This window comes from Maridesulfovibrio spiralis (SeqCode) (assembly GCF_048571135.1).
GTDB lineage: Bacteria > Desulfobacterota > Desulfovibrionia > Desulfovibrionales > Desulfovibrionaceae > Maridesulfovibrio > Maridesulfovibrio spiralis.
This window is the reverse complement of record NZ_CP182344.1, coordinates 3685172-3800514: the sequence shown is the minus strand read 5'-3', so window position 1 is coordinate 3800514 and position 115343 is coordinate 3685172. Positions and strand designations below refer to the sequence as shown.

Below are 115343 nucleotides of genomic sequence, written 5' to 3'. Positions count from 1 at the left end.
ATAATTTCCTCCAATAAAATATTATTTGCAAAGAGGCTGTGACTCTATCAAGCGCAACCCCGATGTTTATTCAGCTGTCACGTGTGTAAACAATGCTTGAACGGCCAAGGCATAGCTCATTATTCCGAATCCGGCAATTACTCCAATACACTGTTTTCCCATAAAACTTTTCTGGCGAACTGGATCTTCTGTCCTCGCCCAGATATTACTGATATGAACTTCTACACAGGGAACTTCAATCCATGCAAGGCAATCTGCCAAAGCGAGACTTGTATGGGTGTATGCTCCAGCGTTGAAAGCGACCCCGTCGACACCCTCTTCTCGAGCTTTTTCAAGCCTATCGATCAACGCTCCTTCAGAATTGGATTGAAAAAATTCCAGTTTAATCTCATCAGCTTTCTCGCCCATGATAGTTTTGAGATGATCGGGAATATCTTCAATCTTATCAGAACCGTAGATCTCAGGCTGACGTTTACCGACATAACCGAGATTAGGTCCGTTCAAAATCAGGAAGGTTTTCATGGAATCCACCTATAATAAATTAATGTTATGGAAAATATTCTTGTCATGAACGCTTTGCTTGACTAGCCTCAATAAATAAGTGAACAAGTCAGGTTTAAGCAAACACGAATAATCAAGGACAATTCCTTATGGATAATACACTGACACTAATTAAAACAGTTTACGAGATCAATCAGCTTGAAGAATTCGCCGCGCCGCAGATTATTCTGGCCGGACGCTCCAACGTGGGAAAATCCTCGCTGATCAACTGCCTTGCAAACAGAAAAAAACTGGCCAAAATCAGTTCCACGCCGGGTAAAACACGCAGCCTCAACTACTACGAAGTAAGCCCGCATGGCTACTTTCTGGTAGACCTGCCCGGCTACGGTTACGCTCGCTGCTCAAAGACTGAACGCGCTAAATGGGCAAAATTGATCGACAACTACATGCTCGACAACCCACACATCGCAGCAGCGGCAGTTCTTCTGGACAGCCGCCACAATCCGCAGCAGAATGATCTGGACCTGATTTCCTACTTCAAACACTGCAACCTCCCTATTCTGCCGATCATGACCAAATCGGACAAGACCAAGCAGAAGGACCGTGCTAAAGTCCAGAATAAATGGGAAGATATCCTTAAAGTCAAGCCGATTTGCGTATCCAGTAAAACCGGCATGAACCGCACCAGACTCTGGAACCTGCTTGATGTTACTGCAATTCCTGAACTGGCAAATATTGAAGAAGAATCAAAATAGAAGAATTAAAAAGACCTATTTATGGGGCATTCCATCATCCGGTGGAATGCCCTTTTTCTTATCTTTTCAATTTAGTCATGTACTTGCCGAAATGTTCCGGCAGGAGCACCCATGCAATTCTGGTGAGTGCCAGTAAACTGACGAGAATATTACCCAGCCACGCCGCAATCATAGGCGGCAATGCCCCGCTATCCCCTGCTGACGCACCGACCATGAACAGGGCGTAATAGGTAAAGACTAAAGCCAGCCCGACCCCGATATTCACATAAATATTCTCGGTGATGGTAACTAATGCCAACGATACCAGTGCCATGGTCAATAATGAAAAAGCATAGGACCATTTGGTATGCCATGCTGTGATCAGACGATCCACATTTGAACCGGACAGCTTAAGCTGCTCAATAACTTGATCAAGCTGCCAGAGCGGTAGCTGGGCCGGATCAATATCCGGGTCGACCACTTTAAATACGTCTAGGTTCAGCTTGATAGGCATGGTGAAAATCGGATGTTCATGGGAAGCAAAACGATCCGGACTAAGTTCAACCGCGTTCTCAAGCTTCCATCCGTACTTGCTGCTGACCTCTGCGCTTTCTGAGGTGATCACCCGCTTGATACCACCGTTATTATCGGCAAATTCGTACACGGTGATACCCTTTGCCCTGTTACCGAACGGCATGACTTCCTTGGCCTCGACCACGAAACGCCCTTCTTTGAGCCAGATATTTTTGAGCACCCGCTTATCCAGCATGCTTTTACGCACGTCTTCTTTCCATATACGGTAGGCTTCCTGCTCACCGTAAACGCCGATTACCTGCGAGAACAAGAGCTGCCCGAAAGACCAGATCACGGCGTAAATCACGAAAAATCTGAAAAACCACGCCAGAGAAAGGCCCCCGGTACGCAACGCCAAAAGCTCCTTATTGCGGGCCATGACGCAAAGCTGCACGATCATGGAGATCAGAAAAACAGCAGGTAGAATCTGGGAAAAAATAAGCGGCATCTTAACCAGAAAATACTTCAGGATAGTGCCCATTCCCAAACCGGCTTCAATGAAATCATCCAGACGGTCAAAGAGGTCGGAAAGCAAATAAATACCGGTTCCTACTCCAAGGCAGACACACATAAGGAAAAGATTCTGTTTCAACACATAAGAAGCAAGATATCCCGGAAGAAGTCTACGAATCATCTTTCTTCCTCCTGAGTTTTTTCAGGAACGGAATCCTGATGCTGAATGAATGCTCCATAACCGCCATTTTGAGTAGAATCACTGAAATAATGGCAAACGACACATTTGGTAACCAAAGGCCGACAACCGGGGTCAACACCCCGCTTTCGCCAAAGGTTACCCCAAGGGAAAGCATCGTGTAATATACGAGAAAAAGGCCCATGGAGATCAAAAGGCCGTACTGCTGCTTAAGCCCTCTGAAGATACAAGCAATCGGCATGGCAAACATACCTAGAACCAGACAGGCGACAGGTAATGCCAGTCTTTTTTGAACCTCTACTTGAACTTTTTTGAAAAAACCGGGGTCGATTTCCCCAGCGCGGTCACCGGCGCGGCTGATACGAACCAGCTTTTCCCATGACATTTCTTTGGGACGCAATTCATCAACATCATAGCCTTTAAGAATATTGGCCAACGGAATGCGCACGTCATAGTTCTTGAACTTAAGTACGCTAAGCTGGTCCCGCTCCTGCTGGTAGATACGCCCATTCTCCAGATGAATAAGCAAACGCCCCATCATTGGATCAGTGCGGATTTCACCGAGCGGGGCAACAATGGTCGCGGTCATTTCCTTACGGGTATTGTCGCGGACGAAAACAGAACGCATTACTCCGTTGTTGTCATCAACCCCCTCAGCATAGAAAACCAGCCCCGGAAAATTCTTATTGAAAACTCCCGGCTGAATAGCAAGCTGACTCTGGGTCCGCGCAAGTTCCATGAGGGAATTGCGGAAATTTTCCGTACCCCACGAAAGACCGTACAGTGAAAAATAAAAATCAGCCCCGGTACATAGCAGGCAGAAAATAATCGGCGCAGGCAGAAGCCTGTATAAACTCAATCCACCGGATTTAAGAGCTGTGATCTCATTATCAGCGTTCATCCTCAAAAAGGTAAGGAAAATCGAAAGCATGGTTGCAATCGGCGTGAGAATGAGCAGAAAAAACGGACATAGATACATGAACAGCTTGGCCATTTCCAATGCGCTGATGCTCTGCCCCATGAACAGATCCCGGAACTGGAGCAGCCTTCCGATAAGGATCAAGCCCATGAACCCTGATATGCTTAGGGTAAATATGGATATGAGTTCTTTAAAAATATTGCGATGAAGAAGCTTCAATTTAGTTCCCGCAAAAGATGCAGACAAAAAAATTAATCAGAATGGGCAAATTCACAGCCCGTCACATGAAATAAAAACAGGAGAATGAACCGGGAGCCTAGCAATCGGGTTCTTCAGCATTGTTTTCTGCATAAAAACGTTCCATAAATTCCATATCTTTCGGGGAAAGGTTGAAACGCATAGCAGCCTCTTCAAGCAGTGATTTCAGAGGCTTTCCGGTTTCTTCATGCTGTTCGGAAATCCACTTGATAGCCTTTCTTGTCAATTCACAGGGAGGCACGATGGTAGTCATATATTTATATCCTTGTTTAAGACGTAGTTGATTAATATTTATCAGTACACCAGCTTGCCGCCCCTTGCAACTTTGTGCAGGCTGGCTTACCCAATGCGGGTTACTTGAAAACCATACCGGAACTTCCGGCAATCATAAGGGAAGACCAATGACATCTCTATTTACCGCCGCAATTTTAGGCATTGTTGAAGGACTTACTGAATTTCTACCCGTTTCAAGCACCGGACACCTGATCATCACCGGACACCTACTCGGTTTTACCGGGGAAAAGGCCGCTTCTTTTGAAGTTGCCATTCAACTCGGCGCAATCCTGGCTGTGGTTGTTCTTTACTGGCCCCGCTTCTGGGGATTGCTTTTCCCGAACCCGAACCAGAGATTTTCCGGTATCCGCGGATTGTATCTTTTATTCCTGACCAGCCTTCCGGCATCAGTACTGGGACTGCTGGCCCATGACTTCATCAAACAACACCTCTTCAACCCCTACACCGTAGCATGGGCGCTAGGTATCGGGGCAATCATGATCTTGATAGTCGAGAAAAAAGATACCCATCCTAACTGCTACACCCTTGATGAAGTTACCCCGAAACTGGCCCTTGGCATCGGATGCTTTCAGTGTCTGGCACTCTGGCCCGGATTTTCCCGTTCCGCAGCAACTATCATGGGCGGCATGCTCCTTGGTGCGAAGCGTAAAATCGCTGCTGAATACTCTTTCATAGCCGCCGTGCCGATAATGTTTGCCGCAACCGGTTACGACATGCTTAAAAGTTATAAACTGTTCACCATTGCCGATATGCCTTTTCTGGCTGTCGGGTTCATTGTGTCTTTTCTCTCAGCCTGGGTGGCAGTGAAAGGATTTATATATCTGCTGGGCAAACTGACCCTGCGTCCGTTTGCGTATTATAGACTGGCCCTTGCTCCTCTGGTTCTTTTCTTCTGGTCCTAACGCCAAGTATTGTAGGTTCTTTCAAGCTTATCAAAAAAAATTTAAAAAAAGTTGATTTTTTACTTGCCAAGCGGGCGCAGACTGTATAGAAACACTCCTCGTTGGGCAGGAAGCTCAGCCCACAAAAACGTGGCGAGGTAGCTCAGTTGGTTAGAGCATGCGGCTCATATCCGCAGTGTCGGGGGTTCAATTCCCTTCCTCGCTACCACGATAGTCAAAAGGCTCTGCATATACTGCAGAGCCTTTTTCTTTTCTGCTCCACAAAATCTCGCATATAATTACTATACTGATTTTTTTGCATTTTTTACTTGCCAAGCAGGCGTAGACTGTATAAAAAATTTCTCGTTGGGCAGGAAGCCCAGCCCACGAAAAAGTGGCGAGGTAGCTCAGTTGGTTAGAGCATGCGGCTCATATCCGCAGTGTCGGGGGTTCAATTCCCTTCCTCGCTACCAAGATAGTCAGAAGGCTCTGCAGAATATGCAGAGCCTTTTTCTTTTATCTCCCAGTAAATTAAGCATATAATTATTATACTGATTTTTTTTACATTTTTTACTTGCCAAGTAGCCCAAGGTTGTATAAACACTGTCCTCGTTGGACAGGAAGTTCAACCCACAAAACGTGGCGAGGTAGCTCAGTTGGTTAGAGCATGCGGCTCATATCCGCAGTGTCGGGGGTTCAATTCCCTTCCTCGCTACCAAGATAATCATAAGGCCCTGCAAATTGCAGGGCCTTTTCTTTTGCCTTATACAAATCCCTGCCGAACTTCATTCTTCCTCCTTGTTTCTCTGAGGGAATCATTTGCAATGATAGCCCTTTCTGATATCACTTAAGATACCACAGACCCAAAACAGAGGTTCCGCAATTTGCTAAAAACAATATATCCAACAGTCCACTCCGAAATGCATACGAAAATTTTATTTTCAATAATCTTATGCGCTCTTATTATTGTCCCGGCTGTGCTTGGATTTCCCGGAAAGAGTTTTGCACAGACAAAACTCGATAAAGTCACCCTGCAACTTAAATGGTTTCACCAATTTCAATTCGCCGGATATTACGCCGCCCTTGAAAAAGGCTATTATGAAGATGAAGGGCTTGATGTAACCATAGTTGAAAGGGACTTACGGCATAACCCAATAGATCAGGTGCTGGAAAGGGATGCAGATTTCGGGGTCAGTAATTCAGAAGTGCTTCTGCATTATCTGAAAGGGAAAAAAGTAGTTTTGCTGGCCTCCATCTTTCAACACTCACCGCTTGTTTTTATTTCCAAGACACAACCCCTTCTCCATACCGCTCAGGGTCTCAAAGGCAAAACAGTTCTTATGAACACAGCTTCACAGGAAATTGAACTGAAAGTCATGCTAGAGAGCCATAATGTTTCTTTCGACGAGATTAATCTTATTGACCGCTTTGCCGTACCTGAAGACTACTTTGACCCGGAAATTGACGTCATTGCTGCATACAACACCAACCAGCCTTACTATCTGAAAAAAGAAAACGTATCCTATTCCATAATCTACCCTTACACCCACGGTGTTGACTTCTACGGCGACACACTTTTTACTTCACGCTATCAAATTCAAAAACATCCGGAACGGGTAAATAAATTTTTGCGGGCCAGTCTAAAAGGATGGCAATATGCTCTGGCTCATCCGGAAGAGATAATCGAAGTCATTATGGGAAAATTCGGGTCGTTAAAATCCAGAGAACACCTTAAGTATGAAGCAGAGACTATACAAACCCTGATTTTGCCCGAATTAGTACGCATCGGACACAGCAACCCTGCACGCTGGAAACAGATTAGTGAAGATTTCCAAAAACAAGGTCTGGTAGATAAAACCAGAGATCTAAAATCTTTCTTTTTTAACCCCACCGAAGGCAAGGTAACAATTAAGCAAGAAACAGCCTTAATTGCAGCGGTAATCTTTGGCACTGTAATGATTATCCTCCTTGCTTCACTTTTTGTAGCCGGTAAATTCAAAAATGAAATCAATACCCGCCGGGAAATTGAGGAAAAGCTCAAAAAGAGCGAAAAATATTATCGCAGCATTTTTGAAAACACCGGGACAGCCACTATCATTTACGATCTGGAGACCCATCTAATAAAAAAATGCAACGAACAATACGCTGAGCTTTGCGGAATTTCCCGGGAAGAAATTGAAAACAAGAAAAAATGGTCCGAGTTCATCACCGGTAAAGAATATGAAAGATTTGACGGATATACCAAAAGCAGATTCTTATCCGAATACAGCATTCCTAAATCATATGACTTTAAATTCAAATGCTCCACTGGTGAGATACGTAATGTTCATGCTAATTTTGAAATAATCGACGACAGCAAAGATTGTATCGCTTCGATCATCGACATGACCGAAAAAGTAAAAACACAGGAACTGCTGATCCAGACCGAGAAAATGGTCTCTGTGGGTGGTCTTGCTGCCGGAATGGCCCACGAGATCAATAATCCCTTAGCGGGTATCCTGCAGGCCGTGCAGAACATTTACCGCCGCATTTCAGCTGACGTCCCCGCCAGCGTCAAAGCTGCCGAAAAACACGGATGCACCTGTGAACAGATAAACGCTTTTCTCGATGACCGTGGCGTCATAAGAATGCTCGAAGGCATCCACTCATCAGGGGAGCGTGCGGCCAACATAGTGCGGACCATGCTCAATTTCACCCGCCGCAATGATGAAGGAATGAGCAGCTGCGACCTGAATCAGCTTTTTGATGACATAATAAACATCATCACCTGCGATTATGACCTGAAGAATAAGTACGACTTCAAGCACACGAAGATAATTAAGGAATATCAGGCAGATATTGACAAAATTAACTGCCTTCGTATCGAAATCGAACAAGTACTGCTCAACCTTGTAAAAAATGCAGCATACGCGACAAATGAAATAGCCGGATACAGAAATCCCACTATCATCTTGAGAACCAGGGCAGACGAAAAATTCGTTATCGCAGAAGTTGAGGACAACGGTCCGGGCATGACCCCGGAAGTAAGAAGAAGGGCTTTTGAACCATTTTTTACAACTAAATCACCGGGGGTAGGAACCGGACTTGGACTTTCAGTTTCATATTTTATAATAACCCAAAACCACGGTGGTGTTTTTGAAATAGACACCAAAATAGGAATTGGTTCAAAATTCACCATCAAAATACCCAGAGTATAGCTAAAACCATGACAAGAAAAATAACCCCCGTATTATTAGCACTGTTTTTGATGACCAGCGCGGCTTGCACCAGCAAACCGGTACTCTACCCTAATGCCCAATACAAGAAGGCAGGGGAAGCCAAAGTATCAAACGATATTGATTACTGCATGGCTTTTGCTGAAAAGAGTGTCGGCAAAGACTCCAGAGGGAAAACTTCGGTCAAAAGCGGTGTACAAGGCGGTCTGATCGGCGGAGCCATCGGTTTAGGAATTGGAATTGTAACCGGAAGCCCGGGGACTTCTGCAATGGCCGGAGCAGCCGGTGGCGCAGCAGGCGGTGCAGTTAGCGGAGCTGTTCAGGATGATTCCAACTCGCTGTATAAAAAATTTGTTGAACGCTGCCTGCGAGAGAAAGGATATGAGCCAATGGGCTGGAAATAATTACAGCTTCTAAAACCCCTCGTGGACAGGAATGTATTTTGATATTATCTTAAGATAAGTGCCGTCCTCTTTCATCTTTTTCAATTCTGCACTTACCTTTTCAAAGGCCTCAGGGCCTTTTTTTCTTGAAAATGCCAAGTAAGTATCAGACTGGGAATAGACCAGCGGCAAACCATCAATTGGATCTATCACTGCCTCAATTTTTCCCAGCAACTTGTTGTCGTTCAGGAAATTTAGAACCGGATAGTAATCCGCAAAGAAAAAATCAATTCTGCCTAAAAGCAGCTTCTTGGTATTGAGATCAAGATTGGGAACATCTTCAATTCTATTGAACCTATTTTGTTTTATGGCAGTATCCACTTTCTGACCATAATAAAACCCACGCCCGACACCTCCGACATACTTCTCTGCCCCTTCAAATTCAGGCGAGAAATATACATTTGTTCCAGACCTACGAACGGCAACAACCTTTTCTGTGATCAGCACTGTATCAGGATAACGCAAATATTTATTCCGCTCTTCATTGAACCCGGCATTGAAAACAGCATCCGCTTTCCCTTTTTTGACCATTGTCATGGCCCTTTTCCATGGAACAATAAGAACCTCTGTGGAATAACCTGCCCTCTTAGCAGCAAGTTCAACTATTTCAACTAGAAAACCGGTAGGTTTGCCATTATCCAAATAAGTTTGCGGTGGAGAGTCCAGAGTGACAAACAATAATTTATCAGCCAGCACCAGAGACGGTACAAGCATGAAAAAGAAAACGACTGGAATAAAAAAACGCAGCACTGAAAAGGTTACCTCCCAAAATTTAGGAAATTATACCATTATTCCTGCCTCTAAACAATCAGGCTCACAAAACATATATTTCAGGAGTTTTATCCCGATCGAAAATAAAATACAGTCATACAAAATTATTAATTTAGGTGTTAAGTTTATTGCTGTAATGCCGATCACTTTTGTAATGAGATACGAATATTAACCCAAAAATAAAGATCCTTTTATGCTGAGACTATTCGCCATACTTATCACTATTGTCATGCTTCCGGCGATGGCTTTTGCCTGGCCCGGAAAAATTGTTGCTGTTGAAGAAGCTACCTCATTTGTGGTGCTGAAAAATGGACAGACACCTGTGAAAGTCAATATTGCCGGAGTCGAGCCCTCCCCGGATCTTGATCCTGCCAAAGCCCGCATGGAAAGTAGCAACAATGTCCTTATGCGTGATGTGGAAGTTCGTGAACTCAGCAAAGCCGAAGATGGAACAATCATCGGAGACATAACTGTAAACGGGAAATCACTGGCCAAAGAGCTACTGGATGATGGGATTGTACAAAGCACCGCGCAGGCCGCTCCTGCAATAGACACTACCCCGGTAGAAATACCCAAAGAAATAACAGAACCGGAAACTATCACGGAGCAGGCCCCAATTCCCCCGACAGCGAATGCCGATGCTTCTGAAATAACGCAAGAACTTCTTCCTGAACCTCAGGCGCAAGTGCCGGACACTCAGGCTCCAGCCCGGAACAAAGCCCAGCAAACGACTTATGCCCAGCCGCAACCAGTGCGATATGTACAGGCCTATCAGCCGCCACAACAGCTGGGACTCTGGCCTGCACGCCCGGCCCCAGCTGTATCAACGCAGCAAATGCAGCAGACATTTTCATCTCCGCAAGAGACAAAATCTACCGGAGCTGACGTATCTTCACATGATTCCGTTTCTATGATGCAAAAACCCGGCGATACCGCCAAAAGAGATTACGATCTTGCAGTCAGCGTGCAAAAAAAGTCACGCCGCAACCGTCAGCCCACAGGATTCTTTACCCCAAAGCGCAAGTCCGAAACTTACGTTGGGGTTAAGTCCGGACTGCATGCAGTGATGCAGCCCAAAAGCAATGTTCCTTACGAGAGTTGGGGAATAAACGACGGAATAAGTGTCCGCCATTTTTTCCCCTCAGGGGTAGGTATCGGCGGGGATTTCAAGATGTCCATGAGCAACGGACGTTCAGGAACGTTCACAGTTGCGTCATCCAACTCTACAACGTCCACGAGCAACTCTACGACAACCAACTCAACATCCACTCCGTATGATTACAAAAAGGATTATTTTAATACCTATTCGCTCACCGCATCAATTCTTTACCGCTACTATACCGGTAAGAATCTGACCGCATACATAGGCGGTAGCGGCGGCTATGCTATTTACGACCATCCGAAAACTGAATTTGATCTTTCAGATGGTGCACCAATTGTCGGTGCTGAAACCGGGTTGCTGTATAGATTTGATTCCGGCTTCACCATAGGCGGTGAAGTAAACTATATGACCCCCATAGGCGCCAAAAAAGACGACCCGGACGGAACTCTGGGAACATCCTTCAATCTAGGATATACGTTTAATTAAGTGGACGAAAAGATCGGTCATCAAAGCCCTTAACTTGCAAGAAGTTAAGGGCTTTTTTTATTTCCTTATTGACTTATCAAATCTCAGCTTGTATCACTCTTTGAAAATACGTAACACAAAGAGACTATTCATTTTAACAGTCAGCTCATGGAATAATATGCAGCTTAAACATAGAATCTTTATATTTAGCACTTTGTTCATGATTACCCTCTTTGCAACGCAGGCATTTGCCCACCGGGTTAGTCTATTTGCATATGTAGAGGGCGAAACTGTCTTCACCGAAAGCTATTTCAGCAAAAAAAGGAAAGTTCATCAGGGCGCGTTGGAAATATTCAGTACGGTCAGTGGCGAACTGCTTCTTAAAGGAACAACAGACGATAAAGGTTTGTTCAACTTTCCCATTCCGGAAGCAACAAAAGCTGAACGAAGCGGACTTCTTATCAACCTTTATGCCTCAGAAGGACACCGTGCAGTCTGGACTCTGACAGCGGATGAAATTTTCCCGGACATATCTGAACCCGATTCACAGACACAGACTCAACCTGTTTCTTCCCCTGCTCCGAAAGTAGAACTGACACAGCCTACCGAACCTGGCTCGGATCTGGCTGAATTAACCGCACAAGTAAAAACGCTGACAGACAAAGTAGAAACTCTGAAGAGGCTGATAATCAGCCAGCAAGAGAAAGGTCCCGGCGTTAATGAAATATTTTCGGGGATCGGATACATCCTCGGCTTATTTGGTGTTGCAGCCTTCTTCCTTTCCCGGAAAAAGTAAATTTCAAAACCTTCATATGGAGTGACCTCATGCGTAAACTATTTATTACTGCTTTAGCCTCAACTCTGTTCTTCATGTTCTGCGGTTCAGCATTCGCTCATTTTGGAATGTTGATACCCCAGAAATCAATCATCACACCGGAGAAAAAAAGCACAGAGCTTAAACTCTCTTTTTCGCATCCATTTGAAGGTCAGGGAATGAACCTAGTTAAACCAAAAAAATTCAGCGTTTTCTATGAAGGTAAAGAAACCGACCTTATTCCCTCTTTGAAAGAAGCCAAAGTCATGAACCACGATTCTTTCAAGATTGAATACAAATTCAAACGCCCCGGCATGTACACCTTTTATATGGAACCGGTCGCTTATCCTGAACCAGCTGAAGACAATTACATCATCCATTACACCAAAACCGTTGTCTCCGCTTTCAATGAAGGGGAAGACTGGAATAAGCCCCTTGGTGTAAAGACTGAAATCGTTCCCCTGACCCGCCCTTGGGGTAACTACGCCGGTAACGTGTTTCAAGGCGTTGTTCTTCTCGACGGCAAGCCCGCTCCTTTCACCAGAGTCGAAGTTGAACTTTATAACAAGGACAGCAAATATAAAGCTCCCTACGAATGTATGGTTACTCAGGAAGTTCTCTGCGATGAAAACGGCGTATTCACCTTCGCCTGCCCGAAAGCCGGTTGGTGGGGATTCGCTGCTTTGAATGACGCAGATTATAAAATTGAAGGCAAAGACGTTGAGTTGGGAGCCGTTCTCTGGATTGAAATGCTTCCCTATAAAAACAATTAAAACAGCCACTGCTTATATTTTCAATATCAAAGGCCGAAAGCAATGAGCTTTCGGCCTTTACTTTTATCATTAAGATAATTATGACAATGGAATTATATACAATTGTAGCTATCCAACTTACTGTGATTTAAATAAATATGAACAAATGGAGCCTGAATGCTAAACCCTCAAGTTTTGATTGTCGATGACAGCAAAACGATCCGTTCTGTTATCAGTTCGGAATTGAAGAAGCATTCAATTGATGTGACTGAAGCCGTAAATGGTCTTCAAGGGCTCGATCTTACGCGCACCAACCACTACGACCTTGTAATCACAGACATCATCATGCCGGGCATGGACGGTTACCAACTCTGTACTGAAATCAAGAACAATCCGGAAACCCAGTCCACACCGGTAATTATCCTCTCCAGCAATGAAAAACATGAACAGATCGAAAAAGGATTTGAAGTTGGCGCGGCGGCCTATGTAACCAAGAATAAGGCCCGCAAAGACCTGCTGCCTTACATAAAAGAAATTTTGAACCGTGCTAAGCTGCTCAGGGACAAGCTGGTGCTGGTTGTTGATGATTCCAAATACATCCTTTCTGTTGTGGAATCAGGCCTTACTTCTGCCGGTTTCAAGGTAATCACAGCCTCGAATGGACGTGAAGCATTTGAAATCGTCAGCGAGGTTGCCCCCCACCTGATTCTTTCCGACATCAATATGCCAATTATGGACGGCATTACATTATGCGAAAGAATTCAGGGTCATCCCGGTCTGTCGCACATTCCCTTTGTCATCATGAGCTCCGGCGCGGACCGCAGAACCATGCGCGAACTGCTACACAAAGGTGCTTCCGCATTTCTGGTCAAACCGTTCAACATTGACCAGCTGGTAATCACAGCTGAGAAACTGCTCAGCGACCATTTCCAGATAATCCTGCAACAGCGTGAACTTTTCAAAAAAGAACGCACCCTGCTCATGGCCAGTATCACCAGCCTGATTCAGGCACTTGAAGCAAGAGATTCGTACACCAAAGGTCATTCCGACACGGTATCACGCCTATCGGTAAAAATTGCGCAGAAACTCGGATTTGGTGAATTCGACCGTGAGCGCATCGCATTCGCGGCAAGGCTTCATGATCTGGGTAAAATTGGAATTCGCGACGAAATACTCCTGAAGAACGGGCCTCTTGAGGATCACGAATTTGCCAAAATCAAGGAACACCCCGTTCTGGGCGCAGATATCTTAACTCCCATCCCGAGTATGGAAGACATCATTCCGGCTGTGCTTCATCACCACGAAAGGATGAATGGGAAAGGTTATCCGCATGGTCTTATAGGCAACGAAATCCCACTCTGGGCGCGTATAATCTCAACTGCGGATGTTTACGATGCCCTGACAACAGACCGTCCGTACAAAAAAGCATTTACTCACCGCCATACAATGGAATTCATCAAAACCATTTCGCCGGATGAGTTGTGTCCGGAATGCGTCAGGGCTTTTCAGGCTGTAATGCTGGAAAGCTGCACACAGCTGCATTAGAAATGCTAGGCAGGCTGTAATTTATCCAAGCCGGAAACTTCCCAGGCTTTATCTTTACCCACTTCTTCACCATTTTCTAAAATCAAAGCCTGCACGTCATCTGCAACGTCCGCACTCTCTTCAACACCCATTTTAAAAATAAGTTTCTGATTGGTGTCGTAGATGTAAGCGGCTTCTTCATAAATATAAAACTTAAAAGGATTCTGCATAGTTCCTCCATTAAATTATTGATCGTCAACACCCGGCTTTTACCACTTTGCGCAATGACAAGAAAGGGGTATCATTATAAGAAATCAAATTAATTGAAACAAAATCCAATGCCGCACAAGGGAGACACAATGAAAACAAATCACAGCTGGAGAATTATCATCCCCGCAATCCTTGCCATGATCCAGATCAGCTCCACCTCTTTTGCGGACAGCACCACCTACAAATGCAATCAAGGTCCGGGCTGCATCGACGAGCGGGTTAATTTCGGAACGGCTAAAATCAAATGTACAGACGTGAACGGAGATGTTCTTTCCGATTGGGTCTGTGAATATGAACTGGAATACAGCTGCCGTAACGAATTGACCGGAGAAATCCGCAAAGGCGGTTTCGACCCTCTCGCCTCATCACTTTGCTCAAAACTTTGTGGACCGTGCAAAAAAGGCTGGAAATAATTAAAATACCTCAACTTGGCTCTTGCCAACGGTACGGCAATGTAATAGATAGTGTCTCTTCACCTAAAGGGTATTAGTATCTTTTTACTTACACACCCTTGCATCATCTTCCTGCGTACATATTGTATAGGTAGGAAGCAGTTCTTTGAAAATGGGGGCGCATTGGTTTCGACGGGGGTGAATGAAACCAAGGTTGCAGGTCGTGGCGCCGCTGGCCACGTAAAAAGCGGCACAATCATAATTGCAAACGACAATTACGATTACGCAATGGCAGCTTAATTAAGCTGACCATGTCATAGCTTTGATGTCTGATATTAGCTTTGACAACAACCCCATCAGGCTGGCTATCTCTGCGTTGCACGTCCGTAGAGAGGCGAGAACCCAGCACGCGCTGGCTCATATGTTGCCTGTTCAGGGGCGTTCATTTGAGCGAGAAACAATACTTGAACTAAACCTGTAGACATCTTGGCGGAGCATTCTCGGACGGGAGTTCGACTCTCCCCGCCTCCACCATTTCATTGATTTCATACTGTCCCATACAGTTTCACAAAGAACGCTAAACCCTTGTTATTCATACGAATAGCAAGGGTTTTTTCGTTTCCTCTACGTTCGTTATAGTTCGCTTAACCCCGTTGACATCCGTGGTTCTGTGTGAGTACGGATGAGCTTACTCACTACCTGCAAGGTTGCCGTACTCACAAAACACATGGAGGTCTCATGGCTTTAACTGTGAAGCAAATCCAAGCAGCAAAACCCAAAGAGAAGCTTTATCGAATAACGGACTCAAATGGCTTATGTCTGGAGATAAGACCCACCGGATCAAAACTGTGGAGATTCCGATACAGGTTTAACGGCAAAGGGAAAATGATAGGACTTGGCTCCTACCCTGCTACAAGCCTGAAGGACGCCAGAGATAAACGTGACGAGCAACGGAAGATCCTCGAGCGTGATATTGATCCATCAGAATATAGAAAAGATCAACAGGCCGCAGTAAGCGGGGAAAACGAATTTGAATCAATCGCCCGCGAATGGCACACCAAATTCAAAAACACTTGGACCACAGGACACGCCCAAACAGTTATTAGACGTCTTGAACTGAACTGTTTCCCTTGGATCGGCAAAATGGTTGTCAGTGAGATTGAACCGCCGGATATCTTAAAAGTCCTCAGAAGAATTGAAAGCCGGGGTGCGCTCGAAACAGCCCACCGTGTACGCAGCATTCTCGGTCAGGTTTTACGTTATGCCGTAGCGACCGGCCGCGCTACTCGCGACGCCACTTCAGATCTTAAAGGTGCTCTTCCGCCAGTGAAGCACAAGCACATGGCGACAATAACCGATCCTAAACAAATCGGCCCCCTTCTCAACAGTATTGATGAATATGAAGGCAGACACATAACCAAGTGCGCTTTGCAACTGGCTCCGTTAGTTTTCGTCCGCCCCGGAGAACTGAGACATGGTCTGTGGAGTGAGATTGACCTCGAAGCTGCTGAATGGCGAATCCCTGCGGGCAAAATGAAGGCTCGCCGTCCACACATAGTGCCGCTATCCCGGCAAGCCTTAGAAATTTTATATGAACTAAAACCGCTGACCAGTGATGGTGAGTTTTTATTTCCAAGTGTACGCAGCAAGCTAACGCCCATGAGTGAAAACACTGTCAACGGAGCGTTGCGCCGCCTTGGCTACACCAAAGAAGAACTCACAGGACACGGATTCCGCTCCATGGCGTCAACAAACCTCAATGAAAATGGTTGGAAGCCAGACGTGATTGAAAGACAGCTTGCTCACGTTGAAGGCAACAGCGTGCGTGCAGCTTATAACCATGCCGATTATCTCCCGGAACGGCGTAAGATGATGCAATGGTGGGCTGATTATTTAGATGCTTTGAAGAACGAGGAGGAGATACCCAGCATTTAAGGAGATCAACTATGATAGTTAAATTGACACGCACAGCATTGAGAATGACGGCTTTAACTTTTATAATCTTTGAAGTAATGATTCTCTTAGGTCAGCTTTTTACTCTTTCCATGCTTGACGCTATATATATCGATATCAGCACGACAGCACAGGTAGCAATAATTATATTTAGTATGCTTCTATTTTATTACTCATGCAAGTACACGCATACTACATACGAAAAAGCATGGCTACATAGAACATTAGAACAGGTTATTGAAGGAAGATTGCTTGAACGAAAAAGCATCATTAATGCTCAAAAGATTGAGTCAGAAGAAAAAATAGCAACACAACTTCATGAAAAAGGTTTAACAACAGACGAATATATTAATGCCTTAGAGCAGCATGTCGAATCATTAAGAGCCGAGCTTGAAGAAGCACATGAAACAATAAGTAAAAACAATTGGAAAAAGTGGTTTAGTCCTGCGTGTAAAGCTATGGCTGATACGATTAGAGAGAATACTACAAATAGGGCTGACTGTGTCATAGTCAAACAAAAAGACTTCTATGCTCGTGTAATTTCTCACTACCCTGACTATAAAAATCTCAAGGGTAAACCATTTGGATCAGCTTTATCTGAAGCATGGAGTTGTATGCCCAAAGGGGTAAAACTCGACGACTGACAGCATAATACGGATAAAAATTCCAATTTAAATCCAAATCGAGGAATTATTCCTCGCAAAAAAGACCTAACTTTATAGTACGTTATAAAATAATATTTATTTTTTAACCCTTTTGCCCCTTCAACCCGTCTAGAAAACAAATCCGATTCTTGTAGGCTTTCCTCAAACGTCAAAAAACGGAGGAAAGCTTATGAGAACCGAATCAAACCAGACTTCATACCACCTGCCTAATACGGGCTTTGTGAGACTTGTAGATGTCCTGAAGGTCATCCCGGTATCTAAAACAACTTGGTGGAAAGGTATTCAGACCGGCAGATTCCCGAAGCCGGTCAAACTCACTGAACGCACAACAGCATGGCGTGTTTGTGATATTCGCAGACTGATTGAAGAACTCCCAAATCAGAGCGAAGCCTAACATGTCTAATATGGCGTCCATGGCTTTTAAGGGGAGTAACCTGCTCCCCTCGCCAACCTCTTTTCCGCAAGGAGTTCTCCCGGCCAGTGTTGAGGACTCTCTATCCGTAGCAGCTTCAGCTTTTACGGTTCCTTTTGCTGTCCCAGCCGTAACCTTTCTTGCTGTGATCGGCGCAGCCGTCGGAAGAACCAGAGGCCTTGAAGTTAAACCAAGCTGGATCACGCACCCGAATCTCTATTGGGGACTGGTGGCGCGGTCGGGCATGGGTAAAAGTCCGTGCTCAAATGCCATATTAAAACCAATTCATGCGCAAGAGAATGCTGCATTTAAAGAGCATAAGCGAGAGTTAGAAGCATACGAGCTGGAATTAAGGGAATGGCAAAGCTCTTTTGCTCGCGCTCAACGCAAAAACGACACACTTCCAGACAAACCCATCTATCCTACTTGGGAACAGATTTACGTTGAGGACAGTACCACGCAAGCCGTTGGTTCAATTCTGTCCAATAATCCCCGTGGCATTCTCTGGTACCGTTATGAACTTTCCGGCCTGCTGGCCGATCTAGGCCGCTATGACAATAAAGGCAGTGACGGAGGCGACAAAGCCCGTCTGCTTTCTGCATACGATTGTGGTGCATGGAAAGTATCTCGCAGCACTAAAGATGCCCTTCATATACCGCACGCCTGTGTTTCTATTTTCGGGACAGTCCAGCCGGATCTGCTTCCGTCACTCTTCAAGCATAAGGATACTGTTTCCGGCTTTCTGCCCCGCTTCCTTTTCATTCGTTGTGAGCAAGAAGCTCCGCCCCTATGGACATCAGAAAGTTTTGATGGAGACCCGGCTGAGCATATCCATGGATTCATTCATCAGGCATTAGACTTGAATTTTGGTCCGGAGAACTCCCCTGAAATAATAAAGCTATCCGATGCGGCCAAACACAAAGTCAAAGACTGGTACGACAATCAGGTTCTGTCTCACTGGTATCAACCGGAGCTTGAACAATTCGAATCTCTTGCACCCAAATTACGTGGCGCATTCTTCAAAATCTGCCTGATTATTCACATGTTGGACTGCTGGAGCACTGGCAAATCTGAGATGAGCCCTGTTCATCATGAATCAATTCAGCGAACCATTGTTTTGATGGAATGGCTTCAGGAACAGCAAAGACAAGTCTGGACCTTACTTTCTGCCGGAAACAAATTTCAGGAAGCTTCAGCCATTGAACGGAGAGTTGCGCAAGCAATTGTTGCCCTTTCCAAAGAACTAGATCAGGCCCTGCTTCCCACCTCACGTATTGTTGAATTCCTTAATCATGAATTGCCAGAATCATTTCACATCAAGCCGGATGCAGTTGGCAAAACATACAAAAAATTAGGCATCGAAACCGGACGTAACAGCAAGGAACGTGGCGCCAAACTGACCCCGGAAATCATCGAAACGCTTTCAAGATACTTCCCAGTAGAAAAAGGTGTCATAGGCGTCACAGATGTCACTGGGAACAATAAAAGTTTAGAATTTCAGGGTGATAACCAAGTGACATCTAAGGTGACACCTATTTTTCAGGTGTCATCAGGTGTCACTACTAAAAATGGTTATGAAAACAAGGACCTACAACAGGAATGACGGCTATGACACCTATGACACGTATTTTAGGGTTCAGTACTTATTTGGGTCCAAGGGCTCTCACATTTCTTCATGGAGTTGAACCTGCGACCCAATTTCGAGCCAGCAAGATAGACCAAGATTCGTACATAGTAATGTGCTGTAGCTGTCCAAGCCAGTTTACCCAATGTTGCACATCGGGAACTGGCGAGGGAGATTCTCTCCCTTCGATCCCACGTAAGATTAAGAGCCGTGCAAGCACTCCACTCTCTGCGAGGTTTAGACTCCATGAAGAATAATGAAGAGAAACGCACCGAGTTCGTGAACACACGTGTCACTCCATCGGAAAAGACAATACTCAAGCTTCAGGCTGAAGCCGAAGACATGAGTATAGGCGATTATGTGCGCGAGAAACTGAATCGCCCACGAGTCAGAAAAACAAAAGCAGAAAGACAAAAAGTCATCCACTTGGCCCGCATCGGCAACAACATGAATCAAATAGCTCGTTGGGCAAATACTTATAAGAAAAATGCTGAAGCTGCACAGGTGGTTCTAGCTCTCCTCGAAATAAAGGAGCAGCTCAAATGCTTATGAAAGTGTTTCGGCACGGAGTCGGACGCGGGGCGAAGGTCGTTGAATATGTGACAGGTAAGAAGGACCCCAAGAGAAAGGAAAATCCACCTGAAGTACTGCGCGGAGATCCTGATTCAATCTCATACCTCATCGATACCACTACCCGCAAATGGCGATACACTTCCGGCGTTCTCTCATGGGCTCCGGAGGACAAGGTCACGCCTGAAGACGAAAGAAAGCTCATGGACAGCTTTGAATCATACGCTTTTGCAGGACTTGAAGCGGATCAATATTCAATCCTTTGGGTTCGCCACAGCCATGCTGGCCATCATGAAATGCATTTTGTGATTCCGCGCACAGAACTACGAACAGATAAAGCTCTCAATCCCTGCCCACCGGGATGGGAGAAGCAATATAATCCGTGGTGTGAACTTCACAACCGTCGTCACAACTGGGCACGCCCTGATAAAATGAAACGCGCAAGGTTGGTCAGTCCGGGCAGCTCGATACAGAGCTATAAATCCGGCAATGCCTCAGAGGTAAGGCGGACCGTAACTGAAACGATTGTTCAAGGAGTGGAAGCCGGTCTTATTCATAACCGGCAAGACATCGTCAGGACTCTTGAGGAATTCGGCTTTGGTGTACCGCGCCAAGGCAAAGAATACATAACTATTGAACTACCAGAAAACGACAACAGCACTGTTTCCCAGAAACGGAAAAACCGCCGTATCAGGCTAAAAGGAGTACTTTATGCAAGATCATGGACAGCCGAGCAATTCAAACAACGCGCTGAGCTTAGCCGAGAAAATGAAGGAGCAGATGGAAGAGCAAGTGCAAAGCTCCAAGCTGATAATTCAAGAAGGATTACAGAGCTTGAGAAAAGCGTTTCTAAAATCCGCCAAACACGAACTGAGTACCATCGAAACCGCTATAAAAACAGAGACCGCAGAACTCTCGAAAATTCAACAAACCTTAATCCGCGACATGCACCGATCCTTGAAGATCCCAGTCGCAGTATCATTAGCGGTGACAATCGTTTGCTGTCTGGTCCTAATGGGCGGGACTCTGTTCTGGATAGATCTTCAGGGAACAACCCTAGCAGAACTTTCCCAGAAGATAGAACACCAGAGGACAATAGAGAAAAAGCTCGTCAGCTGGGGAGTAACGCCCCTTCTGGACAACAACCGCAGGTTCATAGTTCTGCCAGCCGGAACAAGCCTGAAGCAAAATTGGCAATCAGGAAACCGTCCCGCCATTTTACTCAAGGATTAAGCCATGAACGAATTACAGAAGAGCTTATCGGACGCGCTGAACCGAATCGAAGAGGAGCAAGCACGCCGTCTGGACGAACAAGATCAGAAGATAGCCATGCTGGAAACGGAAGTACAAGGTTGCCGGGACTTGCAGAGCGAATTGGAACGAGTTTTGAACGAATTGGAAAGATTAGCTCAGCTCTAGTCCAAAAGATTATGAACCCCAGAAGCCGCAAAAAGACTTTAAAAGCAGGAATTAATAAACTATTGAGCAGGTAAAGGAGTCAGCAAATGAATCATTACGAAGGGAATATAGAAGATGCGCTCAGCAAACACGACATTGAAGCCGTATGGGAATGGTTGGAGCATGGCGGCAATCCCCGCCATATCACTGAATACGGAGACTCACTGCTCCATATCGCAGCGTTAAATGATAACACCGACGCCACAAAGCTGCTGCTTGATGTCGGCGTAGACCCTAATACCCGTAACGCCGAAGATCTCACCCCCATATGCTACGCGAGCAAGGCTGAAACAATCATCATGCTGCATGAATATGGCGCATCCTTAACCGTAGAAGATGGCAATTACGGCCCTCCCCTACACCGTGCGGCCTGCGGTCTATCTGTGGAAGCAGTAACGACCATGGTCGCTCTCGGTGCTGATATTTATGCTGAACCTTCAGACGGAGGATTACCGGCAATATATAACTGCTTTCTTTCGGATAACTGCAAAGCCATGTTGCTGGCGTTCATCTCAATGGGCTTCAGTGTAAACGGCATAGAGGGACATCCCCTGCTTCACTATGCTTACGGGAGTGAGAGACTTGAAGCGGTCAAGCTACTTCTGAAACTTGGTGCTGATCCAACTCTCAAAGACGAGAACGGTAGAGACTTTGAAGCCTTTAAGGAAATGGTAAAGGAGCGACGGAAAGCAACTAACAGTCAGTCCGTCGAAGCGGGACAAAAAGTTAATCCTTTACTTGAGAAATTGGAAAAGCAATTGGTTGAAACCGCGCGACTAAAGGAAGAGCTTAATAATTAGGTCAAAAGAGCTCTCGATCAGAAAGTTGACTACAATGTATACAATGTCTACATTGTCTAAAAGGAGTTAACTATGAGCACAGTTACCGCACGAGTTTCAGATGAAACCGCATCAAAACTTGATGCCCTTGCCAAAGCGACAAATCGCAGCAAGTCCTTTCTTGTTGCAAGCGCGCTGGAGCGTTTTCTTGAAGAACAGGCATGGCAGATTGCCCAGACGGTTGAAAGCCTTGAACAGGCCGATAGAGGCGAATTCGCTACAGCATCCGAAGTGGAAGAAGCTTTCGGAAAGTGGGGATTAGAGGTTGAAGCTGACTAGAATCAATTGGACAAAGAACGCAATCAGAGATCTTAATTCTATCCGCCGTTATCTAGCAGAGCAAGCTGACGAAGAAGTCATGGAGTCCGAAGCAAAACGTATATGGGACGGCTGCCAGCGATTGAAACAGTTCCCAGAAAGTGGCCGTCCCGGTCGAGTTCCCATGACGCGAGAAGTTGTCATCTCACCTTACATCATCCCCTACCGTATTCAGGGTGATGCTGTGGATATTCTTAATATATTCCATTCATCTCAGAAGATTTGATAATCGGATTTAGCATAACTTGTACTGATTCGTTTTGCACATATAACAGTCAAAAAGAGAAAAATATTATGAACGTAAAAATAAATTGGAATAAAACGTTAGACATTCATAATCATCTTATTTTGTTTTGTATTCCTATTCTTTTTGCTGAATTTGGGCTCAGGTCAAATAGTATTTTTGTAACTCAAACACTTACAGAAATCCTAGGTATCAATTCAGTTTTTTTATTTTGGATAGTAGCATATAGCTCACATGCATTTTTAGCATCTAGCACTGAACTATTACAAACTGTAGGCCTAGAAAAACAGTTCAGCTACAACAACAAATTTATAAGCTCATTTTACTCTTTAGCATTAAGTTCATGTACCTTAGCAACAAGTTTTATTTGCTATACAGCAATTAAAATCCTTATTAAGTATGGCATTTCTGTTGAGTTTGTTTCAGCAATAAGAGCTGTATTGTTTTTCTTTGTTTTGTGGGCAATCTGTCTTTTAGCAAAACAACATTCTGTACAAGAAGAACAACCAGTAGGTTTCAAAACTCTTAGTTATTTAATGGGACTTTCAAGTAATTTCTGGGTAGTGAAAATTATACGCTCATTACTATTGATCATTATTGCCCTTACTTTAGTTCTATTCCTGTGCATATATATACCAACCCCATAAGACCGGAAAAAGGTGGTACAAGTTCTACCCATCACTCAACCGATAACTAGTACTCCGCCCGCCTCCGGGGTTCTGCACCAGTATTCCGCGCTCCTTGAGATCCTTGATGTCTCGCAGGGCTGTATCCGTGGAGCATTTTGCCAGCTTGGCGTATTTGGATGAGTTCATGTAACCCTTGAAATTTTCATCGAGCATGCGTTCAAGTACGGACCGTTGGCGGTCATGGATCGGCGACTGTTGGGAGATCCGTTCCCAGAGGCTGGCTTTATGAAGTACATGACTTAACGTGGATTCGGCATTGATCAGGGCTTCTTTCAGGCAATCCAGAAACCATTCCAGCCATTTGGTGATTTCAGGTGTGCCGCGCTGCTGCCTTTCAAGATGGGAATAGTAATCCTTGCGCTTCAGCTCAATTTGCGTGGACATGCTGTAATACCGTTCCACCGCCCCATCAGCGCGGGCCAAGGCCATATCCGCGATTGTACGCGCAATACGTCCGTTGCCGTCTTCAAAGGGGTGGATGGTAACAAACCACAGGTGAGCTATTCCGGCACGCAGAACCGGATCAGTATCATCTTCGCTCTCGAACCATTCCAAAAATTTTACCATCTCATCTTCAAGGCGATCCGCATGCGGTGCTTCAAAGTGGACTTTCTCGCGTCCCATAGGCCCGGAGATAACTTGCATGGCTCCTACTTCCACAGGCCGCCAGTCTGCAACGGTAATCCGCTTGATGCCGCTGCGTCCCATTGGAAAAAGTGCCCCGTGCCAGTCACAGAGCCGATCTTTGGTCAGAGGCTCCGCATATCGTTGCGTAGCGTCGAGCATCATTTCAACTATGCCGTCCACATCACGCCCCGCCGGTTTCAGCCCGGCAATGTCGATTCCCAGACGCTGGGCAATAGAGGACCGTACCTCCTCTGGGTTAAGGAGTTCCCCTTCTATGGCTGATGAATGAACTATGTCATTTGTGAGAGTCTTCAGGCCCGCCTCATTTCTCAGATCAAAGCCCAGATTCCCAATCTTACCCAGCAGCACGCCCTGTCGATGGCGGACGTCTGCCAGTTTGGAAATGAGCTTTTCAGCGTTCCATGAAAAGTTCGGCCAGTCTTGATGTTCGTGTATCCACATTGCTTTTGCCCTTGTTTGCGGGGAATAAGGTGGTCATTCGCCGCAGGTTTTGCGGTGATTGTAGGGGGTATTTGGGGCAAAGGCAAGACATGAGAGCCGAACAACTTTTTATTTATTACAAGAATTAGCTTTTATACCGTTTAAGATCACGATCAAAAGACAATGCCCAGGGATAATTTTTATCTATTGAATCGTAATTGTGTATTACAACTTCACCTGTCATATTATCTTGATACAATCTTCCAAGATTAACGACAAAAGTAGATTGAGCACATATAAACAAATGCGTGCGTTTAACATTTTCTTTTTTATTCAAAACGCTAATTATGTGAGAAATTTTTTTTGCGATCTCAATTTGATTACTTTCAACTGGAAGAGCATCGTACTTTTTATCAACATTATCTAGTTCTAGAAAAAGAGTATGGCCTCGCAAAGATTCAGGTAATTCATTTTCAAGAACTTGGTTTGTAAAAGAAATTGCAACTCCGATATCTCCATTTGAATTGGCTCTAACATTTTCCAAAGCAGAATTATTGCAATATTCATTAAACACTACATTTAATTTCTTATAACTACCAATTTCATCCAACGGATGCCATCGGTCAATACTTCTATTATGCTCTAAAAAAAACAAAGGAAGGTGTCCATTTCTGAACAAAGTGCCAATTGCATACAAAGAAGGGATAGACCCCAGTGCTGCCACATACCCTTTAGATGCTTCGCTATGAGAAACTCGTTCACTTATTGTTTTAGCCCAAAACTGATACTCATCAAGAACATTTTGTGGAATATAACTATTAACTTTATGAACAAGACGATCTAATCCAATCCTATCTTCGGGCAAAAGAGCATATTCTGGAGGTGAATCATTTTGACTTTTCATCCCTACGAAAAAAAACAATGCCGCAACACTATTATTTACTGTGCGCAAATACAGTCCTGCCCTAATGATAAAGAGCAAGCTACCAGTCAACAATAACATTATTCCCAAGAAAGACTCGCCCCAAACTGAACTTTGTTTAATATCAAGAACTGAAGAAAAGCTTGCACTGACATAAGCAATATGAATTTCATTACTAGCTACTAAAAAAGTCATTCCTGCAAAGAAAAAGAATGCTCCAATTTGCATTAATATATCTTTTTTTAAAAAATTCTTTAGTACAACATAAATATTATTCCAATTACTCATAAGTTTATTCCTCGATAGGTATATATAGATACAGATTCAATCCCAATAATAGAAAATACATAGACAGGAGGGTAGTCCCCCCATTCTTAGGGGGCCTGAAAAGTAGAGGCTATGCAGCCATTCTCAGTTTTTGCATCGGGGTGATGCCGCCAATGCCCATATTGGGGCGTTCGTTGTTATATGTCCAGAGCCATTTGGTCGCGTAATCCTGCACTTCTTGGATGCTCTCAAACATGTAATGACTCAGCCAGTCATACCGCACGGTCCGATTGAAGCGTTCAACGTACGCATTCTGTTGCGGTTTGCCCGGTTGGATATATTCGAGTCGTATATCTTCTTTCTCAGCCCATAACAGTAGCCTGTTGCTGATATATTCAGGCCCGTTGTCGCATCTTATTGCTTCGGGTTTGCCACGCCATTCGATAATCTGGTCCAGCGTTCGAACAACACGATCCGCAGGCAATGACAGATCGACTTCGATGCTCAAGCCTTCACGATTAAAATCATCGATTACGTTCAACAAACGAAAACTGCGCCCATCTTCAAGTTGGTCATGCATAAAATCCATGGACCAAATTTGATTGGCAGCTTCAGGCTGGGATAAAGGTTCTGGTTTTTCACGCACAAGCCGTTTCTTAGGCTTAATGCGCATGTTCAGCTCAAGTTCTCGGTAAATCCGGTAAACGCGCTTATGATTCCAAGAAAAGCCTTGCACGTTGCGCAGATACAGGAAGCACAATCCAAAACCCCAGTTGCGCTGGTTGTGCGTCAACCGGACCAGCCAGTCGGCAATAAGTTCATTTTCAGAGGAGAGCTTCGGTTCGTATCTGTAACAAGTTTGGCTGATGCTAAAAGCTTCGCACGCCTGACGGATATTGACCTTCTCTTCCTTCACGGCTGCCTTTGCCATCTTGCGCCGACAAGACGGCTTTACCACTTTTTTTCGAGAGCTTCCTTGACGATTTCCGCTTTCAATCGTTCTTCGGCATACATTTTTTTAAGCTGGCGGTTCTCACGTTCCAGTTCTTTCATCCGGGCCATTAAAGATGCGTCCATACCGCCATACTTGGAACGCCACTTGTAAAACGTGGCACTGCTCATTCCGTGTTCACGGCAAAGCTCGGCAACGGGAACACCGTTTTCGGCCTGCTTTAAAATACTCAAAATTTGACTGTCGCTGTAGCGTGACTTTTTCATCTGAATCTCCTCGGTCTTCTTTACGAGAAAATTCTACTTTTCAGAACAATTAATTTTCGGGGGGATTACCGGAGAATGTCTATTACGACTTACGCACTTACCCCAATCAGTTAAATCCATTTGGGACGGAGAAGGTTGCTTTTCAGGATGTGTATGCCAAGTCCCTAAATAAAAACTTTTGCCATCTGACTCTTTATGTATGCGATTTAAAATTTTCTGATGGGACCTATCTTGCAAGACAAAACCAAACCGCTTACGTTTATCTTTCTTCTTAGGCGGAGTGCATAATTCCAAAATCACTTTTTTTGATTTAGGATAATATCCACCAACAATGATACCGCACGCCTCGCTATCCTTAGTATTGTACTGGATATGTTGACTCCAAACATCCCAAACATCACTGCTTACTACTATTTTTAGGCCTAGATTATCATAAATATTAACTTTCAATTTTCTTGCCCGTACAGATTCCACATTCCGTGTTGGAAATTGCTTTCCAGTCTCCATTTTCTTTGAATCTGTAAAAACGGTGAGTAAGCTCGATATCATTCTCTTTAGCAAGCCGATCATCTCCCTTCCATGATGCGTATACTGAACTATTTATTTCATTATATAAAAAACGAAGCGCAAGACGCGTCGCTAGACTAGCAGTTTCTCTAGCATCAAGACTTGAAAAAGGCATATATTCTGAACCACACCCAGCGTAGTTTTTTAAGATATGCTGTCCCGATTTTATAAAAGCAATACATGGCGTGAGGCTTTTTTGCCCTGATGTATTATCAAAAAAAAGACAATCTAAACATCCACCGCTTCTCGGACAAACAAAAGCAGCGTGGCCGCCAACACCAAGACCTTCAACCCAACAAGAAACGAATGGTTTTCCCCAATCCTCTTCTTCCATCCTCTGGTTGAAGTATCGTTCATGAGTAATATTACCAGTGGCTATAATAATTAAATCAACATCTTCTAAGTCAGCACCTTTCAGATCCAATAACAATTTTTCTTTGTTTTGGACTTTCACGTATGGGTATTTATTTTCAAGCCACTGAGCTAAGGACTTAGCCTTAGGTTGAAATAAATATTCGGAGGGTAAAACATGCCGGTATATATTTTCAAAAGACAAACGATCATTGTCCACCAACAAAAGGCGTCCTATCCCTGACGAAGCAAGCATATCCGCTATATAACCACCAACACTTCCGCAACCAACCACACACACTTTACAACCCAAAAGGCCAGTATCGCCCCCTCCTCGTGGGACGATGCTAATTTGTGATATTGGCTTCACACTTATAGCTTTAAACTCCCAGCCAGTTAACACGCCTATTCGTATGGGAATTTGCCTTTTTTTAGACGAATAGCACTCAAGCCCAAACCAAACATTTTCATCATCAATGACAGTACAGCAAAGTATATAGACTCTTTTAGCTGTGAATTCCAAAAGGAGTTCGAGCTCAGATAGAAAGCCGCTTTCACATGCACTTAATTGATTAGCCCACCATATGGATAAATCCTCATTATGAACAGGAGGAGCAATAACTGAAGGCAAATTCAGCAAAACACATTTAGTCCCACGGCTAAGCGGGACCTTATTTAACAGCTGGCCTAAGTAATAATTTGAATTAAATAAATCTTGCTTTGGCTCAAAAGCAAATATTTCTTTTTTTACATTAGATTTCGCATCAGTAGATTTTATCGATAATTTTGAACAAACTTTTGGACACTGAGCGTAGCAATAGACAGACATATTGTGAGTATTATGAAATCTCCATACACCAGCAAATTCTCTTTTTAATTCAGACTGATTATATTCTTCATCAGTCAAAGCATTTCTCACAACCCTCAAAGCCTTAGATAACGATTTTTCCAAAACAAGATTAAAATTACCGAAATCGTAACTAAATGCTTCATCTTCTCCAATACAGATGGGGCCATCCCCTCCTTCATAAAGACCGATATGTGCTAAAGCTCCATATTTGTGCCTATCTAATAAAAAAAAGGAAGGAAGCTCTAGTCTTCCTTCCTCTGGCAATTTTACCTTAATGACAACACAGAACTCACTAAATGTTGTTTTAACAAGAATTAATCTGTTATTTTTAAGGCTAGCATCATAACCGCACGCAATTAGATAATCACAGTATAATTGTGCATTATGCTCCACTAGAAACACCTACTACCCCTGCTTCTTTTGCTTTATGGCGTTCGCCATCAGGATCACTATTATCTTCGGGAAAATCATCTCCAAAAACTTTCCGCAATTTCTCACATTGGTCAGAGATGGATTCCATCTCACTTACTTCTTTTAAATCTGACAATAATTTTTTCAACTTATTTCTAAACGAAGTACCAACAGTTTTTCCATGCTTGGTAAAAATATCTTCATTTGGCTTTACAGGTAAATCAACTTGAAGATCATATTTACCCTCTCCAAGATCGGTAAAGAAATAAGCACTATCAATAATTTCTTCTACAGTATTTATCAAAGCCTTGTGATCATCAGCTTTACCTTCGTCAGATATTTCGGGACTAAAAACAGTTTTAAACATAACTGTTAAGCCAATAGAATAAATCTTCTTACGTTCTGTATCGTTCGTATAAGTATGATCTCGCCATCTTTTTATATACCGTGCAACCCTTCTGAATTGTGTATGTTCTTCATCTGTTAAGGTTTCTACTAAAGTTTCACGTTTCTTAATCCAATCAACAAGCCCCTTGGGATCAGCTTCTTCCCACCCCTTGCTCTCATCTGAAGAATTTTCATTCCCCATAGCAATAAAATAATCATCAAACGCATCAACTTTGTACACAGGGAAATCGATATGGAAGTTTTGGCCTTTATAGTCAGCTGTAACACATGGTCTTTTTATTCTAGGCTCCTTAAATCCATGTGCATCTAAAACATCTCTTACAATCTTCTTGGGCTCAACTGGGTCTTCAGGTGCATTATTATCATCTTCAATGGCAATTGCCCTATCAATATCATAATCTCCATCAAGAGGCTTAACCCCTATATCTACAAATTGGGCCAATGATCCTTGAATAAAATTCCTTTTTACAGTGTACCCTTCCTTTTTGAAAGCAGCTTCAACTTTGCCTGTGACAAGGTCATCCTTCTCCCTTACAGTTTTATATTCATCACTTTGCCGAGTAAGCTTAATCGCATCCAGAAACCCTATATATTTAGACTGTAAAGACATAACAACCTCCCGTATTTAGGCTAAACATTGAACAAAAGGATTATTATTTTATTATTAAGAGCGACGCAAGTATTTATTAATAAAAAGATCAAAAACAGATTTTGACATATACTTTATACGAAAAGTCTATTTCACCAAATGAAAAACATTTTCTACCACACCACGAGTACCCACACGAGTACACCAATCTCACACAAGTAAAAAATCAAACAATCACGCCACTATACACCCTCAATTCGATGTCCCCCGCCATCCACCACCCGATTGAAATAATTGGACATTTTCAAAGAAAAAAGGCTCATGGCATATCCACACCAGTTTGGTACACCCACTGGTGCATTATAGGATATATCATGAGCCTTTTTTTCTGTCTTCAGGGCAACACTTATCATTACCGCAAAGCAATCCCCTCAATACTTCGTCCTTATCTCGGTAAATTGGAAATCAAACAGACTTTAAGGACGGGCAACAAGCTCGAAGACAAACGTAAGACTTCTTTATATAACGAAAAAATCAACAAAACGATCCTAGCAGCGAGAAAAGTTATAGGTAAGTCATCCTCATCAAAATCGGAAAAAAGAAATTGTTAGCGGATACTTTTATTTCATTCTGCGTACTTATGACTTACATTTAGAAGAAGACTATGAAGATTATCATGTTTACGCGCAGCAGAAAAAATATGCGGTGAAGATGCAGAACCATACGAAATGACGAACGAGCGAATAAAGAACAGAGTAGTTTTGAACTAGCATTGTCCGACCATAGAGAAAAAAATTACTCTCGAGTTAAATTCACCGCCAAATGTAGTTCTAAATTCTTTGCGCAAGACTTAGACCAAACCAGACTTGACGCCCCTCTTTTATTTGACCTTTCTCTGGCTCGCGTCGATGCATGCCGCTTGATTTATGCGCGTTCTCAGTGAGAAAACCCTCCTATTCCAAAACAGTATAAAGATTTTGATCCTTCAAAGAATATTGGGAATCCAGATAGTATCGCCATCACTCCATGACCAGAAAATTCACAACTGAAAAAGGGGAGTGAAAACAGATACAAATATAAGGAATCGACATTGGTATGAAATAGACATAACCGCCCCGCATGAAATGAAATTATAACATTATCACTGTAGTCTTACGTCCTTTTTGCACACCGCCACAAGAAGGGGATATTACTTTCAAGTAAAATTAACTTTTTCACTTAATCGATAGCTAGTACTGCGGTGAATGTGGCGGTTATTAGACGCAGGTTTTGCGGTGATTGTGTGGGAGGATTACCAATAGGGCTATATCGGCAACCTAATTAAACATGTCGTCCCGACTCCTTCATCACTCTGCAACTCAATTACACCTCCATGTTTGTCGGTTATGATTGAGTATGCTAGCGCTAACCCTTGACCTGAACCTTCTCCAATCTCTTTGGTTGTAAAGAAAGGATCGAACACTCGCGGCAGGATATCGGCAGGAATGCCTACCCCATTATCATGGATTATAATTTCAAACCACTTATCTACATCTCGGGTCTGTATAGTGATGAGTCCTTTGATGCCACTGTGCTCATATTTTTGTTTTAATGCGTGAGCAGAGTTAATTACTATATTAACAAACACCTGATTCAACTCACTAATATAACAGGGCACAAAGAATTTATCGTCTTTAAAATCAAAGACGACATCTGCATGATACTTCCATTCATTTCTACATATTACACAGATATTTCTCAGTGCGTCGTTAATATCCGCAATATCTTTACTCTCAGATCCAGGATGTGAAAATTTTTTTAAAGCACTAACGATAGCTGAAATCCTATTTACACCCTCAATTGATTGCGAAATTGAACTGGGAAGTTCTTTGAAAAAATATTCAATATCCTGTTTATCCCACTTATTTTGCATGTTTTTCTGGCTAGTCTTGCGGACAAAATCCAAATCATTGCTACATTTACCCAAAAAAGAACTGACCCCATTAAAAGCATCGCTCATGAATTTCAAATTGGTCCCAATATATTGGACGGGAGTGTTAATTTCATGAGCTATACCGGCAGACAGCTGCCCGATGAATTCCATTTTTTGCGACAATGCTAACCGGCGCTCCAATTCCTTCCTGTCAGCTATGTCAAATAGAATCACAATAAATTTACTTTTCCCATCAAAAATATCTTCCAAAACAATTCTCTGGATCGGAATCAACTGACCATTGTACTTTGATATTCTAAGTTCCATTTCCGCATTCATGTCATCGCTTACAGAGCAGAATGATATTTTTTTACCGCTAAAACTTACACAGTTAAGGACATCAACATTCATACCTACATAATTTTCTTCTGCCCCTTGTAGCATTTCTAGAGCAATATCGTTTATTGTTTCAATTTTCAGGCTTTCGCGATCAACAATTACTATTCCTGCTTTTATTCCAACCAAAATTTTATGAAGCAACTCTTTAACCGCTATCAAATCTTGTTTACCCTTCAATCGTTGAATGGCCAAAGCAAAAAGGTTTGTAAAGGGTTCGAGAGTCTCTATATCCTTTTCAGTATATTCGCCGGATTTATTGGCCAGTATAACTTGCCCAAGTATTTTTTCACCGAGCAACACCGGAACACTGAGTACGTTGTCCAATTCAATGTGCCCATCAGGAATGCCGGTGGATGCATAGTGATCAGCAACATCATTTGTAAAAAATGGTTTTCTTGTATTAAGACAGTGTCCCCATAAGGACATGAATTCACCATCTTTATTTGACTTGAGCATTGACGACTCATCCACAGAATCAACCCGGCAAGAATTCAGGGTGTTACAAATAATCTGGTCACCCCCCCTTTCGGCATCAAATATGCCTATACAACCATATTTACTCCCAGTGAGCCTTATAACTTCTTCAAGAACAACTTCTGCAGAATTCTCGATTGTTGCATCAGGTCTCATGATCAGCCCGTATAGTTTTACAAGAGCTGAACTGATACTAAGATTTTGTTCTAAAATTTCCTTAGCCTTAATTTGCTCCGTAATGTCTATTATGGCAAGACGGCAATCCTGAGAACCTTCATAAACAAAAGCTTCAAGACGAACATGAGGACCGTTCTTTTTATCCTTAATTAACTGCGTTTCAAAAGCCACCTGTAAATTGGTCTCGAAAACTTTTTCAATAAACTGGTTGTAACCAGGGAGGGATTCGTAAGCAAAAAACAACTGTAAACGAGTATTAATGATTTTTTGTCGCTCTGTTTGCAGCAGCTTTGTTCCTGCTAGATTTATGTGACGAATGGTCCCACTTCGGCTTATGGTGAGGTAACCGACAGGGGAAAAATCATAAAGGTCTGCATAATTGTCCCGAGATTCTTTCAATTCTATATGCGTTCGCCGCAACTCCTCGTTTTGTAATTCCAACTCAATTTGATGAATCTTCAACTCTTGAATGATGGTCTGCAATTCCACGGAATTATCAGAAGACGACAAGACATAAGGGCTATCCTTCACCTGAGCTTCTGCACGACGACGCAAAGTCTCTCGGTTCATATATTTATCATCATCCTTAACCATGATAAAAACCTCCGATTCGCTCAGCCGAAGAATGAAACACTGTCATATCTGTTAATCATGCCCCACTTCAAATAAAAGGCAAAAACGATCAGGACTTGCACCCGCCCTATAGGCAAAACCACGTATTTTTTTCCCTACCCGTCCGTGATGCTGTTCAAAACTATTTGGCCTACCCGTCATAACCGTTTCCTTACATGAATTAAAAGAGTTCTCATCAATCCCCGGCCATATTTCATGCAAAGTCTTTTTTACATCAGATGCTCTCATCAATTTCTCATAGGCCGCATTAACAAAAACAACCTGCGCCTCAATAAAATTTCCCTTTTCGTCAAAAACAGAATCAAGCAAAGCAAATGGATTCGGCATTTCCTTAAAAAGAGCTAAAGCCTCACGTTCTTTCATTCTCAACTGCGCCTCAAGATCTTTAGCCTTACTTATATTGGAGAACGTAATTACCAATCCATTTATCCTGTTGTCCTCTGTCCGATAGGGCATAATTCGAACCTTATACCACATACCGTTTAAACTAGGAATATCCTTTTCTGAGTATACCAACGACTTCATTACCTCTTTTGCGTCCTTAGAAATGTCCGGGTAGTCAATATTTGAAACAATATCAGTAAAAGGGCGACCGACATCTCCGGGTAAGAGTTTAAAAATAGTCGTGGCCTGCGTCGTGAATCTACGAATATTGAGATCATCATCCAAAAACAGAGTCGCTATATTGGTGCTGTCGAGCAGGTTTCTCATGTCATTATTAGACTCATAGAGGTCATCAACCTTTGCTTTCAATTCCTGATTGACAGTCTGCAACTCTTCATTCATTGACTGCATCTCTTCCTTGGAAGTCATCAGTTCTTCGTTCATTGACTGGAGTTCTTCATTGGTTGCTTGCATCTCTTCGTTACTAAGCCTAAGATCTTCCTGTGACGTATACATCTCATGTTTAATTAATTGCACTTCTTCATGAGCCTGCTTTAAATTTTGCTTTAAAATATCTATAGTATCTACATTCTCTCCATTAACCGCATCAACTTCATCATATGTTTTATCCGGAGAGCAGCGTTCTATAAAAACAACCATTAAAACATTCTTTACATGACTAAATCTATCTAATGGTTGAATAATAACATCCACAAAATAGAAACTATCTCCGTTATCTATATGAACATCTTTAATTGTTGTGACAGTTTGATCTCGAAAAGCTTGCATAAAAGCTGAGCTAAGGCGAAAACGTAGGCCTTCACGAGCCATTGCGAACAAATTCCAATTAGCCTTCCCTGCTGGAGGTTCCAGAAATTTTCCAGTGCGGCCGCTAATATTTAGTATGTCACCATCACTGGTAGCCAGGACAGCAGCTGGAGCATATTTTTTTAAAATCAATTGTTCCATCAGAGTTTGTGCATTAGGCATAGACATAGGCATTTTAGGTGGTTGCAGTTTAAGAACGGAAGAGTAAACAGGATTAATCCTGTGAGAGAAATGTATTGGAGAGTAAAATCCATCAGTATCACGACGTTTGTAAAGTCTCATTTTAACATCGACAGGACTGAAAAGGTTGGTAAATATCCCTATGCCTTCCGAGCTTCCAAGAAAGAGCACACCGTTTGGATTTAGACTGTAGTGAAACATGGGAATTAGTTTCTCTTGAAGCTCTTTATCAAGATATATAAGCATATTACGACAGATAATGACATCAAGCTTTGTAAATGGCGGGTCCATAACTATGTTTTGCGGTGCAAATATCACGGTCTCCCGGATATCTGGCAAAACCTTCCAGAATTCCCCTTCCCGTTCAAAAAATTTGAGCAATCTTTCCTTTGAAACATCTACTTTTATATTCTCAGGATAAACTCCCATACGAGCTTTCTCGATAGCATCGCTATCAAGGTCGGTAGCAAATATCTGAATTGACATTTTTTTAGGGTCTACTTGAGCTTCCAGGACTTCTTTGAAAATCATTGCGAAAGAATAAGCCTCTTCCCCGGATGAACATCCGGGCGTCCAGACCCGCAAAGTTCCACCATCAGGAAAATCTTTCATCATTGCAGGAAGAATTTCCATCTTGAGGTATTCCCATATCTCCGGTTCACGAAAAAAAGAAGTCACCCCGATTAGTATTTCCTTAAAAAGAAGACCCACCTCCTGAGGATTCTCTTGCAAAAAACGAACGTATTGAGAAATTTCATATATCTGATGCACGACCATACGTCGTTCAACCCGTCTCGAAATAGAGTTCTGTTTGTACTGAGAAAAATCATGTCCCGTTTGTGAACGAAGAATGATTATTACTTTTTCCATTGGACTCGGGTGCTTTATTTCCGACATTTTATTGAAACTCACTGCTAGCATGGTAAAGCTATTTATAATTTCATACGGCAAATCTGATGCAGGAGCGACAACATCAGCTAATCCTGCATCTATACAACTAAGAGGCATACTATTAAATTTCGCAGATTCAGGATCTTGCACAAATGTCATGCCGCCATTTTCCTTGATAGCTTTTAAGCCAAGCATTCCATCTGACCCCATGCCCGAAAGAACAACACCAATAGCTTTCATACGCAAGTCTTGGGAAAGTGAATTGAAAAATGAATCTATAGGGAGACGCAAACCACGTCGCTGGGTAGGTTCAAACAGGTGCAACACACCATGTAGAATGGACATATCCTTACCGGGAGAAATAATATAAACATGGTCGGGCTTAATCCGCATGCCATCCACAACTTGCAATACAGGCATCGAGGTATATCGCTGAAGCAAACTGACCATGCTATCCTTTTGCGACTGATCCAAATGCTGAACGATAACAAAGGACATACCGCACCCATCAGGAACATTGCGTAAAAAGAACTCCAGTGCCTCAAGACCACCAGCAGAAGCCCCGATACCGACGACAGGAAACTCTAGCGTCCCATCAGTAATGGTTCGATCATTATGCGAGTCCGGATTTTCTGCCGAGTTTTCTTTTTTTTCAGGAGCACAGTTATCTAGATCCACTGCTGTCTCTTTTTTCATAATTATTACCTTCGATTAAACACATAAACCAATCTATATATACTGTTTCTTAGAGGGAAGAGAAATTTTAAAATCAAGTTTATTATTATAACAGGACGACACTCAGAACACTACTTAAAATATTTTTTTAAGAATTCATATTGCGTCCCCCTCCGTTTCCGAAAAGGAATATTACTGGGGTTATGAGCGTTTGGAAAACGCTATCGAATAGGTTCAGTTCAGCGGTTTGAAAAGGTAAAAAAGGAGAACCTCTTCTATTTCAAGAGGAAATGTCAGATCAAGTCGGAACTAATACAATGTATACTACCCCTCACCCAACCGATAACTAGTACTCCGCCCGCCTCCGGGGTTCTGCACCAGTATTCCGCGTTCCTTCAAATCTTTGATGTCACGCAGAGCTGTATCTGTGGAGCATTTTGCAAGCTTGGCGTATTTTGAAGAATTCATGTAGCCTTTGAAGTTTTCATCGAGCATACGTTCAAGCACGGACCGCTGACGGTCATTGATCGACGACTGTTGGGAAATTCGTTCCCAGAGACTGGCTTTATGGAGTACGTGACTCAGCGTGGATTCGGCATTAATCAGGGCTTCTTTCAGGCAGTCCAGAAACCACTCCAGCCATTTTGTTATTTCCGGTGTGCCGCACTGCTGCCGCTCCAGATGGGAATAGTAATCCTTGCGCTTCAACTCAATCTGCGTGGGCATGCTGTAATACCGCTCCGCCGCCCCATCAGCACGAGCCAAGGTCATATCCGCGATGGTACGCGCAATACGCCCGTTGCCGTCTTCAAAGGGGTGAATGGTAACAAACCACAGGTGGGCGATTCCGGCACGCAGAACCGGATCAGTGTCATCTTCGCTCTCGAACCATTCCAGAAATCGAGCCATCTCGCCTTCGAGTCGATCCGCATGTGGAGCTTCAAAGTGGACTTTCTCACGTCCCATAGGGCCGGAGATAACCTGCATGGCTCCGACTTCCGCAGGCCGCCAGTCTGCAACGGTAATCCGCTTTATGCCGCTGCGCCCCATTGGGAAAAGAGCCGCATGCCAGTCGCAGAGCCGATCTTTGGTCAACGGCTGCGCATATCGCTGAGTGGCATCGAGCATCATTTCAACTATGCCGTCCACATCACGCCCTGCCGGTTTCAAGCCGGCAATGTCGATTCCAAGACGCTGGGCAATAGAAGACCGTACCTCCTCCGGATTGAGGAGTTCCCCCTCTATAGCTGATGAATGAACTATGTCATTAGTGAGAGTCTTCAGGCCCGCCTCATTTCTCAGATCAAAGCCCAGATTACCGATCTTACCCAGCAGCACGCCCTGCCGATGGCGCACGTCTGCCAATTTGGAAATGAGCTTTTCGGCGTTCCATGAGAAGTTCGGCCAGTCTTGATGTTCGTGTAGGGACATTGTTTTTTGGGGTGTTTGCGGTGAATGCGGTGGATATTCGCCGCAGGTTTTGCGGTAATTGTAGGGGGTGGATTTTGGGCAATGGCAATGGAATCCATACTTGGCATTAGGATTCTGCCCCATAACGCTTGACGTGACACCCTGTGCGTTATATGTTTAATTCATGATTAAGTCATTTAAGAATCGTGAAACAGAAAAGTTGTTTAAACGCGAGTATTCACGGATTATCCCTAATCAACTAGCTAGAGCGGCTTATAAGAAATTAATTCAGATTGATTCAGCTCATGATCTTAAAGACTTAAAAGTTCCTCCGGGCAATCGGCTTGAACTTTTAAAAGGCAATAGAGCAGGACAATATAGTATAAGAATTAATAATCAGTACCGAATCTGTTTTGTATGGGAAACGGACCACGCTTCACAGGTGGAAGTAACAGATTATCACAATTAGGGAGGTAAATATGGCAGATTTTAGCCCAGTTCATCCCGGTGAAATTTTACTGGAAGAGTTCATGGAACCATTGGGACTAAGCCGCAACAAGCTTGCAACGGCTCTTTGTGTTCCAGCACAGCGCATTGGACAGGTGGTGAAGGGACAAAGAAGTATCACCGTAGATACTGCCATGCGATTAGCAAAATTTTTCGGAACAACTCCGCAATTTTGGCTAAATATTCAGCAACGATATGATCTTGAAGTTGCAAAGGACGATCAGCTTGTTACTCGCATTGATAGAGAAGTGCGGACTTGCGAAGAACTTCATTTGTGCGCTTGAATTAAAGGTAATTAAACACAATAAAACCGGGGTTATCTGCTTAGATAGCTCCGGTTTTTTATTTGGAAATCATCTTTTCAGCGTTCCATGAAAAGTTCGGCCAGTCTTGATGTTCGTGGAGGGGTATTGTTTTTGGGGGTGTTTGCGGTGAATGTGGCAGTTATTCGCCGCAGGATTTGCGGTGATTGTAGGGGGTGGATTTGGGGCAAAGGAAGATATCACCAGCATACTCCTAATCAATCTAAAGGGAGCCCAAAAACTTATCATCCATAATATTTACTTTTACGAACATTAAAAGCAGGCATTGCTCCTTCAAGGACATTCACTATTTTCTCATTAATTTTTGGGTTCTCAATACTACCTGAGAGAACTGAAAATGAATAATTATTATCTTTGTTTAATGAGACATGAATTATTTGTTCAGCATCTGATACGACTGCTAAATTGGGGTTATGAGTTACCAAAATTATCTGACGTCTTTTTTTGGCCTTACGAATGAATGGCACCAAAATTTTTGCAACACTATTATTATCAAGATTGTCTTCAGGTTGATCAATTATCAACGGAATATCATTCTTATCTAACAATAAATAAAAAACTAAAAGCAATGCCCCCCTTTCCCCAGGAGATAGCTGTTCTAATTTCTTATCACCTTGCTTTAACTGATAGTTATAATTCAAAAATTTGAGCTTGAACAAATAATCATACAACCCGTACAGATCATTAACTTGGTCAACGACTGCTCTCTTCTGCAACTTCTGCCCTTCGCGACGGTCTTCATTTAGAGCACATAATAATTTTTCCAGTAGCCGGAGAACTTCTTCTTCCGCATCAAAATTAACATCTGCAATTAACTCTTCAAATTCTTTATCTGCACCTTCTCTCGAACGAAAAGTTCCAGCTTTTGCTTGATTTATAAAATGCAAAAAATCTGATTTGAATTTAGAATCGGCAACCATCGCAGCATCGATGCCTATTTTATAATCTCCAAGTATGTCAGCATTATCATCAATGACTTCGGTCAAACTTTGCTTAGCACTTTTATACACTTCAACAATTTCATATCGCTTTTTATAAATATCTCTGACAATTGATTTCCTATCTTCATATTTATCAGACAACTCTGCACTCAACTCTTCTTCAATATATTTAAGTTCATTTACATACCAGCTTATTGTTTTGGCAGATGAAGGTTCACCAATTATTTTCTTCTTTTCATTCTCCCAAACAAGCTTGGCATTTAGGTAAGATTGGTATGTTTGTTGATCTGAATCCAACCGAGATTGCTTCTCTTTAAGCTGAGATTTTAATGATAGTATTTGATCAGGAAGTGATTTGGCATTATCTGCTTCATTTTTTTTCCCGAGCAGCGTTTGTACTTGATCAAGATTTCCTTGCTTAATAGAAACAATGTCTTCTAATGGAGTTAGGTTAAAGTTGACTGAAAACAAATCATCCACATTTAGCTCGTACTTGGAGACGGAATCATGAATTCGGTCTTTAAATATATCATACTCATTAGATTTTGCTAAAATCTCATGTCGAACTTCTTTCAAAAGTTTAAGATCTTGTAGCAATTGAAACTGTGTTTTATTGATACTATCAACAGCTTTCTCTAAACTATCAATCTGCGATTTTAATCCATCTATTTCAGCTAATGCAGCCTCATTAGCCTTTTTCTTTATCGGATCTTCATTTGGATCAGACACAGATGCGGGCTCAATAAGAGCAAGTAATTCTTCATTTTTTTTAGCCAACTCACTGTCAAGTGTCTGCTTATATGTTTCAGTTGTTTTAGACTCTAATTTTATAATTTCAAAATTTAAAGCATCAATCCTTTCAAAGAGAACTTTCAGCTCAGCATCAACTGTTTTCTCTTTGGATTCTACCAACTCCGTAAAATTACTTGAGCCATATTTTTCAACATCAGCAATATGTGAAAAAACTACGCTTTCAATTTCTTTTTGAAATTTCTTTGCATCCTCAATTTCGTTCGTCAATTTTTCAAACTGACCTTGAGGGATATATTTTGCTTCAATAACAGCAGTTGGGTCAGAAGAACCATTTAAGTTAAAAGGCTCTCTTTCATCACTATCCCAAACTAAAATCGCCTCAAAATTTTTAGCAACTTGTCCATTCCGAATTCGAAATTTTTTACCTGTCAAAAAAGAAAAATCCCCTCCATTATAATTAGCACACAAAGCAACAATATCAGCAACTGCGCTTTTACCACTGCCTTTATTGCCGATAATGGCGACTAATTCCTTGTTAAATGGGATCGAAATATTATCAAACCATCTCCCATGGCTCCCAGAATAACCAGCAACATGAGAAACTCTTAATTCCTTAATATACTTTGTTCTATTAACTGCAACACGGTTAAATAGATCAGGCTTTTCACCAATAAAAACACGTTCTTCAGGTTCATTAATTATCTGTAGTAACCCTTCAAAATTTGGATCAGCTTTTATCCAACAATTTTCTTTTAATTCATAATTTTTACAATCATGATTGTCCGAACAAATAATCATTGGCAAAGTCTTTTTAATCGCGGGAAAAACAATATTCCTATAATCAACCTGATCTTCTGGTTTACCCAATTCATAAATATCAACATTCTTAGCAATATCGACCTTTTGAGCCATCGTATGCGGAAGTGAATTTGTAATAGTTTCAACAGAGCTATGTTTCCTCCCTGAATGAATAGAGACGACTCCACCTAAGCTATGAATTAAATTTACTGTATCTTCTAAATCGCAATAGACCTCATTTTCCTTCTTCCCTTCACCAATAATTTTTCGAATAGCTGTCTTATTTTGTATTTGGCCCCAAATGTATGAAAGATTGCATGTTTCAGGAAAAACACCGATAAAATGAATCGGTTCTTTCCCTCTAGCGTCTGACAAGAATTCAATGCCAGGAAGTACTGTGATGTTACTAAAACTACCAATATTTTGTAGTTCAGTAATCATATCGATATCCATCACATGGTGGTCAGTTATAGCGATAACTGAAACATTTTGAGCTATGACAGCCCGCATGATATCATCAGATGAAAGACTCTTGTCCTTATAGTCATAAGAAGCCGGGGTATGAACATGTAAATCCCACTTGCGCCATTCAGCACCCTTGCTAAATTCCTTCATTCGAACAACCCTTATACTGACATACTAATTTTAATTTTAACTTGGCTTAATTTCTCGAAAAAACATACGCCTCTTAAATTAATTTGTATAGCTATTTTATACCAATGCAACACCACTAAATATTCAATCGTCGAACTCTTCCGACAGCTGTACTACTAAACAACTTATGAAAATCTTTTCTGTCCTTTTTCTGTAAGTTGGAAAACAGCTCTTTCACAGGTTTTGGATTAGATATCGGGAAACATTTTTCAATATTTATCCCCACCACGAGTACCCACACGAGTACACCAATCTCACCAACTTAAAAAATCAATACATACCGATACAATACACAACCAATTCGATATCCCCCGCCAAAAACCACACACCCTATATCAACCATCAAAACCAATAAATAAGCCCCCAGAAGGCATAACTTCCGGGGACTTTTTGTGACAATGGTAATGAAGGATTAATTGTTGCCGGAATTCAATTGAACGATAGTTCCTTGCAGCTCCTCTGCCATAACTGCCAGATCGGCAATGGAGCAGGCGGACTGCTGCGCGCTGTCTGTTGAACCTTCCGCCAGCAATGCAATGTGTGAAACTGTTCTTTCAATATCTTTGGATGCGACCGACTGCTGACTGGCGGCTAATGCTATGCCCTCAATCTGTTCAGCCACGTTGTCGGACAACCCCTGAATTTGTTTGAAAACATCTACGGAATTATTGACCTCACTATCAGCCGAACAAGCAAAAGCGAGGGCCTTTTTTACACCTTCGATGTTTTCATGGGTCCGGTCCTGTATGCTGGAAATACAATTATCGACTTCCTTGGTAGCAACCATAGTCTTCTCAGCCAGCTTACGGACCTCATCAGCGACTACGGCAAAACCTTTGCCGGCCTCCCCGGCCCGGGCAGCTTCAATGGCTGCGTTCAAGGCCAGAAGATTTGTCTGATCGGCAATTTCATTAATAACTCCGACAACTTCACCGATAGACTCAATTTCGGTTCCGAGACTGATCATATCGCTCTCAAGGTTTGAAACCGTCCCGGAAACCATCCCCATGGCATCTCTTGCCCGAAAGACCACCTCGATTCCACCTCCGGCTTCCTTTCTGGCATCATTAGCGGTGCAGGAAACACCTTCCGCTTTTTCCGCAACCTCCTTGGCGGTAAGATGCATCTGCTCCACAGCTGTAGCCGAAGCATTCATATGCCCCTGCTGCTCCAAAGCACCATCGGCAATTGCCTGCGTCCTGACTTTCAAGTCAGCGGAAGCATCAGTCAAACGCAGGACGATTGCTTCCGCCCTTGCAGATGCCCCGGTTATTTTCTCCATGAGAGAAAGAGTATAGTTCTGCTGCTCAACAGCCTCATCTCTGGCTTTCTCTGCAAGTACGGCCTGATTTACGGCATCCTGCTCCAGCAAACGGGCCTCATCAATACCATCCTTGAGTTTGCCGACCATACCGACCAAAACATCGCGCAGCTCCTGTAGTTCCGCTGCAAACGTTCCTTCCGGCGCGCAGTCGAGCTTTCCTCCGGCCACAGACTTTGCATACAGGCCGAGTCTTTTCAGCGAGGAAGAAACAGTCAGCATCACCCAGAGCAGGATAAACAGGACCGCAACCCCCACCGCAACTTCTATGGCGATAACCGTATAGCCGATAACTGCGGAATCACGCTTCAGCTGCTCAGAACTTATGCTTAGAATTTTATCATACAACGGCTCCACTGCCCTAGCGGACTTGATCAGTTCAGCCTTGAGATCGATTATTGAATTTTCCAGCGCAATATATCGGTGAAAGGCTTCGCTGTAATCATTAAGAGCAGTAAGCAGAATCCGGGCGCGCTCCTCAGGAAAGGAGGCCTGCACCTCGTCCCTGATCCGCAGAATCATGGAATCAACTAGATTAACTGGTTTTTCACCGCCGCGAATTATATAATTCTTCTCCTGCCTGCGCATCTGAAGCACAAGAATAAGCAACTCGGAATTGATTGTGCCTTCCTTGAAAGCTTCTTCCATGTTTCTTGCCGCATTGATGAAATTCCAACGCAGCCCCTCGTTCATAGTAAGGCCTTTTAATACATAATGATTATGCACTTCAGTCAGGAATTGCTTATAAGCGTCTATGAAGCCCACCACCCTCACACATGGTTCCTTCAAATCAGACGAAAAAGATTGGACCTCGACCACTTTCTTTGCCGAGTCCCCCGCATGCTTAATCGCCTTATCAAAAGAAGAGGAGTCCATGCGCAGTATGAAGTTTTTCTCCTGCCTCCTCGCCTGCAAAAACAATTCAACCCCTTTATTCGCAAGCATCTCGACTTTACGACTGTTTTCAATAACCCTGTCACCCCAATAATTTACGCCAAAGATAGCGACAAGGCCCATAAGCGATGTCATAAACACCAACATTAATTTTGCTTTGATACTCATAATGACTCCGTGCACCACTCTTTACGTTGTTTAACCGGGAATAAGGACAGCGTCAGTCAATATTGCAGTTGATAATATCTACAGCACCTTCGTCCCAATTCCTGATTCGCTTGTTCTCCACCGCCAACTCGATCACGGATAAAAGCTTCTCAATCGCTATCGGCTTGGCCAGATAGTCGAAAACACCGTTTCGCATCATCTTGAGAGCATTTTCAATGACCGGAAAACCAGTCAGGAGAATTATTTCCACTGCTATTCCATGCTTCTTGATAATCGTGAAAACATCTTCGCCCGAAAGACCGGGCATATTGCTGTCCAGTAGGACAACATCCACGTCACCCTTTTCAAGCACATGCAGGGCGGCCATTCCGTCGGCAACCGCCACAACCTCAAATCCGGATTTATCAAGGATGTGTTGCAGACTTGCCCTGAACCGATCCTCATCATCGACAATCAGAATCCGTCCTTTATTGCTCATGACGACCTCGTTCCATCTGCGGGAATTGCCACCGAAAAGACTGTCCCCTTACCGGGTGAGGACTCTACATCGATAGTGCCTCCCAGCTGATTGATAATGCGCAGACTTACAGCGAGACCAATTCCTGTTCCCTCTTCAGAACTTTTGGTTGTGAAAAAGGGAGTGAAAATATGAGGGAGATTTTCTTCAGCAATACCGGAACCATTATCAGCAACAGTGACAATAATTCCTTCACCCTCACGCCTGCTGGAAATGACAATCTCCCCTTTCTGACCAACGGCCTGAATCGCGTTTTTAAAAAGATTCAAAAATACCTGCCGCAATAACGGAGGATCCGTGTTGGCAAAAAGGCTATCTGATGAAATATCGCGAATCACCTTTATCTTTTTCCCTTCAGCTTCTTCCTCCACCAGCACAAGCAATCCTTTCAACAGTTTGTTGATGTCCACACGTTGTGTGACTGGCAATCTGTTCCGGGCCATATCCAACAATTTGCAAGTGACTTCTGAACATCGCTGAACCTGAGCCCTGATGACTTCTATACTTTCATCAATCTCATCCGTAAGCGGACAACTCTCTGAAAATTCAAGACTAACCCTTATTATCTCGGCTTCCTGCATAATTATATTCAAAGGGTTATTAATCTCATGGGCTATACCGGCAGACATTTCATCAAAAGAATTCATGCGCTTAAGATGAGTAAGCTGGCATTCCAATTCAAGATTTCTGCGCCTTGAGCGCAACAACTGTTGCTGAATAGCCCCAAGCAATGAAAAACCGGCCACACCAGCAATAACTCCAACAAAGGCTGTGTAACCTGCATTGACCAGTGATCCTGCGGCACAGATTAACACAAGCCCGAAAAAGACATGTCGTAACACATTGAAATCTCTAACTTCCAGAGCGGACATTTTCTCCACCACCTTCACGTTTTAAGACCGCATGCTCATAAGCACTTCGAATCCTTTCAATAAGGTCGTCGATTTCAAAAGGTTTAAGAATATAGTCATAAGCTCCGTGACTTATTCCTTCCAGACCGGAAGCTACTGAGCTGTGACCCGTAAGCATGATCACTTCCACTTCACTATGCTTACGGCGCATATGTTTAAGGGCATCCATTCCGCTCATACCGGGCATCCTCACATCAAGAATGACGACATCCACAGGATTGGCGGAAAGAAAATGTAAAGCTTCAGCTCCACCGGAAGCCACTTCGACATCAAAATTTCTTCTTTCTAGCCTTCTTTTGACCAGCTTCAAAAAATCAGCTTCATCATCCACAACAAGCAGCTTTATTCTGGACATGATTCCTCCTGAATGAAGATATTCCTGTTAACCAGCGGCAACCGCACAATAAACTGCGCTCCGCCTTCAGGCTTATTTTGGGCCCTGACACTCCCCCCTATTCTGTTGAGAATCGTATAAATAATGGAAAGGCCTAATCCCGTACCTTCCCCGGCTGACTTGGTGGTGAAAAAGGGATCGAACACCTTGTTGAGGAGTTCAGGTGGAATTCCCGGACCGGAATCAGCAATTTCGAGCTCAACGAAATCACCCCCGCTTCGGGTTGAAATCCTTATAGAACCGTCATTTTCCACGGCATCAATTGCATTTTCCATGAGATTTAAGATAACCTGCTGGATCTGGTTAAAATCAGTTGAGATAGCAGGAAGGTCCGGGCTGAGATCATACGTGACCCAAATGGTCCGGTATAAAATTTCATTATCCAGAAATGACACTGTCTCCCGGACCAGCTGATTGAGATCGACATCATCCTGCACCGGTTCCATGCTGCGGGCAAAACCAAGCATTCTGTGTGTTACCGAGCGGGCCCGTTCCACATGACGTTCAATATCCCCAAGGGCCTCTTCCAGCTTTGGAAGGGAAGCCACACCCTCGAAATCACCATCAGTAATCATGTCCCTGACCCAACCTGCACTTTCCCTGATAATGGAAAGGGGATTGTTGACCTCATGGGCCACTCCGGCAGCCATTTTACCAAGTGATGCCATCTTTGAAGACTGCATGACCGTGGCATCCATAAGAGCCTTGTCTTTATCCGCAACCATTAATTTACTGATGATGGAAGTGATGACGAAATATGTCCCGGTAGAAATCATCAGAGCACAGACAAATAGCAATACAAAAACGAGTGACTGATCACGAATAACCGGGGAAAGCTCCTCTTCAGGATTTTCAAGAACTACGAGACTCCAGTCGACCATGCCTAATTGCATTATCCCGGCCACAATTCGAGTCCCGTGATCATTCCATTTAATTATATCGACACTGCCACCGGGAGAAAAACCGGGAAGGATTGCCTTGGAAAGAATCTCGCCGTTACGTCTGGATGATGTCTGCAGCAAGGAACTGGAGTTGATTAAATATGCATCACCCAGCAACCCGGTACGGACGTTACTCACCAGTGAATTAAAAACATCAGAATCAATGGTGGCCCGCAAAATCCATGTCCGACCCAGTTCACGGCGTTTAACGGCGATCACGAAATGAGGAAAATTCCTGTACCCCATAAAAACATCACTGATAAACACCCCTTTAAGCATGGCCTGATTGAACCACCGCTGGTCCTGATAATTGATGTTCTTCAAATCATAAGGACCGCAATAGGCAACATGGTTACCCTGCTGATCAAATACACCAAGATCAATAAATGAATTCGATGTGCTGTAAATGGCATCAAACAGGCTGTTAAGTTTTTCCTGATTTGAAATTTCAGAAAAATAATTGGTATTGGCTATATTCTGTAATTGAACGACACGTTCCTCCAGAAACATATCAATGGCATCAGCCTTGTTGAGTACGGTCAGCCGCAGATTACTGCACAGTTTATCTTCATAGGAATCACTGAATTGATCATAAAGAACAAAGCCCAGCAGGAACAAGGGAATGAGCGAAAAGGACAGAGCTGTTGCAGTCAATTTCCATTTCAACTGGAGATAGTGGAAAGCTTTCATTTTCCACCTCCCGAGAGCAGGATCCCAATCTCCCTGTGAAATTTATTCCGATAGTTCTCAATCGCAGAACCATCCTTCATTACCATGTCCAGCTGCCGGGTCTGAACAAGCAGATATCCGGCAACAACCAATCCCCTCTCGACCATATCCAGAGGAAATCCTTCCATACGGGCGTAGAGGACATCCTCACTTACTGCGGTATGAAATCCATGTTCAGCCAATATTTCAGCCACCAGCCGCAATCTAAGGGAGCGTCTGCCCATATCTGCGGCCCCGCCCTTAAATTGAAAAAGGACGTAATTCATTTCCGTATCATCGCCGGCAAAACCCTCAATCGTGCAGTAATGAAAGCCCAATCGGGACTGCAGGCTGCAATAGTTACGGCCAACTATGAAATAACTGCGTTCCCCCATGCTGTTGCGCACTCCCGGAACCAGAGCCGGATTGCAGGTAGCCCCGAAAAGAACCGAAGCTAAACCGTCAGCACATACATCAGGAGGCCCTTCCCATGGAAAACCGGTCATGCCGTACCATAAGGACTTCATCGCATTGGAGCGGATATCCTCTAAACGCACATATCCGTCATCATTTGAAACAATATCATCCGAGATTCCACCGCCAAGATCGATAATCCAGTACTGCAGCCTTTCCCCGTCCATGATCTGCCTTGCGGAGTCATCAATTCCAGCACGCTCCTTAAACATTTCTACAACGGCTTTTTCATGGCAGAAACGTGTAATATCGTGCAGAGTTTCACATTTCTCCGGTATAAAATCCGGGCTGCGGGGATCAGTCAAAGTCAGGGGAGTAGTCAGCTTAAGTACAGATTCAAGAGCTTTTCGTACCGGAGTGTCTGAATTTCGAACCTTACTTTTTCCAACATTACTACCAAGGCTTCCCGAAAGAACCCGGCCCTGAACAGCGTCAACGATAACCTCTCCTGCTCCCTTCAGTTTCTCAACAGCACCGAGAACACCGATCAAAGCAGGTATCTCATACTCACGGGCCACATTTGCCAGATGTCCGGTACAACTACCGAATTCGGCCACAACGGCTGAGGCATCAGGGAGCAGAGCCGCCAGTTCAGGGCTGGCGACTCTGGTAAGGAGGACTCCCCCTAAGGGGAAATCGGCCATGTCTTGCCCATATTCGATAAAATAGGGAATTCCTGATGCAATCCCGGAACTTGCGGGCTGGCAGGAAGCTATAATTACAGGATAACTCTGCCCATCATTAAAGCTTTCCAGTACATCCTGTTGCGCCATTATTCCTAGAGGACGGCATTGCAGAACATACAGCATCCCATCACCGGTCAATGCCCATTCCATATCCTGCGGGCAATCGAAATGATCTTCCAGGGTCAGTACTGTTTGTGCTATACTGGAAAGTATTTCGTAATCGATTGACGGGACATTCTCTTTTTCCGGCCTCAGCCTCCGGCGGACAACGCTTCCATCGAAATTCATGAACTGTCCCCATTCCTGATCGGCAAGCTCCTCATGAAGAACTTCCAGAGAATCCCTGTCCAACCGCCAATAATCACTTCTGGTGATCCCGCTCACAATACAACTGGGCAGGCCATGCACAGCTGAAACAATTATCTGCCCTTCATGAAGCCCGGAAGGATCACGACTGTAAGCCACCCCACCGGCTACAGCATCAATCATTTCCACACAACCAACACACATAACCATTTCATCATCACGTATTCCATGATTCAGGCGATAGGTAACAGCGGAGGCAGTATACATACTGGCAAGAACATTACGATAAGCCTCTACCACCTCGTCAGGTGCAACTCCCAGTTCCGTATGAAATTGTCCGGCAAAGCTTGTCTCTGAACTATCTTCACAAAGGGCACTGCTGCGCACGGCATGAGAAATTTTTCGCCCGGCAGCCAATTGGTTTGCAGCAGCAGAGATTTCACTTTCAAGATCTTCTGGGAATTGACAGAGACTGATGGCTTCCTGAATATTTCTTTCCAGCACCCTGAGAGATGCATAGTTCTCTTCACCGCAAATCTGAGCCACCCTTTGCAGTTCATCTCCAAGACCGGTTTCCCGCAACAAGCTCCTAAAAGCAGAAGCTGTAATGGAAAAACCATCCGGGACGCGAATTCCGGGAATAGACGAGATCTCACCCAGCAAGGCCATCTTTGATCCGGCTTCGGAGATCAGACTGGAATTCAAATCTTGAAGGTTAAGAATGTTAGGCCCGTCATGACTCATTTCATCAACGGAGAGTTCCTTATCCATCAACGCTAGAATCCTGTTAAAAGTATCCTTGAGCCTTTCATACCTTCCGGGGGCAATACGGCACAGCCTCTCAATAATATTACGCACATCAGCGGAAATCCTGATATTTTCAGCCCTGACATAGGTCATTCCCACAGGCTTAACGCTCCGGGAAGCTTCAGTTAACTCAGCCATCCTTTTCAAGGCACTATTATTGGATGCAAGCAGCAGACGGAAATTCTCACATCTCTCCAAAAAGCGAGATGAGCTGCTGCGGTCATCAGTAGAAGGATTTCTCAATATACGGGAAATTGCATTTATGAAGGTTCGCATGGCTGCCTCCTGCATCAATGGATGCCAATCCTGGCTTCTCGAACCGCATCCATAATCTTGAAATACAATTCTTCAGTACTGACCGGCTTGAGAAGATAGTCAAAAGCCCCTCCTCCCGAGACTTGTGCAAGAGCTTCCATATTCGCATGTCCAGTCAGAATGATCACCGGTATGGACGGATTCACGGCTTTCAAACGCTTTAATGTCTCGATTCCAGACATTTCAGGCATCATGATATCCAGCACAACTGCGTCAAAGTCAGTCCATTCAATCATTCGCAAAGCCTCCCGCCCGCTTGAGGCAAGACTGACTTCAACATTGCGGCGAATAAGACGGCGTTTGTAAGCTGTAAGAAAATCATTTTCATCATCGACTAGAAGGACATGGATACTTTTCATTCTTTTTCTCCTTAATCCTCCCCAAGCGCAGGCCGGGCGGGAGTTTCCCGGCCTGCTAGTGAGGGGGGATGGTGATCAGCATTAAGCGGTCACAAAAAAATACGGCGGTCAAATTCTAAAAATCACGAACTGCCACAACAAGAGGCGCAACTGTCCAGAAAAACAGCAAGAGCAGAACCGCTGTGAGCACCACTGTTACGAAAGATTGAAATCCACCAAGTTTTCCAGTCTTATAAAGCCCTACGCCCACGAGAAGGGCCCGAACCGGCTCCATGACAACTGCCAGTCCCGGTATCCATGAGATGACCATCACTGCCCCGCTGGAATAGGCATAAACATTGAAAATACTCGAATAGGAAGCCATGGACGGAGTCATCATTCTCATAATGCAGAACGAAAAACAGGCCCCCAAAGCCGGCATAAACACAGCATTGGCCATCATAACCACGCCCATAACCAGTGAATTTTCGAAAAAATAGGTCATACTTACCGAACAGTAGAACAAGCCCGAAATCATCAGGAAAATGAGAGCACGCCTACTGCCCGTTTCATCATTGGCACTCTCAAAAAAGGAGGCAGGGGAACGTATAAGAGAAACCAGAGATTCCAGATACTCTCGCACTCCCATCTTCACAGCCGGTGCCTGTGTATTCGTCATGACGTACTCCTAGCTAAGGTAGCTGCTGATTCCTTCGACCAGCCCCCAAAGCAACATGGCTGAGGTCAGTACAAAAAGGATTTGCTGTTCTGTTTTTTTCGAAAAATATGTAGTTCCATTTTTATGGATGAATTTCTTTTCAACTTGCTTTTCAACTTTCATTAGCTATCCCCTTAAGATGCGGCCGGCCGGGACCGGCCGCGGGCTTGCCGGTTTAAAAGGACGGCAGGCTGCCGAAACCTATTCCGCTCCAGTAAACCGCTGTGAGCAGGATGATGAGAATATTCGCAACAAACCACATGGGAATCCCCACCCGCAGGTAATCCTTGGGCTCCAGATAACCTGAAGCATAAACGATTGCGTTGGGAGGAGTTCCGATGATCAGGCAGTAGGCAAATGATGATGCCACTGCGGTAGCCATGGCCATGAAAGGAAGGAAGGTTGTTCCGGGATGAACAATACTTGCCATATTCAGGGTAATCGGGCCTACAGCTGCGGCAGCAGGTCCGTCAGCCATCAGGTTGGTCAGCACTGCGGTAAGACCGTTTGAGGTCAGCATGAGCGGTAAACCTTCGCTCATGCCCAACGGAGCCAGCATGTCGATGCAGGATTGGGCCAGCCAATATGCAGCACCTGTTTGATCGAGAGTCCTGCCGAAGATAATCGCACCGGCATAAAGCCAGACAACACCCCAATCTACTTTCTCCTGATAATCTCGCCAGTTAACAACTCCAGCCAGCAGATAGGCGACCGCACCGGCAACCGCAATTACACCGATGCCGAGACGGATCGGGTATATGCCGATGTTGTAGAAAGCTTTTTCCGTGAACCAGCCGAAAACCATCACAAGAAAGATAACCATGGCCCAGATCTGATCCCTGTTCCAGCGTCCCATCTTGTTGATCTCGCTCTCAAGATGACGCATAGCCGGGGCCAAAGACGTAATCCGGGGCTTGAAAAGCATGTTACAAACTAACCAGGTAACCGGAATCATGGCCACTACAAAGGGCATGCAGTACATGATCCACTGTGCATAACCAATGTCCATACCGAACATATCAGTAAGGTAAGTCATCATGATTACGTTTCGTGCACCGCCTGAGGGAGCACCGGGGCCACCGATGTTACACGCCATAGCAATTGAAATCATGAGCATTTTAGCCAGTTCCTTATCTTCAGGAACTTCGTCGGTAAGGCTGTTCTGGTAAAGGAGCATACCGATGGGCAGAAACATTGCGGCAAGGGCGTGGTCGGAAATGAAAGCCGCAAGCGGGCTGATTACCACAAAGAAAATCAGGGTGATCCAGCGAACATTCGGCACTGCCAGCTTCTTGAACATGAGCATACACATGCGCTTGTCCACTCCGGTTTTAACAAAAGCAGCCGCAAACATGAGTGACCCCATGATAAACCAGACCGCATCACTCCAGTACAAGCCGGCAACCTGACTTCGAGTAACAACACCGGAGAACACTAGAATCAATCCGATGCAAAAGGCCACCCCCGGAAGGGGCATACACTCAGTCATGAAGCAGAAGACGACGAATACAACCATAGCGATGGCGACTTTAATTTTCCATGCCCCGCCATCAGCACTCTTTTTATCCTTTTGGGACAGGTCGGAATAATTCAAGTCCTTTATGCGCAGGCTGTACGCTCTTTTCATGATCTTCTTAAAGCCATCGTCAGAGATATTTTTTTCCACATAATCTCTGGCCTTAGCCAGGTTGGAAGGATCAACCGGAATCTTATACTTCTTGACCCACTTCTCGTCACGGCTCATAAACCGCTTCTTGCTTAAAGCGCCCATGCGCATGTTCCGTTCCATCATACGAGCCGTGAGCACCTGCCATTGTTCCACAGCAGCACTTCCTGCACCGAAAAGCTGTTCGCTTATGTAGTTGGTTACAACCTTAGGACCGACGGAATATTGCATCCCGACTTTTTTCATCCCCTGTGATGTGGGCAAAGCCAGGATGATAAAAAACAGAACTACCGGAATAATCAGCAGCCTCCAGTTGACAAACTTATCGTATCCGGTTGCTTTTTTCTTTGAGTTTGACATATGTTTACCTCTGTATTGCAAATCTGCTGTGATTATCTGGACGAAATAATTCGAGCTATTTCGTAAAAGAGTTCCTGCTCCCTGACGATGCCTACATCTTTACCGTTCTCTTGAACGATAATGCGTCTCTTGCCCGTGGTGATAAGGGCATTAGTCGCTTCCATAAGGTTCGCTGAGGATTCGATAGTCAGGAACTCTCCAGACAGCAGAGAACGAACAGTTCTGCCCGCAAGCTTCTCTGCAAGAGTTGTGAATTGGCCGTCCCAAAACATTGCCGAATATTGAAGGCTGTCCGCAGTGGAAGGTTTCGGTGCTGAAAGGTATTCTGGAAGAACCGCATAAAGAAGATCGCGGGGACTGAGAATGCCGGCAGTACTGCCGTCCGCGTTCCGTGCGATCACAGAACGGTGCCCGGACTCCATAAGCCTGTTTGTCGCAACCAGCCCCTGCATTGATTTACGCAAAGCGGTAATGGCTTCACTTACAGTGCTGTCCGCCTTGATCTCCGTGTACTCCTCAAGAGGAATCATTACACTTCCAACTGACTTTTCAGGCAGCGTAACTTTAGCCACACTGTGAAATGCATCATTGATTTTGGCTGCAAGAAGATCGATATCACAAGGCTTTGCCAAATAATCATAAGCACCTGCTGAATAGGCCTTTTTAGCTCCTGAAATATCACCATGCCCGGTGAGCATGATGATAGGAATTTTGGAATCCTTATCCCGGATCCTTTCAAGGGTTTCGTGACCGTCCATTCCGCCCATCCTGACATCAAGAATGATGACATCCGGCGAATGGTCCAGCATATCCAGTGCCTCTTCCCCGCTTCCTGCAAGCATCGTTTCGAAGCCCTTACGTGTAAGGATCTTCGCTGTTGTCTCACGAAAACGTTCCTCATCATCAACCATGAGGACTTTAATAATCTCCATTATATAACCTCCTTAAATTTCAACTTTAACCGGAAGGAAAGCTTATGTTTGACTTTCCTTCCGGGCCGAAAGAAATCGTTGCTTTTGTCTATGTATTTTTGCTGACGCCTCCTCTACATTTTCTAGCAGCTCCTTCATACTCACCGGTTTGATCAAGAAATCGAATGCACCCAATTTCAAGCCTTCCACCGCCGCCTCCATTGAGGCGTGCCCTGTCAGGATAACCACTTCCACAAACGGGAACTTCTTTTTGATTCGCTGCAAAGTTTCGATGCCGTCCATGCCCGGCATTTTGATGTCAAGAAAGACAACGTGTACATCTGTCTGCTCCAGCAATTCGAGTGCTTGTTTCCCTGACGAGCAGGTCAAAACTTCAAATCCTAACTTCTCGAACAGCTTCTTGGTAGTGCAAAGCAGACGCTCCTCGTCGTCTACAAGCATGATTCTTGTGTTCCTCATTTTGAGTTCATCCTTTTAAATTGATTGCGGTTGCACAGAGCAAACCAATGAAACCACACTCACTAATGCAGACGGCATGCCAACAAATAAAGCACTGATTTAAAAGAATAAATACACGCAACACATATCGCGCAAAGGGCAAAACAGAGGATGCTTTGAGCAAACAAAAACAGCAGAAAAAGCATTGGAAGAAATAAAGGGGCAAAAGCGGGGCTGTGGCACTGGAAATGCAAAGATTATCATGCAATAGATAAGAACAGGAGACGACATGCTTAATTACAATTTCATCTACTTCGACCGTAACGACCATCTGCTGGTTGAACTTTTCAACGATATTATTTCACGCAAGAAAGACCAGACACGCTTCAGGTCCTTGCTCAGCCCTTACCTCAAGCCCCACGGCATTAAAGAACTGGCTGCTCCCTACGGCATCAGAATTGCCTATGCGGCTTTTAACCTTCTTGGTTCTCTTGAATCAGATGAGGTTAACGAGAGACTGCGCGCCCTATCCGCCCTGAAAAATGAAGTTATGGCCACATCAAAAACCACACTGCGAAACAACAGAGCACGAGTTCTTATCCAGATCGCAAAAGAAATCATCAGATCGGGTAATGATGAACAGAAACAACTCCGGCTGGCTCATGACTTCAGAAGTGTTTCGTTCGGTAAAAGCAGCTTTATCCGTGAACAACTAAAAAAATACCATCTCCTTGAAATGCCGGAGGAATGGAATCAGCTGACATTTGATGACCGGGTGCACGATGCGAACAGTAAAGGAAGGAAATCCGCCTCCCATCTGGTTATGGACGCATGGATTAAAGGAATTCGCAGGTTGCGCGTTGTTTATTACGACTTCCTCTCCCCGGAAGTCGCAACTGAACTGTATTCTGCAGCGCAAATTCTGGATATAAAAGTAGAGTTCGGAATTGAATTAAGAGCACTGGTGCGCAACAGGTATGTAAAATTTGTGTGGACCCCGAAAAATATTATAGACCAAAATGATATTGCGGAATTTTTTGAAAACGCCAAAGTGCAGGAAATAATGCAGTTCGGAAGAACTTCCCAGGAAGTCCATGCTGAATATATCCGCCGGGTGACTGCAAAATTCAACTCTGTGCACCGGCAATCCATTGAACTTGAAGTCGGGGTCAAACTTCCTAATATAGACTACACTGAATTTCTAAACAGCTTGAAATCCGTAGCACCTACCCTGACCCATCTCGGGAAGTATATTCATGAAATTTCACTTCCCCACTTCAAACAGAGAGTGAAAGAGCTTGCCGCAATATATCTTCTTGCGAGTACTGAAGAAAAAAGCAGAATTGATAAGCAGGTAGACTCCATAAACCTGCTTGATCCAGACACTATCACTGTGCGCTATCTTTCCCCGCAAGCTAATTCTGATCTTCCTAACCCCGACAACCCAACTGCGCCTAAAAACAGGAATGATTCCACAGTCTTTTCACCTGAAGAATTAACAGCAAAACTGCTCAAAGCCAGCCCTTCCAGCAGAATAACCCTGATTCTGGAAAATATGGAATTGGAAGACGTTGTGGAACTTGTATACGATTGCAAAGGACGGATCACGCACTTTGAATTGATTAACCTTAAAAATATCACAGAAGAACATTTCCCGAACCGGGTTCCGTTCAACAAACTGCTGCAGGCACTGAACACAGGTAACTCCATAGGCCTAAAAAAAATAGTTCGTAGCTGTGTTGATAAGCTAAAAAAGACCGAAGAACCTGACAAGAGTGAACAACTTGAAAAGTTTATACATATCCAACATCATATAGAAGACTTAAACAACAGCTATAAACACCGCAAATTAAAAACTAAAATAGGAAGCGGATCTACCGGAGGATCATTACGGGCCATCGGTATGGGATTCGCTGTGGCCGAAACCCTGCCACCGCGTGCGCGAAAGGAAATCAAAGAAAATCCTGACAGAAAATGTCTACCTGTCTCCGCAAATATTTCCTTAATCATAAAATATACGTCGCAACGAAATATCCCACTGCTTTCAAGCAATTTCATAAACCATGTAAAAGATGCATTTCTCTTACGCGAAATATTACACCGGAAAGAAAAAAAATGGGAAATTTCCAACTACCGTATCGAACACGGACAGTGCGGTAATATTAGTCCATTGGGAGGATTATCGCAGAATACCGGAAACGGATTATCCTTAATCAGGCAAAAACCGGATACCGAGAATAAGACTGAACCGCAGTATATAAACAGTACACTCAAGAACATACTCAAAATTATCATCGGCTTCATACCGGCCTTTTTGACCTTTTACCTTACCAAGGACTGGTGGGTTCTGGCATGGCTGGGAGGGCTGATCTGGTTTTCCATCACCGGCTTCCGTAACATCATCCAGTCGATACTCGGTGGAGGAGGACTCAAGCGCTCACCTTATCTGGTCTGGAGCGATTTTATCAATTGGAACCGCATTGCCGATTCCCTTCTATTCACAGGATTCTCTGTTCCGCTTCTGGACTGGTTATGTAAATCAATGGTGCTGGACGGTCTGTTCGATATCAACGTAACCACCAACCCGACCATGCTTTACACAATCATGGCGATAACAAACGGAATATACATAACAAGTCACAATATCATGCGGGAACTGCCCAAAGAAGCTGCCTTCGGTAACTTCTTCCGCAGCATAATTTCAATCCCTATTGCCATTGTCTTCAGTTACACAATTTCCGCACTCCTCTATATTTGCGGAGTACCGGAAATAGACATGCTCATTCAGCAATGGGCAGCTGTCATATCAAAACTGGCTTCGGACTTTGCCGCCGGGTTTCTTGAAGGAATGGCGGACCGTAAGGAAAACATAACAGCCCGATCCTGGGACTACGAAGAAAAAATACGTCAGGTGTTGGACTTCTTTTCTGAAATGGAAGTCAGATTCCCGAACAAGGACCTGCTTTCACTCCTCGAAAATCCAGCAGAATTCATTAAGCTCTGCCGCAGGCGCGGGGTTTGTGACGATTCGATATTAATGGCAAACGCTTTGGACCTGCTCTATCTGCGCATGTACCAACCCCGGGCCAAAGAAGCCCTGCAACAAGCAATCAAGGGTATGTCAAAGAATGAAAAGAACATTTTCAGATCATCCCAGCAGATCCTGCGTGAGAAAAAATCCGTATCACACATCATAGTAGACGGCTTGATTGGAAATAATTTTTCCAAACCCCTGTCCTTTTATTTACGCAGGCACAAAGGTTACCTTTTCGAGTTAGACCGGATTATTGCTCCACAAAAAAATTAGAAGAACATATCCTTAAAAAAAGGCCGGAACCTGCCCTTCTGAAATATGCAGTTCCGGCCTTTATTAATTTAACACCAACTAACTGACAGCAGGCAGGACTATGCTGAATTCAGTTCCCTTATGCCGTTCACTTTTAACCCTCAAACTACCGTCAAGTGAATCTATTACAGTATGGCATACAGCAAGTCCCAGCCCTGTTCCGTGACTGTTTTTCTTTGTTGAATAGAAAGGCAGGAAAATGCGCTCAATATCTGTTTCATGGATACCTATACCATTATCACCAACTTTGATTAGAACATTTCCATTTTGATCCTCGCCTGCGGCTATGACTATCTCGCCGCCTGCTGAACCATGCTGTTCCACAACGGCATGAATGGCATTGTTTAACAAATTAACCATCACCTGTTGTAAAAGACCTTGATCCGCGAGGACATGAGGAGTCCGTCCGTCCACATCTATGATGAACCTGATTCCTTCCAACTCTGCTTTTTTCTCCACCATCTTGGCGACCAGTGGTAAATAGTCCACAATATTTATCTCTTTTAATTCAGGCTTATTCTGACGTCCAAAATTAAGAATTTCACGCGTAATCCCTGCACACCGATCAATTTGCAAATTTAATTGGCGACTAATCTCTGCAATTTCAGCACTGTTTTCGCATTCTCCGATTCTTTCCGTTTCCTCTTTCAACATCAGAGCAAGCAAAGCCAGATCACTTTTCATTATCTGCAAAGGATTATTTATTTCATGGGCAAACCCGGCTGACATCTCACCCAGTTCAGCAAGTTTGGCGGCGCGCAAAAACTGGCCTTCAAGTTCACAGACAGTATCAGCCTGTCTGGTTAACGTATCATACACCCTGTTACTGGCAACCACAGCCAACACAACCAGAACCGATCCTCCACAAACCAGTATAGCAAGGATCAGATATAGGGCACTGCTGCTTGAACGGAATGCGTCCGAACGTTTCTGGCGAACAACCAGTCTCCACTTGCCGCCGTTAAGGCTGGTAGACGCAAATATATATTTTTCGCCGTTCTCTGAACCGCTGAAAGTCATGACCCCGTCTTTCTGATCTGGATAACCATATGAATCCTGATCGAAAATGTCCCCACCGCTACGTCTGGAAGTCTGTAATCTGTTGTCACCGTTAATTATATATGCTTCTCCGGACACACCGATATTAACCTTTTCAACGATCTTTCTTAATGCAGCAGGACGCAACGTTGCCCGCAATACCCATTCTTTATTATCAATCATCTTTGATACTGACACATTCAAATGCGGCACTCCCCTCAGTCCGAGATAAATATCACTAATATTGTATCCATTGCTGACTGTTTCTTTATACCACCCTGAATTCAAATAGTTTTTATTCTCGAGCGGATATTCTCCGACATAAGCCACTTGATTGCCCTCAGCATCAATCAAACCTAGATCTGAATACATATCTTTCCTTAAACTACGCAGTTCTCCGAGCAACTCCCTAACTTGTTCTGTATCCCTGATGTCACCTCCGAGCAGATCCAATGATTCCATAAGGTCAGCCCTGCGTTCATTCAGGAAAAAGACTACCATCTCACCATGATCAACTGCTGCCAGCCTGACTGCAGACATAGCGAGCTGCTCCATAGACTTTATGTGGGAATAATAACCGATAGTTGCTGCCACAATTAATGGAACAAAGGGGACAGCTATCATTGATAACAGGAGCACCCTTCTTATTCCGTGATACTTGCGTGTTTTTTCCACGTGACCACCCTGTCTTCTTTGCTAGATTTAATTACATTATTTCAAATTATTACACCGAAAAAAATTCTGGTATAATTTCCGCATACATCTACAGGCAAAAGAAAAGCAATCACCATGCCGAATTGCCTTGACAAGTACACGGCTGCAACTCTAACGCTAATAATAGTGACACTGAAATTTTGAATTAAGATAAAAACATGGGATAAAGGCTATGTCTGAACATGCACAGACCATTGAACAAAACACCGGCTGTACGATTTTTCCCCAAAGACTCTGGAATAGGACGGGTCTACGCGGTAAGCTGCTGTTATCACTGCTGCCGACAATCCTGATCATCATTCTTATCGTGGGCGCAGCATCATATAAAGTTTCCAAGGATTACATCAGAATAGCTCTTGGCAGAACGGTAGCCATGCAGAATCTTGCAATTGTCCACGACATAGAAATATTCATGGACAATTGCGCAACAGACCTCCGGTATTTTGCTCTAAGCAAGCAGAAAAACGAAGATATCCGTATCCAGTTTCAAAACAGAATCATGGCCGGGGGCATTCCTTATTATGAACTGGCTTATATTCCGGCCTCCACCGGGAAGCCGCAGATACTGGTCAACAGAAACGGCAGGGTGACAGAACTTGATGACACGTCCCTGACAAGGGTCAGCCCAAACCCTTTGCTGGAACTTGAAAAATTATCATCATTGAAAGCTGCCGAAGTACGGCCTTCATACATCCGTGAAATTACCTATCCGGTACAGAACGCCAAAAACGGAAACATGCTGGTCAAAGAAAAGGTAATCCGCTTTTACATAAAATCCCCGAACAAAGAGGGGAACTTTGACGGAGTAATGTTCCTATCCGTGAAGGCTGAAAAATTGCGTGACTTTCTAACCCTATATGACTCCAAAAGATCCCCGCTTTGGTCTTTCCAGCGAAGCGAGGAGCTGCGGTTCAGCTATTTCGTTGACCCACAGGGTTGGATCCTTTTCCAGTCCATTCCAAAGGAAGATAACACATCTGAACTGACATCCTTTCTCGCAAGACAGAATTATCAAGGCACTTTGGGCAAAGCAGAGCACAATGTAGCCTTCCGACCAAGCGAAATTCACGCTGACTACTGGGAAAGAATCGGCAAAATTCAAAAGAAAGACAAAGGTCTGGAGTTCATGTTTCATGAATCCGGGCAGCACTCCTCTACAATTCCCACCCTTGCATATGCTCCGGTATGCTTCAAAAAACATCCCGACGCAGAGCCTGAAGTGTACGGCGGCATTATCTATACTGACCGAAGTGTTCTACCGAAAGTAGCGGGCTACGACTTCATGAATATTCTGCTTGTAGTCTCAGGTATCGCGGTTCTTGCAACAATTCTGGTTGTCTTATTTTTCGGCAGATCCCTGACCAGACCCATCAGGGAGTTTGCTGCGGTAATGTCAGAACAAACATCACTGGATCAGCTCAAAGAAGTGGATTTGCAGTATAAAGACAATGACCTGCAAGTGCTGCAAAAAGCTTTCAACAGAATTATACGGCATGTTAACAGCCAGTATATTCTGATGAAAGCCAAAGATGAAAAGCTTGTAGCCATCAACAGCCAGGAAAAGGCCGACCTGCAAAAGGAAAACCAAGCCCTTGCCAATATGGATGTGACTGTCATTCCTGAAATTATAGGCTATGGGAAACTGATCAATAATCTCAAGAATGAAATACTCAAAGCCGCTGAGGTGGACGTTGATGTACTTGTTTACGGTGAAACAGGAACAGGAAAGCAGTTGGTTGCTGAAGCGATCCACAACAACAGTGCCCGCCGGGAAAAGTCTTTCATTTCAATTAACTGTGGAGCACTGGATGAAAATCTTCTTCTCGATGCACTCTTTGGACATGTCAAAGGAGCATTTTCAGATGCAAAAACAGACCGCAAAGGAGCTTTCATAGAAGCCGATGGCGGCACACTGTTTCTTGATGAAATCCAATCAGCTTCACTGAAAGTCCAACAATCACTGTTGCGGGCCATTGCTTCCCGCCGACTCAAACCGCTGGGCAGTGATCAGGAAATCGGCTTTGATATAAGGATCATTGTCGCCACCAACGCCGACCTGACAACCCTTATTAAAGAAAAACTCTTCCGGGAAGACTTATACTACCGTCTTAAAGTTCTCATGATCCAAACACCGGCACTCCGCGAACATCCGGAAAGTATCCCACTTTTGAGTCTGTATTATATGAAGCAGGCCGAAAATCTCACTGACAAAAAAGACATCACCCTCAGTCGCGGGGCTGTTTCCAAGCTCAAGGGTTACCAATGGCCCGGGAACGTCCGGGAACTGGTCAACAGCATAACAAGAGCTGTCGTTATGGCTAATGACAAGCTCATTCAAGCTAAAGAAATCAAACTTGAAAATGAACACTGCTCCTATGCAGAATATGAGCACCCAGAAGCTAAAAAAGAAAAACTAGAAATCGAAGACACTGTTCCCCATCATGATGATACGCGCGACGAAATCATGGAACAAGAAGAATTGCGGAAGACTCCCCTCAATGAACGCCAGCTCAAGGCATGGGAAGTTATCCGCACAATGGATTCAGTCTCCCGCAGTGAATATCAAAAAACCGTAGGAGGAAGGCTTCCGTCCCGGACAGCCATTTACGACTTGCAAATACTGGTCAAAGCCGGAAAACTTCGCAAAACAGGACGCGGCCCGTCAACCCGATATATAGTGGAATCATAAACTCTGGAGCCAACAGCTTAAGTTGCAGGAAAACATTATTTCCCCTGCAACCTGACATTGCGCAAACTAAGATTTTGCCAGATCATCAACAATCGGCAAACCAATTAAGACACTTAAATATAAGAACAAAAAAACAACAAACAATTCCAAGATTATGGCATAAGCTATGCAAAACAAGTCCTCAATAATATGTGCAAAGCTAACCTTAAGGAGGACACTACAATGAAACTCAGAATATCTGCTCATGGCCGTTCGTGCGATCTGGCCCTGCATCCGGTATCAGAAAAAACTGCAAAGACTATTAATGAATATGGTCCGAAAGTTTATTCTATGAAAATCATGAATTGGTGGCGGAAAGGCAAAACAACAACATGGGGCATGAAAATTGATTCTGACTGCTCTTTAAGAATCACTCTTGACGACAAACCGGTTGAATTCGACTACGCCAAGATCACCCAAAACCCTGTAAAAATACGACGACGCATCTTTCTCGACAGTAACGCAAAGTATCTTGCCGTTCTCGGCTATGACAATGAAATATGTAAATTCTCATGGGAATGGGACAATGTGACAGAATTCAATCCTGATAAATTTGAGTTCATGCTCCACCAATGGGACCGTATCATGGGCGAAGACGACTATTTCATCCTCGACGATGCAAGGTATAATGGCGAATTTGCAGACCGCAATGACTGGTGTGAGGCTCAGGGATTTACTCTTGTAGAACCCAAAATTATTGACCTTGAACAAGTAAGGCACGAGTTTGCCGAGCAGGGAGATCTGCCCCATCGCGGCACTCCCTTCCCTTCTCCTTCAATCAATTTCCTTTAGTACAAATCTGGGGCTGCCATAAGCGATTTCCCCTCGTTTAAGGCGACAATCAATGACAAAATCCTATGGCAGCCCCGATTACAGAAAACCTATTCAGTCAGTGATAAAGCAATTTCATTTAAACGCTCTGAAAGAGCCTTGCGTTTTTCCGGCAACAATTTTTCAAGATCTATCGAAAGATCAACGCCCTGCTCACTGTAACTGATAACATTGCCATATTCAGCGCAAGAGCCATCCTCACCGCAGATTGAAATCACGGCATATGGTTGAATGCTGCGGCGAATACCTTTAACCGCTATAGGAGTGCGTTCTTCAGCATTCACAATTTTTCTGACTAAACTATAAGTCTCGGAGGACATAAGAACTCCGCCGGGATCTGCCTGCCCTTCAAGACGGGCAGCAAGGTTAACTTCCCCGCCAATAATCGTATAATCCATCCGTGATTCAGAGCCGAAGTTGCCAACGTTGCAATACCCTGTATTAATGCCCACCCGCATTTTAAAAGGCTTATCGAAACCCATGCCCTGCCACTCTTTTTCAAGCTGCACCATGCGTTTCTGCATCGCGACCGCCATGCGAACACAAAGCTCGGCATCTTCCTTTACGCCTTTAGATTCAGGATCGCCAAAGAACATGAGCATTGCATCACCTATGAATTTATCAATGGTAGCTCCATACTCAAGAGCAATAGCTGACATCTCGGTAAAATAATGATTGAGCAAAGCTGTAAGGTCTTCAGGCTGCATGTCATCTGTCGTCTGGGTAAAATCTTTTATATCTGAAAAAAAGACCGTAAGTTTCTTACGCTCTGTAGATAAAACAACATCCCGGTCACCGGAAAAAATTGAATAATAAACCTGTGGAGAAAGATATTTAGCCAGTTTTGCAGAAAGCCCTTCGAGCATTTCATTCTTTTCATCCAAGGAACTTAAAGTTTCGGCCAGTTCCGCCTGTGCCTTTTTTCTCTCTGAAATTTCGCTGCCGAGTTTTCGGTTCCACAGCACAATCAGACCTATGATTAAAAGCACACCACCAGTAATAGGCAATGCCCAGGTCATGACTGTGTATATATCCAAGCCGTGATCAAACTTCAGGGCCAGCCATTTTCCGTTAAATTCTTCAGCCTGATCATCGGAAATAACGCTCAAAGCCTTATTTAATATTTCAAGCAACTCCGGCAAATCTTTACGTACAGCCATTGCAAGCGGCATTACATAATCAGTTGCAGCCGCTACCTTTAAATTCGTGATCCCTTTTTGCTCAATAACATAACTACTCGTAGCCAAATCATTGATAAACCAATCTACCTTACCCAGCGAGACTGCATTTATTGCATCAAGAACTGTCGGATATATTACTAATTCCAATTCCGGATAATCTGAAATCAAATATTCATGGGTTGCATATCCATCAACCACAGCGATTCTATCATCCAAGATATCAGACAACTGGCTGATTAGCGGAGTTTGTTTAGATGAAAACACAACAATAGGAAATTCAATATATGGATCGGTAAAAAGGAGGTATTTCTCCTTTGCTGGGGTTTTCGCTACTGAAGACAAAATATCCAATCGCCCTTCCTTGGCGTACTGAAGGACTTCTTTCCAGTTCAAACCACTCACAGGAGTAATCGAAACATTAATCTTGCCCTGAATAAATTTCAAATATTCAGATGATATCCCATGAATATTGCCATCCATATCAACAAATTCTAAAGGTGCGCTTTGCGGATACATTCCAAGCTTTAATTGTGGATGAGACTTAAGCCACGACCATTGTTCTTTAGTAAGAGAAAATACCTTTTGCTGAAAATCAGATTCATTAAAGTAACAATCTAATATAGATTGCTTTTCATCCTTACCTATAGCATCGAGTCCTTTCTGAAGTATATCCCTTAAAATTGAATTATCTTTAGCAACAGCCACACGAATCTGGCCAGGTAAATCAGTTTTCCATAGACTAACCATCTTTAAATCAAGCAAAGTATATTTTTTAATAAAGTAAGAAGCTACAATTTGGTTACCTATGTATGCATCAGCTTGTCCTGTTACAACAGCTTCAAGAGCCTCCTGCGTAGTCTTAACAAGCAATATTTTAATTTCAGGATAGTCGGCCTGTAAATTACAGGCAATGGCATAACCGTCCTCCAAAGCAACTGTTTTTCCAAATAAATCTTCAGCAGAAAAAATGTCTTCACGATCCGCCGTAGTAAATATGGCGGAATAATATTCCATGTAAGGTTTGGTAAAAATAAAATCCCTGAGTCGTTTTGATGTTTCATTCAATCCCGGCGCGGCATCAACTTTTCCTATTTGGAGTTTTTTCATCTGGGCTTGCCAGCTAGTATCAAAAACAGGCTCAATATCGAGACCGACTTTACTGGCTGCAAGCCGAATATAATCCGCTGCGATACCGGCATAAGTACCATCTTCCAGCTTCATCTCAAATGGAGGCCAATTGGGGGTTGATGCCAATAACAGTATAGGGTTTTGTTGAATATATCTCTTTTCTTCATTAGTTAAAACAACGCTGGAACCCGCTTTGTCATCTTGATAAAAACGATCTCCAGAACTTTTATTCCAACGCTTATTAATTTCTTCAAGCCTCTGCTTCTTGATATCCCGGAAACCTTCATTAATTATCTTTATTAAATCAGTGTTACCTTTAAGGACGCCAGCATGAACGGTATTGGATGTAGTTGAATTCGGTATTCGAATGACAAGTTCCTCGCATCCCAACCTTCTCGAAATCATCGAAACAGTCGTGACTTCACCAAAAATAACATCAACTTTACCAGCTAATAATTCATTTACAGACACATCATGGTCAAGATACTCGTTGATCGTAATATTATTAAAATTTTCCTTTAGGTAATCAGCTTGATAAGTTCCTGCGACAACCCCAAATTTCTTACCATCCAATTCAGCCAACGAAAAAGTTTCAGAATCAGCCAGCTGATAAAACGCACTATTAACCGAATGCAAAGCATCTGAAAAATCCAACCATGCTGCACGCCGATCACTCTTAAATAAGCCCGAATGAATATCCACCTCTCCTGATTTGACCATAGCCAAAGTTTCATCCCAAGTTCCAGCGACGAAATCTACCTCTATCTTTGTCTGCTTACTCCATAACTCCCATATTTCAACAAGAATTCCAGCGTGATCACCTGTAGGCGTATAAAAAAACATCGGTGTATAGTTACTATCTATGGCAATGGTAATTTTATCTTTAGCCTGAACCAGCTGAAAGCTAAGTAGAAGAATTAAAAAAGATATAAATACAGCAAAACGCATATGATGTGGATAAGACATAACTGCCTCACATGAATTTGAATTATAATACAATCGCTACTGACTTACGGCATTTTCCCCCCCCCAGACAAGGGAAGAGAAGATAAGCCCCCAATGCGCAACAGCTGCATTCAAATACGGAATTGATGTAGCAATATCATTTTTATTGGTGTAATAGACTCCATGTATATACTTTTAATCATGTGCGATCTTGTTAAAACATCAGGAGTTGGGGAATGAAAATTACCAGACATATGTGGCCGGTGCTTATTGTTTCTGCACAGTTCGATGCAAAGAACGATGAAGGCTTAAGGCTGCGCAGCCTTGAAGATGAATTGATCAAAGAACAGGAATGCTCGGTTTATCCTTCATACAGCTATGAAGATGCTGCTGAAATATTCATTTCACGCGCCGATCTGGGCGCTGTTGTCATTGACTGGGATATTCGCTTCGAGCGTGACGACGAAGAAGAAAGCCCCGGATATCTCCTTAATGAAATCCGCAAACGGAATAAGAAAATACCCATTTTCCTGCTGACTGAGCGGGTTACCATGGAAAACATCCCCACAGAGGTACTCGCCCAGATCAATGAATGCCTCTGGAAGACTGCCGATACCGCTGAATTTCTGGCCGGGCGTATCGAAACCCGCCTTGTGGAATATGTGCAGTCTGTATTTCCGGTCTTTTTTGGAGAAATGGTTAAATACTCCGAAGCATACAAATACGCATGGCACACTCCCGGGCATATGGGCGGCGAAGGGTTCCTCAAAAGCCCCGCCGGGGTAGCCATGCACAAGTTCTACGGCGAAAACGTTTTCCGCTCCGACCTATCCATATCCGTACCTGAACTCGGTTCCCTGCTTGATCACAGCGGCGTTGTCGGTGACGCAGAAAAGAACTCCGCACGTGTTTTCGGCGCAGACCAGACCTACTACGTGCTTAACGGCACATCCAACGTCAACCAGATAATCTGGCGCAGCCAGCTGGTCCGCGACGATATCGCCTTTGTGGACCGCAACTGCCACAAATCTCTGAACTACGCTATGGTCATCACTGATGCCTACCCCATCTACATGGTCCCCCGGCGAAACAAGCGCGGCATCATCGGCCCCTGCCGCCTTTCCGAATTTTCCGAAGAATCCATCCAATCCAAGGTCCGCGACAACAAGCTCATCCCCGAAGAGCTTAAAAAGCAGAGCGTGCGCATGTCCGCACTGACCAACTCCACTTATGACGGAGTCTGCTACAACGTCATCAATATCAAAAAACAGCTCCAGAAGAGCGTGGACAACCTCCATTTTGATGAAGCTTGGTACGCTTACGCCCGGTTCCATCCTATGTACAAAGACCACTTCGGCATGGCTGACGATGACCGCAATGAGCACCATCCGCCCATCTTCTGCTCCCACTCCACCCACAAGCTGCTGACCGCCTTCTCACAGGCTTCCATGCTGCATGTCCGCGACGGAAGCAGCATCAAAATTGACCCTGACGAACTCAATGAATCATATATGATGCACGGCTCAACCTCACCGCAGTACAGCATGATCGCTTCCCTTGATGTTGCCACCAAGATGATGGACGACAGCGGCGAAGTGCTTATGCATGACACTATGGTCGAGGCCGTGAATCTGCGTAAAAAGGTTTCCATGATCGCCAGCGAGATGAAGGAACAGGGCAGCTGGTTCTTCGAGATGTGGCAGCCGGAAAAAGTCCTCGTAGGCAAAGATTACAAAAAGTTTGAAGACGTAGATACGGAATACCTGTGCACCAACCAGCACCCGTGGGTGTTCTCTGCCGAAGACAACTGGCACGGCTTTGAGGACATGGAAGACGAATACGCCATGCTCGATCCCATCAAACTGACTTTCACCACCCCGGGGTTGCGTCATGACGGAACTATGGAAGATGAGGGAATCCCGGCCTCAATCGTAACCGACTACCTGATCAATCACGGTATCGTCTGCGAAAAGACCGACTATTACTCCTTCCTGATGCTGAACTCCATAGGAACCAACAAAGCCAAACAGGGGTCACTTCTTGCCGGACTGCTCCAATTCAAAGAAGCATATGACGCCAACCTGCCTCTTGATGTTGTCCTTCCCGCTCTGGTCAAAGACTACCCGGAAACCTATGCCGGAGTTGGAGTAAAAGACCACTGCAACGCTATTCACAACTACTACAAGGAACATAAACTGCTCGATAAAATGCAGGCTGCATTTCAGGTTATACCCGAACAGGCCATCAAACCATCCGAAGCATACCACGCCGTAGTCCGCAAAAACGTTGAGTATGTCGAGCTTTCCGAGATGAAAGACCGCATCCCGGCGGTTATGGTTGTGCCCTATCCTCCAGGCATCCCGGTGATCATGGGCGGTGAGATCCTCAACGATAAAGCCCAGCCAGTTTTTGATTACCTCATGGCCCGTCAGGACTTTGAAAACGTATTCCCCGGATACGAGAGCGATATCCACGGAGTGGAACGCATTGAGCGCGACGGTAAGAAGTATTTCAAAACCATGTGCCTGAAGAAATAAATTGCTAACAAGATCACAATTAAACCGGAGGGGTGTATGACAGGATCCGGCTCCAAAAATAAATTATCAGTTTTCACACTGATGATGATTAATGTGGCGGCCATTCTGTCATTACGCGCCCTTCCGGGACTAGCAGAATACGGCTGGGGATTGATATTCTACCTCGCCCTTGGCTCGCTCAGTTTTTTCATTCCTTCGGCCCTTGTGGCAGCGGAACTTGCTTCCGGCTGGGATGATGAAGGCGGGGTTTATCTCTGGGTGCGGGAGGCTTTCGGACCCAAATGGGGATTCGTGGCCATTTTCATGCAATGGGTTGAAAATCTGCCCTGGTTCCCGGCTGTGCTTGCTTTTGCCGGATCAGCCATCGCCTACACCTTTAATCCGCAACTTGCAGATAACAAATGGTTTATCGTGGCGGTCATTCAGATCAGCCTGTGGTTGGCGACATTCCTGAACTTCCGGGACATGAAGCTTTCGGCCTTCTTCAGTTCTTCCGGAGCCATTGTGGGCACGATTGTACCCGGAATCCTGATCATTGTACTCGGTATTGACCATGTACTGTCCGGGGGCACGGTACAGATTCCCTTTACCCCGGCAGCCCTCATGCCCGACATAGAAAGTCTGCAACAGCTCATGCTCCTTGCGGCAATGCTGATTTCTTTTACAGGCATGGAGATGTCGGCGGTGCATGTGAATGAGGTCCGCAATCCGGCGGTGAATTACCCCAAGGCGATCTTTGCAGCCAGTGCTCTTATCATCGGCCTGTCCGCGTTGGGATCACTGGCAATCGCCATGGTTGTCCCGGCAGACGGTGTAAGCCTCAGTGCCGGGGTATGTCAGGCATTCGACAAGCTGTTCCAGATTCATAAGATGGAGTTCATGACCCCGGTCATCTGTTTCCTGATGGCTTACGGAGCCTTGACCATGGTCATCACTTGGATGGTCGGCCCCTCCAAAGGCATACGCGAGGTGGCCCGCGAAGGTTACCTGCCCAAAATGTGGCAGAAGACCAATCGTTACGGCATCCCGACCAACATACTGATTATCCAGACAACCCTTTCCGCGCTCGTTTCATGCGCTATCCTGTTCATGCCTACGGTATCCAGTGCGTTCATGCTCATGAGTGCACTGGCGGTACAACTGTACCTGATCATGTATCTGCTCATGTTCGCAGCTGCCATAAAGCTGCGTTATACAAGGCCGGACGTGAAAAGAGGCTACACCATTCCCGGTGGAAAAATCGGTATCTGGTGTGTATCCGGCCTAGCCATAGTAACCTGCATCTTTGTTTTTGTTTTCGGTTTCATCCCGCCCAAGGCTGTTCTGGACGAAGGGTTTTCAGCCTCTGCGGGCTACATTGGATTTCTTGTCGTGGGGATTTCAGTATTCACCTATGTCCCTATCTACTTCTACAACAGGGCCGTAAAAAAACGCTGAATCGAATAAATGAATCAGGGGAGGAAAAGAATATATGTCAGCTGACCATAAAAAAATGGGCGTGGTAGCCTGTACAGCAGTTGTTGCCGGAAACATGATGGGGTCCGGCATTGCGCTGCTGCCCGCCAACCTTGCTTCCATCGGCAGTATCTCCATTATCGGCTGGGCTGTGGCCCTGATCGGTGCTCTTGCGCTGGCCTATGTCTATTCGCGGCTTGGCATGGAAGACCCGCAGGAAGGCGGCCCTATCGCGTATTCCGGCGAAGTGGCACCTATTCTGGGATACCAGTCCGGTCTGCTTTACTATCATGCCAACTGGATCGGAAACCTTGCCATTGCCATTACCGGAGTTGATTACCTTTCGGTGTTCTTTCCGGCCCTACAGGACCCTGTAGCTTCCGGCGTCACATCTCTGGTACTTATCTGGATATTCACCGGAATCAACATACTGGGTGCGGACTGGATCGGACGTCTGGTTTCCGTTGGGGTTGTCCTGTTGCTTATTCCGGTCGTAATTACCGGGACTGCCGGCTGGATGTTCTTTGACGCATCCCAGTTCCACGCCAACTGGCTGATCAAGGGCCATACCCCTGATTCTGCTGTGCTGGCGGCGATCATCCTGTGCATCTGGAGCTTTATCGGCATTGAGAGTGCCGCGGTAAACACAGCGGTGGTTAAAAATCCCAAACGCACCATTCCACTTTCGACCATGATCGGTACGGCACTGGCCGGATTGGTTTACATCCTTTCCTGTACCGCCATATCCGGAATGTTCCCGGCAGAGAAAATGGCCTCTTCCGGTGCTCCGTTCTCGCTCGCAATGGGACATATCTGCGCATCACTTCCGTTTGCACAGTCCATTCCCAAAGTAGTATCCGCGGTCACAGCGTTTGCGTGTCTGGCTTCACTGGGATCATGGATGATGCTGGTTTCCCAGGCTGGAGCAAGGGCCTCCAGTGACGGAACCCTGCCTGAAATATTCGGCCGCAAAAACAGCCACGGAACCCCGGTCATGGGCCTGATTCTATCCTCAGTCATGATGAGCATACTGCTTGTGGTGCTTATGCTGCTCTCAAAAGGCGGCGACACGCAGTCCCTGTTTGGAAATATAGCATCCATTGCCGTACTCCTGACCCTGCCGCCGTATTTCTATTCGGCCCTCAACCTGCTCCGACGTTACGGATTCCATGCTAAAAAAGCATGGTTACAGATTATGTCATCTCTTCTGGCATGCGCATTCTGCCTGATTGCCCTTTCCGGTGCAGCAAAAGACGCCCTTATCGGCTGTATGATTGTCATGTTGTGTACCTTCATCTTCTACGTGGGCAAGGACCGTTCTAGATTCGAACGCAAAGTCCGGGAGACCGCAGGCAAGTAAGTTGATAATACCTAAAATACCAATATCAAATCATTAAACATTGATAATCCCGGCCTCTGAATGAAGCCGGGATTAGTTTTTTCAAGACAAACCGTCTTTTTCAAAGATATAATACCACCATTGATTGAAGTTATTTATTAACTGATGCGATTAACACTTATCAACATTAACTAAAAAACATCTTCGGAACCCTAATGACTAAAAAGATAACTCTAGCTCTGATTATTGTGCTGTCTTTCCTTTGCATAAGTGGCTGTTCATCACGCAACACAGTACCGCCTTCCCCTTTGTCTACTTTCAAACCGCAACTCGGAACATTCAATGTACGCATTGTTTTATTCCAGTTGAAAAAGAACGGTCATCCTGAAAAAGTTGAAACCGGTTCTCTGCCTATCGCCCAAAGCGTAATCGCAACTCTGGCCGGAATGGGCTATAAATATCAGCCAAATGGAGAGGTAGATTACCTGATCGAAGCGCGCGTTGGTTCAATTTCCCCCAAAGTAGCAGCGCATGGCGCACAGCAGCAGTTTAAATTCGTGGACTCACTGCCCTACGGTCCTTCTTTCAGAAATTACCCTATGATGGTGAATACATGGTCGCCCAACATCGAGCGTGCGAAACAGGCTCCCAACGCTTGCTATCTGATGGCGGAGCTGCTGGTCAAAGAAACCAACGTCCAAGGAGAACAGGTTATCTACTCCGGCTCCCCTGAACCGATTGAAGTTCCCTATGAATTGGGATGCCCGTTCGCCAAATGCGGACAGGGTGTAAATCAGGGCCTGACCAGATTCCTGAAAAAACGTTTCTCTCCGCGCTCCGCTGAATAGATACTTTTCACCCTTTCAAAGATGGACATACATAATGAAGAAAATTCTTATTCCCATAGCTTTATTGGCAATCCTCAGCGCCTGCTCCTCATGGCATAACGATAATTATCCCGACCCGGCAGTGGCTAAATCCGAATTCAAAAAGGATCGGCAGGAATGTGAAAAGCGGACAACTGAAAAGCTTCAGATCGGCGTTAAAGAATCTGACCGGACTCTCAGAAGAACACGTGACAATGTGAATTTCTCAGCCAATTACAACCGGGCAAAAGAATTTGATAACTGCATGAAGGCCCGCGGCTGGGTCGAAAGATAAAATGACCTTGCACGCTAAAAACCGGGATTCTCCTTTTGGATAATCCCGGTTTCATCTTTTAAGAATCATGAGGTTGAAACATCACCAAAATTTACCTGTAGAAATAAATTTTACTGCTTGAACGAACAACTTCTTATGATTACAGTAATTAAATAAACCATACTAATTTCTGAGGAGTTTAGATGCTATTTCACGACCATATGCGAAAATTCAGATTCCTGACTATTTTGATATTCCTGTTTGCAACCCTAATAATGACCAGCCCTGCAAATGCTTCCGGCCTGGATCCACATAAAATACTTTCAATTGCAGTGATACCGGAACGTGCTGATCTGGACTTCTGGATGTTGTTAAAGAAAGGGGCACTCAAAGCGTCTACCGACGATGGTAAGATTAAAGTTCTCTGGATTAATACAGCCGGACACGGAAGTTTCAAGGAACAAAAGAAGCAACTCGAATGGTGTTTGAATAATCAGATCGATGCAATTGTAATTTCTCCGGTCCATGGACGGCGGATGAAAAAAGCACTCCAGAAAGTGGTTAACAGGGGGATTCCCGTAATCCAGATGGTCGCCAAATCCCCAATCTCCAAAAGCGGATTCATTCATTCAGACAACTTTAAAGGCGGAGCATTGGCCGCAGATTTTCTGCAAAAGGAACTTGGCGGATCAGGATCAGTGGTTTTGGGGCTGTTTACCAAGGGGAATTATCCTGTAAACAGACGTATTGAGGGATTTAAAGAACAGTTGAAACGTATTGATTCAAAGATAAAAATTGCCAAATCAATCTACGTGGGCAAGTCACTGCAAAAAGGAGCTTCGAGAACCAGAGTTGCAATGTACGGCAACGATACCCCCAGTTCTAAATCAAATATCAATGCCGTAATTGGGTTAAACGAGAGCAGCAGTGAAATACTTCTGCATACACTGGATCACATGAAGAAGCTCGACGGGCTGAAGTTCATAGCATACAACCCGGACCCGCACATGATCGATGACATTAAAAACGGTAAAATTGCCGCAGCCGTAGCACAGGACCCGTATGAAATCGGACGTCTTGCCGTGACTCAGGCCGCAATGGCAGCCAGAGGACAGAAAATCCCCTCTGAAACCAAAACAGATGTTTACCTTATAACCAAAGAAAACCTGAACAACCCAAAAAATCAGGAAATTCTCGGATTGAAAGAGCGCACCCTTTAATCTTTAAACTTTTACTTTAACTTTTCCAGATATACTTTTGAAAAGTTGACCCGTGTTTTAAATATAGAATTAATGATTGAAAAGCCTCCAGTACCAATAAATGGACTGGAGGCTTTTATTTTTACTTCATGCCGCGTTTGGATGCTTTAAGGGGGTTGACCATTTTAGCTTTACCGGAGGTAACCGTCTTTATCAGATGTTTGTTTTCTTCGAACAACTCTATCGTTGCAAAACCGTTCGCCTCCAGCAAATCCCAAAACTCCTGCCGCTTTACCCCGTAGCGGTTAACATCGGCGTGCCGCTTATCTAGCTTGCCCTGATCAGTCAGATAAAGGCCTTTACTGTCGATTGCCAGCAGCCTTTTCCGGCCTTCAAGCTCGACTTCCTGAATAATCATGTCTGCTGTGGTTCCGAATCTGTTTACTCCATCAAGCATATCCTGCTCCAATTTAATTTGGTTTAAATGAATTAATGAGATTGAATTTCAAGATCACTTAATCCGGTTATGGATACAATGTCAATCTCGGCGACCTCGCTTTCTGACATTGCAGCCATGAATTCTTTGAACCCAGCGCGGCTGCCCAGCACTGCGCGCTTACCTCCAAGATAACCGGGGCTGCTCCCGGTAAGCGGGCATCCTTCTGTGTCATCCACTGTATTCCCGGTATGAATACGCACGTATGATCGCTCAGGGACTTCCTTAACGGTCCAAAGCTCCCGCCCTTTTGATGGCGAAAATTCGAGCTTCAATGGATAGCAACCTTCCGGTATGCATGAGACACCCGTTTTATTTTCCCGCCACGGTTCCTCAAGGCTCCAGCAGATGACTTTCCCGTCCACTGCGAGGACGCCAAGCGTTGCCTCATCGCCCTGCTCAATACGCACCAATTTAACCTGTTTCATAACTGCTTCCTTAAATTGAATTAACAAAGGATTACCCACGGGAAATCCACACTGCCAGTGGAACAACTCAAGGATCAGCCGGACTTAAAAAATCTTGACGCGGTCCGAAAGATTGGAATGTCAGGTAATGGAATACTGAAAATCTAATGAATGGAGAATCTTGGCTTGAATACAAACAAGAAAAGGACAAAGAGCAGAATTCCTGCCACGCCGAACAATTGTTGCGGCCCACCAACATAAGCCAGTATCCTGATCCCGCTGCCCCAAAGAAAAATAGTAAATGCGCTCAGGGTTAACACAGACCAGCCGCACATAGGATTATCCGCAGCAAACAACTTCACCAATTCCGGCAAACCGCGACTGAACAACAACCACAGCAGAACGCTGACAAACACGCCCCCAATCAGGAACACCCACCACGGCGACAGGTGCATCCCCTGATTAAAACGCCCTACATCACCATTATCAGCAAAGGCTCGCATGTAGATATATGCTACCAGCTCCATGAGATTAACCACTGCCAGCCAATAGACGAAATGATACGACCACTTATTTCCCAACCTTCCTTTGAGCATGGAGAACAAGCACAGACATGCCACAATCGAATGCATTATCAAGGGATTGAAGCCAATGAACGCACCGCGCAGATTATGACCTTTCGCAAAGACGCTTGTGTAATCCACTCCCTCGTCCCAACCGGTCATCATCACCGGATTACCCCAGATAATACCGAACGGACTATCCTTCTCACCCAGCAGATATGCCGTAGTGCTATGTGTAAACTCGTGCATGACGACCATGATGGATTGCAGCACAAGAATGCTTACGATAGCCACGCCCAGATAGCGCACAGTCTGTGTAAACTTGAGAGAGTTTTCCATTACTCCATAATACGCTTCCTGAGGCTTCGGTCAATGAAAAGCCCCGTCCTTCGAATTGAAGAACGGGGCCGTTTGAATTTATTTGGCAATAGATAGGTAAATAATCTAATTCCCCCACTCAACCCGCCTTACACGGGCCTCACCACGCTCGACAGTTCGCTGGTATTTTACGGCAGGCTTGCCGAAAAGCATGGCGTAACCGAGTTCGTGGTCAGCGGGTATGCCTAAGCGTTCTTTGAGGTCCGGGAGGACTGATTCGATTACACGCTTGAGGATACCGTTCCAGAGTGTGCCTATCTTCATGGAGCTGGCCATGAGTTCAAAATAGGACAGAAAGATGGTCATATCTGCCACCCGGCTGGGTGCGCTCTCCGGTGCGGAAACAACGATGAAATGAGGCGCATCACGAAAAAGAATATCCACACCGTTTTCCTTTTTCTGCTGGCAGACCATTTTAAAAAGGTTCACCACATACGGAATCTCGGAGAGGTTGTTTTCAAGGGCAGCTTCAAGACGACTGTATATCTCGTCACTGAATTTCTTTACCGAATCCGGGTCATCCATCATGGTGATATGCACACATCGCGAATTGACCCCGGTGGGGGCATGCCATGAAACATCAAGAAGTTTTTGAATCCGCTCCGGCTCGAGAGGCTCCGGCTCATAGGCACGGATTGAACGGCGACCTTTGATAAGTGCTGCAACCTGATCCTCTTCCGGCATTTTGCCCTTGAGAGGCATTGAATCTTCCGGGGAATTACCCAGAATAGAGATTGCTCCCACAGGACAGACAGCAAGACAGTGCTGGCATTCAAAACATTTCTGCTCATCAGTGATTCGTGGATATTCGTCCAGCTCAATCAAACCGAAAAAACAGTCCTGCGCACACAGCCCGCAAAGCACACAAAGGTCTTCATCCACCTTGAAATTCTTCATATATACCCCAATTAAATATGTTTATGCAGAGGCAAAAGCCTGTTCCTGAATCTTCATGCCGGATAAAGCAATTGCGCGTGTTTCAATAGCGGACGGGCGGCAATCATTTTTTAAACAATCGCCCCGCGTCCAGCTTCCACTAATCTCAGCCATAACAATGGATGATTTTTCAAGATCAATCACCTCATAAGTACGGCATTCAAGGGCCAGCGGCGCAGCTTCCAGCATTGGTATATCTTCGCAATTTCCATAAAAAATTACACAACGGCAATCAGTGCACTTGCATTTTTCAGAAAGGGATGCCGCTATCCCCAGACTGTTCAACCTTCTGCCGGAAAACAGGTTCAGGCTGAATTTGCCTTCAGTCAGAATCCGCTCATGCAACGCGCTGCCTTTTGTAATTTCAACAGCAGCAAGGGTCAGTTTGCCGTTAATACGCGGTTCCGATGCCAAAGGGAGGTAATCCGGGCGGCCATCAACATGTCCACCCAATAGAGTATGAGAAATTCCCACTTTTAATCACCAACTACTTCATAAATTTTTTGCCGACATTGAAACCGGAACCGTTCACTTCACCCAATGCCACATATTCACGTGTTGCGGGGGCAAACACAAAAGGATCAGCCGCGACGATCATGGGCATGCCTTTGTCATTGAGGATATTTTCATCAGCCTTGATGCCGACAATCTCACCCACAAACTGAGTATGCAGACCAAGCTCAATGCTCTCGACCACCTTGCATTCAAAGATGAAAGGGAACTCATCCACGTAAGGCGCATCTACGAGTTCGGAACGTACCGGAGTCAGCCCGGACGCAGCAAACTTATCTGTATCCCTGCCACTTGCCATACCGAAATAATCAGCCTCAGCCACATGCTTTGTGGAAGGTATGGATACGGTGTACGCCCCGCGCTCCATGATGGAACCATAAGAATATGTCGCCTTGCGAAGGGAGACGGTAAGCATTGGCGGTGAAGAATTACAAATTCCACCCCATGCAATGGTCATTACATTGGGTTTACCGTCTCTGTCGTAGCTGCCGACGCACCATACCGGGGTAGGCATTGCAAGGGTATTGGGTTTAATACTTTTTTTCATCACGACCTCCTTATGACTTTTCTGCCATACACTTTTAAATATCTGTAACAACATCAGCAGGCTTTGCAACCGACTCTATATACTGAGCGGTCAAAAGCAACATTCCGGCATAAATAATTACGGGCGGGCTAATCTCCTGTGTTTTCGAGCATTACCCAATATTTTATCTCCGGTCTTCCGACTGCCAGCCGGACCATGGCATCATGCGTCATGCGGACAGGATCGCTATCCATATGCATTCGGTAAGATGCTTCAGACGTGAAATGAGTATAGATTAAAAACAAAGCAGGATCGTCTTTATCCTGATGCAAATTGTAGATCAGTAATCCTTCCTGCCCTGAACACCCGGATGCGCCTTTTTCAAGCACTTCCTTCAATTTGCCCTCACATCCGGGCTTGGCCTTAATGCGGGCGGTCAAGATAAAGTTATCCCTGCAAAACATTGTTTAACCTGTAATGTCACCGCCCGCTGCAAGAGCCGCGATGTACTTGGTTTCAAAAAGTCCTAATTGCTTTTTCATTTCACCTTTCCTTAAATGCCAAGAGTCCGGTCCACCCCTGCTCATTCATAATTATATACTCAAACAGAACCGCTAATCACATCCGCAGGAAAGATGAACAAGCAACATTAACATCCACAACATTTGTCGTAGACAAGAAAAAAGACAGAGATTTCAAAACCTCTGCCTACTTAATAACTTAAAAAGAATCGAAGAACCTACAAAGAAGCAATTCCCTCGCGCAGGGCGTAGAGTGTGGCCTCCACGCGGTTAGCCAGATGCAGCTTGGAAAGAATGCTGGTCATATGGGTCCTCACCGTAGCTTCACTGACAAACATATCCTCGGCAATAGCCTTATTGCTCTTGCCCTTGGCAACCAGCCTGAGGGTATCCAGCTCACGGGGCGTGAGAGGATCGGGTGTAGGAGTCGTTGATTCTTCGCCGGACTGGGAAAGCTCTGAAAGCACTTTACGCGCAATATCCGGAGCAAGGGAAGGCTCACCGCGATGTACACGGCGGATAGCTTCCAGCAACTCTTGCGGAGTGGAATCCTTAAGCAGATAGCCCATAGCTCCGGCTTTAATTGCGGGAAAAAGTTTGTCGTCGGTAGCAAAACTGGTCAAGGCGATAATGCGCCCCGGCAGCTTGCGGTCCCTTATTTCACGGATAGCCTGAATACCATCCATAACCGGCATAAGCATATCCATGAGGATGATATCCGGCGAAAGCTCAGCAGTAAGATCTACCGCTTCCTGACCGTTGGCAGCCTCGCCGACAACCTCAATGTCATCAAAACTGCACAGAAAACTGCGCACGCCGATACGTACTATATCGTGGTCATCAACCAGCAGGACCTTGATCACATCACTCATCTTCGCCTCCATATCCTTGTATATCAAAAACTTTCACGGTCAGCACAGTGCCTTTACCGGGTTCACTGGCTATATCAAGTTCAGCATTAATCTTATCAGCCCGTTCACGAATACTGCGCAGGCCCATACCTCCGGTGGGGAGTGTTGCGATATCAAAACCCCGCCCGTCATCAATAATCCTGACGGTTGTCTCACCTTCCGCAAAATCAACCTGCACTGTAACAGACTCCGCTTTGGAATGCTTGGTTGAATTATTAAGGGCCTCAATAGCGATACGAAAAAGTCCTTCCTCCACCCGCAACGGCAGACGCCTTTCATCCCCTTCCACAAAAAGGTCGGCCCCGAGTCCCGAGCGGATTTCAACAGAATTCAAGCGGGCCTGTATTGCTCCGACCAGTCCTTCACTTTCCAGTTCCGGGGGATGCAGATCGAAAATAAGTGAACGCATGTCACGCATGCCCTGCTGGGCCATTCCCTGCAAAGCTTTGAGCTGTTCAATTGCCGCGGTTTCCTTACCGGATTCTAGGGACCGCACAGCCGCGTCAGAACAAAAGGTGATGGCATAAAGAGCCTGAGTTACTGAATCGTGCAGTTCACGCGCCAGCCGCTGACGTTCACCCTGTACGACCAGCTTTTCACTCTGTTCGAACATCCGGCTGTTACGCAAGGCAAGGACCGCCTGCGCCGCGAACATTTCCATAATGCGCTGGTCGGCACGGTCGAAACCGCCGCTCTTGTTGGAAACCATAAGCAGACCAAGCTTTTTATCCCCTTCCAGAAGCGGAACGATGATCAAAGTACGCACTTCATCGCTGCGTTCAGCCGCAGGAATCTCACTCTGGGCGTCGCGCACAATTATGGTTTTGCCTTCCTTGAAAATACTACCGTAATAGCTGGACTCAACGTGATAAAATTCCTTGGGACATCTGGGCGCACCTGCTCCGCAAACGCAGTGCAGGGAATCCCCTTCATGAAGCATCAAAGCACTGCCCATGCCGTTGACAATGATCCGGGCTTCTTCGGAAATAAGGCCGAGGACCCTGCTTTCTTTGCCTTCAGGGCACTCGAGAAGCACGTTGGCGACCCGGCGCAGACTCTCACTTTCCAGAAGCTGACGTTTGGTCTGGCGGGCTGCAGCAGCACTCTCAATGGCAACTGCCACGGTATTTAAAATACCTCCGATGAGTTCACTGGTCGCCACATCAAAAGTGAATCCGGGCTGATCCGAAGAAACAAGGGCTACACCGACCATACGATCACTGTTGGTGATATGAAAAAGCGAAGCACTGCCGGAGCGCACAGCATCAGGCAGAATATCCGCAAAAGACCGGCTGGCCTTATTGGAAGAACAAAATCCGTAACTCTTGCCGTCCACTCCGCTCAAAGTATTGCCGGACGGGCAAAGCCTCAAACCCTGCAATGCACTCTGGCACTCTTTGGAACCGTAACCGAACCCGGCGCAGGGAGCGAGGCCGCCTGTCTCTGAATCAACCAGAAAAATCGTGCAGCACCCTTCGCCTACAGTTCCGGCCAAAACTTTGGCCAGCCTGCTGAGGACCTCATCCGGATCAAGCGCACTGGTCACTGTGCGCGAGGCTTCAAGCAAAAGCTTATTACGCACATGCTCGGCATTCAAACGCGAGAGCAGCATACTTGAATAACGGTCCGTGGTCAGTGTCAGAACTTCAGAAGCATATTCCTCAAGCTCGTATAAAAAGAAGAGTAATTCATCCTTTTTATCAAAAAATTCCAACCCGGATTCAATAAATGCCTGTTTGCAAAGTAAAGTACCTTCAACGACATCGCGGATACCCACTCCACGGTCAAGCTTGATTCCGGCACAGCTATTAAAGTAACTCTCCAACGGCACGAAATCACCACGGATAAAGCATTCAAGATTCATGTTCACACCAAATGAGGCGATCTCTTTACATTCCTCAAATTCCATACCTGCATACCAGCGCGGTTGATTCTCTATCAGCAATTCAGCGAAGCGGCTGGAAACAACATCAGTATTCTCAAGCAGAAACTCGCCGATTATCTTTAATTTTTCATTTCTCATATCTCTAAATCCCGGAAGGCAAATGTGAATCAGGCCCATCCTGAAAATCAATTCTTAAGTAAACAACTAGCATAGTCAAATAATGGCAAAATCAGATAAATGGATGAATCCTTGATTTCTGATCTTCTTTAAGTTTTACTTACCGGCCCAAACTTAAAGTATTACTTCAACTAACAATAAGGAAATTCATAATGGAAAATAAGACTGTTCTGATTACCGGCGGCAACAAAGGAATCGGTCTGGAACTGACCGAAATGTTCATTGCAGACGGTGCGAATGTCATAGTCGCAGCCCGTGATTTCTCAAACTTCAAATACAACGACCACCCGCAGGTGAAAACACAGGTTTTCGACTTCAGCAATGTAGCCGGAATACCGGAACTGATTGCAAGCCTGCCCGCAATCGACGTACTTATCAATAATGCCGGTGTTATGTACGCAACGCCTTACGATGAATACACAGCCGAAGACGTCGACAAAGTGCTTAAAATCAACATCGAAGCCCCGGTTGCGCTGATTACTGCCGTATCCAAATCCATGATTGAAAATAAATACGGAAGGATAGTTAACAACGCCTCCATTGCCGGTCAAATCGGCCATCCCGACGTCTGGTACGGAATCACCAAGGCAGGAGTCATCAACATGACCAAGAGCTTTGCCAAAATTCTCGGCCAGCACGGTATCGTGATCAATGCAGTTGCTCCCGGTCCCATTGCAACCGACATGCTGGATTCAATCCCCAAAGCCCGCCGCGACGCAATCAAAGCAGCTGTCTACACCGGACGCTTCGGCAAACCTGAAGAAGTGGCTTCCGCCATGCACTGGCTTGCAACAGACTGCCCGGAATACATCAACGGAACCTGCATAGACATCAACAACGGTTCCTTCCCCAGATAATAAAAAATCCGGGGAGATTCTGCGATCTCCCCGGAGTACCCTACATAATTTAACGATACCTAAATCTTGATCTTCATCAAAACAACTTCCGGTCTACTCGTCGTCCTGAGCGGCGGCCCCCAGATACCGACCCCGCAGCTGATATAGTAATTCGTATCGCCCTTCCGGTAAGTTCCGTACTCCTCTTCATAAATACGCTTCACTACCAGATTGAACGGAAACAACTGCCCGTTATGGGTATGCCCGGAAACCTGCAAGGCCACATCAGCCTTCTGCGCTTCCTCAAGATGATGCGGGGTGTGATCCATGAGTATTATGGGCAATTTGTTATCCTTGGGAATTACGTTATTCAAGGCTCTGCGGATACCACCGCCGCGCATTGTCGCAAAATCATTGCGCCCTGCCAGCAGGAAACGGTTGTCCACGACAGTCGTGCTGTCCACTAGCACTTCAATTCCCTGATTCTTCAGCATCCGCAAAGACCATTCATTGCCGAGATAATACTCATGGTTCCCAAGCACCGCATATTTGCCCAGCGGAGCCTTGATACGTGCGAGCTCATTCACCGCACCGCTAATCTCGCTGTCATGATCATCCAGAACATCCCCGACCATGAGCACGATATCCGGGTTCAACGAATTAACCATATTCACCACACCGCCCACGCGGTCGCTGGTCATCAGCTTCCCGGCATGCAGGTCGGAAAACATGACCACCCGGTACTCCCGTGCATCCTTGCTGCCCTTGGAAAGATCAAAATCAACTTCTTTAACAATGGGCGAAGTCGCATTGATATAGCCGCCAACGGCCATAACAATAGAAATCAAACAAAGAGCCGCAAAAATCTTCAGCCTTGGAATCTTGATACCGTTACCGAGAATTTTCATGCCCCAGCGGATCGGCTCAAAACATAGTCCAAGCGGAACCATGCAGACAATAATCGCCGCCCAGCTGTAACCAGCACCCTGCATCAGAATCTTAAGCAGGTAGGGCAGCTTCTCCGGGAAAAACACGGTGATCGGCATCACCAGAGTCATCAGGTCAGCAGCGGCCAGAACCCCGCGTTTAAGTCTTGGATTATCAACCAGCAGCCTGCATACCCACAGCCGGATGTACAGATAAAAAACAATATAAGTAATCGTAGCTCTTACATAAAATGACATAATTCGCCTGATAATTTTCTCGTTGAAGTTTCCTGATCATACCTTAAGGCAGAACAATAGTAAAAACACCAGACTTAAATCGTATTAAATAATAAAAACTGATTATAGACAGCTAAGAAAGTGCCAGATCCTGGGAACAAAAAAACGGCTGGAACGACGCGTATAAAGACATACGCGAGTTTCAGCCGTTTTTGCAGTGACAACGCAGATGGTGCTTTATCAGCTGTCTAGAAGACGTCAGCCATGGAGTAAAGCTTACCGGGCTTCTGGTCTTTAAGCCAACGGGCGGCACGCAGCGCACCCTGTGCGAAAGTTTCGCGGGAATGGGCACGGTGAGTAACTTCAATGCGTTCGCCGGGTCCGAGGAAGTAAGCTGTATGGTCGCCCACAACGTCACCGCCGCGAACAGCCATTACGCCCAGCTCGTCTTTTGTTCTTGCGCCGATAATGCCGTCACGGGAATGCTTCTTCACTTCGTCATAGACAAGACCGCGTGCTTCAGCCATGCATTCAGCCAGCTTCAGCGCGGTTCCGCTGGGGGAGTCCACTTTTTTGTTATGGTGAATTTCTGTCATTTCCATATCGTAAGCAGGTCCGAGCATACGCACCAGCTCAGGCAGAATCTTGAGCAGCACGTTTACGCCTACGCTCATGTTCGGAGCGAGAAATACGGGAACCTTTTTGGCGAATTCTTCGACCTGCGCAATCTCTTCATTGGTCATACCGGTTGTGCCGATAACAACAGGGTTGCCGGTAACAGCCGCGGTTTCCAGAAGTTTCAAAGTCGCAGCCGGGGAAGTAAAATCTACAATTACTGCACCGGGAACCTTGGTCAGCACTTCCTGCGCATCTGTGCCGCAAACGCAACCCAGAGCATCAAGTCCTTCTTCACAGCCGGAACGCTCCATTACTGCTGCAAGTTTCAGATCATCACTCTGCTGTACACAACGAACCAAAGTATCGCCCATGCGACCTTTCGCGCCTATGATTACTACATCTGTCATAGTGAACTCCTTTTTTTGCCTCCGGCGGCTGGGGAAGGGGAACTTTTCATTATGCTTCGCATTAAACTTTTTAGGACGAACTTCGAAAAAACAAATAGCGTAGCTTAATAAAAGGGTTTAAGCCCCCGGAGGGATCGCCGATAGGCATTATTAAATTTCTCGTTACTCTGCGTTTACGATATCCATATATTCGGCTTCGGTCATGATCTCCACGCCCTTAGCCTTAGCGGATTCGATCTTCTTCGCCCCTACTTTGCTGCCGCAGACCAGAAAATCAGTCTTTCCGGTAACGGAAGTCTGAACCTTCGCGCCCAGACGTCTTGCCATAGCCTGCATGTCTTCGCGGGAGCCCTGCTCCATTTTTCCGGTGAAGACGATCCCCTTTCCGGTGATGGGACTTTCGAGGCTTTCAGTATCTGCGACCAACGGAGTGCGGCGCAGATTGAAATCGAATTCCAGCATGTGCAGGATGGTTTCCCTGATGGCTGCAATTCCCTCAGTCACAGAATGGCTGGTGATATCGCCGAAGCCGTGCAGCTCGATGAGCTGTTCCTGCTTCACGTTTACCACATCTTCCAGCTTGAAATGTCCGAGCAGTTTTCGGCTGTCAGCCTTGCCCAGATCGGGAATTCCAAAAGCAGCCAGAAAACGCCAGTCGTCTGTTTCCTTGGTCCGGCTGATGTACAATGCTTCCGCAAGATTGGTAGACTGAACAGGACCGAAACCAAGCCTCTGGAAATCGTCTTCCGCCATTTTGTAGACCGACTCAAGGGAATTGAATCCGGCTTTTACCAGCTTGGCGATAGTTTTCTTGCCGAACCAGTCAGCATTGCCGAGGGTCTTGAACCAGTATTCCAGCCTCTGTTCCACCCGGGCAGGGCAGCTGAAATCAGGACATTTCAGAAAATCATTCTGCCAGAAAAGTTCCGCACCGCATGAAGGGCATACCTCTGGCAATTCCACTTCTTGTGCTGGCTTGATTACTTCCTCCAGCTTGGGGATAACCTCACCGCTGCGGATAATACGGATTGTCGCGCCGATGCCGATACCCTGATCACGCAGCATCCCGGCATTATGGGCGGTAACATTGCGGATAGTAGCCCCGGAAACCGAAACAGGCAAAACTTCCATGACCGGAGTGACCGCTCCCATGCGTCCAACCTGCCAGCGGATAGCCTCAACCTCGGTAACCGCAGACTCACCTTTCTTTTTTATCGCAATCTGCCAGCGGTAATGATGGGCAGTAGCTCCGAGACGCTCCTGAAGCGCGGTATCCATAACCTCGGCAACCATACCATCTAAGGGATAATCTGCCGCTTCCCAAAGCTCATCGGTAATTTCCCAGACCCTGCTGGCCAGCTCCTCGCCGCTTACAACCTTTTTAGGCAGCGTGCTGTAAGGAACAAAACGCACGGCTTCATCCTGCAAAGCCTGCTTAGCGGCTTCATTTACCTTATCAGAAGTGATGATCCCCACAACCATGTTGCGCGGGTGCTCAAAGGAATCTGAAAGGTGTTCGGCAAAATATTCCTGACTACAGACAATCTCACCCACGCCCTGTCCTCGACCACCGATAGCCACAACGCCCTTGGCGAAAGCACTGGAAATCTCATAACCGACTTCACCGTTACCACGGGTGGCAAAAACCTTCCCGTCATCACGGGCAGCCAGACCGTCCAGCTTCGGCGTAACACGATAGGTTACATTCTTGATACCCATAGCCTTGGCTTCTTTTTCCACACGGGCCACAAAACGCTGAACCTCATCCGAGGTATACGCTTTTTCAGTAGATAGCATAGGACGCGGATGGCGAACCTCAACCTTTTCGCTGAAATTTTCAGGCTCAACGTTGGTCAGAAACGGATGCTCAGGATCAAGATCACGCAGCTGCTCGGTAAGTTCATCGTACCGGGCATCACTAATGGTCGGCATACCACGCCGATATGACTCGTTATGCTTCTCCAAAAGAGAAACTAAATCTTTAATTTCTTTAGTTTTATTCTTCACTTTAAACTTTAATATTTTGATGCGCTATGCGCTTTTTATGGAAAGAAGATGCCTTCGGCGACCCTGCCGGGGGCCTTAAACCCTTTTTGAAAAAAGGGTTTAAGAATCCCAAAAACTTTTATTATGGCTTCGCCGTCTATATTTTCAAAAAACGCCTTGAAAAACTAAATGCGAAGCATATCAAAACGTCTTTTGGGAAGAGGGGATAGGGTCTGGGGAAGGGGAGAAACCCTTTTGCTAACGCCCAAAAGGGTTCCTCCCCTTCCCCAGACGCCGGAGGCATCTTACAAAATTTTGCTGATAGCTGAGAGGTCGGAAATTTTACCGACGGTAAGCAGGGTATCACCGGCTTCGATTACTTCTTTAGGGCCGGGATTGAATACCATTTCGCCGTTACCTTTTCGGATAGCGATAATAATCAGGTTAAAGCGCGGGCGAATTTTGGATTCAATCAGGTCCAGACCGACCAGCTCGGAAGAATCGGTAACGAAAAGCTCTTCCATCTGCAAGTCGATTTTGCCACGCATGGCAATATCAAGAAAGTTTGTGACGGTGGGACGAAGCACAGACTGGGCCATGCGTATTCCCCCGATTGTATGCGGCAGCACAACACGATCCGCCCCGGCAAATTCAAGACGCGAAATACTGGCGGTATCATTGCCACGGGCAATAATATTCACATTGATATTGGACTGACGGGCTATGAGGGTAACATAGACGTTTGCGGCCTCATCGGAAAGTGCGGCAATCAGGGTCTTGGCATTGGCTAACCCGGCCAGCTTGAGGGTTTCATCGCTGGTCGCATCCCCTTCGATGCAGGCAATTCCGGCTGCTTCCATTTGCAGGACGAGTTCAGGGTTGCTTTCAATAACTACAACATCAAGTCCCTCGTCCATAACCTCTTTGGTTACAATAGCACCGATTCGACCATAACCGCAGACAATAATATGATTTTTTAATTTACCAATTGTCTTCTGCATCCTGCGTCTCCCTAAAATTGCCTGCAACCGCCCTTCCACCAACAGCTGTGAAAAAGCACCGATCAAATATGCAAAACCACCCACACCGCCGAGGATGAGAATAGAAGTAAAAAGTCTGCCGTCATCAGAGAGCGGCAGCACTTCCATAAATCCCACAGTGGAAAGGGTGATCACAACCATGTAGAAACTATTCAGTAAATTCCACCCCTCCAGCCACATGTAGCCGATAATACCGCCGATAAAAACAAGCGTCATATAAATGAAACCGGAGATAAGCCCCCAGAACATTCCGAAATCACGCCTTAAGCGGAGCAGCTTTACGAATATGGATTTGGATTTGGATTTCATTCCCGACAGTCCAGTTTGATTGTTAACCGACAGTATTATCCGAGACTGAGAATTTTCTCCCGCAAACTCTGGATACGGTCACGCAACTCAGCCGCTTTTTCGAACTCAAGCTCAGCAGCGTATTTACGCATATCTTTTTCAAGCTTACGTACTTCTTTTTCCATTTTTGCGGGATCAAGTCCATACTCGGCCACATCTTCAGCAGCGATCTTGACCTCTCCGCCCGACCAGTTATCAGAGTACAGTGTTCCCAGCATATTATCCAGTGATTTAGCAATGGTCTGAGGCACGATCCCGTGCTCTTCGTTGTACTCTATCTGTTTGGCGCGGCGACGGTAAGTTTCGTCCATAGCCGTTCGCATGGATTGGGTAACATTATCTGCGTAAAGAATAACCCGTCCCTCGGAGTTACGGGCTGCACGCCCGAAAGTCTGAATAAGGGAACGGGTGGAACGCAGAAAACCTTCCTTGTCCGCGTCAAGAATGGCAACGAGTGATACTTCGGGAATATCAAGCCCCTCTCGAAGCAGGTTAATCCCGACAAGAGCGACAAATTCCCCGGCCCTCAGGGACTGGATAATCGCCATACGCTCCATGGTATCAATGTCCGAGTGCAGGTACTTGGCCTCCACACCCATCTGATTGAAGTAGTCGGTCAGGTCTTCAGACATGCGCTTGGTCAGGGTGGTGATCAGCACTCGCTCACCGCGCTTTTCGCGCTCTTTGCATTCGGCCAGCAGGTCATCCATCTGCCCTTTGACCGGGCGGACTTCAATCTCAGGATCAAGCAGTCCGGTAGGACGGATAATCTGTTCGACGACAAGCCCTTGAGCCCGTTCCATCTCCCATGGTCCGGGAGTTGCGGAAACATAGACAGTCTGCCCGATTTTGTCGAGGAATTCTTCGAAGCATAACGGACGGTTATCAAGGGCAGATGGCAGCCTGAATCCGAAGTTGACCAGCGTAGTCTTACGCGAACGGTCACCGTTATACATAGCACCGACCTGCGGCACAGCGATGTGTGATTCGTCCATGAACAGCAGAAAATCATCCGGAAAATAATGAATCAGGGTTGCGGGTGGCTCCCCTTCCTTACGCCCGTCCAAATGGCGGGAGTAGTTTTCAATGCCGTTGCAGTAGCCGATCTCTTCGATCATCTCCAGATCATACATGGTGCGCTGCTCTATTCGCTGCGCCTCAATAAGCTTGTTGCCAGCTTTATAAGCGGTCAGGGTCTCAGTCAGTTCATTACGGATATCCTCACGCGCACGTTCAAGGTTATCCTGATCAGAAACAAAGTGGCTTGCCGGGTAAATAACTGTCTTGCGCCTGCGCCCGGTAACTTCACCGGTCAGCGGATCGGTTTCGAGAATGGAATCAATCTCGTCACCGAAAAATTCTATGCGTAAAGCCTGCTCACGGCTATAGGCCGGAATAATCTCGATCACATCGCCGCGTACCCGGAAAGTCCCACGGTGGAAATCGTAGTCATTGCGCTCGTATTGCACTTCAACCAGTTGATCCATAAGTTTTTCCATGGACAACTCCTGACCTTCCTCAACCGGGATAATCATCTTGGCGTAAAATTCCGGCGAACCAAGACCGTAAATACAGGAAACAGAAGCTACGATCAGCACATCGCGGCGGGTCAGCAGCGCATGGGTTGCGGAGTGACGCAGTTTATCAATGTCATCGTTAATAGATGAATCTTTCTCAATGTAGGTGTCAGAATGAGGAAGGTAGGCTTCCGGCTGGTAGTAGTCGTAATAACTCACAAAATATTCAACAGCATTCTGCGGAAAAAGGGCCTTGAATTCATTGAAAAGCTGGGCCGCAAGGGTCTTGTTGGGCGCCATAACCAGCGTAGGCCTATTTAATTCTTTAATGGCATTGGCCATTGCAAAAGTTTTACCTGTACCGGTAGCACCGAGCAGAACCTGGTCCTGCACTCCATGCTTGATATTTTCCACCAGTTGCTTAACTGCTTCAGGCTGGTCGCCCTTGAGTGTATAATCACTAACAAGTTCAAAATTGTTCGCCATTATGGTAGGTTCCCGACTTGTGCTGTTAAATTAAAATAGTTATGTTACGCTGATAAACAAGCTGAACAAGCACATTAAAACATTCATTTTGCGAGGTAGCAATGATTCCTATAATCCAGATTGAAAACGGCGAAATCCCCATCCAGCGCGGATACGCCCTGTCCATGATTATCAAAAGCTTTAAAGGCCGCCGTGACGTGGAAGTCCATCTCTTCCGTCCTGAGTGGGATGATGCTGATGCAACAGAAATCAAATGGGACAACCTCTTCGGCAGTCCGGCAGCACTCGATGCAGTTCCCAACGAAGAAAAAGACCGCAAAATCATCCTCGAATCATTCACCAAGGATGAGCGTGATCAGGTAGTTGATTATCTTAAGGACCACTACTCTTCAAGACTTGAATCCATCTTCTCAACCCCCATGGAATTTCCCGTACCCACAGGTCTGCCGCCGCTTTCCTCCATCACCGAAGGCAAAGATATCGGACTGATCAAATTCGAGAAAGTACCCCATTTCGACCTGCCCTTCGCCCTGCGCGGCCTCTACAACCTCGGCGCTCACCGCCCGCTGGTTGAAACCCGCGAAGGTGATGATAACTAGTTTAGATTTTACTATTTCACATCATCATATTGTATTAAAAAAGCGGAGGATTTTCTCAAATCCTCCGCTTCTTGATTTCTAGCTCAAAATCTCCGATATCATCTCGTATTCCCCTTCCATAAATTCCCATCGTCCCCGCAAGGCCGGAAACTCCAAGGATTCATCAAGCTTCTCGAGAAAATATTCCCGGCTCACTTCTTCGGCCCCAAGGGATTTGAGATGATCTGTGGGCTGCTGGCAATCCACAAAATGAAAATCACGGTTCTTCAACCATTGCACGAGATAAGAAAAACCGAACTTGGATGCATCAGGTTCGAGAAAAAACATGGATTCCCCGGAAAAGAACTTGCCCAAAGATACGCCATAAAGCCCTCCGGCAAGGTTTCCATGCCTGTTCCAGACTTCCACACTGTGTGCAAAACCGAGCTTATGAAGCTTGACATAGGCCTCAATCATCTCCGGCAAAATCCAGGTCCCGGCCTGACCCGGTCGGAATTTACGCGCACAATTGGCGATAACACTTTCGAAAGCGTGATCAAGGGTAACCGTATATTCCTTTTTCCTGACCTTGCGCCGCACCCGCCGCGAAACATGCAATTTATCGAAATCAAGAATCAAGCGGGGATCGAGCGACCACCACAGGATCGGAGAATGCTCGTCATACCAGGGGAAAATACCCGAGGCATAAGCAGAAAGCAGCCGTTCGGGGCTTAAATCTCCACCTACGGCAAGCAGTCCGTCCGGCTCCGCCTCTTCCGGATGCGGGAATACGGGGTCTTCAATCAATCTGTAAACAACCATAATAATCCTTTGGTTTCCGCCTATACTTAATAATAACCGATAATTGGAATTTGGCAATAGAGTTTGCTCTATTATATTGGATGATTATTTTATAATTTATGTCAATTTAAAAGGGGAAGCTTTCAGATGAAAGCCTCCCCCAATAATACCTTATTTATTCAGTTGAAACAGCTACTTCCTGCCCACAGGCTTGAACTTAAAGCTGAGCTTCTCATCTTCGCCCTTGCCGGAGGTAGTAACCTGTACGGTTCCTCCCTTGACCAGCTTGCCGAAAAGGATTTCATCTGCGATTTCATCCTTAATGGACGTCTGAATCAAACGGGCCATAGGTCTTGCACCGTAAGCCGGATCATGCCCCTTTTCCGCCAACCAGCGGCGGGACTTCTTGTTAAGCTCGATAGAGACCTTGTTGTCCAACAACTGTCCGTTCAGTTCCTTGACGAACTTATCGACGATCAGTTCCATGACATCAATCTGCAGGGAATTAAACGGCACGATAGCATCAAGCCTGTTTCGGAATTCGGGGCTGAAAATCCTTTCTACCGCCTTGAGTCCACGGTCCTTATCGTCGCCGCCCTTCACGCTGGCACCGAAACCGATACCACCCTTGGCCATTTCACGCGCTCCGGCATTGGAGGTCATGAGCAGGACAACATGCCTAAAATCAGCCTTACGGCCATTGTTGTCAGTCAGGGTTGCGTAATCCATAACCTGCAGGAGAATGTTAAATACATCCGGATGCGCCTTTTCGATTTCATCAAAAAGGATCACGCAATGCGGATTCTTGCGCACACCTTCTGTAAGCAGACCGCCCTGATCAAAACCAACATAGCCCGGAGGTGCACCGATGAGTCGGGCCACCGCATGCTTCTCCATGTATTCACTCATATCAAAACGCATGAAATGAACGCCCATTGTGGAGGCCAGCTGGCGGGCTAATTCAGTCTTACCAACCCCGGTAGGTCCGGTAAGCAGGAAAGAACCGGTAGGTCTACCGACCTGCTTCATCCCGGCACGGGAACGCAGTATTGCCTTGGTGATAAGGTCAACAGCCTCATCCTGTCCGAAAACAACGTTCTTCAGGTTGAGATCCAGTTCCTGCAGGCGGGAACGATCGGACATTGTGATACGCCTTGTGGGGATACGGGCCATCTTCGAAATGACCTTTTCCACATCGGCAACCACAATGCGGTTATCCTTACGCTTGCGCTGGCTAAGGTTATAAAAAGCCCCTGCCTCATCAATAACGTCAATCGCCTTATCCGGCAGAAAACGTTCGTTGATATGCCTTGCGGAAAGCTCCGATGCCGCCTTGATAGCCGAAGGAGCATAAACCACGTTATGGTGTTCCTCGTAGTAAGGCTTAAGGCCCTTGAGGATCTCTATTGTTTCATCGACCGATGGTTCGGTGATATCGATCTTCTGGAACCTGCGGGAAAGAGCGCGGTCCTTTTCAAAATGGTTCTTGTATTCCTCGTAAGTGGTCGCACCTATGCAACGGATTTCACCGGAACCGAGGAACGGCTTGAGGATATTGGAAGCATCCATAGAGCCGCCGCTGGTAGCACCGGCACCGACGATGGTATGAATTTCATCCACAAAAAGGATGGAACCTTCCTTATGCTTCAGCTGGCTGAGCACACCCTTGAGCCGTGATTCGAAATCACCGCGATACTTGGTTCCGGCCAGCAGCGCTCCCATATCAAGAGCGAAGACATCGGTGTTTTTAAAAGAAGCGGGGACATTTCCCTTGGCGATGGCAAGAGCCAGACCTTCGGCCATAGCGGTCTTACCTACACCGGGATCACCCACAAAAATGGGGTTGTTCTTACGTCTGCGGGAAAGCACCTGCAGAGTGCGTTCAACCTCGTTATCGCGGCCGATAAGCGGATCAATCTTACCATCACGCGCACGCTGGGTAAGGTTGGTAGTGAACTCCTCAAGCGGAGACTCTTTGCCATCCTTGCCACCGGCAGGACTTCCTTCCGGAGACGCACCGCTTCCGCCGTGCTGGGGATTGGGACTGATATCCAGCCCTTCGGTCCAATCGCCGCTTTCGCTCATGGAATGAGAGATATATTCAAGAATATCGAGGCGCGAAATATCATGGGTCTTCAGGAAGTAAACCGCATAGGAGTCTTCTTCCTCAAACATGGCAGCGACCACGTCGCCTACCTCGACCACATCCTTTCCGGCTGCCTTCTTCTGCCATATAGCCCTTTGCAACACACGCCTGACACCCAAAGTCTGGATAACCTCGGTATCAACGCCTGCGGGCAGGGGTTCGAGATTTTCATCAAAAAAACGTTCCAACTGGCTACGGAGCTTGGGAAGCTCTGCACCGCACCCGGCAATGATGTCCGCTCCAACCTCTTCCTGAATTATCGCATAAAGCAGATGTTCGAGGGTGAGGAATTCGTGATTCCTAAGCCTGACTTCGTTAACCGCAGAAGTCAGTGCTTGTTCCAATGCCTTACTGAGCATACTAGACCTCTTCGATTGTGCATTTCAGCGGATAGCCAGCCTGCTGTGCAAGCTGCTTGACCATTTCAACGCGTGTTTCAGCAACTTCTGCCGTATAAACTCCACACACTCCGACCCCATCATTGTGGACCTTGAGCATTATCTGCGTGGATTCCTCTTCTGTTTTCCTGAAAACCTGCATGAGCACGACTACAACGAATTCCATGGAAGTATAGTCATCATTGTGCAGCAGCACCCGGAACTTCCGCGGTTCTTTAAGCTCATCCTCCAGCAGTACATCAGACTCAAAATCTTCTTTATATTCAGCCATTTTATTTATTTCTTAAATTTTTTTATGTTTGACTATACTTAACAATAAGAACAATTTCCCGACCTGTCGAGGAACAATTTGTTATTTATAAGCTATAATTAACTTAAATTATCATAACACCGAAATCTTAAAGTAACTCTTTAACCTCTTCAGGAGTGAACACAAAATTCTCATCCGGCTCCAAACCTGCATCTCTCCGGTAATCCCTGTTCAACTCATGGTATGTACTTTTACAGGAGTCTTCGGACCTGAGATTCAAAATTTGTGCGCAATTCAAAATTCCGTCTTCACTACCTTCAACTTCAATAAACGGGCCAAATGGGAGCAGATCCAGACAGACATGGCAACCTTCAAATTCCCATTCTTCCCTGATCTTTTCGTAACTAAATACCGGAGAATAGCCCAAAACCTGCAATGCTGCCACGGTTTCATCAAAATTTGAGACTTCGGTTTCATGTTCAATATAAACCTTGGCCTTACCCGATGTTATTGTAGCGGGAATCCGCTTAACGGTCATGGTCACTTTATCCGCCTGCCGAACACGCAGCAAAGCGGAACGCTTGTAAAGAGTCCGGCCGGAATCATCGAGCACAATATTGCGCTCGTAATGCCGGGTTAACAGAGTACCACCCTTTTCCTGCATAATTTCCCGAGCTTTGTCGTGATTGGCATTCAGGTATTTCAATTCAGTTTCAAGAGCCATTTTACTTTTCTCTCTAAGCTTGAAGTGCTACAAAATTTTAATAAAGGAACATTATTGAAGGACACGATCATGCATAAATATTTATACATTGCGGCAGGCGGTGCAGCCGGAAGCCTCTGCCGATATCTTGTTTCCGGTGTAGCCCAGCGGATGGTGGATTCACCTTTTCCTGCAGGGACATTTACAGTAAACATGCTCGGCTGTCTTCTTTTCGGGTTGGTTACCGGTATGTTTGAAGACCGGCTTGGTTTCCCACCGGAGATGAGGCTTCTGATCCTGACCGGATTCATGGGCGCATTCACCACATTTTCCACATATATGTTTGAATCCGCAAACCTGGTAAAATCCGGACAATGGGCTATGACCGCCCTGAATATAGGAGGCCAGAGCGTTCTAGGATTTTTCTGTATTATAGGCGGATTGGCACTGGGCAGACTGGTAGTTTCCTGATCAAAACAACTTTATTACCCGGAGAACCTGCAATGACATTAACCGAAAAGGCTACAAGACTCAAAATTTTCACAGGGGAAGAAAACAGGATCAGGCACCGCCCTCTCTACGAGGTAATCGTAGAGGAAGCGCGCAAGCAAGGACTTGCCGGAGCATCCGTCTATCGGGGGGTAATGGGCTACGGTGCCAACAGCCAGGTTCGCACCACATCCATTCTCAGACTTTCAGAGGACCTGCCATTAATAATAGAAATTATTGATCAGCCTGAAAAAATAGAAAAATTCACAGAATTCCTAAGCGAGAACATGACTGAAGGGCTGGTTACTTCTGAAGAAGTAACCATAGTCATTCACACACACAACAAAGGTGAAAAGCAAAAAAAGTAAGTCTACCGGTTACAATAAGTTACCACCGCTCCGGCAATATTCTTGAGCGGCACAATTTTATCAACACCGCCCTTCTTGATGGCTTCCTGCGGCATTCCGAAAACTACGCAGGAAGCTTCATCCTGCGCGATGCAATATGTTCCGGCATCGTGCATCTCCTTCATACCCTTAGCTCCGTCATCACCCATTCCGGTCATGATAACAGCTACAGCATTCTTGCCTGCGCTGGCAGCACCGGAACGGAAAAGCACATCAACCGAAGGTCTATGACGGCTGACCAGCGGCCCATCTTTAATTTCCACGTAATAACGCGCACCGGAACGCTTAAAGAGCATATGCTTGTTACCGGGAGCGATCAGGGCCTGTCCTCTCAATATACTATCGCCATCCTTTGCTTCTTTAACTGTTATCTGGCAGATGCTGTTCAATCTTGAAGCGAACGCGGCGGTAAATTTCTCAGGCATATGCTGCACGATGGCTATCCCCGGACAGTCAAGAGGCATGCTTTGTAAAAAAGTCTGGATAGCCTCGGTTCCACCTGTAGAAGCGCCTACAAGAACAACCTTTTCCGTGGTCTGTAAAGTTGTCGTCCGGGGTCTGGATTTTGGCAAAACCGCATCTGCGGAAAGCTTGGGCTGCACATTCATAGGCCGGGCAGTAAGCTTACTCGGCTTGGTCATGGCAGCAGCCTTGACCACATCACAAACCCTGATACTTGATTCTTCAAAAAATTGTTTGGTACCTATTTTCGGCTTGGTGATTACGTCAACAGCCCCGTATTCAAGAGCTTTCATATAGGCATCTGATCCCTGCTCAGTCAAAGTTGAGCAAATAACTACCGGGATCGGATGCTGGGTCATCAGCTTACGCAGAAAGGTCAGCCCGTCCATTTTGGGCATCTCGATATCAAGGGTTATCACATCAGGGATAACCCGCTTCATAACCTCCGCAGCGGCAAACGGGTCTCCGGCACTGCCGATGACTTCAATGGACGAATCTGTAGAAAAAAGCTGCTGCAATGCCTGACGAACAAGAGCGGAATCATCGACAATCAATACCTTGGTTTTCTTCATCTTCACTAAACCTTTTGATAAACAGTGGGCGCAATCTGCCTTACAGGGAGTTCCATTCCCGAAATACTTTCAGAGTGTCCAATGAAAAGATAGCCTCCCTTGGAGAGCGTGGCACAAAATTTCTTGAACAGCGTGTACTGTGTCGCACGGTCAAAATATATGACAACGTTACGGCAGAAAATTATATCTTTATGATCTTTGAATGGAAAAGGTTCCATGAAATTAAGTCTCCGAAAGTCTACTTTCTTACGCAGTTCAGGTTTTACCCGCACCAAAGGCTTGGCTTTATCTTTGCTTTTTAACAAATACTTTTTCTTTAAAGCCATTGGAACAACATCAACCTTACTCATTGGATAAACGGCATTCATAGCCTTCCGCAAAATATCTGTTGATATATCTGTGGCCATCAAGGAATACTTAAAATTTTTATTTCTTTCAGTAAATTCATGTAGAACCATACACAAAGTATACGGCTCCTCCCCGCTTGAGCAACCTGCGGACCATACTTTGATAGGTCTGCTGTTGCGCTGGCAGAGATCGGGAAGTACCGTGCTCAGCATCAATTCAAAATGCTTCGGCTCGCGAAAGAAATCAGTGGTATTAGTGGTGACAACATCAATGAGCTGAGTCAGTTCCTTTTCAAAACCGCCGGGGCTGAACAAAAAATCACAATACTGCGAATAGTAACTGAAACCCAGTGCACGCAATCTCTTCTGAAGCCGGGCCTCAAGCATTGTTTTTTTAGATATCGGCATTTTTATGCCGAATTCCTCTTTGATCAACTTGCTGAATTTTCCAAAATCAGCATCGCTCATCTTGGTATTCAGCCCTATTGTACCGCGCGCATTTTCATTATTATTCTTTGGAGCCATCAACCTGCCGCCTTTACTTCAGCCAAGACAGTCCTGAAAAGTTTTGGGATATCGAGGATCAAGGCAAGTGTTCCATCACCTTTGATTGTCGCACCTGAAATACCTTCCACATTACGGTAAACACGTCCGAGACTCTTGATCACTGTCTGGTGTTCACCTATAACAGTATCAACAACAACCCCGATTCTGCTGCCTTCAAGACCGGTAATTACGATCTGTTCAATTGGAGGTGATTCTCCTTCCACCTCAAACCACTCGCGTATCCTGATATACGGAACAATTTCACCACGCAGGTTTACAAATTGCTGCCCGTTGGCATCTTCAACATCCTTGCTGGTAAGCTCGACACATTCCTCAACCAGAGAAAGTGGAATAACGAAATAGTCATCACTGACCCGGACCTGTAAGCCATCAATAATAGCCAAAGTCAGGGGCAACCTGATTGTTATAACTGAACCTACGCCTTCTTTACTATCAATATCAATGCTTCCGCGCAGAGAATCAATGGCACGCTTAACTACATCCATTCCTACACCACGTCCGGAAACGTTGGTGACACTCTGCGCGGTGGAGAAGCCGGGTTCAAAAATCAGATTAAAAATTTCCTTGTCAGAAAGATCCTGATCGGCACTTAGAAGCCCTTTTTCAACCGCCTTGGCTTTAATGACATCTTTGGACATACCTTTGCCGTCATCCTCAATGAGAATCATGACATCTCCACCGGAATGCTCAGCGGAAAGAGTAATTTTACCGCGACGGGATTTGCCCTTTGATTCACGTGTCTGTGGATCTTCGATTCCATGGTCAATGGAGTTTCGCAACAGGTGAACCAGAGGATCACTGAGACGCTCGATGACGGTTTTATCAAGCTCAGTCTCGGCACCATTGGTATGCAGATCTATCTCTTTGCCCAGCTCTTCAGAAAGGTCTCGCACCAAACGCCTGAATTTACTGAATGTGGTTCCGATGGGCAGCATACGAATACCGAGAGTGCTGTCCCGCAATTCATCAGAAAGACGTTCCAACTCTTCGGAGAGGGCTGTAAGCGCAGGATCACCCTTGGAGCTTACGACCTGACTAATCTGGGCCTGAACGATGACCAACTCACCCACTAAATCAACAAGATAGTCAAGCTTTTCAGCAGAAACCCTGATAGATGAAGCGGTGTCAATCTTCTTTTTGCGGGTCTTTTTGGCAGTACTCTTAAACTGCTTGGTCGCGTTCTGCTCAGCAAGAGCACTTTCAACCTTCTCCTTGCTGACCACACCTTTTTCAGTGAGCAACTCACCCAGCGGTTTCTGGTCCGCAAGAACTGCGTCAATAGCCTCGGCGGGGACATCTCCTCTTTCAACGAGAATTTCACCAAGCTTCTTCACCTGACCGGTATCCGCCTGTTCCTCTTCCTTGTCATCAGATATAAAAGCATCGGCAACATCTTCGCGGGCAACTTCCCGAACATTAACTGTCACCGGAATGTCTGTGAAAAAGAAAATTTCTTCAATGGACATGGAGTCGGCGTCGCTCTCGAAAACAACATCCCACCATGTATCAGCTTCTTGATGGAGTATTTTTGAACGGACTTCTCCAAGCCTTCCAAGCTCCTCCATGAGAGGGTCGAGACTCTTTTCATCTACATTGCTACCGACAGCAACTTTAATGACGATCTGGAACAAGCTTTTAAGCGGTTCCTGTTCCGCAACAGGCTGAACTTCAGCATCCTGAACAGATGCTGCAACCTCTTCGGCTACATCTTCAGCAAGCTCATCCTTTGCCGGAGTAATCCCTCCCAGCGATCCGGAAGCAACATCCCGCAATCCATCCAGAATGCCGTTACCAAGTGCGAAATCTCCTTCACCGGAAGAAGATTCAAGCATGGAGTATATATGATCGCGAGCAGCGAGCGACAATGTCAGCAAGGGTTTTGAAATAGCAAGTTCGCCGTTCCTGACCGAATCGAAAACAGTTTCCACTTCGTGAGTAAATTCGGCAATAGCTTCAAACCCGAACATGGACCCGGACCCTTTGATTGTATGCAGGGCCCTGAATACACGGTTGATGATATCCATATCATCAGGAACATCCTCAAGCTCAAGCAATGAGGTTTCAAGCTCACCCAGCAGCTCGTATGCTTCTTCTTTGAAAACTTGAGTCGTCATATCATCTGACATAAAAAATACTCCAGATCATTTGAATAGGCTGATAAACAACTTTTATTTTTAAACATTTAATCAATTTCAATCAAGCAGTATAATTATCATACACGTAAAAAAATAAAAAAAGGCCCTTTGATACCAAAGAGCCCGATAATGATTGAATTGTCACCCTATTTGAAGAGGAAAAAACACACAGCTTAACCATCTATCCAGTTATATTATAATTTTTTTCGACGCGCCAAAGCTCTGAGGGTCTTACGCCTGCGGTAACGACGTACAAAAAACAGCGCGATAAAGTAAGAAAGGATAGACAGCGGAATACCAAGCACAACCCCGCCGAAGATCAAAATAGTCACGCCCTGCCAGCCGATTTCCATAAAATCGGAAACCGCCCATGCTGAAGGATCAAAATTAACATCCAAGGGCAGGAAAAAAGTCCCGATCTTGAACTGGACATAGTAAAAAAGCAGCCAGTTTAAGGGATTTGAAATCCATGTTGCGATTGCAGCAGCAATTTTGCTGCTGCGAGTAACGAATGCCATCGCCACCGCAATAACAGTTTGTAACGGCAATCCCGGTATAACCGGAAAACATCCGCCGAAAACCCCGCAGGCTACACCCATTGCAATATTGTGAGGCGTAGCGTTAATCCGCATCACCTTAAGATAATACAATTTGAAAAGCCGCTTGAGCTTTTCAGTCCAACTGTAATTATTCTGCATCAACTTCCCTTTGCTGATTTGTGCATTCCCGCCAATTAAGCCCATGATTAATCAAGGACATCAAAACGGTGGAACTTCATGACAAAACCGGCCCTTCCCTGCGTAGCCGATCTTAAATCGGTTGAAAAACCGAACATATTGCGTAATGGAGACAAAGCATGAACAATTTTCTGCCTATTGCGGTCAAGCATGTTTTCAATGCGCGCCCCTTTAGCACCCAGAAGCCCGATAACATCACCGACGAACTCATCAGGAACTGAGACCTCAACATCCATGATCGGTTCCATGAGTCTCGGTGTGGATGCGGCCAGAGCAGCTTTCAAAGCCTTGCCCGCAGCCATGTGGTAACCGGGCACACTTGATTCCCCGTCACGCTTACGTAGTTCAAGAATGCGCACCTTCACATCCTGAACCGGAAATCCCTTAATCACACCACTCTGCAGGCCGTCATCTACGCCTTCTTCAACTGCATCCATCCAATCAGAAGACCATTCTCCGGGATCAATTTCAAAAACAATATCCCTTCCTGCTCCACGTTCCTGCGGTTCAACAGCCAAACGCACAAACCCGTAGTGCTTGTCTTCACCGAGCAGCTTATCAAATTCTACCTCGCCCTCAGCTGCTTTACCGGGAACTTCCTGATAGACAACCTGCGGTTTGCCCGATCTCGGATCAAGCTTGTATTCTCGGCGCATGCGATCCAGAACGACTTCAAGATGAAGTTCACCCATACCGGAAAGTATAATCTGTCCGGTATCTTCATCTGTCTTCAGTGCAAGAGTCGGATCTTCCTGCAGGTACTTATCAAGTACCTCTTCAAGCTTATCGGATTCATCTACATTACGAGGCTCAATCGCCATGGAGATTACCGGCTTGTACATTTCGATCTGCTCCAGCACCAGCGGCGTATTCGAAGTCGAAAGGGTATCGCCTGTGCGGGCCTCTTTAAGCCCGGCGGCACAGACAATATCGCCGACTCCAGCGACATCAAGACGCTCTTTGCGCCCGGCATGCATTTTAAACAAGCGGGCTAACCGCTCATCCTTGCCCTGCGTGAAATTCTTTACTGTATCCCCGGCTTCAACCTTGCCGGAATAAATGCGCATGAGCACCATCTTACGCCCAGAATCCATGACCACCTTGAAAGCAAGGGCCTGAAACGGACCAGTCACCACGGGCTCGACAACCTGCTCTACACCGGTTTTAGGGTTAATTCCGCTGACTTTTGGTGCTTCCAGCGGACTGGGCAGGTATTTACCAACTCCGTCCATCAAAGGCTGTACGCCCACATTTTTCAATGCTGAACCGGCAAAAACAGGAACCAGCTTCAAAGCGAGGGTTGCCTTGCGAATGACTTCGTCAATATACTTGGCGTCAATGTCATCTTCCAGATAACGTTCCATGAATTCATCATCCACTTCAGACAAGACTTCGCACATACGCTCCCGCCAGGGAGCCAGAAATTCATCATCCTGCTCATCCAGATCAAGGACATCAAATTCTTCGCCATTGCTACCCTGATCAAACACCAGCTTCTTCATGCCGATAACGTCATAAACAGCTGAAAATTCATCACCGGAACCGTCAGGAACCTGCACAGGAAGACTTGTAATGCCAAGCTTATCGGACATGGATTCAAGGACGGCCTCAAAATCAGCCCCGAGCCTGTCCATCTTGTTGATAAACACCAGCTTCGGAACGCCGTAAGATTCACTCTGCCGCCAAACAGTCTCAGACTGAGGCTCAACACCGCCAACAGCACAAAAGACACCTACTGCGCCGTCAAGCACGCGCAAGGATCGCTCTACCTCGATAGTAAAATCGACGTGACCGGGAGTATCGATAATATTTACAGTTTTATCATCCCAGTAACAGGTCGTTACCGCCGAAGTAATAGTGATACCACGCTCCTGCTCTTCAGGCATGTAATCCATGGTTGCGGTCCCTTCATGAACCTCACCCAAACGATGGATACGCCCGGAAAAATATAACATGCGCTCGGTAACCGTGGTCTTACCCGCATCAATATGCGCTATAATCCCAATATTACGTATCTTTCCAATACCTTTGACAGAAAAATCAGATTTAGCAGTCACGGTCCACCTTCCCAGTCTAAATACTTATTCAGCTACAGCCAGAGCTACGCATTCCCGCTTGAAAAAAGAACTATTGAATCCATTCCAAATCCAGCATCCTTCCTGACCATGGGCGAGTACAATATTTGAATTCAGCAACGCATCCCCCACAAGCTCGGCAGGAACAACAACAGCGCCGGACTCAATTTCATCAAGGGAATCCTCATCAACTTCCACAAATTCAACATCCGGATGAACAAAAGCAAGCACATCCATATCAGGGGAGTCTTCTTCCTTACAGACTGATATACTGGAAATTTCCGGTACGCGCCAGTAGCGCAAACCGGGACCGTACGGCACAAAATCAGGTTCGCCACGCAAATCGAGCACTGCGCCATCCACACCGCAATGGACGACCGAGAGGATCAACTCCTCTACTTTTTCCTGCGGCAGCTTGACCACATCTTCCTGACCTGCCAGCTCGAAACCAGCCAATACGGACTGGGGTATCTCGCCGTCACCGCAGAACACAGCCAGCACATTCCTCACTCCGGCAGCAAGAGCCGGAGCCAGAGCAGCCAGAATACGTACCGGGGATACCGACTTCGCATCAAGAAGCAGCAGAGTCCAATCCAGAGGAGCAGTCACAACCTCAGTTTCAAAACCTCCGCGCCATGTGTTCACGTTCCAAGTTTTACTAGGTGCTTCGGACGAATTAACACCGTAAACCTGGGCGATTGTCTTTTTCAGCCACGCGCGCTGGGCGGGTAAAATTGATTCATAGGCTTCTGCGAAAATTCCGTCTTCTATCTGATAATCCTGCAGCCATTCTGGAAATTCAAACATTCTGGGGCCTCCGGCGGTTCTCATATTTCGCCGCCAATCTATCAACAAGTAGGACTAAATAAAAGCCCGGCAGACATCAGTCTGTCGGGCTGCTTGCTGGATATGAAAAGAAAACTAAAGCCAATCAACCAGTTCTTTCCAGCTTCCCTGTAATCTTTCACGTTCTTCCTGTGAAAGAGTCTTCTGGTGTTCATAGTAGGACATCTCAGCCTGCTTAATGGCATATTTCTGAACCTTGGGCAGGTCTTTAAAATTGCGAACTACATAAGCATACCTTTTCCACGCTGAACCGTAACGCCCTGAGCGCCAGAAAAAGTCCGCAATGTAAAGCTCATGGTCAGCCAATGCTCGACGACATTTGGTAATGTAATCTTTGGCGGCCTTGGCATATTCACTTTCCGGGTATGCTTCCTCAACTCTGTAAAAATATTCAAGAGCTTCGGTAACGTTATTCTGTGGCCGGTCAATTGAGCTGAAAAGGTTGAAGTTACTTACACCGATCTGAAAAAGAACATACGGAATTTCCTTGTTACCCGGATGGAGCGCGGAAAATTCCTTGTAAGCCTCGGAAGCATCGAAATATTTTTCATCAAGAAAAAAAGCATCACCAAGGCTGATTTCAGCTTTGATGGTATAAGGACTGAAAGGATAGCGGTCTTTCAGTTTGGAAAAATATTCGGTCGCATCAAAGTACTCCTTCTCCTTCATGGCTTCTACACCGGCTTCATAAAGCTCCTGTGCAGTATCCTCAGGCTTGGGAAGGAAGTAATAGTCGATGAGTCCGCAACCGGAAAGACTGATTAGAAGAAAAGAAGCTAAGACAAAAGATAAAAATTTATTTCGCATTATTTATGTTCCAGATATGCATACGCAGATGTGGCGGCTGTTGCGCCATCGCCAACTGCAGTGACAACCTGTCTGCATTTTTTGGAGCGGATGTCACCTGCTGCGTATATTCCGGGAATACTTGATTCCATTTCGCAGGTTGTTTTTATAAATCCATACTGGTCAAGCGCCAGCTCTTCAGGAAAGAAGCTGCACACTGCGTCAAATCCGACAAAAATAAATACTCCGTCCACATCAAGAACGGAATATTCACCGGTGGCTACATCCTTGATCTCTAAACCGACCACTTCTGTATCACCGACAATTTTAGAAACAACTGAATTCAGGACAGGCTGAATAACCGGGTTAGCAAGACATTTATCCTGATAGACCATATCCGCTCTGAATTCTTCCCTGCGATGCACAAGGTACAGCTTCTTAACAAGCTTGGAAAGATAGATAGATTCTTCAAGAGCTGAATTACCGCCGCCAATAACGGCAACAACTTTATCGCGATAAAAATTGCCGTCACACAAAGCACAGTAGGAAACCCCGCGGCCAAGCAGTTTTTCCTCGTTTGGAACTTTCAGCTTTCGAAAAGTAACCCCGGATGTAATAATGATCACCCGGCTTCTCACATGATCACCGCTTTCTACCACAACTTCATGATACTCTTCCCCTGGAATGATTTGTGTGACCTCATCATAAACATGATCAAACGAATATTGTTTGACATGCCTATCCATTCTATCGGCCAACTCGTACCCTTTGATTCCATCGGGGAATCCAGGGAAGTTTTCCAGTTCATCCGTCAAGAGCATCTGTCCGCCATGGGACATCTTCTCGATGGCAAGAAAATTAACTCCTGCCCTCGCAAGATAAAGGGCGGCCGCCATTCCGGCAGGGCCGCCCCCAATAACAACGGCGTCATAAGACTTCATTTACAGAGCCTTGCTGCTGATCATTTCCTTAATGCTGCTTTTGGAAACTGCGCCAGTGGTCTGGTCTACAACTTCTCCATCCTTGAAAAGGATGAGGGTAGGGATTGCACGGATACCGTACTTACCTGGGGATGCAGGGTTATCGTCAACGTTCATTTTGCAAATTTTGATCTGGCCGGAGAATTCTTCAGCAAGCTCGTCAATCACAGGACCCATTGCACGACAGGGTCCGCACCACGGAGCCCAGAAATCAACCAGAACAGGCTTATCACTATTGAGAACTTCTTCTTGGAAATTGGAATCGGTTACCTGCAAAGCCATGGTTTTCTCCTTGTTACAGTATTCAGGTAGCTGCGTCTTCGCATTGAGACACATCAAATTGTCTTAGTCCGGTACACTCCTCTGTCAGGAGTGTTCTTCAATTTCAGAAATCTAATTATCGTTGCCCAGTGTGTCAAGATGAACAGGCACAACAGGCGTACACTTAAATTCTATAATACCCGCCCTTAAGCGCAAAGGCAACACCCACTTAGAACATTTAACCTTCGCAAATCCAGTCTGAAGGAACCACCCGTCCACGCGGAATAGCCTCAAGATCAAAATCATGCCGGCATCCTGCTTCAGCCATAAGATACCCGGCATATGCGATCATAGCACCATTGTCAGTGCACAAATGCATAGAAGGAAGCACTAAAGGAATTGAAAACTTTTGCGCAACATCGGCCATAACAGACCGGACAACCGAATTAGCTGCAACGCCTCCGGCAACAATCAAAGACTTAAGCCCACGATTGCCTTTAAGCGCCCTTTCAACCTTTACTTCAAGAGTTCTTCCGACCGTATAATTAAATGAGGCCAACATATTTTTGCGCGCCTCAGAAATCTCGGCAGATTCAGCCCCTTCTTCAGGTAGCCCCATAACATCAAGCCTCAGATCGGAGTGCTTATTGACATAGTTCGCAACCGCAGTCTTCAGGCCGCTGAAACTGAAGTCGAGATTATCATTATTCACATAAGGAACAGGAAAAAGCTTCTTATCAACAACGCCCTGTTTCCCAAGATCATCGACCAGCTTGCCACCGGGATAAGGTAGGTTTAAAGACTTTGCGGTCTTGTCGAACGCCTCACCTGCCGCATCGTCAAGAGTGCGTCCAAGTAGAGTGAATTTTTGCGGACTTTCAATAAGGTAAATATGGGTATGTCCACCGGAAACCAGCAATCCCAATGAGGGAAATTGTAGTTCCTGCTCCAGACCTGCAGCTGTTAAATGCGCCCAGAGATGATTGACTCCGACCAACTTTGCACGGCTGGCAAGAACCAGCCCCTTGGCAAAGTTCAAGCCCATAAGCAGGCAGCCCTGCAATCCCGGTCCTCTGGCAACAGCAACCACATCAATATCATCAACGGTCAAATTCTGTTCTTTGAGAAGTTCCCGAAGCAGCACAGGCAAAACCCTTAGATGCTCACGGGATGCAATTTCAGGAACAACACCGCCGAAAACAGCGTGAACATCGACCTGAGAAGCAAGTTTCTCAGCAATCAATTTACCGTCTTGAACAAGAGCGAGCCCAGTTTCATCACAGGAACTCTCAATACCAAGGCAGAGCATTATCCCTCATGCTCCTTATAGATAGCACTGATAGTTTCCACTTCATGGCGGGAGCCTATGAAGAGCGGAACACGCTGATGCAAATCATCAGGCTCAATATCAAGTATGCGACGGGTTCCGTCTGTTGCCCGGCCACCGGCCTGCTCGATAAGCATAGCCATGGGCGAAGCTTCACAGAGCAAACGCAGTTTACCACGTGGTTTGGCAGGGTCACGGTGGTCAGCAGGATACATGAATACACCGCCATATATCAGATTTCGGTGGAAATCTGCTACCAACGACCCGATGTAGCGCAGACTGTACGGTTTACCGTGGATATTTTTTGTAGATTTGAAATGGCCAACGACTTCTTTAGTCGCCTCAGACCAGAAGGGCCAATATCCTTCGTTCACGGAATAAATTTTTCCGGTATCCGGTATCTTGATACTGGGATGAGAAAGCAGGAACTCCCCTACCCCCGGGTCAAGTGTGAAACCGTGAACACCATCACCGGTAGTAAAAACCAGCATGGTTGAAGAGCCGTAAAGGATATAACCGGCAGCCACCTGCTCACATCCAGCCTGCAAAACGTCAGTGGACTGAACAGGTGTTCCAAGTTTACTTTTACGACGGAAAATGGAAAAAATAGTCCCGATATTTACATTAACATCAATATTGGAAGAGCCGTCCAGTGGGTCGAATATAATGATATAGTTTCCTTGCGGAAGACCGTGGGGAATCTCAATAATATCCGCGTTTTCCTCAGAAGCCATTGCACAGAGGACACCGGAACGTGCCATACGGTGGATCAGGATACGGTTGGCGTATTCGTCCAGCTTCTTTACTTCCTCACCCTGAACATTGATTTCCCCCGTAAAACCGAGAACATCAACAAGGCCGGCCTTGTTCACTTCCCTTGAAATAATCTTAGCGGAAAGAACCAGTTCATTGAATAAATGGGTAAACTGCCCGGTTGCTCCGGGGATTTGTTTCTGGTGCAGTAAGAGGTGCTCAGTAACAGTGATCTGCTGGGTCATTTATCCTCCTTCGGAATGTCCCTGCTGCGTATTTTCAGAAAGTAGTAAGCTTTATACCAGATTTTTCAACCAAAACCTAATAATTAGAAGAAAAGTATTCCATCGTCTTCCCCTTCCTTGGTCACAGCCTTGGTCAGGTAGACAATTTGAGTGTCTCCAACATAACGGGCAAGCCAAACATAACGACTGCCGTCAACGTTAACAACACCCCGGACATCGTTATCCAGCAACTCATCCCAATCAATTTTAAGCAGAGCTTCTTTATTCAGATCCTCAGCTCCGGTCCAAACACCGCCGCCATCAGGCTGCATAATAATCAATTTTTTCGGATCAGGACAAAAATTCAACAAAATGCGCGGATCAAAATGTGCAACGACAAGACCTTTGAATTCCGCATCCTTGAAAAATGGAGTGGCAAGATACATTTCAGGTCCGAACTCAGAATAACTGACAAAAGACTTGAGGTTGATCTCATTCCAATCCCCTTCGTATTCAATGAGCGGTCCCGACTTGAAAGGCTTAATTTCCGCTTCCGGCAATTTTACCAGAACGCTGGCTTCATCATCAACAGTCAGAACACCGCTGATCCACGGATAGCGCATGAAAAGAAGCTTGAACCAGTTTTCGTCAGGGTGGGAGTCAACCGTAGACAGAGTCTCGCAGAGAGCTAAAACTTTGGCGTCGACAGGAGTAAAAAGAAGTGCCAGTTTATTATCATCGGGATTCTCAATCCCGCCATGATTCAGATTGATTTCAGGGTTGGGGTCGATTGCACTCTGTGCGTCGTGCCAGACCTTACTTCCATAGTCACAACCACCTACGCACAACAATACTACCAAAAAAGCAAAAAGCGCGAAGTATCGCACTGAATTTTTAAATTCCATATTAAATACCCGGACTCCGTGCTTAGCCAGCACGAATCCTTATGTATATTATTAAGTTATAACTTTAAATAAACCCGGAAACAGGAAATCTATCGGGAGGCCCTGGCTTCAAGCCGCTCAGCCAGAAGTTCAAGGGTACTCATAAGCTTGCTCTTAGCATGCTTGAAATACGGATCATTGCTTGCATCATCACCGGCAACTTCATTTACAGGCTCAGTGCTGATCCGGCTGGAAATATCAGCCATAAAAGACATAAGCTCTTCTTTTTCTTCGTCCGTAGCCTTGCAGAGCAATTCACGGTAGATTTCAAGTGCTCCTTCAAGGTCTCCCTGTGATGCAAGCACTTCAGCCATTGTCTTGGTCTTTAGGCTGTCCATGGCAACAGGACTGGTCAGGTCAGAACCAACATCACCGTCAAAATAAACTAGGGCTGCAGCTTCAGATATTTCATCAGCCAATAATTCGCTGCTTTCCGGATCTGGACGGCTGAAATCACCGGCAGTTTCACTGACCTCACCGGCTTTTAAGGAAGCAGAACTTGCACCATCCTCTTCCAGAGAAATACCGGTCAGCTGCTTGATACCTTCCGACATGACGTCCGACCAGGACAGGGGAGAACCATGCAGGGCAGAAAAGAGAAAAGCCATAGCACCGGCAACATCGCTATTGCCCTCTGAAACAGAAGCACCCCACATTTTCCAAAATGAGGGGTATGATGAAAAAAGCCTTGTCAGCGGAGCAACTGCCGCTTTTGCCTCGGTTTCCCTACCAAGTTTGGCAAGGGTTTCCACCAGCAGCAGACGTGCTTCAAGGTAGTCGGGGTGGCGATCAAGCCCCATCCTCAGAGTGGTGACAGCTTTTTCATGACTGCCCATTTCCACATACAGGCGGGCCAAAGGAAAGAATACTTTAGAGCTGGGTTCCAGAGCCAGAACTTCCTGATACCACTCAATCTTGCTTTGCATCTGCACCTGCTCCCTGAGTCTTTGTTTCCCCCGATGGCGGAAAAATATACAACACTTCGTTTTCCTTGACGTAATTCATCCTGCTGCGGATGACTTTTTCCTGATAAGCACGATCTGTCTTCAGACGCCGTATCTCCCTGCTTAGCTCAAGCGTACGGTTGTCAGCTGCCTCGATTTTCATTTCAAGATCCTGAACTTTTTCATCAAGTTCCAGATAGCCGAAAACCCCCTGCTCGCTCAATCCCAAGCGAATCAACAGCACAAGGTTGATAATAACCAGTAATCCCAACAATACTCTACGCCGCAGCATATAAATCCCTTATTGAAGCCGGGAAAACATTTTTCTGGACGAATCAACCTGTCCGAGAGGAACTCTGAGTTCAAGCAGAAAATTATCAGTAGCGGACTCGATGCGCTCGACTTCGGCCTCACTCACTCTGATTTTTTCCATTTTACTCATAAAGCCCTTAAGAACCTCAAGTTCTTCAATAAACCTGTTGTTTAAGTCAAGCTTTTCAAGCTCCTGTTCCATTTCAATAATTGTCTCAAGACAATTATTGAGCCGGAATACAAGATTTTGTCGGTCATTACCGTTCATTGATAATCCTGTCTGTAAACTTTTTCTAATAAATTTTTATTATTCGCTAGTTAACCAGACTTTATGCAAATTGTACATATAATTAGCACCGGAAAATACGGTCAGGAACAAGGCCACGTAAAGAATCCACATTCCCAACTGGTACATATCTACTCCAAAATAGGGGTAGAAGAGCAGCAAGGGACCAAGAGCAAAGCTCTGGGTGACGGTCTTGAGTTTACCGAATTTATCCGCAGCGAGGACCAATCCCATATCAACGGCGATAGCCCTGAGTCCGGTTACAGCCAATTCCCTGCAAACGATAACAATAGTGATCCAGCCGCTGACATACCCCATATAGCTGAGCATGATCAGGGTGGAACAGATAAGCAGCTTGTCCGCAAGCGGATCGAGAAATTTGCCGAGGTTGGTTACCTGATTGCTGCGTCTGGCTATGTACCCGTCAAAAAAGTCGGTCAGCGATGCCAGAAAAAACACAAAGGCAGCCAGAAACATGGTCAGCTTGGTCGGATAATAAAGAAGAACGACAATTAAAGGTACAGCCAGAATGCGTCCAAGAGTAAGGGAATTGGCAAGATTGAACATAGAGTGTCCCGGGTCGAGAAATTCATTTAGTCAGAGCAGAAGCCCTGAAGCCTGATAGCCTTTGCGTAATGCGGGGAACCGTAATGCACAGTCCCCCGCAGGAACTGCATGATTCTGTGCCGAGGAGGACAGTATGTCAACCCGGCAGATGATTTACGCTTGAAAAAAAGCGTTTTTTATTAAGTATGGGTGCTGGAAGCAACCTCAAAGCTGCTTTCAGCAGCTTCTGCGATCTCATCAGCCACAGCTCTGAACGCCAGTTTGGCCGGGGAATCTTCATCAAGAAGAACCACGGGCTTACCAAGATCACCGGCAACAACAGTGGTAGGATCAAGAGGAACAGCACCGAGGAAAGGCAGGCTGTACTTCGCAGCAAGTTCTTCACCGCCGCCTTTCTTGAAGAGGTCGATATTTTCATGGCAATGGGGGCAGACGAGTCCGCTCATGTTTTCAACCACACCCATAATGTTTGCTTTGGCATACTGCAGGAAGTTAATGGCCTTACGTACGTCTGCAAGGGAAATCTCCTGCGGAGTGGTTACAACCACAGCAAGGGATTCGGGGATGGTTTTCAGAACGGTCATGGGCTCATCGCCAGTACCCGGAGGGGAATCGACTACGAGAAAATCAAGCTCGCCCCACTGAACGTCGGAAATGAACTGTCTGATTGCGGAAGTCTTCATGGGACCGCGCCAAAGAACAGCCTGATCAGGATCTTTGAGCAGGGATTCCATGGAAACAACATGCAGGTTGTCATTTACCTTCTTGGGAACAACAAGATTGCCGCGCTCGACATCAAGCTGTCCGGTGATTCCAAGCAGATGAGGAACACTGGGACCGTGAATATCGACATCAAGGATACCGACTTTGAAACCTTTATCTGCGAGCGCTGCAGCGATATTGACCGCAACAGAACTCTTACCTACGCCGCCTTTACCGCTCATTACAAAAATTTTGTATTTAATCTTCTGCAGAGTGGAAGAAATCAACTCATTCTGCAAAGCATGGGCAGCACTAGCCTTTTTGTCACCACCCTTCTGCGGAGCAGAAGAACAGGAACTGCATGATGAACTCATATCAATGCCTTTGTTGTATATTAAACATCAGGGAAAGATATCCCCGGTCAACTTCAGCTGTCCTTGGCTGAAGACACCCATTCCAAGATAATCACTGCTGCGAATCCGGCAACCATCAAAAGTACTGCACTCGCAAATCCTCCGTCGTAAGCAGGAGGCAGAACATTTGCCTCGCTCAGGACGTGAACCTTACCCCGTATTACCACTGAATCAAGAACCTCTTTCCAGGGCCAGATCTTACGCATGGCCCCAGCCATAAATCCGGTCAGCAGGCTGACTGTGATGGCGTGGTGTTTTTCCAGCAGAAAATGCAGAACACGGGAGAAAAGAGAAATACCGAAAGCGCAACCGCACACAAAAGCCAACAGGATAGCCCCATTCTCAACGGTGGTAGGATTGCGGATCGCTCCGGTGATAAATTCATATTTACCCAGCAGTAAAAGAATAAACGCACCGCTGATGCCGGGCAGAATCATGGCGCAGATGGAAATCGAAGCACAAATAAAGACAAACCAGAGGGTATCCGGAGTCGTCACAGGAATCAGCCCCACAAGAAAGAAACTGAACACAGCCCCCGCGACACCGGAAAGGATATTTTTTAAGGAGAATTCCCCGACTCTTTTACCGACCACCAGAATAGAAGCGGCGATAAGACCGAAGAAAAGGGACCAGACCTGAACAGGATGGCTCCCTAGCAGGGTGTGAATCACTCTGGCCATGGACACCATAGCCACCACGATCCCCAAAAGAAGCGGCAGCAAAAACTTCAGATGAGCCTCCGCAATAGCTCCTTTCAAATCAAGTTTAAACAGACATTTAATGAACCGGCTGTTAAAAGAACGGATTGAATCAATAAGATTATCATAAATACCGGTAATAAAGGCCATAGTTCCGCCGGATACACCGGGGATAATATCAGCCACCCCCATGCACACACCCTTAAGAATAAGTGTAAGGTACTCACGCGCAGATTCCGGTCCGGGCCCTTTATTCCATGCCTGCAGAAAATTCATATTCACCTACCAGCCCTGTTTACCCACCAAATCAACAAAAGCGCATCCGCCCATGTCAGTGGTTTCAATTTTACCGTCATTCTTGGCAACCAGCATCAACCGCTGTACCCGCCGTTGACCGCCAACGGGGATAACCATTATACCCGGATCAGCCAATTGGTCGATGAGATATTGCGGAATTTCCGGTCCTCCGGCAGTTACAATAATCCGGTCATAAGGAGCATTCTCCGGCCAGCCCATGGTCCCGTCATCCAGCTTGAGCTGAATATTAAAATATCTCATATCAAAAAGCAGCTTGCGCACTGAAATAAAGAGCTTGCGAATCCGTTCTATAGAATAGACATCCGCTCCCATCTCGGCAAGAACCGCCGCCTGATACCCAGACCCGGTACCGATTTCCAAAACCTTGTGCCCCGGCTCAATTCTCAGCAACTCGGACATAACGGCGACAATATACGGCTGGGAGATGGTCTGCCCCTCGCCGATGGGCAGGGCACTGTCAGAATAGGCACGTGAAGCAAGAGCATCCTGCACAAATAAATGCCGAGGAACCCTACTCATGGCATCAAGAACATTTTTATCAACCACCCCACGGGCGGCAATCTGCTCCTGCACCATCTTCTTTCTGGAACGTTTAGGATCTATACGCACTTATCCCCCGTCAGACATCAGCTTAATGCTGCAACATCTGAAAATTAATTTAATCAATGAATTATCCGGCCAAAAATATCCGCCACTTTAATTCATCGTTTGCAGTTGAAAATCAGATTTTAGCGGTCAAGTCAACCTGAATGGCCCAAATTGAGCATTAAAGCCGTTTTTTCCACATACAACTTGACACAAAAGCGACATAAAGAGAGATTAAAGTAAGGAAAAAGGAGGACCACATGCTGAAAGTCGACGACCTCATGACCAAGGACCTGTTCACCCTTAACGAATCTGATAATCTGAAAATGGCACGGTCACTTATGGACCTGCAACGCATCAGACATATCCCTATTGTTAATAAAGACCGGGAATTCATCGGTCTGGTCACTCATCGCGATATTCTACGGGCCACAATATCACAACTGGCTGACATTGACCCCGCAACTCAGGGAGAAATTGATTCCGGCATTCCGGTAGGAGAAATCATGCGTACTGACATTAGAACCGTCAAAGCAGACACTTCACTAAAAGAAGCAGCCTTAATGCTGCTGGACCACAAGTACGGATGCTTTCCGGTAGTCAATGAACAAAACGGTCTGGTTGGAATACTGACCGAAGCTGATTTCCTGAAGCTGACGATCAGCCTGATGGATGCATTGGAGAATAACGAAGAATAAAAACGCCCTCCTCCTGAAAAACCGCTATGGCGATCATTGCCGTACGGTCTTTCGTATATTCATAAAAAACGGAACCCTGCGTCCTGCGAGGTTCCGTTTTGTTTTCCTAAAACTCCCGATCCAGCAAAAGATGGGAAAAATACCCGGTCACAAATGCCACATAGTACGGCATCAAGGTCGGAAACGGCTGGCCATAAATATAATACGGTAGCACCAGCATCGGCATAGGAACAAGCAGCATGGCCCACCATGTATGGGTCCATCCGCGGTGGGCACTGACCCCGGGAAGCATAGCCAAAACGCCAAGATAAGCCGCCCACTTGAACTTATCCAGATAGATCAACGACAAAGACATGATCAGCATTGCTGAATAAAAAATCCTCTTGCCTTTTGAATCAGTATCGATATCCGGAAAAAGAGCCCCCAATACACATATGACAAACAACGAAACAACCTGCTCGGGATTAATCATATACAGACCGATATTGACCAATCCCAAAAGAACTAAAGTCCCGGCCACCACAGCACCGCTAATATGAGCCTTATATCCAGGCATTAAATAACCACTTATTTTTAAATGATATAAACTTAAAGCAAAGCATCAACTTTAACAAAAAAAAGTGCCCTTCCACTAGGAAGGACACTTTTTTCAATGATATGTCAAACAGCCTACATAGCGTCGCTTGCGTCAAGTTCTTCGATCTGTTTGTCGATTTCTTTCTGCAGCTTTTCAGGCAGGCCCATGATATCTACGTTCAGAAAGCCGCGTACGATGGTTGAGGTCGCTTCGTCCTCATCCATACCGCGTGCCATGAGATATTCAATCTCTTCCTGTGCAATCTTACCAACTGCGGCTTCGTGAGAAAGCTCAACACCTTCAACTGTACCTTCCAGTTCGGGAACCGCGTGGATGCGTCCGCC

General features: G+C 45.5%; 106 protein-coding genes, 3 tRNA genes and 1 other RNA gene (2 of these 110 running past the window's edge). 40 read left to right on the top strand and 70 right to left on the bottom strand.

Annotated elements, in window-relative coordinates; all coding sequences use genetic code 11:
- On the bottom strand, window positions 1–2 hold a 2-nt sliver of the coding sequence (efp, locus tag ACNI29_RS17055; RefSeq protein WP_419779567.1) for an elongation factor P. The gene continues 559 nt to the left of window position 1, outside the view; a 2-nt sliver of its 561-nt coding sequence is all that appears in the window; only part of the start codon is in view: it crosses the left edge, with 2 bases visible at window positions 1–2; its stop codon lies off the left edge, out of view.
- Window positions 3–66: 64 nt separating this feature from the next.
- Window positions 67–522 carry a type II 3-dehydroquinate dehydratase gene (locus ACNI29_RS17050; RefSeq protein WP_419779566.1) on the bottom strand — a complete coding sequence of 152 codons (456 nt, stop codon included), beginning with the start codon at window positions 520–522 and terminating at the stop codon, window positions 67–69.
- A gap of 128 nt (window positions 523–650) precedes the next feature.
- Between ACNI29_RS17050 and yihA the strand changes: the two genes are divergently transcribed.
- A complete protein-coding gene (yihA, locus tag ACNI29_RS17045) occupies window positions 651–1256 on the top strand; it encodes a ribosome biogenesis GTP-binding protein YihA/YsxC (RefSeq protein ID WP_419779565.1) in 606 nt (201 codons plus the stop codon).
- A gap of 58 nt (window positions 1257–1314) precedes the next feature.
- Here yihA and ACNI29_RS17040 read toward each other — a convergent pair whose 3' ends face one another.
- From ACNI29_RS17040 to ACNI29_RS17030, 3 genes are all read right to left on the bottom strand, one after another.
- Window positions 1315–2442: an LptF/LptG family permease gene (locus ACNI29_RS17040; RefSeq protein ID WP_419779564.1), complete on the bottom strand. Its 1128-nt coding sequence runs from the start codon at window positions 2440–2442 to the stop codon at window positions 1315–1317.
- A complete protein-coding gene (gene lptF / locus ACNI29_RS17035) occupies window positions 2432–3598 on the bottom strand; it encodes an LPS export ABC transporter permease LptF (protein ID WP_419779563.1) in 1167 nt (388 codons plus the stop codon). The genes ACNI29_RS17040 and lptF overlap by 11 nt, the downstream gene beginning before the upstream one ends.
- A 97-nt stretch (window positions 3599–3695) precedes the next feature.
- Entirely contained in the window at window positions 3696–3890 is a 195-nt protein-coding gene (locus ACNI29_RS17030; protein WP_419779562.1) for a hypothetical protein, read from the bottom strand.
- 148 nt (window positions 3891–4038) lie between these two features.
- On the opposite strand from ACNI29_RS17030, the gene ACNI29_RS17025 reads away from it, so the two are divergent.
- From ACNI29_RS17025 to ACNI29_RS17000, 6 genes are all read left to right on the top strand, one after another.
- Window positions 4039–4833: an undecaprenyl-diphosphate phosphatase gene (locus ACNI29_RS17025; protein WP_419779561.1), complete on the top strand. Its 795-nt coding sequence runs from the start codon at window positions 4039–4041 to the stop codon at window positions 4831–4833.
- A gap of 131 nt (window positions 4834–4964) precedes the next feature.
- Window positions 4965–5041, top strand: a tRNA-Met gene (locus ACNI29_RS17020).
- A 167-nt stretch (window positions 5042–5208) separates the two neighbouring features.
- Window positions 5209–5285, top strand: a tRNA-Met gene (locus tag ACNI29_RS17015).
- Between the two features lie 168 nt (window positions 5286–5453).
- A tRNA-Met gene (locus tag ACNI29_RS17010) sits at window positions 5454–5530 on the top strand.
- Between the two features lie 202 nt (window positions 5531–5732).
- Window positions 5733–8009, top strand: coding sequence for an ABC transporter substrate-binding protein (locus ACNI29_RS17005; protein WP_419779560.1), 2277 nt, complete (start codon window positions 5733–5735; stop codon window positions 8007–8009).
- An 8-nt stretch (window positions 8010–8017) separates the two neighbouring features.
- Window positions 8018–8431: a hypothetical protein gene (locus ACNI29_RS17000; RefSeq protein WP_419779559.1), complete on the top strand. Its 414-nt coding sequence runs from the start codon at window positions 8018–8020 to the stop codon at window positions 8429–8431.
- Window positions 8432–8440: 9 nt separating this feature from the next.
- On the opposite strand, the gene ACNI29_RS16995 is transcribed toward ACNI29_RS17000, so the two are convergent.
- Window positions 8441–9220, bottom strand: a complete 780-nt coding sequence (locus tag ACNI29_RS16995; RefSeq protein WP_419779558.1) for a substrate-binding periplasmic protein — start codon at window positions 9218–9220, stop codon at window positions 8441–8443.
- A gap of 214 nt (window positions 9221–9434) precedes the next feature.
- Between ACNI29_RS16995 and ACNI29_RS16990 the strand changes: the two genes are divergently transcribed.
- The 4 genes from ACNI29_RS16990 to ACNI29_RS16975 all read left to right on the top strand — a co-directional run bounded on the left by ACNI29_RS16990 (window position 9435) and on the right by ACNI29_RS16975 (window position 13919).
- On the top strand, window positions 9435–10829 hold the full coding sequence (locus ACNI29_RS16990) for a porin family protein (protein WP_419779557.1): 1395 nt from the start codon (window positions 9435–9437) through the stop codon (window positions 10827–10829).
- A gap of 34 nt (window positions 10830–10863) precedes the next feature.
- Window positions 10864–11604 carry an HI_1622 family ECF transport-associated protein gene (locus tag ACNI29_RS16985; RefSeq protein ID WP_419779556.1) on the top strand — a complete coding sequence of 247 codons (741 nt, stop codon included), beginning with the start codon at window positions 10864–10866 and terminating at the stop codon, window positions 11602–11604.
- A gap of 29 nt (window positions 11605–11633) precedes the next feature.
- Window positions 11634–12395 carry a DUF4198 domain-containing protein gene (locus tag ACNI29_RS16980; RefSeq protein WP_419779555.1) on the top strand — a complete coding sequence of 254 codons (762 nt, stop codon included), beginning with the start codon at window positions 11634–11636 and terminating at the stop codon, window positions 12393–12395.
- 156 nt (window positions 12396–12551) lie between these two features.
- Window positions 12552–13919 (top strand): response regulator, encoded by a 1368-nt coding sequence (locus tag ACNI29_RS16975; protein WP_419779554.1) that lies wholly within the window; start codon window positions 12552–12554, stop codon window positions 13917–13919.
- 5 nt (window positions 13920–13924) lie between these two features.
- On the opposite strand, the gene ACNI29_RS16970 is transcribed toward ACNI29_RS16975, so the two are convergent.
- Window positions 13925–14128 carry a hypothetical protein gene (locus tag ACNI29_RS16970; protein WP_419779553.1) on the bottom strand — a complete coding sequence of 68 codons (204 nt, stop codon included), beginning with the start codon at window positions 14126–14128 and terminating at the stop codon, window positions 13925–13927.
- Window positions 14129–14257: 129 nt separating this feature from the next.
- Here ACNI29_RS16970 and ACNI29_RS16965 point away from each other — a divergent pair, with 129 nt between their 5' ends.
- The 12 genes from ACNI29_RS16965 (at window position 14258) to ACNI29_RS16910 (ending at window position 23290) form a co-directional block, all read left to right on the top strand.
- Window positions 14258–14581, top strand: a complete 324-nt coding sequence (locus ACNI29_RS16965) for a hypothetical protein (protein ID WP_419779552.1) — start codon at window positions 14258–14260, stop codon at window positions 14579–14581.
- 153 nt (window positions 14582–14734) lie between these two features.
- Window positions 14735–15094: a transfer-messenger RNA gene (ssrA, locus tag ACNI29_RS16960) on the top strand.
- A gap of 204 nt (window positions 15095–15298) precedes the next feature.
- The gene (locus tag ACNI29_RS16955) at window positions 15299–16495 is read left to right on the top strand and encodes a tyrosine-type recombinase/integrase (protein ID WP_419779551.1); all 1197 of its coding nucleotides are present in this window, start codon (window positions 15299–15301) and stop codon (window positions 16493–16495) included.
- 11 nt (window positions 16496–16506) lie between these two features.
- Window positions 16507–17157 (top strand): hypothetical protein, encoded by a 651-nt coding sequence (locus tag ACNI29_RS16950; RefSeq protein ID WP_419779550.1) that lies wholly within the window; start codon window positions 16507–16509, stop codon window positions 17155–17157.
- Between the two features lie 190 nt (window positions 17158–17347).
- Window positions 17348–17572, top strand: coding sequence for a helix-turn-helix transcriptional regulator (locus ACNI29_RS16945; RefSeq protein WP_320169817.1), 225 nt, complete (start codon window positions 17348–17350; stop codon window positions 17570–17572).
- Between the two features lies 1 nt (window position 17573).
- The gene (locus ACNI29_RS16940) at window positions 17574–19193 is read left to right on the top strand and encodes a DUF3987 domain-containing protein (protein WP_419779549.1); all 1620 of its coding nucleotides are present in this window, start codon (window positions 17574–17576) and stop codon (window positions 19191–19193) included.
- Window positions 19194–19460: 267 nt separating this feature from the next.
- Entirely contained in the window at window positions 19461–19766 is a 306-nt protein-coding gene (locus tag ACNI29_RS16935) for a plasmid mobilization protein (RefSeq protein WP_419779548.1), read from the top strand.
- Window positions 19757–21277, top strand: a complete 1521-nt coding sequence (locus tag ACNI29_RS16930) for a relaxase/mobilization nuclease domain-containing protein (protein WP_419779547.1) — start codon at window positions 19757–19759, stop codon at window positions 21275–21277. Before ACNI29_RS16935 ends, ACNI29_RS16930 begins: the two co-directional genes overlap by 10 nt.
- A gap of 12 nt (window positions 21278–21289) precedes the next feature.
- Window positions 21290–22042: an ankyrin repeat domain-containing protein gene (locus ACNI29_RS16925; protein ID WP_419779546.1), complete on the top strand. Its 753-nt coding sequence runs from the start codon at window positions 21290–21292 to the stop codon at window positions 22040–22042.
- Window positions 22043–22114: 72 nt separating this feature from the next.
- Window positions 22115–22360, top strand: coding sequence for a CopG family ribbon-helix-helix protein (locus tag ACNI29_RS16920; RefSeq protein WP_319760068.1), 246 nt, complete (start codon window positions 22115–22117; stop codon window positions 22358–22360).
- Window positions 22347–22625: a type II toxin-antitoxin system RelE/ParE family toxin gene (locus ACNI29_RS16915; RefSeq protein WP_320169822.1), complete on the top strand. Its 279-nt coding sequence runs from the start codon at window positions 22347–22349 to the stop codon at window positions 22623–22625. Before ACNI29_RS16920 ends, ACNI29_RS16915 begins: the two co-directional genes overlap by 14 nt.
- Before the next feature lie 68 nt (window positions 22626–22693).
- Window positions 22694–23290, top strand: coding sequence for a hypothetical protein (locus ACNI29_RS16910; protein ID WP_419779545.1), 597 nt, complete (start codon window positions 22694–22696; stop codon window positions 23288–23290).
- Window positions 23291–23314: 24 nt separating this feature from the next.
- Here the strand turns inward: ACNI29_RS16910 and ACNI29_RS16905 are convergent, their stop codons facing one another.
- From ACNI29_RS16905 to ACNI29_RS16880, 6 genes are all read right to left on the bottom strand, one after another.
- Window positions 23315–24421, bottom strand: a complete 1107-nt coding sequence (locus ACNI29_RS16905; RefSeq protein ID WP_419779544.1) for a Fic family protein — start codon at window positions 24419–24421, stop codon at window positions 23315–23317.
- A 124-nt stretch (window positions 24422–24545) separates the two neighbouring features.
- The gene (locus tag ACNI29_RS16900; RefSeq protein ID WP_419779543.1) at window positions 24546–25610 is read right to left on the bottom strand and encodes an SAVED domain-containing protein; all 1065 of its coding nucleotides are present in this window, start codon (window positions 25608–25610) and stop codon (window positions 24546–24548) included.
- A 109-nt stretch (window positions 25611–25719) separates the two neighbouring features.
- A protein-coding gene (locus ACNI29_RS16895; protein WP_419778819.1) for an IS3 family transposase occupies window positions 25720–26807 on the bottom strand; the annotation gives its coding sequence in 2 pieces (ribosomal slippage) (window positions 25720–26555 and window positions 26555–26807; 1089 coding nt in all).
- 33 nt (window positions 26808–26840) lie between these two features.
- Complete coding sequence (locus ACNI29_RS16890) at window positions 26841–27257, bottom strand: Mov34/MPN/PAD-1 family protein (RefSeq protein ID WP_419779542.1); 417 nt, start codon at window positions 27255–27257, stop codon at window positions 26841–26843.
- Window positions 27247–28968 carry a HesA/MoeB/ThiF family protein gene (locus ACNI29_RS16885; RefSeq protein WP_419779541.1) on the bottom strand — a complete coding sequence of 574 codons (1722 nt, stop codon included), beginning with the start codon at window positions 28966–28968 and terminating at the stop codon, window positions 27247–27249. The genes ACNI29_RS16890 and ACNI29_RS16885 overlap by 11 nt, the downstream gene beginning before the upstream one ends.
- Window positions 28958–30004 carry a nucleotidyltransferase domain-containing protein gene (locus tag ACNI29_RS16880; RefSeq protein ID WP_419779540.1) on the bottom strand — a complete coding sequence of 349 codons (1047 nt, stop codon included), beginning with the start codon at window positions 30002–30004 and terminating at the stop codon, window positions 28958–28960. Before ACNI29_RS16880 ends, ACNI29_RS16885 begins: the two co-directional genes overlap by 11 nt.
- 239 nt (window positions 30005–30243) lie before the next feature.
- Here ACNI29_RS16880 and ACNI29_RS16875 point away from each other — a divergent pair, with 239 nt between their 5' ends.
- The gene (locus tag ACNI29_RS16875) at window positions 30244–30594 is read left to right on the top strand and encodes a DUF6538 domain-containing protein (protein WP_419779539.1); all 351 of its coding nucleotides are present in this window, start codon (window positions 30244–30246) and stop codon (window positions 30592–30594) included.
- A gap of 692 nt (window positions 30595–31286) precedes the next feature.
- Here the strand turns inward: ACNI29_RS16875 and ACNI29_RS16870 are convergent.
- The 3 genes from ACNI29_RS16870 to ACNI29_RS16860 all read right to left on the bottom strand — a co-directional run bounded on the left by ACNI29_RS16870 (window position 31287) and on the right by ACNI29_RS16860 (window position 37967).
- Window positions 31287–33539, bottom strand: coding sequence for a GAF domain-containing protein (locus tag ACNI29_RS16870; RefSeq protein WP_419779538.1), 2253 nt, complete (start codon window positions 33537–33539; stop codon window positions 31287–31289).
- A 51-nt stretch (window positions 33540–33590) separates the two neighbouring features.
- Window positions 33591–36557: a chemotaxis protein CheB gene (locus ACNI29_RS16865; protein WP_419779537.1), complete on the bottom strand. Its 2967-nt coding sequence runs from the start codon at window positions 36555–36557 to the stop codon at window positions 33591–33593.
- A 303-nt stretch (window positions 36558–36860) separates the two neighbouring features.
- Window positions 36861–37967 (bottom strand): Fic family protein, encoded by a 1107-nt coding sequence (locus ACNI29_RS16860; protein ID WP_419779536.1) that lies wholly within the window; start codon window positions 37965–37967, stop codon window positions 36861–36863.
- Window positions 37968–38130: 163 nt separating this feature from the next.
- On the opposite strand from ACNI29_RS16860, the gene ACNI29_RS16855 reads away from it, so the two are divergent.
- Window positions 38131–38415: a type II toxin-antitoxin system RelE/ParE family toxin gene (locus ACNI29_RS16855; RefSeq protein WP_415717471.1), complete on the top strand. Its 285-nt coding sequence runs from the start codon at window positions 38131–38133 to the stop codon at window positions 38413–38415.
- Between the two features lie 10 nt (window positions 38416–38425).
- Complete coding sequence (locus ACNI29_RS16850) at window positions 38426–38737, top strand: HigA family addiction module antitoxin (protein WP_419779535.1); 312 nt, start codon at window positions 38426–38428, stop codon at window positions 38735–38737.
- Window positions 38738–39000: 263 nt separating this feature from the next.
- On the opposite strand, the gene ACNI29_RS16845 is transcribed toward ACNI29_RS16850, so the two are convergent.
- From ACNI29_RS16845 to ACNI29_RS16785, 13 genes are all read right to left on the bottom strand, one after another.
- Window positions 39001–41883 (bottom strand): TrlF family AAA-like ATPase, encoded by a 2883-nt coding sequence (locus ACNI29_RS16845; RefSeq protein ID WP_419779534.1) that lies wholly within the window; start codon window positions 41881–41883, stop codon window positions 39001–39003.
- Between the two features lie 451 nt (window positions 41884–42334).
- A complete protein-coding gene (locus ACNI29_RS16840) occupies window positions 42335–44305 on the bottom strand; it encodes a methyl-accepting chemotaxis protein (RefSeq protein WP_419779533.1) in 1971 nt (656 codons plus the stop codon).
- A 52-nt stretch (window positions 44306–44357) separates the two neighbouring features.
- Window positions 44358–44783: a response regulator gene (locus tag ACNI29_RS16835; RefSeq protein WP_419779532.1), complete on the bottom strand. Its 426-nt coding sequence runs from the start codon at window positions 44781–44783 to the stop codon at window positions 44358–44360.
- Window positions 44780–45694 carry a sensor histidine kinase gene (locus ACNI29_RS16830; RefSeq protein ID WP_419779531.1) on the bottom strand — a complete coding sequence of 305 codons (915 nt, stop codon included), beginning with the start codon at window positions 45692–45694 and terminating at the stop codon, window positions 44780–44782. Before ACNI29_RS16830 ends, ACNI29_RS16835 begins: the two co-directional genes overlap by 4 nt.
- Window positions 45675–46088 carry a sigma-54-dependent transcriptional regulator gene (locus ACNI29_RS16825; RefSeq protein ID WP_419779530.1) on the bottom strand — a complete coding sequence of 138 codons (414 nt, stop codon included), beginning with the start codon at window positions 46086–46088 and terminating at the stop codon, window positions 45675–45677. The genes ACNI29_RS16830 and ACNI29_RS16825 overlap by 20 nt, the downstream gene beginning before the upstream one ends.
- Entirely contained in the window at window positions 46076–47758 is a 1683-nt protein-coding gene (locus ACNI29_RS16820; RefSeq protein WP_419779529.1) for an ATP-binding protein, read from the bottom strand. The genes ACNI29_RS16825 and ACNI29_RS16820 overlap by 13 nt, the downstream gene beginning before the upstream one ends.
- Window positions 47755–50325 (bottom strand): PEP/pyruvate-binding domain-containing protein, encoded by a 2571-nt coding sequence (locus ACNI29_RS16815; RefSeq protein WP_419779528.1) that lies wholly within the window; start codon window positions 50323–50325, stop codon window positions 47755–47757. Before ACNI29_RS16815 ends, ACNI29_RS16820 begins: the two co-directional genes overlap by 4 nt.
- Before the next feature lie 14 nt (window positions 50326–50339).
- Window positions 50340–50723 (bottom strand): response regulator, encoded by a 384-nt coding sequence (locus tag ACNI29_RS16810; protein ID WP_419779527.1) that lies wholly within the window; start codon window positions 50721–50723, stop codon window positions 50340–50342.
- A 115-nt stretch (window positions 50724–50838) separates the two neighbouring features.
- Window positions 50839–51381: a hypothetical protein gene (locus ACNI29_RS16805; RefSeq protein WP_419779526.1), complete on the bottom strand. Its 543-nt coding sequence runs from the start codon at window positions 51379–51381 to the stop codon at window positions 50839–50841.
- Between the two features lie 9 nt (window positions 51382–51390).
- Entirely contained in the window at window positions 51391–51543 is a 153-nt protein-coding gene (locus ACNI29_RS16800; protein WP_419779525.1) for a hypothetical protein, read from the bottom strand.
- A 52-nt stretch (window positions 51544–51595) separates the two neighbouring features.
- Complete coding sequence (locus ACNI29_RS16795) at window positions 51596–53446, bottom strand: SLC13 family permease (protein ID WP_419779524.1); 1851 nt, start codon at window positions 53444–53446, stop codon at window positions 51596–51598.
- A gap of 32 nt (window positions 53447–53478) precedes the next feature.
- Window positions 53479–54378 carry a response regulator gene (locus ACNI29_RS16790; RefSeq protein ID WP_419779523.1) on the bottom strand — a complete coding sequence of 300 codons (900 nt, stop codon included), beginning with the start codon at window positions 54376–54378 and terminating at the stop codon, window positions 53479–53481.
- A 42-nt stretch (window positions 54379–54420) separates the two neighbouring features.
- Window positions 54421–54819: a response regulator gene (locus ACNI29_RS16785; RefSeq protein WP_419779522.1), complete on the bottom strand. Its 399-nt coding sequence runs from the start codon at window positions 54817–54819 to the stop codon at window positions 54421–54423.
- Between the two features lie 286 nt (window positions 54820–55105).
- Here ACNI29_RS16785 and ACNI29_RS16780 point away from each other — a divergent pair, with 286 nt between their 5' ends.
- Complete coding sequence (locus tag ACNI29_RS16780) at window positions 55106–58123, top strand: hypothetical protein (RefSeq protein WP_419779521.1); 3018 nt, start codon at window positions 55106–55108, stop codon at window positions 58121–58123.
- A 78-nt stretch (window positions 58124–58201) separates the two neighbouring features.
- On the opposite strand, the gene ACNI29_RS16775 is transcribed toward ACNI29_RS16780, so the two are convergent.
- Window positions 58202–59740, bottom strand: a complete 1539-nt coding sequence (locus ACNI29_RS16775) for a sensor histidine kinase (protein ID WP_419779520.1) — start codon at window positions 59738–59740, stop codon at window positions 58202–58204.
- A 346-nt stretch (window positions 59741–60086) separates the two neighbouring features.
- On the opposite strand from ACNI29_RS16775, the gene ACNI29_RS16770 reads away from it, so the two are divergent.
- Window positions 60087–62603, top strand: coding sequence for a sigma 54-interacting transcriptional regulator (locus ACNI29_RS16770; protein ID WP_419779519.1), 2517 nt, complete (start codon window positions 60087–60089; stop codon window positions 62601–62603).
- A 222-nt stretch (window positions 62604–62825) separates the two neighbouring features.
- Window positions 62826–63434 (top strand): hypothetical protein, encoded by a 609-nt coding sequence (locus ACNI29_RS16765; RefSeq protein WP_419779518.1) that lies wholly within the window; start codon window positions 62826–62828, stop codon window positions 63432–63434.
- A gap of 89 nt (window positions 63435–63523) precedes the next feature.
- Here ACNI29_RS16765 and ACNI29_RS16760 read toward each other — a convergent pair whose 3' ends face one another.
- Window positions 63524–66748: a transporter substrate-binding domain-containing protein gene (locus ACNI29_RS16760; protein WP_419779517.1), complete on the bottom strand. Its 3225-nt coding sequence runs from the start codon at window positions 66746–66748 to the stop codon at window positions 63524–63526.
- A 215-nt stretch (window positions 66749–66963) separates the two neighbouring features.
- Here ACNI29_RS16760 and ACNI29_RS16755 point away from each other — a divergent pair, with 215 nt between their 5' ends.
- The 6 genes from ACNI29_RS16755 to ACNI29_RS16730 all read left to right on the top strand — a co-directional run bounded on the left by ACNI29_RS16755 (window position 66964) and on the right by ACNI29_RS16730 (window position 74418).
- Window positions 66964–69264, top strand: a complete 2301-nt coding sequence (locus tag ACNI29_RS16755) for an Orn/Lys/Arg family decarboxylase (RefSeq protein ID WP_419779516.1) — start codon at window positions 66964–66966, stop codon at window positions 69262–69264.
- Window positions 69265–69300: 36 nt separating this feature from the next.
- Entirely contained in the window at window positions 69301–70701 is a 1401-nt protein-coding gene (locus tag ACNI29_RS16750; RefSeq protein ID WP_419779515.1) for an amino acid permease, read from the top strand.
- 34 nt (window positions 70702–70735) lie between these two features.
- Complete coding sequence (locus ACNI29_RS16745) at window positions 70736–72079, top strand: amino acid permease (protein WP_419779514.1); 1344 nt, start codon at window positions 70736–70738, stop codon at window positions 72077–72079.
- Between the two features lie 194 nt (window positions 72080–72273).
- Window positions 72274–72906 (top strand): hypothetical protein, encoded by a 633-nt coding sequence (locus ACNI29_RS16740; RefSeq protein ID WP_419779513.1) that lies wholly within the window; start codon window positions 72274–72276, stop codon window positions 72904–72906.
- A 34-nt stretch (window positions 72907–72940) separates the two neighbouring features.
- A complete protein-coding gene (locus ACNI29_RS16735; RefSeq protein ID WP_419779512.1) occupies window positions 72941–73219 on the top strand; it encodes a membrane lipoprotein lipid attachment site-containing protein in 279 nt (92 codons plus the stop codon).
- A gap of 182 nt (window positions 73220–73401) precedes the next feature.
- Entirely contained in the window at window positions 73402–74418 is a 1017-nt protein-coding gene (locus tag ACNI29_RS16730) for a substrate-binding domain-containing protein (RefSeq protein ID WP_419779511.1), read from the top strand.
- A gap of 121 nt (window positions 74419–74539) precedes the next feature.
- Here ACNI29_RS16730 and ACNI29_RS16725 read toward each other — a convergent pair whose 3' ends face one another.
- The 9 genes from ACNI29_RS16725 to ACNI29_RS16685 all read right to left on the bottom strand — a co-directional run bounded on the left by ACNI29_RS16725 (window position 74540) and on the right by ACNI29_RS16685 (window position 81671).
- Window positions 74540–74854, bottom strand: a complete 315-nt coding sequence (locus ACNI29_RS16725) for a hypothetical protein (RefSeq protein WP_419779510.1) — start codon at window positions 74852–74854, stop codon at window positions 74540–74542.
- Between the two features lie 32 nt (window positions 74855–74886).
- The gene (locus tag ACNI29_RS16720) at window positions 74887–75321 is read right to left on the bottom strand and encodes a DUF5675 family protein (RefSeq protein WP_419779509.1); all 435 of its coding nucleotides are present in this window, start codon (window positions 75319–75321) and stop codon (window positions 74887–74889) included.
- Window positions 75322–75464: 143 nt separating this feature from the next.
- A complete protein-coding gene (locus ACNI29_RS16715; RefSeq protein ID WP_419779508.1) occupies window positions 75465–76202 on the bottom strand; it encodes a hypothetical protein in 738 nt (245 codons plus the stop codon).
- Window positions 76203–76307: 105 nt separating this feature from the next.
- Window positions 76308–77138, bottom strand: coding sequence for a nitroreductase family protein (locus ACNI29_RS16710; RefSeq protein WP_419779507.1), 831 nt, complete (start codon window positions 77136–77138; stop codon window positions 76308–76310).
- A gap of 21 nt (window positions 77139–77159) precedes the next feature.
- Window positions 77160–77651, bottom strand: coding sequence for a flavin reductase (locus tag ACNI29_RS16705; protein WP_419779506.1), 492 nt, complete (start codon window positions 77649–77651; stop codon window positions 77160–77162).
- A gap of 13 nt (window positions 77652–77664) precedes the next feature.
- The gene (locus ACNI29_RS16700; protein ID WP_419779505.1) at window positions 77665–78237 is read right to left on the bottom strand and encodes a flavin reductase family protein; all 573 of its coding nucleotides are present in this window, start codon (window positions 78235–78237) and stop codon (window positions 77665–77667) included.
- Between the two features lie 128 nt (window positions 78238–78365).
- Window positions 78366–78656 (bottom strand): putative quinol monooxygenase, encoded by a 291-nt coding sequence (locus ACNI29_RS16695; RefSeq protein ID WP_419779504.1) that lies wholly within the window; start codon window positions 78654–78656, stop codon window positions 78366–78368.
- A gap of 299 nt (window positions 78657–78955) precedes the next feature.
- The gene (locus tag ACNI29_RS16690; protein WP_419779503.1) at window positions 78956–79609 is read right to left on the bottom strand and encodes a response regulator; all 654 of its coding nucleotides are present in this window, start codon (window positions 79607–79609) and stop codon (window positions 78956–78958) included.
- Complete coding sequence (locus ACNI29_RS16685; protein ID WP_419779502.1) at window positions 79602–81671, bottom strand: sensor histidine kinase; 2070 nt, start codon at window positions 81669–81671, stop codon at window positions 79602–79604. Before ACNI29_RS16685 ends, ACNI29_RS16690 begins: the two co-directional genes overlap by 8 nt.
- Window positions 81672–81862: 191 nt before the next feature.
- On the opposite strand from ACNI29_RS16685, the gene ACNI29_RS16680 reads away from it, so the two are divergent.
- Window positions 81863–82567 (top strand): SDR family NAD(P)-dependent oxidoreductase, encoded by a 705-nt coding sequence (locus ACNI29_RS16680; protein ID WP_419779501.1) that lies wholly within the window; start codon window positions 81863–81865, stop codon window positions 82565–82567.
- A 59-nt stretch (window positions 82568–82626) separates the two neighbouring features.
- Here ACNI29_RS16680 and ACNI29_RS16675 read toward each other — a convergent pair whose 3' ends face one another.
- The 5 genes from ACNI29_RS16675 to uvrB form a co-directional block, all read right to left on the bottom strand.
- Window positions 82627–83730, bottom strand: coding sequence for a metallophosphoesterase (locus ACNI29_RS16675; protein WP_419779500.1), 1104 nt, complete (start codon window positions 83728–83730; stop codon window positions 82627–82629).
- A 227-nt stretch (window positions 83731–83957) separates the two neighbouring features.
- Window positions 83958–84734: a 4-hydroxy-tetrahydrodipicolinate reductase gene (dapB, locus tag ACNI29_RS16670; RefSeq protein WP_419779499.1), complete on the bottom strand. Its 777-nt coding sequence runs from the start codon at window positions 84732–84734 to the stop codon at window positions 83958–83960.
- Between the two features lie 162 nt (window positions 84735–84896).
- The gene (locus tag ACNI29_RS16665) at window positions 84897–86741 is read right to left on the bottom strand and encodes a BRCT domain-containing protein (RefSeq protein WP_490722740.1); all 1845 of its coding nucleotides are present in this window, start codon (window positions 86739–86741) and stop codon (window positions 84897–84899) included.
- 284 nt (window positions 86742–87025) lie between these two features.
- A complete protein-coding gene (locus ACNI29_RS16660; protein WP_419779497.1) occupies window positions 87026–88069 on the bottom strand; it encodes a potassium channel family protein in 1044 nt (347 codons plus the stop codon).
- Window positions 88070–88104: 35 nt separating this feature from the next.
- Window positions 88105–90111: an excinuclease ABC subunit UvrB gene (gene uvrB, locus ACNI29_RS16655; protein WP_419779496.1), complete on the bottom strand. Its 2007-nt coding sequence runs from the start codon at window positions 90109–90111 to the stop codon at window positions 88105–88107.
- A gap of 101 nt (window positions 90112–90212) precedes the next feature.
- Between uvrB and ACNI29_RS16650 the strand changes: the two genes are divergently transcribed.
- Complete coding sequence (locus ACNI29_RS16650) at window positions 90213–90710, top strand: hypothetical protein (RefSeq protein WP_419779495.1); 498 nt, start codon at window positions 90213–90215, stop codon at window positions 90708–90710.
- 78 nt (window positions 90711–90788) lie between these two features.
- On the opposite strand, the gene aat is transcribed toward ACNI29_RS16650, so the two are convergent.
- The 4 genes from aat to ACNI29_RS16630 form a co-directional block, all read right to left on the bottom strand.
- The gene (aat, locus tag ACNI29_RS16645; RefSeq protein WP_419779494.1) at window positions 90789–91511 is read right to left on the bottom strand and encodes a leucyl/phenylalanyl-tRNA--protein transferase; all 723 of its coding nucleotides are present in this window, start codon (window positions 91509–91511) and stop codon (window positions 90789–90791) included.
- 171 nt (window positions 91512–91682) lie between these two features.
- Entirely contained in the window at window positions 91683–93995 is a 2313-nt protein-coding gene (gene clpA / locus ACNI29_RS16640) for an ATP-dependent Clp protease ATP-binding subunit ClpA (RefSeq protein ID WP_419779493.1), read from the bottom strand.
- Window position 93996: 1 nt separating this feature from the next.
- The gene (clpS, locus tag ACNI29_RS16635) at window positions 93997–94305 is read right to left on the bottom strand and encodes an ATP-dependent Clp protease adapter ClpS (RefSeq protein ID WP_419779492.1); all 309 of its coding nucleotides are present in this window, start codon (window positions 94303–94305) and stop codon (window positions 93997–93999) included.
- A gap of 127 nt (window positions 94306–94432) precedes the next feature.
- Window positions 94433–95008, bottom strand: a complete 576-nt coding sequence (locus ACNI29_RS16630) for a class IV adenylate cyclase (RefSeq protein WP_419779491.1) — start codon at window positions 95006–95008, stop codon at window positions 94433–94435.
- A gap of 69 nt (window positions 95009–95077) precedes the next feature.
- Here ACNI29_RS16630 and crcB point away from each other — a divergent pair, with 69 nt between their 5' ends.
- Together crcB and ACNI29_RS16620 are read left to right on the top strand one after the other, a co-directional pair.
- Window positions 95078–95458: a fluoride efflux transporter CrcB gene (gene crcB, locus ACNI29_RS16625; RefSeq protein ID WP_419779490.1), complete on the top strand. Its 381-nt coding sequence runs from the start codon at window positions 95078–95080 to the stop codon at window positions 95456–95458.
- A 32-nt stretch (window positions 95459–95490) separates the two neighbouring features.
- Window positions 95491–95844, top strand: a complete 354-nt coding sequence (locus tag ACNI29_RS16620) for a DUF190 domain-containing protein (RefSeq protein ID WP_419779489.1) — start codon at window positions 95491–95493, stop codon at window positions 95842–95844.
- A gap of 2 nt (window positions 95845–95846) precedes the next feature.
- On the opposite strand, the gene ACNI29_RS16615 is transcribed toward ACNI29_RS16620, so the two are convergent.
- The 19 genes from ACNI29_RS16615 to ACNI29_RS16525 form a co-directional block, all read right to left on the bottom strand.
- On the bottom strand, window positions 95847–96917 hold the full coding sequence (locus ACNI29_RS16615; protein ID WP_419779488.1) for a protein-glutamate methylesterase/protein-glutamine glutaminase: 1071 nt from the start codon (window positions 96915–96917) through the stop codon (window positions 95847–95849).
- A gap of 5 nt (window positions 96918–96922) precedes the next feature.
- A complete protein-coding gene (locus ACNI29_RS16610) occupies window positions 96923–97789 on the bottom strand; it encodes a CheR family methyltransferase (RefSeq protein WP_419779487.1) in 867 nt (288 codons plus the stop codon).
- Entirely contained in the window at window positions 97789–99957 is a 2169-nt protein-coding gene (locus tag ACNI29_RS16605) for a chemotaxis protein CheA (RefSeq protein WP_419779486.1), read from the bottom strand. The genes ACNI29_RS16610 and ACNI29_RS16605 overlap by 1 nt, the downstream gene beginning before the upstream one ends.
- A 203-nt stretch (window positions 99958–100160) precedes the next feature.
- Window positions 100161–100664, bottom strand: coding sequence for a DUF2062 domain-containing protein (locus ACNI29_RS16600; RefSeq protein WP_419779485.1), 504 nt, complete (start codon window positions 100662–100664; stop codon window positions 100161–100163).
- 47 nt (window positions 100665–100711) lie between these two features.
- Window positions 100712–102760: an elongation factor G gene (fusA, locus tag ACNI29_RS16595; RefSeq protein ID WP_419779484.1), complete on the bottom strand. Its 2049-nt coding sequence runs from the start codon at window positions 102758–102760 to the stop codon at window positions 100712–100714.
- Window positions 102761–102784: 24 nt separating this feature from the next.
- Window positions 102785–103585 (bottom strand): hypothetical protein, encoded by an 801-nt coding sequence (locus tag ACNI29_RS16590; protein ID WP_419779483.1) that lies wholly within the window; start codon window positions 103583–103585, stop codon window positions 102785–102787.
- A gap of 114 nt (window positions 103586–103699) precedes the next feature.
- On the bottom strand, window positions 103700–104431 hold the full coding sequence (locus ACNI29_RS16585; RefSeq protein ID WP_419779482.1) for an outer membrane protein assembly factor BamD: 732 nt from the start codon (window positions 104429–104431) through the stop codon (window positions 103700–103702).
- The gene (trxB, locus tag ACNI29_RS16580; RefSeq protein WP_419779481.1) at window positions 104431–105351 is read right to left on the bottom strand and encodes a thioredoxin-disulfide reductase; all 921 of its coding nucleotides are present in this window, start codon (window positions 105349–105351) and stop codon (window positions 104431–104433) included. Before trxB ends, ACNI29_RS16585 begins: the two co-directional genes overlap by 1 nt.
- Entirely contained in the window at window positions 105352–105672 is a 321-nt protein-coding gene (gene trxA, locus ACNI29_RS16575) for a thioredoxin (RefSeq protein ID WP_015851695.1), read from the bottom strand.
- A 217-nt stretch (window positions 105673–105889) separates the two neighbouring features.
- Window positions 105890–106960 carry a tRNA (adenosine(37)-N6)-threonylcarbamoyltransferase complex transferase subunit TsaD gene (tsaD, locus tag ACNI29_RS16570; protein WP_419779480.1) on the bottom strand — a complete coding sequence of 357 codons (1071 nt, stop codon included), beginning with the start codon at window positions 106958–106960 and terminating at the stop codon, window positions 105890–105892.
- A complete protein-coding gene (gene fbp / locus ACNI29_RS16565) occupies window positions 106960–107976 on the bottom strand; it encodes a class 1 fructose-bisphosphatase (protein WP_419779479.1) in 1017 nt (338 codons plus the stop codon). The genes tsaD and fbp overlap by 1 nt, the downstream gene beginning before the upstream one ends.
- Before the next feature lie 83 nt (window positions 107977–108059).
- Window positions 108060–108860, bottom strand: a complete 801-nt coding sequence (locus ACNI29_RS16560; RefSeq protein ID WP_419779478.1) for a hypothetical protein — start codon at window positions 108858–108860, stop codon at window positions 108060–108062.
- Window positions 108861–108949: 89 nt separating this feature from the next.
- Window positions 108950–109825 carry a tetratricopeptide repeat protein gene (locus ACNI29_RS16555; RefSeq protein WP_419779477.1) on the bottom strand — a complete coding sequence of 292 codons (876 nt, stop codon included), beginning with the start codon at window positions 109823–109825 and terminating at the stop codon, window positions 108950–108952.
- Window positions 109809–110135, bottom strand: a complete 327-nt coding sequence (locus ACNI29_RS16550; RefSeq protein ID WP_419779476.1) for an FtsB family cell division protein — start codon at window positions 110133–110135, stop codon at window positions 109809–109811. Before ACNI29_RS16550 ends, ACNI29_RS16555 begins: the two co-directional genes overlap by 17 nt.
- Window positions 110136–110144: 9 nt before the next feature.
- Entirely contained in the window at window positions 110145–110423 is a 279-nt protein-coding gene (locus ACNI29_RS16545; protein ID WP_419779475.1) for a hypothetical protein, read from the bottom strand.
- A 39-nt stretch (window positions 110424–110462) separates the two neighbouring features.
- Complete coding sequence (pgsA, locus tag ACNI29_RS16540; RefSeq protein ID WP_419779474.1) at window positions 110463–111008, bottom strand: CDP-diacylglycerol--glycerol-3-phosphate 3-phosphatidyltransferase; 546 nt, start codon at window positions 111006–111008, stop codon at window positions 110463–110465.
- 179 nt (window positions 111009–111187) lie between these two features.
- Window positions 111188–112084 (bottom strand): P-loop NTPase, encoded by an 897-nt coding sequence (locus ACNI29_RS16535; protein WP_419779473.1) that lies wholly within the window; start codon window positions 112082–112084, stop codon window positions 111188–111190.
- 53 nt (window positions 112085–112137) lie between these two features.
- Window positions 112138–113097 carry a DUF368 domain-containing protein gene (locus tag ACNI29_RS16530; protein WP_419779472.1) on the bottom strand — a complete coding sequence of 320 codons (960 nt, stop codon included), beginning with the start codon at window positions 113095–113097 and terminating at the stop codon, window positions 112138–112140.
- Window positions 113098–113103: 6 nt separating this feature from the next.
- Window positions 113104–113748, bottom strand: coding sequence for a protein-L-isoaspartate(D-aspartate) O-methyltransferase (locus tag ACNI29_RS16525; RefSeq protein ID WP_419779471.1), 645 nt, complete (start codon window positions 113746–113748; stop codon window positions 113104–113106).
- A gap of 236 nt (window positions 113749–113984) precedes the next feature.
- On the opposite strand from ACNI29_RS16525, the gene ACNI29_RS16520 reads away from it, so the two are divergent.
- On the top strand, window positions 113985–114422 hold the full coding sequence (locus ACNI29_RS16520) for a CBS domain-containing protein (protein ID WP_419779470.1): 438 nt from the start codon (window positions 113985–113987) through the stop codon (window positions 114420–114422).
- A 106-nt stretch (window positions 114423–114528) separates the two neighbouring features.
- Here ACNI29_RS16520 and ACNI29_RS16515 read toward each other — a convergent pair whose 3' ends face one another.
- Window positions 114529–114978: a metal-dependent hydrolase gene (locus ACNI29_RS16515; RefSeq protein ID WP_419779469.1), complete on the bottom strand. Its 450-nt coding sequence runs from the start codon at window positions 114976–114978 to the stop codon at window positions 114529–114531.
- A 113-nt stretch (window positions 114979–115091) separates the two neighbouring features.
- Window positions 115092–115343, bottom strand: the 3' end of a protein-coding gene (locus ACNI29_RS16510) for a SufB/SufD family protein (protein WP_419779468.1). 909 nt of this gene lie beyond the right edge of the window; the window shows 252 of its 1161 coding nt (coding positions 910–1161); the start codon falls outside the window, past its right edge — the gene reads right to left on this strand; the stop codon is at window positions 115092–115094.

Coding starts and splice junctions, on each gene's coding strand:
- ACNI29_RS17050 (WP_419779566.1), bottom strand. CDS start 522: ATGAAAACCTTCCTGATTTTGAACGGACCTAATCTCGGTTATGTCGGT.
- yihA (WP_419779565.1), top strand. CDS start 651: ATGGATAATACACTGACACTAATTAAAACAGTTTACGAGATCAATCAG.
- ACNI29_RS17040 (WP_419779564.1), bottom strand. CDS start 2,442: ATGATTCGTAGACTTCTTCCGGGATATCTTGCTTCTTATGTGTTGAAA.
- ACNI29_RS17030 (WP_419779562.1), bottom strand. CDS start 3,890: ATGACTACCATCGTGCCTCCCTGTGAATTGACAAGAAAGGCTATCAAG.
- ACNI29_RS17025 (WP_419779561.1), top strand. CDS start 4,039: ATGACATCTCTATTTACCGCCGCAATTTTAGGCATTGTTGAAGGACTT.
- ACNI29_RS17005 (WP_419779560.1), top strand. CDS start 5,733: ATGCATACGAAAATTTTATTTTCAATAATCTTATGCGCTCTTATTATT.
- ACNI29_RS17000 (WP_419779559.1), top strand. CDS start 8,018: ATGACAAGAAAAATAACCCCCGTATTATTAGCACTGTTTTTGATGACC.
- ACNI29_RS16990 (WP_419779557.1), top strand. CDS start 9,435: ATGCTGAGACTATTCGCCATACTTATCACTATTGTCATGCTTCCGGCG.
- ACNI29_RS16980 (WP_419779555.1), top strand. CDS start 11,634: ATGCGTAAACTATTTATTACTGCTTTAGCCTCAACTCTGTTCTTCATG.
- ACNI29_RS16975 (WP_419779554.1), top strand. CDS start 12,552: ATGCTAAACCCTCAAGTTTTGATTGTCGATGACAGCAAAACGATCCGT.
- ACNI29_RS16970 (WP_419779553.1), bottom strand. CDS start 14,128: ATGCAGAATCCTTTTAAGTTTTATATTTATGAAGAAGCCGCTTACATC.
- ACNI29_RS16965 (WP_419779552.1), top strand. CDS start 14,258: ATGAAAACAAATCACAGCTGGAGAATTATCATCCCCGCAATCCTTGCC.
- ACNI29_RS16955 (WP_419779551.1), top strand. CDS start 15,299: ATGGCTTTAACTGTGAAGCAAATCCAAGCAGCAAAACCCAAAGAGAAG.
- ACNI29_RS16950 (WP_419779550.1), top strand. CDS start 16,507: ATGATAGTTAAATTGACACGCACAGCATTGAGAATGACGGCTTTAACT.
- ACNI29_RS16945 (WP_320169817.1), top strand. CDS start 17,348: ATGAGAACCGAATCAAACCAGACTTCATACCACCTGCCTAATACGGGC.
- ACNI29_RS16940 (WP_419779549.1), top strand. CDS start 17,574: ATGTCTAATATGGCGTCCATGGCTTTTAAGGGGAGTAACCTGCTCCCC.
- ACNI29_RS16935 (WP_419779548.1), top strand. CDS start 19,461: ATGAAGAATAATGAAGAGAAACGCACCGAGTTCGTGAACACACGTGTC.
- ACNI29_RS16930 (WP_419779547.1), top strand. CDS start 19,757: ATGCTTATGAAAGTGTTTCGGCACGGAGTCGGACGCGGGGCGAAGGTC.
- ACNI29_RS16925 (WP_419779546.1), top strand. CDS start 21,290: ATGAATCATTACGAAGGGAATATAGAAGATGCGCTCAGCAAACACGAC.
- ACNI29_RS16920 (WP_319760068.1), top strand. CDS start 22,115: ATGAGCACAGTTACCGCACGAGTTTCAGATGAAACCGCATCAAAACTT.
- ACNI29_RS16910 (WP_419779545.1), top strand. CDS start 22,694: ATGAACGTAAAAATAAATTGGAATAAAACGTTAGACATTCATAATCAT.
- ACNI29_RS16905 (WP_419779544.1), bottom strand. CDS start 24,421: ATGTGGATACACGAACATCAAGACTGGCCGAACTTTTCATGGAACGCT.
- ACNI29_RS16900 (WP_419779543.1), bottom strand. CDS start 25,610: ATGAGTAATTGGAATAATATTTATGTTGTACTAAAGAATTTTTTAAAA.
- ACNI29_RS16880 (WP_419779540.1), bottom strand. CDS start 30,004: ATGTCTTTACAGTCTAAATATATAGGGTTTCTGGATGCGATTAAGCTT.
- ACNI29_RS16875 (WP_419779539.1), top strand. CDS start 30,244: ATGTCCCCCGCCATCCACCACCCGATTGAAATAATTGGACATTTTCAA.
- ACNI29_RS16870 (WP_419779538.1), bottom strand. CDS start 33,539: ATGGTTAAGGATGATGATAAATATATGAACCGAGAGACTTTGCGTCGT.
- ACNI29_RS16865 (WP_419779537.1), bottom strand. CDS start 36,557: ATGAAAAAAGAGACAGCAGTGGATCTAGATAACTGTGCTCCTGAAAAA.
- ACNI29_RS16860 (WP_419779536.1), bottom strand. CDS start 37,967: ATGTCCCTACACGAACATCAAGACTGGCCGAACTTCTCATGGAACGCC.
- ACNI29_RS16855 (WP_415717471.1), top strand. CDS start 38,131: ATGATTAAGTCATTTAAGAATCGTGAAACAGAAAAGTTGTTTAAACGC.
- ACNI29_RS16850 (WP_419779535.1), top strand. CDS start 38,426: ATGGCAGATTTTAGCCCAGTTCATCCCGGTGAAATTTTACTGGAAGAG.
- ACNI29_RS16845 (WP_419779534.1), bottom strand. CDS start 41,883: ATGAAGGAATTTAGCAAGGGTGCTGAATGGCGCAAGTGGGATTTACAT.
- ACNI29_RS16840 (WP_419779533.1), bottom strand. CDS start 44,305: ATGAGTATCAAAGCAAAATTAATGTTGGTGTTTATGACATCGCTTATG.
- ACNI29_RS16835 (WP_419779532.1), bottom strand. CDS start 44,783: ATGAGCAATAAAGGACGGATTCTGATTGTCGATGATGAGGATCGGTTC.
- ACNI29_RS16830 (WP_419779531.1), bottom strand. CDS start 45,694: ATGTCCGCTCTGGAAGTTAGAGATTTCAATGTGTTACGACATGTCTTT.
- ACNI29_RS16825 (WP_419779530.1), bottom strand. CDS start 46,088: ATGTCCAGAATAAAGCTGCTTGTTGTGGATGATGAAGCTGATTTTTTG.
- ACNI29_RS16820 (WP_419779529.1), bottom strand. CDS start 47,758: ATGAAAGCTTTCCACTATCTCCAGTTGAAATGGAAATTGACTGCAACA.
- ACNI29_RS16815 (WP_419779528.1), bottom strand. CDS start 50,325: ATGCGAACCTTCATAAATGCAATTTCCCGTATATTGAGAAATCCTTCT.
- ACNI29_RS16810 (WP_419779527.1), bottom strand. CDS start 50,723: ATGAAAAGTATCCATGTCCTTCTAGTCGATGATGAAAATGATTTTCTT.
- ACNI29_RS16805 (WP_419779526.1), bottom strand. CDS start 51,381: ATGACGAATACACAGGCACCGGCTGTGAAGATGGGAGTGCGAGAGTAT.
- ACNI29_RS16800 (WP_419779525.1), bottom strand. CDS start 51,543: ATGAAAGTTGAAAAGCAAGTTGAAAAGAAATTCATCCATAAAAATGGA.
- ACNI29_RS16795 (WP_419779524.1), bottom strand. CDS start 53,446: ATGTCAAACTCAAAGAAAAAAGCAACCGGATACGATAAGTTTGTCAAC.
- ACNI29_RS16790 (WP_419779523.1), bottom strand. CDS start 54,378: ATGGAGATTATTAAAGTCCTCATGGTTGATGATGAGGAACGTTTTCGT.
- ACNI29_RS16785 (WP_419779522.1), bottom strand. CDS start 54,819: ATGCTTGTAGACGACGAGGAGCGTCTGCTTTGCACTACCAAGAAGCTG.
- ACNI29_RS16780 (WP_419779521.1), top strand. CDS start 55,106: ATGCTTAATTACAATTTCATCTACTTCGACCGTAACGACCATCTGCTG.
- ACNI29_RS16775 (WP_419779520.1), bottom strand. CDS start 59,740: ATGTCTGCAGTCAGGCTGGCAGCAGTTGATCATGGTGAGATGGTAGTC.
- ACNI29_RS16770 (WP_419779519.1), top strand. CDS start 60,087: ATGTCTGAACATGCACAGACCATTGAACAAAACACCGGCTGTACGATT.
- ACNI29_RS16765 (WP_419779518.1), top strand. CDS start 62,826: ATGAAACTCAGAATATCTGCTCATGGCCGTTCGTGCGATCTGGCCCTG.
- ACNI29_RS16760 (WP_419779517.1), bottom strand. CDS start 66,748: ATGTCTTATCCACATCATATGCGTTTTGCTGTATTTATATCTTTTTTA.
- ACNI29_RS16755 (WP_419779516.1), top strand. CDS start 66,964: ATGAAAATTACCAGACATATGTGGCCGGTGCTTATTGTTTCTGCACAG.
- ACNI29_RS16750 (WP_419779515.1), top strand. CDS start 69,301: ATGACAGGATCCGGCTCCAAAAATAAATTATCAGTTTTCACACTGATG.
- ACNI29_RS16745 (WP_419779514.1), top strand. CDS start 70,736: ATGTCAGCTGACCATAAAAAAATGGGCGTGGTAGCCTGTACAGCAGTT.
- ACNI29_RS16740 (WP_419779513.1), top strand. CDS start 72,274: ATGACTAAAAAGATAACTCTAGCTCTGATTATTGTGCTGTCTTTCCTT.
- ACNI29_RS16735 (WP_419779512.1), top strand. CDS start 72,941: ATGAAGAAAATTCTTATTCCCATAGCTTTATTGGCAATCCTCAGCGCC.
- ACNI29_RS16730 (WP_419779511.1), top strand. CDS start 73,402: ATGCTATTTCACGACCATATGCGAAAATTCAGATTCCTGACTATTTTG.
- ACNI29_RS16725 (WP_419779510.1), bottom strand. CDS start 74,854: ATGCTTGATGGAGTAAACAGATTCGGAACCACAGCAGACATGATTATT.
- ACNI29_RS16720 (WP_419779509.1), bottom strand. CDS start 75,321: ATGAAACAGGTTAAATTGGTGCGTATTGAGCAGGGCGATGAGGCAACG.
- ACNI29_RS16715 (WP_419779508.1), bottom strand. CDS start 76,202: ATGGAAAACTCTCTCAAGTTTACACAGACTGTGCGCTATCTGGGCGTG.
- ACNI29_RS16710 (WP_419779507.1), bottom strand. CDS start 77,138: ATGAAGAATTTCAAGGTGGATGAAGACCTTTGTGTGCTTTGCGGGCTG.
- ACNI29_RS16700 (WP_419779505.1), bottom strand. CDS start 78,237: ATGAAAAAAAGTATTAAACCCAATACCCTTGCAATGCCTACCCCGGTA.
- ACNI29_RS16690 (WP_419779503.1), bottom strand. CDS start 79,609: ATGAGTGATGTGATCAAGGTCCTGCTGGTTGATGACCACGATATAGTA.
- ACNI29_RS16685 (WP_419779502.1), bottom strand. CDS start 81,671: ATGAGAAATGAAAAATTAAAGATAATCGGCGAGTTTCTGCTTGAGAAT.
- ACNI29_RS16680 (WP_419779501.1), top strand. CDS start 81,863: ATGGAAAATAAGACTGTTCTGATTACCGGCGGCAACAAAGGAATCGGT.
- ACNI29_RS16675 (WP_419779500.1), bottom strand. CDS start 83,730: ATGTCATTTTATGTAAGAGCTACGATTACTTATATTGTTTTTTATCTG.
- dapB (WP_419779499.1), bottom strand. CDS start 84,734: ATGACAGATGTAGTAATCATAGGCGCGAAAGGTCGCATGGGCGATACT.
- ACNI29_RS16660 (WP_419779497.1), bottom strand. CDS start 88,069: ATGAAATCCAAATCCAAATCCATATTCGTAAAGCTGCTCCGCTTAAGG.
- uvrB (WP_419779496.1), bottom strand. CDS start 90,111: ATGGCGAACAATTTTGAACTTGTTAGTGATTATACACTCAAGGGCGAC.
- ACNI29_RS16650 (WP_419779495.1), top strand. CDS start 90,213: ATGATTCCTATAATCCAGATTGAAAACGGCGAAATCCCCATCCAGCGC.
- aat (WP_419779494.1), bottom strand. CDS start 91,511: ATGGTTGTTTACAGATTGATTGAAGACCCCGTATTCCCGCATCCGGAA.
- clpA (WP_419779493.1), bottom strand. CDS start 93,995: ATGCTCAGTAAGGCATTGGAACAAGCACTGACTTCTGCGGTTAACGAA.
- clpS (WP_419779492.1), bottom strand. CDS start 94,305: ATGGCTGAATATAAAGAAGATTTTGAGTCTGATGTACTGCTGGAGGAT.
- ACNI29_RS16630 (WP_419779491.1), bottom strand. CDS start 95,008: ATGGCTCTTGAAACTGAATTGAAATACCTGAATGCCAATCACGACAAA.
- crcB (WP_419779490.1), top strand. CDS start 95,078: ATGCATAAATATTTATACATTGCGGCAGGCGGTGCAGCCGGAAGCCTC.
- ACNI29_RS16620 (WP_419779489.1), top strand. CDS start 95,491: ATGACATTAACCGAAAAGGCTACAAGACTCAAAATTTTCACAGGGGAA.
- ACNI29_RS16615 (WP_419779488.1), bottom strand. CDS start 96,917: ATGAAGAAAACCAAGGTATTGATTGTCGATGATTCCGCTCTTGTTCGT.
- ACNI29_RS16610 (WP_419779487.1), bottom strand. CDS start 97,789: ATGGCTCCAAAGAATAATAATGAAAATGCGCGCGGTACAATAGGGCTG.
- ACNI29_RS16605 (WP_419779486.1), bottom strand. CDS start 99,957: ATGTCAGATGATATGACGACTCAAGTTTTCAAAGAAGAAGCATACGAG.
- ACNI29_RS16600 (WP_419779485.1), bottom strand. CDS start 100,664: ATGCAGAATAATTACAGTTGGACTGAAAAGCTCAAGCGGCTTTTCAAA.
- ACNI29_RS16590 (WP_419779483.1), bottom strand. CDS start 103,585: ATGTTTGAATTTCCAGAATGGCTGCAGGATTATCAGATAGAAGACGGA.
- ACNI29_RS16585 (WP_419779482.1), bottom strand. CDS start 104,431: ATGCGAAATAAATTTTTATCTTTTGTCTTAGCTTCTTTTCTTCTAATC.
- trxB (WP_419779481.1), bottom strand. CDS start 105,351: ATGAAGTCTTATGACGCCGTTGTTATTGGGGGCGGCCCTGCCGGAATG.
- trxA (WP_015851695.1), bottom strand. CDS start 105,672: ATGGCTTTGCAGGTAACCGATTCCAATTTCCAAGAAGAAGTTCTCAAT.
- tsaD (WP_419779480.1), bottom strand. CDS start 106,960: ATGCTCTGCCTTGGTATTGAGAGTTCCTGTGATGAAACTGGGCTCGCT.
- fbp (WP_419779479.1), bottom strand. CDS start 107,976: ATGACCCAGCAGATCACTGTTACTGAGCACCTCTTACTGCACCAGAAA.
- ACNI29_RS16560 (WP_419779478.1), bottom strand. CDS start 108,860: ATGGAATTTAAAAATTCAGTGCGATACTTCGCGCTTTTTGCTTTTTTG.
- ACNI29_RS16555 (WP_419779477.1), bottom strand. CDS start 109,825: ATGCAAAGCAAGATTGAGTGGTATCAGGAAGTTCTGGCTCTGGAACCC.
- ACNI29_RS16550 (WP_419779476.1), bottom strand. CDS start 110,135: ATGCTGCGGCGTAGAGTATTGTTGGGATTACTGGTTATTATCAACCTT.
- ACNI29_RS16545 (WP_419779475.1), bottom strand. CDS start 110,423: ATGAACGGTAATGACCGACAAAATCTTGTATTCCGGCTCAATAATTGT.
- pgsA (WP_419779474.1), bottom strand. CDS start 111,008: ATGTTCAATCTTGCCAATTCCCTTACTCTTGGACGCATTCTGGCTGTA.
- ACNI29_RS16535 (WP_419779473.1), bottom strand. CDS start 112,084: ATGAGTTCATCATGCAGTTCCTGTTCTTCTGCTCCGCAGAAGGGTGGT.
- ACNI29_RS16530 (WP_419779472.1), bottom strand. CDS start 113,097: ATGAATTTTCTGCAGGCATGGAATAAAGGGCCCGGACCGGAATCTGCG.
- ACNI29_RS16520 (WP_419779470.1), top strand. CDS start 113,985: ATGCTGAAAGTCGACGACCTCATGACCAAGGACCTGTTCACCCTTAAC.
- ACNI29_RS16515 (WP_419779469.1), bottom strand. CDS start 114,978: ATGCCTGGATATAAGGCTCATATTAGCGGTGCTGTGGTGGCCGGGACT.